The organism is Nonomuraea sp. NPDC000554 (genome assembly GCF_040300065.1).
Lineage (GTDB): Bacteria > Actinomycetota > Actinomycetes > Streptosporangiales > Streptosporangiaceae > Nonomuraea.
This window is the reverse complement of sequence record NZ_JBEPDC010000016.1, coordinates 1-112,115: the sequence shown is the minus strand read 5'-3', so window position 1 is coordinate 112,115 and position 112,115 is coordinate 1. Positions and strand designations below refer to the sequence as shown.

Genomic DNA, 112,115 nt, shown 5'->3' with positions numbered 1-112,115 from the left:
TCGTAGGTCTCGTCGTCGGCGCGCTTGACCAGCGTGTCGGCGACGATCCACCACGTCTCGGCGTCCTCGTCGGTGTCGCGGTGCGCCACGGCGCGGGCCACGAGCCGGTCGACGGGCGTGTGCGTGCCCGCGGCGTCCTCCAGGAGCGTGGCGATGGCCGCGTGGCCGCGCTGCGCCTGGACCTGCTCGCTCTGCGAGCCGTCGGCGGAGCGGGCGGCGACCGTGACCAGCTCGGTGCCGTCCTTGGCGAACTGGCGGCCGACGACGTACTCCCAGTCGTCCTGCGCGATCTGGTCGAGCAGCGCGCTCTCCAGGTGCACGCCGACCCAGTCGTTGGCGATGTCGAGCGGCGTGTCGCCGTCGCCGTCGAACTTCTCGGGGTCGGCCCCGGACCGCAGCAGTTCCTGGACGACGCCGAGGGCGCCGCGCCTGGCCGCGAGCGAGAGCGGCGTGTCGCCGTCGTCGTTGGCGTCGTCGACGGCCGCGCCCGCCCCGATGAGAATCCGGGCCGCGTCGGCGTGGCCGTTGGCCGCGGCCCAGAGCAGGGCGGTCCAGCCGCCGCTCTCCTTGCCGTTGACGTCGGCGCCGGCGGCGAGCAACGCCTCGGCGACCTCGACCCGGTCCCATGCGGCGGCCGCGCAGAGCGCCAGGCCCTCTTCCTCGCCCTCACTGGGACGGTTCGGGTCGGCGCCCGCCGCGAGCAGCTCGGCTGCCTTGTCCAACTCGCCGTTCAACGCCGCCCGGTAGAGCTGTTCCTCATGCATGACACGGACCCTAGCCTGGTCCGGCCCCGTCGCGGACCAGGCTGGGTGGCGCGTCCGGCGCCGGGTGCGCTGTTTGGTGTAGGACTATTCCTCCCAGGGGAGGAGCAGTTACGCCCCCGAACGCGATATGTTGCGACTATGACTGACCCTGGTGAGCTGCGGGCCTCCGACGCAGAGCGCGAAGCCGTCGTCGAGCAACTGCGTGTCGCCTCGGTCGAGGGCAGGCTCACGCTCGCCGAGCTGACCGACCGCACCGAGGCCGCCTATACCGCCACCACCCACGCCGAGCTGGCCCTGCTCACCCAGGACCTGCCGGCGGGCTCGGCCCCCGCCGCCGTCCCCGCCGCGCCGGGCGAGGGCAGGAAGCGGCGCTGGTTCGTCGGCATCATGGGAGACGCCAAGCGGCGCGGCACCTGGCGGATCGACCAGGAGCTCGGCGCGGTCGCCGTGATGGGCGACGTGCTGATCGACCTGCGCGAGGCGGAGGTCCGCACGGACGTGGTCGACATCACGGCCGTCTCGGTGATGGGCGACGTCAAGATCATCGTGCCCGACGGCGTCAACGTGGACCTCGACGGCGTCGCCGTCATGGGCGACAAGCGGGTGGACGTCCTGGAGGCCGCCCCCGGCATGAACGTTCCCGTCATCCGAGTGCGCGCGTACGTCGTGATGGGCGACGTCAAGGTGATCGGCGACTCGCAGGCCCAGCCGCTGCAGCGCGGCTTCGCGGCCTGGCGCGAGCACTGGCGCAGGCTCCACGGCGACGACTGGCGCGAGACGCGCAGACAGCTCCGCGACGGGTGGCGAGAGTCCCGCGACCAGCTCCGCGACGAGCGCCGCCAGCTGAGGCGCGGCTACTGAGAGGTGAGCCCCGCAGACGACAGGGACACCACCCTTTCGGTCATGCACAGTGACGCCCTGTCGCAATGACTCACCACGCGCAGTGGTGAGCAGCTCGCGCTGCTGGCGGATCGAGGCGCATTGCGCGTCCGTGACCGTGAGCCGTCACTACTGGACTGAGCTCACCTGCTCAGACAGGAGCAGGTGGCGGCCCGGCTGGCCGGGTTCTGCACGCTTCCGGAAATCCAGGCGCTGGGCGCGATCGCCTGGCTGCCCGGTACGTCTTCTTCGAGGGCGGATCGGGGCATGCGGGCGCTGACTGGCTGGCGGACCGCGGGCTGCTGCTCCCGGCGGGCGTGCCATCTACCAGAGCCACACGCGCACGGCGCAGCAGTTCGTCATCGTCGGTGAAGCGGCCAAGGCCGTGCGGATCCCGTTCGCGGACGGAGCCGAGGAACTCGGCGACGAGTTCCTCGTCGAGGTCTTCATGGGAGGCGCCGGTCACCGGTACGCGGTCGAAGGCAGGTGGGTGGCGGGCGGCCAGGAACGCCTGTTCCTCCAGCGCCGACAGCTGGAAGTCGCCGTCGTATCCGCGTAGGTAGGCCTTGCCAGACGCGGTGATCCGGCAGGGCTTGGCCGAGGGGTCACATTCGTGCACCTTGGCTACCACGACGGGCGCTCCGTCCACGATGCCGTCAATGATGGTGAGGTGAACGAGCGGCTCTTGACCGCAAGCCCCTGCTTGAGCACCTGAGGATCGAGTAGGGGAATGTAACCGCTCTTCGGTTACATTTCATGGCCGTGATGCCTTGGCGAACCGCGGACGTCCGGGCAGGGGAGAAGATCGTCCCCTGGACGATGCAACGTTCGGGCGGCCCTCGCGCGTAGTGATCGGTGAACACCACCGAACAGTGAGGACCCCCGATGCGGGATCGAGCCGACTTCGAGCGCTACGTCGAGCAACGCTCGTCGCGCCTGCTCAGGACGGCGTACCTGCTCTGCCGCGACTGGGCCACGGCCGAGGACCTGACGCAGACCGCGCTGGCCAGGGCCTGGCTGGCGCGGCGGCGCGTCGGCACCGGCGCGGGCGCTGCGAGGCCGGGCGGGTGCCTCCGGGGCTGCTGACCGGCTGGTCCGGCGCTGTACGCCCGGGGGCGAACGAGGTCAGGGCGGTGGCGATCCCGGCCTCGGCGGCCGGTGATGACGAGCGGGCCGCCGCATGGGCGGACGAGGCGCTGACCTGGAGCAGTCCGTTTCCGGCGGAGTGGACGGTCCAGGTCGCTGCGGGGGCTGGGCGGCGGTGCCGCGGCGGGGTGGTCACCCTGGACCCCGGCTCGGGTCAGGTGGTCCGCTGGGTGTGCCCGGCCAGCGCCTCCATGAGGACCAGTGGGTTGATGTAGTCGCGGTAGTGGACGATCTGCCCGTCCCTGACCCTGATGACCGCGATGACGCGCTGCGTGAACGGCGCGCCGGACGCCACGACCGTGCCGTGCGCGGTGTACTCCATGACGACCACCTCGGGGTCGGCGGTCTCGTGGATCACCACGTCGCGGTGGTCGTGGAAGGTCACGGGCAGTCCGCCGCCCATGAACGCGCGGATCTCCTCGCGGCCGCGCAGCACGTCCGGGACGCCCGGCGGGTGGTAGGGCCACTCCAGCACCACGTCGGGGGCGAGCAGGTCCAGGAATCCGGACGTGTCGCCGCCCTTGCTCACCCGCAGGATCTCCTCGGCCACCTCGCGTGCTCGCATGCGCGCTCCCTTTGTTGAACGTGTGTTTATTGAACGACCGTATAATCAATCGGGGAGTTCGGTCAACATCCGTACAATGAACCGGTGAGTCAGCACCGCACCCGGGCCGAGCAGCGGCGCGACACCGAGGCCCGCATCCTCGCCGCCGCCCGAGAGACCTTCGCCAGGCTCGGCTACGAGCGCACCACGATCCGCGCCGTCGCGGCGTCGGCCGGGGTCAACGCGGGGCTGGTGATGCACTACTACGGCAGCAAGGAAGAGCTGTTCTCGCGGGCCGCCAAACTGCCCGACGACGAGCTGCCCGCGGGGCACCCCGCCGAGGCGCTGCTCAGCACGCTGCGCAGGCGGCTCGACGACGAGCCCGTCGCCTCGCTGGTGGTGCTGCGCTCGATGCTCACGCACGCCGAGGCGTCGAAGGAGTTCCGCGCAGCCGCGTCGGGGTGGCTGGGGCGGATCGGCGACGCCATCCCGGCGCAGGACGCCGACCTGCGGGCGGGGCTGATCAGTGCCATCATCACCGGCGTCGTCATCGACCGCTACCTGCTCAAGCTGAGCTCCCTCGCCGACGCCTCGGCCGACGACATCGTCTCGCTGCTCAGGCCGTGCTTCGAAAGCCTGACCAACGACCCCCCACACTGACCCGCGCAGTGCGGTCGGCGACGCGCCGGGGCAAGCGCGGGTGGGGGATACGTGAGGCGGGCCGTGGCGGCGTCAGGAGGCTGCGGCGTCCGCGGTGGCGCGGGCGGCCGCCGTGTAGCGCTCCAGCAGGACCTGGGCGAGTTCGGGGGCGGGCCCGAGGACGTCGGCGACCACGTCCGCGCCCGCTCGCAGGGTGTTCCGGCGGACCTTGTCGGCGAAGTGGCCGGGGGCCAGCAGGTACGGCGCGACCACCACGCGGGGCGCGCCCGCCTGCCTGAGGAGCGCGACCGCCTCCTCCGGCGTCGGGCCGGCGGCCGAGGCGTACGCCGCGCTCACCGCCCACCAGCGCCGCGCTCCGGTCCCGCGCGCCTCGGCCTGGGCGGCCGTTCCCGGGCCTCTGGCCCACGTCCTGGCCAGGTCCGCGATCACCGCGTTCGCGCGGGCGTCGCTCGAACCGGCCGAGACCAGCACGACCGCCGTGTCCGGGTCGCCGGGTTCGACGCCCGCCTCCGCCAGCCGCCGCTCCAGGGCGGTCAGGAGCAGGGGGTGCGGGCCGAGCGTCGTCCCGTAGTGGACGCGCAGGCGCGGGTCGCGCGCCCTGGCCTCGTTGAGCGCCGCCGGCAGGTCCACCCGGCTGTGGTACGCCTCCGTCAGCAGCAGCGGCAGCACCACCGCCTCCGTGAGCCCGTGCAGCGCCTGAGCCAGCGTGGGCGTGGCGTGGTCGAGGTAGGCGACCCGCACCGGCAGGCCGGGGCGCGCCCGCCGCACCTCGTGCAGCAGTGCCTCCACCGTCGCGGCGGCCCGCGGATCGCGCGACCCGTGCGCCACCGCCACCAGCGGCGTCACGGCCTGAGCCCCCTCGGTCGCGGAGCCCGGGACGCCCGCCTGCGCTCCACCGGCAGGCCCGACGACCGCCAGGCTCCCACCGGCAGGCGCGACGACCGCCAGGCTCCCGTCGACGGGCCGCATGATTGCCTGGCTTCCACCGGCAGGCGGGACGGTCGCGTCCGTCCCGTCTGCCGGCGGGTGGCCTGTCCCGTCTGCCAACGGGACGGACCGGCTGGGGATCACAGGTGAATGCCGCACTCGGTCTTCCCCAGCCCCGCCCAGCGACCGCTCCGCGGGTCCTCGCCCTCGGCGACCTGGCGCGTGCACGGCGCGCAGCCGATCGAGGGGTAGTTGTCGTAGTGCAACGGGTTGATCAGCACCCCGTTGTCGGCCATGTAGTTGTCGACGTCGTCCTGGGTCCAGGAGGCGATCGGGTTGACCTTGACCATCTGCCGCTTGGCGTCCCACTCGACGACCTTGATGCCGGCGCGGGAGGCCGACTCGTCGCGGCGGATGCCCGAGACCCAGGCCAGGTACGGCTCCAGCGCCCGGTTCAGCGGCTCCACCTTGCGCAGGTAGCAGCACAGGTCGGGGTTGCGGCCGAACAGGCGCGGCCCGAGGTCGCGGTCCTGCTCCTCGACCGTCCGCGACGGCTTCACGTCGATCACGTTGACGTCGTACACCTGCCTGACGGCGTCGCGCGTGCCGGTGGTCTCGGCGAAGTGGTAGCCGGTGTCGATGAACAGCACGTCCACGCCGGGCTTGACCCTGCTGACCAGGTCGATGAGCAGCGCGTCGCTCATGGACGAGGTCAGGCAGAGCCGGTCGCCGAAGGTCGCCGCCGCCCACCGGATGATCTCGCGGGCCGGGGCGTCCTCCAGGAAGATCGCGGCGGACTCGACGATGCCCTGGAGATCGAGCGTGCCGCGTTGCTGCCTCAGTCCGACCTCGATGTCCACGAGGCTCATATGTTCACTCCGATTCCGAGAAACTTCAGCTTGAAGGCGCGCGAGCAGGCCCGGCAGAACCAGCCGCCACCCATCGCGGACCCGGCGACGTTCAGCTCGCCCTCGTAGGGCTCGAGGTCCTCGTCGCCGCAGTAGGGGCAGTGGAACGGGACCGCGCGGCTGCTCATGACAGATCCGCGTCGTCGGCGCGCTGCACCCAGTCGGAGAAGGACTCGCCGTCCTTCTTCTGGGCGCTGTAGTTGGTCACGACCCGCTCCACGTAGTCGGGCAGGGCCGCGGCGGTGGTCTTCAGACCGCGCACCTTGCGCCCGAACCCGGCGTTCACCCCGAGCGAGCCGCCCAGGTGGACCTGGAAGCCCTCGACCTGGTCGCCGTTGTCGTCGACGACGAGCTGGCCCTTGAGCCCGATGTCGGCGACCTGGATGCGCGCGCAGGAGTTCGGGCAGCCGTTGACGTTGATGGTGAGCGGCTCGTCGAAGCCGGGCAGCCGCCGCTCCAGCTCGTCGATCAGGTGCGAGGCGGTGGCCTTGGTCTCGACGATGGCCAGCTTGCAGAACTCGATGCCGGTGCAGGCCATGGTCTGCCGGCGGAACGTGGACGGGTTGACCTGAAGGTCGTTGGCCTCCAGCTCGGCCACGAGCGAGTCGACCCGGTCGGGCGCGACGTCCAGGATGACCATCTTCTGCTCGACGGTCGTGCGGACCCTGCCGGAGCCGTGCCGCTCGGCGATGTCGGCGATCAGGTGCAGCTTGTCGCCGTCGAGGCGGCCGACCTTCGGCGCGAAGCCCACGTAGAAGTCGCCGTTCCGCTGCCGGTGGACGCCGACGTGGTCGCGGCGGCTGCCGCGCGGCTGCTCGGGCGCGGGGCCGTCGGGCAGCGGCTCCTTGAGGTACTCCGTCTCCAGCACGTCGCGGAACTTCTCCGCGCCCCAGTCGTTGACGAGGAACTTGATCCGCGCCCGGTGCCGCAGCCGCCGGTACCCGTAGTCACGGAAGATCCCGATCACGCCGCCGTAGACGTCGGCGACCTGCTCGGGACGGACGAACACGCCGATGCGCTTGCCCAGCATCGGGTTGGTGGACAGCCCGCCGCCCACCCACAGGTCGAACCCCTTCTCGCCCTGCTCGTTGACGACGCCGACGAACGCCACGTCGTTGATCTCGTGCACGGTGCAGTGCGCCGGGCAGCCGCTGAGCGCGGACTTGAACTTGCGGGGCAGGTTCGAGTAGGCCGGGTCGCCGATGAACCGCTCGTGGATCTCGCGGATCTGCTCGGACGCGTCCAGCACCTCGTCGGCGTCGATGCCGGCCAGCGGGCAGCCCAGGATCACGCGAGGGGTGTCGCCGCACGCCTCGGTGGTCGACAGGCCCACGGCCTCCAGCCGCTCCCAGATGTCGGGCACGGACTCGATCTCCACCCAGTGGAGCTGCACGTTCTGGCGGTCGGTCAGGTCGGCGGTGCCCCGGCCGTACTCGTTGGCCAGGTCGGCGATCACGCGGAGCTGCCGCAGGTCGAGCTGGCCGCCGTCGATCCTGATGCGGAGCATGAAGTAGCGGTCGTCGAGCTCCTCCGGCTCCAGGATCGCGGTCTTGCCGCCGTCGATGCCGGGCTTGCGCTGCGTGTACAGGCCGTACCAGCGCATCCGTCCGCGCAGGTCGGCCGGGTCGATGGAGTCGAAGCCGTTCTTGGCGTAGATGTCGATGATCCGCTGGCGGACGTTCAGCCCGTCGTCGTTCTTCTTGTTCTCCTCGTTCTTGTTGAGCGGCTCCCGGTAACCGAGAGCCCACTGTCCTTCGCCGCGCGGGCGCTTGTGATGCCGGCTGGCAGGGGTGCTCATTGCGCGTCCTTCGGTTCATGGGCGCGCGCAAGAGTCCTCCCGCCTCATCGTCGAGGGCAGGGGTGCAAGGAGGTGTGCGACGCGCTCAGCTGTGGAAAGCAGACGGAGTTAGCGGGCGTCGCGACAGATGGCACTGCGGACACGCTGAAGGTCGACGTGGCGTCGGCCGACAAGCATGGGGTCCGCTGGCATTCTTCGAAGATACTCTGACCGTCCTGAATGTCCAAGACTGAGTCCAGAGTCTGGACGTTCTCAGCCCTGGCGCAGCCAGTCGACGTCCGGCTCGTGCGGCCGCTCCGGCTCCTGGTGCTGGCAGTCGCACCAGGACCCGCCGCGGCAGTCCGTCGCGAACGGTAGTCCGATGCGCGCGTTACTCGCCGTCCGTCTGTCCGTGCTGACAGACGAGACGACCAGTCCGGAACGCCGGTTCGCCGCGACCACTGGGGAGGCCGAGCGGCGGGATGGTCCATCGTGGGCCATGCCGTGGACCTGGATGTGTCCACGACCAAGACAAGTCCATTCGAGCGCCCGAACCTCGGTGAGCGGCTCAACGAGTTCGACGTCGTGGGTCTGGGCGAAGCAGGACCGAGCCGTCCGCTCCATGGGGGACATGGCAGAGCTGACGAAGTGGGCCAAGCAGAGGCTGGCTTTCGTGGAGGGGCCTGGCGGCGGGCCGGTCACTTTCGATCTCTCCGCCGACATCGTCTCCGAGCTGATCAGCCGAACTACGATCAGTTCGGCCGCCGCCCTGGATGGTTTGCCGGCACACAAGATTATGAGACGAACTACCGGAGTCCCTTCCTGCTCGTCCGGTGTTCCATGAACTCGCCGCTACTGCTGGAAGTCGCCACCACAACTGCTGGAGGAGCGGGGTCGAGTCCGCTGTTGTGTACCTGTTTAAGAACCCAGACAAGATTGGTGAACGGCTCCCCGAGATCCAAACGTCCTGGTACAACGGTCGCGCTGAAGCGGAGAAGGCCCGGAAGGCGTGCGAGAAACTGCGCGAGGCCCGCACCAAGGTGCGCGAGCTGACTCGCTGATCACGCGCTGCCCAGCTGGCTGTATGGGTTCATGCCGGCGACAACGTTGCCTGTCTGCACAGGCATCACCTCCCAGGGCGCCAAGAAGTTGATGGTTTGATCACACGGGTGGGCTCTGGGGGACTACGATCGACCGGACCTTTCGTGTTCAGGAGGTTGAAGTGGCCTCAAGCGAAGAAGCGAACAAGTCGGGCTTAGGGCGAAGACTCCTTGACGGTCTTTCGCTGATAGCCGGGCTGATTGCCGTGTTTCAGTTCGTCGTGTCCGACAACGTCTCATCGCAATGGTTTAAATCCGCAAGGGATTGGCTGGCGAACGCGTTAAATCTGACGGATGAGCTGGAAGCCTTTAGTGGCGCGTGGAACTCCATCGTGAGATGGGTTTTCCCGACCGTCGTCATGTTCGATGAGGCGCCTCTGTGGCGAGTCATTAGCACGGTGGTCGTATGCACCGCCATGACGTTCCTCCTGGGATTGCTCATCCCCGAGATCGTCAGACAGTTCAAGCCCTCTTTTGATGACATTGCCATTATGATCGGTGCACTAGCCCTTTATGGCGGCATTCCCGTGATGTCGTTCTCCATCGGAGGCGCGCCCGGATGGGCGTGGGCCCTGATTGGCGCTTCATTTCTCGTGAGCCTCGTTAAAGGCGTCATCACAGAGATCCATGGGGCGGCGCGTGAACATCGCCGAACTCCTCCGCGACGTAGGTACGAACGAGACGACAATGATGATTTTTGGCACAATGATCCGCCCAGCTCTCTGTAGAGGTCCATGTCGGCGACGTTCTCCGGCAGGCGGTCCGGCTTGCGTGTGTCCTTGCTGGAGTCGTTGAGCTTGCCCATCCGTATATAAAGGGCAAACTTTCCCCGATCCGTTCGGATCACTGGAGTGTGACCTTCGTCATGCTCACGAAAGATCGGCTCTAGCCCTGCCGGAGCCAGCTCGCAGACGGCTCAGGCCTCTCTTGAGCCTCAGCCCTGGCGCAGCCAGTCGACGTCCGGCTCGTGCGGCCGCTCCGGCTCCTGGTGCTGGCAGTCGCACCAGGACCCGCCGCGACAGTCCTCGTGCCGCTTGTCCTTGCAGCTCTCGCAGATCACACTGGTCATTATTTCGCGTTTTGCCGGGAGGCGCCGGGTGGATCTCATGGCCGAGCTGCTCGCCGACCTGCGGGCCGAGACGGCGTCGCTCGACGGGCTGCTGCGGCCGTTGCGGCCCGAGGAGTGGGAGCTCGCCACGCCCGCCGAAGGGTGGGCCGTGCGCGATCAGGTCAGCCATCTCGCCTGGTTCGACGACGCCGCCACCGCCGTGGTGACCCGGCCGGGCGGGCCGCCCGGGATGACCTCCGTGGACGACCTCGTCGCCGAGGCGCGCGGAATGCCGCCGGACGAGCTGTACGCGTGGTTCGGCACGGCCCGCGCCCGCAGCCTGGAGGCGTTCGCCACGTTGGGCGCCCGCGACCGGGTGCCCTGGTACGGCCCCGACATGTCGGGTGCGTCGTTCGTCACCGCCCGCCTGATGGAGACGTGGGCCCACGGTCAGGACGTCGCCGACGGGCTCGGCGTCGTGCGGGAGCCGACCGACCGGCTGCGGCACGTGGCCATGATCGGGTTCCGGGCCATGGGCTACAGCTTCCTCGTGAACGGGCTGCCCGCTCCGGCCGAGCCGGTGCGCGTGGAACTGGTGACGCCCGGCGGCGAGCCCTGGACGGCCGGCCCCGATGACGCCGGAGCCGTGGTGCGCGGGCCGATGCTCGACTTCTGCCTGGTCGTCACCCAGCGCAGGCACCTGGACGACACCGCGCTGGAGAGCGCCGGCGCGACGGCGCGGGCCTGGCTGGCGATCGCGCAGGCCTTCGCCGGGCCGCCGGGCAGTGGGCGGGCCCCCGGGTCAGGGGCTGCGTCAGGGGGAGTTCAGGGGCATGCCGGATGACGCTCAGTCCTCAACGGTGACATGCTGTAAATATGAGGACAATTCTGAACGTCATCTGGCTGGTCTTCGCCGGGATCTGGTTGGCCCTCGGTTACGCGGTGGCGGGTGTCATCTGCTGCATCCTGATCATCACGATTCCGTTCGGCATCGCGTCCTTCAGGATCGCCGCGTACGCGCTGTGGCCGTTCGGCAGGACCGTCGTCCGAGACCCAGACTCCGGGGTGTTCTCGCTGATCGGCAACATCATCTGGTGTGTGGTGGCGGGGATCTGGCTCGCGATCGGGCACGTGCTCACGTCCATCCCGCTGTTCATCTCCATCATCGGCATCCCGATGGGGATCGCGAACCTCAAGCTCGTCCCGGTCTCGCTGCTCCCGCTGGGTGCGCGCATCGTCGACGTCGACTAGGGCAGGGAATGAGGGACGTAAGCTGTCCCGAAGAGTCACTGCGAAAATACCGTTGGGTGCCATGACGTCCACCGATGCGTCCGATCGGCAGAAGCGGCGGCCCGCCGCGAACGCCCGGGCCAGGCTGAACCGGGCGCTCGACACGAAGGCGTGGGAGATCGTCCGGGGCGCCACGAACGCCGGGGTCGACTACCGGGTCACCGGGCTGGCCGGAGAGGCGGCGTTCTTCGCGCTGCTGTCGCTGCCGCCGTTCGTGCTCGGGCTGATCGGCGTGCTCGCCAAGCTCGGCACCTGGCTCGGGCCCAGCGTGGTCGACGAGGTCAAGGCGTGGGTGATCGAGCAGTCGGGGGTCCTGTTCACCCAGGAGGCCGTCAAGAAGGTGGTGAGCCCGCTCATCACCGACGTGCTCAGCGACGACGCGAGCAAGGTCTCCATCATCTCGCTGGGCTTCCTGCTGTCGCTGTGGTCCGGCTCGCGGGCCCTGTACGTCTACGTTGACCTCATCTCCGTGGCCTACGGGCTGGGGGAGAAGCGCGGCATCATCAGGACCAGGCTGATGTCGTTCGGCCTGTACGTGGTGGGCCTGGTGATCGGCATCATCGTGATGCCCGTGCTGGTCATCGGCCCCACCCTGCTCAGGGACGCGCTGCCGGCGCAGTACGGCGTCCTCATCGACGTCCTCTACTGGCCGGTGGTCGTCGTCGGCTCGGTGCTGTTCCTGACCGTGCTGTACCACGTGAGCGTGCCGGTGCGGACGAGGTGGTACCGCGAACTGCCCGGCGCGATCCTGGCGCTGATCCTCTGGATCGCCTGCGCCGCCGTGCTCAGGGCGGTGCTGGCCGCCTGGTTCTCGCCCGTGTCGGTCTACGGCTCGCTGGCCGCGCCCATCGCGCTGCTGCTCTGGCTCTACATCACCGCGCTCGCGGTGCTGATCGGGGCCATTCTGAACGCGGAGGTGGACCGGTTGTGGCCGGGGGCGAGCCGGTTGGAGAACGCGCTGCTCAAGCAGGAGTGAGTCGCCTGACTCATCCGCTATCGTCTAGGTGGTCGCGACTGGCGCATTGGGTGGGATGGACCACCGGGGAGCGGAAGGCGCGAAGGCCGTGCGCCTGGGTCTTCGCAGGACGTCAACGATGACAGGGGAGTCATGAGTTCTCTCGCGAGCGTCGACCCGCAGATCGCCGAGCTCATCAAGGCGGAGGAGCGCCGCCAGGCCGACACCGTCAAGTTGATCGCGTCGGAGAACTACGTGTCGAAGGCCGTGCTCGAGGCCACCGGCACCGTGTTGACCAACAAGTACTCCGAGGGGTACCCCGGCAAGCGGTACTACGAGGGTCAGCAGGTCATCGACCAGATCGAGACCATCGCCAACGAGCGCGCCAAGGCGCTGTTCGGCGTCAACCACGCCAACGTCCAGCCGTACTCCGGCTCGCCGGCCAACCTCGCCATCTACATGGCGTTCCTGCAGCCCGGCGACACCGTGATGGGCATGGGCCTGCCGTTCGGCGGCCACCTCACGCACGGCTGGTCGGTCTCGGCCACCGGCAAGTGGTTCAACCCGGTCCGCTACGGCGTGCGCAAGGACACCGGGCGCATCGACCTCGACGAGGTCCGCGCGGTGGCCCTGGAGCACCGGCCGAAGCTGATCTTCTGCGGCGGCACCGCGATCCCGCGCACGATCGACTTCGAGGGCTTCGCGTCGATCGCCCGCGAGGTCGGCGCCGTGCTGGCCGCCGACATCGCGCACATCGCCGGGCTCGTCGCCGGCGGCGCGCACCCGTCGCCGGTCGGCCACGCCGACGTGATCTCCACGACCACGCACAAGACGCTGCGCGGGCCGCGCGGCGCGATGCTCATGGCCAGCACCGACGAGCACGCCGCCGCGCTGAACAAGGCCGTCTTCCCCGGCCTGCAGGGCGGCCCGCACAACCACACCACCGCGGCCATCGCCGTCGCCCTGCACGAGGCGTCCACCGACGCCTTCAAGGCGTACGCGCACCAGGTGGTCGCCAACGCCAAGGCGCTGGCCGACGAGCTGGCCGGCCGCGGCTTCGACCTGGTGTCGGGCGGCACCGACAACCACCTGATCCTGCTCGACCTCACGCCCAAGGGCATCGGCGGCAAGCCCGCCGCGCAGGCCCTCGACCGGGCGGGCCTGGAGACCAACTACAACACGGTCCCGTTCGACACCCGCAAGCCGTTCGACCCGTCGGGCATCCGCATCGGCACCCCGTCGGTCACCTCCCGGGGCATGGGCGAGGCCGAGATGCGGCAGATCGGCGCCTGGATGGACGAGGTCGTCACCGCCCTGGCCAAGGGCGACGCCGAGGCGGTCATCTCCCGCGTCCACCACGAGGTCAGCGAGCTGACCTCGCAGTTCCCGGCTCCGGGCCTGTCGTAGCACCCGCTGCCGGGCGCAGGCGGCCGTCGCGGACGGTCGCCACCGGCACGACGTGCACGTCCGGGGTGCGCCGCGCCCCGGACGCGTCCGCGTAGGCGCGGCCCGGGGGCGCGGCGGCGGCCAGCCTGAACACCGTGGCGTGCCGGATCGTCCCGTCCTCCTCGCGCCAGGGCGCGGGCATGCGCAGGACGCGGCGCGGCGCGTCGGTCACGGCCGCGATCGCGTCCTCCAGCGGCAGCCCGCACGCCAGCAGCTTGGTGAGCGTGGTGGCCAGGTCGTGCACCGGCCCGGCGATGTTCCTGACGTGGATGTCGGTGCTGATGGAGTGCGGCGGGAACCCGGCCGCCACGGCGCGGGCGGCCACGTCGAAGCTGAAGCTGGCGGCGCCGTGCCCGACGTCCAGCAGCACGCCCCGGTCGAGCGCGCGGGCCAGCGCGGGCGCCGGCCTGCCGTCGGGGAGCCACGGGCGGCCGGCCTTGCCGTGGTAGCAGTGGGTGATCACGTCGCCCTCGTCCAGCAGGTCGAGCACGTCCTCGATGAGCGGCGGCGCCTCGCCGACGTGCACCAGCAGCGGCAGGCCCGCCTCCCTGGCGGCCAGCCTGCCGAGCTGGAGCGGCTGCAACCCCATCGCGCCCACGATCGCGCCGCTGGAGCGGACCTTCACCCCGCACACCAGGCCGCGGTGCCGGTCGATGGCCGCGAGCGTCCTGTCGACGTCGACGAAGCTCGGGTCGGCGGTCTCGCGCAGGTGGACCAGCCCGTGCGAGCCGATGTTGAGCCAGACCCGCACCTCGGTCTCGGCGGCCGGGACGACGTAGCGGGCCAGCCCGTCGACCGTGGCCTCGCCCGCGCTGCCCGCGTCGGCCAGCACGTGCACGCCCTGCTCCAGGCCGACCCGGTCGGCCGGGACGCTGATCTGCGTCATCCCGTCGTACACGTGGGCGTGCAGGTCCACCCAGCCGGGCCCGACGTAGAGGTCTCCCGGCCGCTCGCCGGTCGGCTCCAGGACGGCCCTCCCGTCGCCGAGCACCAGGCGGGCGGGGGAGGAGCCGATCACGTTCAGCGGTTCGTTCACGCCAGGGCCTCCGCGACGGCGACGTTGTGGAAGGTGGTGCGGATCCGGCCGATCGCGGTGGACGCGCGGCTCGGGTGGACCCGGTTGGTCAGCAGCACGGCGAACACATCCAGTTCGGGGTCCACCCAGAGGCTGGTGCCGGTGAACCCGTTGTGCCCGTAGGCGGACGGGCTGAGCAGGTCGCCGCCGCCGCATCCCCGCTGCCAGCCCTGCCAGGCCAGGGCTCTGCCGCCGGTCCTGGTCGCCGTCATCAGGGAGAGCGTCCGCGCGCCGAGGACGCCCGCGCCGCCCCGGCACAGCGCCCTGCCCAGGGTGGTGAGGTCGTCCAGGGTGCCGAACAGCCCGGCGTGCCCGGCGACGCCGCCCAGCACCTCGGCGTTCTCGTCGTGCACGGTGCCCTGGACGATCCGGCCGCGCCACGGGCAGTCCTCGGTGGCCGCCGCGCGCCCCCGGTCACGCTCGGGCAGCAGGAAGCGGGTGTCGTCCATGCCCGCCGGTTCCGTGACGCGCTCGCGGACGAGCCGGTCGAGCGGCACGCCGGCGGCGCTCTCCGCCATCAGGCCGAGGATCATGAAGCCCTGCGAGCTGTACTCGACGCCGGGCTCGGCGCGCAGGGGCAGCCCGACCAGGGCGTCGAGCAGCTCCTGCCGGGTGCGGCAGTGGCGGTAGAGCGGCTGCTGGCCGGGGATGCGCGAGGTGTGGGTCAGCAGTTCGAAGACGGTGATGCCGGCCTTGCCGGTGTCGGCGTACTCGGGCAGGTGCCGGGCGATCGGGTCGTCCAGGGCCAGCTCGCCCGTCTCGACCAGCGCCATCACGGCCAGGCCGACGATCGGTTTGGTGAGCGAGGCCAGGTCCCACAGGGTGCCGGGGCCGACCGGGTCGCCGTCCCACGACAGGGTGCCCAGCGTGCCGTGCGTCACCCGTCCGGTGGACCTGCCGTAGGCCCAGGCCGCGCCGGAGAACTCCCCGGCGGCCCGCGCCCGCGCCAGGACCTCGACGGCGGCCGTCCCGCGCGTCACGCGGTCCTCCCGAGCGCCGCCGAGACGCGGGCGGCGGCGGCCACCACCAGCGGTCCGAGCAGCGGGACGTCGTCGGCGCCGAGGCTGAGCGTGAGGCCGGCCACGCTGACCGCGCCGACCGCGGTCCCGGCCCCGTCCTGGACCACCGCCCCGACGCAGCGCACGTTGGCCTCGTTCTCCTCGTCGTCGATCGCGTAGCCACGCCGGCGCACCGCCTCCAGCTCCGCCATCAGCAGGTTCCGGTCCACGATGGTGTTGGCGGTGTTGCGCATCAGCGGCGAGGTGGCCGCGACCACCGCGCGGACCTCCTCCTCGGGCAGGTGCGCCAGGATCGCCTTGCCGATCGCGGTGCAGTGCAACGCGATCTGCGTGCCGACCCGCGAGGCCATCCGGTACGGCTGCTGCGACTCGATCTTGGCCAGGTAGACGGCCGCCGACCCGCTGCGCACCGCGAAGTGCACGGTGTGCGTGGAGTGCCGTTGCAGGTTCTCCAGGATCGGCCTGACCAGGGCGGTCACGTCCCTGTCCGTGAGCGCGGCCCCGGCCAGCGTGAGCATCGCGGGCCCGGACGCGTACGTGCCGTCGCCGCGGGTGACCGCGTACCCCTGGGCGATGAAGATCTGCAGGATCCGGTGAACGGTCGTCTTGTTGATGCCGGTCCGCTGGGCGATGTCGGCGAGGCTGCGGGGCCGGTCATGCCCCGCCAGCGCCCTGAGGACGACCAGCGTCTTCTCCACTGAGTTCATTGACTCCCGTCCGAAAAGGGTTGACGCGTTCAGCCGAAACGGGCCATATTCAACCACGTGATACGACATTTCACCAGATGAAACGGAGCGGGAATGATGTCCGACCGCGCGTTGATGGACCGTCGCCACCTCCTCAAGATCGGCGGCCTCGCCGCGGCCGGCGCCTCCCTGCCGGGCCTGCTCTCGGCCTGCGCCAGCACCAGCCCCTCCGCGACCCCCGGCGACGCCGCCGCGGGCGCGCTGCGCGTCTCGCTCGCCGCCGACGCGACCACCCTCGACCCGCACAAGCAGGGCGACCTGCCGTCCATGAACGTCCTGATCAACATCTTCGACACGCTCACCGTCAGGGACGTCGACGACAAGCTGGTCGGCGGCCTGGCCGAGCGCTGGGAGTCCAAGGACCCGCGGACCTGGCGCTTCCACCTGCGCAAGGGTGTGACCTTCCACAACGGCGAACCGTGCGACGCCGCCGCCGTGGCGTTCAGCATCCGGCGCCTGATCGACCCCGCGACCCGATCGCCCATCGTCGAGCTGCGCCTGGTCACCGACGCCAAGGTCGTCGACGCGAGCACGGTGGACCTCGTCACCAAGGAGCCCGACCCGATCCTGCCCGCCAAGCTGTCGCTGTTCGGCGGCGTGATCGTGCCGCCGAAGTACCTCAAGGAGAAGGGCGACCAGGCCTTCGCCGAGCACCCGGTCGGCACCGGGCCGTTCACGTTCGAGTCGTGGCAGCGCGACAGCCAGATCACGCTCAAGGCCAACGACGCGTACTGGAACGGCAGGCCGGGCGTGCGGCAGCTCGCGTTCAAGGTCATGCCCGACCCGTCGTCCTCGCTGGCGGCGCTGCAGTCGGGCGAGGTGGACATCGTCACCGGCCTCACCCCCGACGCGGCGCAGCAACTCGGCGACGCCCCCGGCTTCAAGGTCGTCACCTCGCCGGGCGTGCGCACCTACTTCGTCTCCCTGGACACCGAGGAAGGACCGCTGAAGGACAAGCGCGTCCGCCAGGCGCTCAACCACGCGCTGGACGTCCCCGCGCTGATCACGTCGGTGCTCAACGGCGCGGCGGAGCGCACGCCGACGCTGATCCCGCGTCAGGCGTTCGGCTTCGACCCCGCCGTCCAGCCGTTCACCCACGACCTGGCCAAGGCCAAGAGCCTGCTCGCCGAGGCGGGCCGGCAGGCCGGCTTCTCGCTGAAGTTCAGCGCGTCCACTCTGGACAAGGACGTGGCCCAGGCCATCGCCGGACAGCTCGCCCAGATCGGGGTGAAGGCGGAGGTGACGCTGCTCGACCCGGCCACCTTCAAGAGCCGCCTGGTCTCCGACAACCGCAAGGCCCTCGGCGCGATGTACTTCGTCGGCAACTCGGGCTGGACCATGGACGCGTCCAGCAACCTGCAGTCCTTCGTCAGGCACGACAGGCGGCAGAGCCGCTGGAACAGCCCGGAGGCGGACAAGCTCGTCGACAGCGAGGAGCAGTCGGTCGAGCCGGACGTCCGCCAGAAGGCGTTCGCCGAACTGCAGCGGATGCTCGCCGACGAGGCGCCGTTCCTCTACCTGTACCAGGCGAGCGTCCTGTACGCCGTCAGCGACAAGGTGCAGTGGAAGACCAACTCCAACGGCACCCTGGCCATGGCGAGCGCCCGGCTGCAGACCTCGTGAGCGGGCTCTGGACGTTCGTCGGCCGTCGCGTGGGCCACACGGTGCTCGTCCTGTTCTGCGTCGCCACCGTGTCGTTCTTCATCGTCAGGCTGGCCGGCGACCCGGTGCAGCAGATGCTCCCGCCCGAGGCCACCGCCGAGCAGGAGGCCGCCCTGCGCGCCTCCCTCGGCCTCGACCGGCCGCTGCTCGACCAGTACCTGTCCTACCTGGGCGGGCTGCTGCGTCTCGACTTCGGCCAGTCGGTCTTCTTCCACCGGCCCGCGTTCGGCGTGATCATGGAGCGGCTCCCGCTGACCGTCGACCTCGCCGTGGCGGCCATGGCGTTCACGCTGGTGCTCGCCATCCCCGCCGGGATCGTCTCGGCGGTGCGGCGCGGCACCGCGACCGACACCTCGGTCATGGCCTCGGTCCTGGTCGGCCAGTCCACCCCGGCCTTCTGGGTGGGCATCCTGCTGATCCTGGTCTTCGCGGTCAACCTGCGGTGGCTGCCCGCCTCCGGCACCGGCTCGCCCGCGCACCTCGTGCTGCCCGCGATCACGCTCGGCCTCTACTCGGCCGCCATGATCGCGAGGCTGCTGCGGTCGTCCCTGATCGACGTGCTGGGCGAGGACTACATCCGCACGGCCAGGGCCAAGGGCCTGCCGGGCTGGCGCGCGGTCACCTCGCACGGCCTGCGCAACGCGGCGCTGCCCGTCGTCACCGTCGTCGGCCTGGAGGTGGGCAGCCTGCTCGGCGGCGCGATCCTCACCGAGCAGGTGTTCTCCTGGCCGGGCATCGGACGGCTCACCGTCGAGGCGATCACCTACCGCGACTACCCGCTGATGCAGGCCACCGTGCTGTTCCTGGCGGCCGTGTTCGTGCTCGTGAACCTGATCGTCGACCTGTCCTACGCCCTGCTCGACCCCCGCGTGAGGCTTGCCTGATGACGACCGCAGTCCGGCGCGCGCTGCGCCGCAACCACGCCGCCAAGCTCGCCCTCGGCGTCATCGTGCTGGTCGTGGTCGTCGGCCTGTTCGCGCCGCTGATCGCACCGCACGACCCGAACCTGCAGAACCTGAACCTCAAGCTGCGCCCGCCGCTCTGGCTGGACGGCGGCGAGCCCGGCTACCCGCTCGGCACCGACAAGCTCGGCCGCGACGTGCTCAGCCGCATCATGTACGGCACCCGCGTCTCCCTGCTGGTCGGGCTGGCCGCCACGCTCCTGTCGGGCGTCGTCGGCTCGGCCGTCGGCGTGGTCAGCGGCTACTACCGGGGCTGGCGGGAGCAGGTGTTCATGCGCCTGGCCGACGTCCAGCTGGCGTTCCCGTCGATCCTGCTGGCCCTGGCGATCATCGCGGTGCTCGGGCCGAGCCTGCTCTTCCTGATCCTGGTGCTCGGGCTGACCGGCTGGGTGTCGTACGCCCGCGTGATACGCGCCGAGGTGCTGTCGCTGCGGACGAGGGAGTTCGTCACCGCGGCCAGGGCGATCGGCGACACCGGCACCCAGATCATGACCCGGCATCTCGTCCCCAACATCGTGGCGCCGCTCGCCACGATCGGCACCCTCCAGGTGGCGTCCATGATCGTCGCGGAGGCGTCGCTCAGCTACCTCGGCCTCGGGGTCCCGCCCAGCATCCCCACGTGGGGCAGCATGCTCGCCGACGGACAGCTCTACCTGCGCAGCGCCTGGTGGATCGCGGTCTTCAGCGGCGCTGCCATCATGATGACAACACTCGCCATCAACGTCACCGGCGACATGCTCCGCGACGTCGCCGACCCGAAGGCCTACCACCGATGAACCTGGCTACCAGCTACGTGTGCGACGACTGCCACGCCCGCGTGCCGCTCAAGACCCCCGCCCTGCTCTGCGAGGCGTGCGGCGGCCTGCTCGAGATCGACTACGACCTCGGCGCCGCCGACCCCGGCGCGATCGTGGCGCGGGCGGACGCCAACCGCCGGCTCGGCCTGTGGCGCTGGTCCGACCTGCTGCCCCTGCCCGACGGCGCCGAGCCGCTGCACCTCGGCGAGGGCGACACCCCGCTGATGCGCACCAGAAGACTCGGCCGCCACGTGGGCCTGCCCGAGCTGCTGATCAAGAACGACACCCTGATGCCCACCGGCAGCTTCAAGGACCGCGGCTTCTCCGTCGCCGTCGGCTTCGCCCGCGCGCTCGGCGTGAAGCATGCCTTCACCTACAGCTCCGGAAACGCCGGAGCGTCGTTCGCTGCCTACGCCGCCAGGGCCGGCATCGAGGCGACCGTCCTGGTGGAGGACGTGGCCAACGAGTCGAAGATCTCCGCCATCAGCCTCAGCGGCGCCCGCGTGCTCCGGCTCCGTTACCGCTCCAGCCTGGAGATCTTCGCCGGGGTGAGCGCGCTGTCGGAGGCCGGTTTCTACTGCTTCGTCAACTTCATCAACCCGGTCCGTCACGAGGGCATGAAGACCTACGCCTACGAGATCTGTGAGGCGCTCGACTGGCGCGCGCCCGACGTGATGGTGCACCCCGTCGGCACCGGCGGCGGCCTGTACGGCGCGTGGAAGGGCTTCCGCGAGCTGCGCCGTCTCGGTCTGATCGACAAGCTGCCCCGGATGGTGGGCGTGCAGCCCGCCGCGTCCGCCCCGCTCGTGCGCGCCTACGCCGAGGGCAAGACGGTCGCCGGACGGCACGGCGACGCCAACCTGACCGTCGCCCAGAGCATCGCGGGCGACGCCCCCATCCAGGGCGGCTCACGGGTGCTGCGGGCCGTCTACGAGTCGGGCGGGCGGGTGGTCGCGGTCGACGACAGCGACCTGTTCGAGGCGATGCGGCTGCTCGGCGAGGAGGGGGTGTCGGCCGAGCCGTCGGCCGCCGCGTCCACCGCCGCGCTGCTGCGGGCCCGCGCCCAGGGCTGGGTGTCGGAGCGCGACACCGTCGTCAGCGTCGTGACGGGCGGCGCGCTCAAGCAGCCCAGCGCGCTGGTGCAGGCCGCGCCGCCCCCTGAGGGCACCGTCAGGGCCGATCCGGCCGAGCTGCTGCGGATCTTCCGGGGAGGCGCCACGTGAGCGTGCTGGAGATCAACGACCTGCACGTCGAGTTCCGGCTGGAGCAGGGCACCGTCAAACCGGTCAACGGGGTGTCGCTGTCGGTCGAGGCCGGCCAGACGCTCGCGGTCGTCGGCGAATCGGGCAGCGGCAAGACCGCCACCGCCCTGTCCGTCCTGCGGCTGCACCCGTCCCCGCCGTGCGTCTACACCGGCGGGGAGATCCTCGCGGGCGGACGCGACCTGCTGAGGCTGCCGGAGCGGGAGCTGCGCGCGATCCGCGGCAACGAGATCGCCATGGTCTTCCAGGACCCGATGACCAGCCTCAACCCGCTCAAGACCATCGGCGCGCAGATCGCCGAATCCCTCCGCCTGCACCGGGACGTGTCCCGCTCCGAGGCCCGCGCCAAGGCCGTCGAGGCGCTGCGCGAGGTCGGCATCCCCAACCCGGCGCAGCGCGCGGGGGAGTACCCGCACCAGTTCTCCGGCGGGATGCGGCAGCGCGCGATGATCGCGATGGCGCTCGCCTGCCGGCCCAAGGTGCTCATCGCCGACGAGCCGACCACCGCGCTCGACGTGACCGTCCAGGCCCAGATCATGGAGCTGCTCGCCGGGCTGCAGGAGCGGTTCGGCATGGCGATCGTGCTGATCACGCACGACCTCGGCGTGGTCGCCCGCTGCGCCGACAGGGTCCTGGTCATGTACGGCGGCCGCCCGGTCGAGCTGGCCTCCGTCGACGCGCTCTTCGACGACCCCCGGATGCCGTACACGCGGGCGCTGCTGGACTCCATGCCCAGGTCGGACGTGCCCGGCGGGGCGCCGCTCGACCCGATCCCCGGCAGCCCGCCCAACCTGTTCGCGCCGCCGTCCGGCTGCGCCTTCCACCCGCGCTGCTCCCGCGCGCTGCCCGAGTGCGCGCAGCGGGCGCCCGCGCTGGTGGAGAAGGCGCCGGGGCACAGCGCGGCCTGCGTCCTCGAAGGGAGCCTGTGATGGAGGGGCCGCTGCTGTCGCTGCGCGGGGTGCGCAAGGAGTTCGGCTCGAAGGTGCTCGCCGTCGACGACGTGTCGCTGGACGTCCACGCCGGCGAGACGCTCGGGCTCGTCGGCGAGTCCGGCTGCGGCAAGACCACGCTCACCCGGCTGATCCTGCGGCTGACCGAGGCCAGCGCCGGCGAGATCTGGTTCGACGGCCGCGAGCTGCTCGGGATGCGGCAGCGCGAGCTGCTGGCCGTGCGCGAGGACATGCAGGTCGTCCTGCAGGACCCGTACGCGAGCCTGAACCCGCGGATGCGTGTCGGCGAGATCGTCGCCGAGCCGCTGGTCACGCACGGCCGGGTGCCGCGCGGGCGCAGGGGCCGGGCGCCGCTCCGCGACCGGGTCGCCGAACTGCTCGACGCGGTCGGCCTGGAGCCGGGCAGCCAGGACCGCTACCCGCACGAGTTCTCCGGCGGTCAGCGCCAGCGCGTGGGCATCGCCAGGGCGCTCGCCCTGGAGCCGAAACTGGTCATCTGCGACGAGCCGGTCAGCGCGCTGGACGTGTCGATCCAGGCGCAGATCGTCAACCTGATGAAGCGGCTGCAGGCCGAGCGCGGGCTGACATACCTGTTCGTCTCGCACGACCTGTCGATCATGCGGCAGATCGCCACCCGGGTCGCGGTGATGAACCTGGGCCGCGTCGTCGAGCTGGCCGAGACCGAGCGGCTGTTCACCGCGCCGCGCCACCCGTACACGCACAGCCTGCTGTCGGCCGCGCCAGTCGCCGACCCCAGGGTGGAGCGGACACGCAGGCGGATCGTGCTGCGCGGCGACCCGCCCGCACCGTCCGACCCGCCGCCCGGGTGCGGCTTCCACACCCGCTGCCCGGCCGCCCGCGACGAGTGCGCGGCCGTCCGCCCGCCGCTGGCCGAGCAGGACGCGCCGGGGCACACCGCCGCCTGCCTGTTCCCGGTGCGCGACGCGGCCCTGCTCGCGACGTGAGGACGCCCCGCCGTGCCGGGGTGGCACCGCGGGGCGTCCGGTGGCTGTGGTCAGGAGCGGCCGGCGTCAGCCGAGGAACAGGTAGTCGGCCTTGTAGGGCACCTTCGCCTTGGCTCCCGGCTTGCAGGAACCGGCGGGGGCGACGCCGCCGGCCGTGTTGAGCCGCAGGATCTGGGTCGCCCCGGCCAGCAGGCCGCCGCGGGAGCCCGACTGGGTGGCGTCGAGCACCAGCTCGGGGATGTTCCTGTCGCCGTTCGGCGTCTTGGTGACGACCTTGCCGCGGACCGCGCTGCCGTCAGGGGCGATCCACTGCGGCGGGCCCGCGGCCGGGGTCACGAACGAGTGCGCGATGCCGCGCCTGAGCTCGGCCGACACGCCGTACTGGGTGAAGGCGTAGCCGCCGCCGGGCTGCTCGGCGCAGGAGTAGATCTGCTCGCCGCGCAGCACGTCGGCCGTCATCGCGCGGGGGTGGCCGAACGGCTTGCCCGACAGCTGGCCGCGCACCGCGCCGCCGTTGAAGTCCAGGGTGTGCAGGTTGCTGTAGTACCGGCCCGGGTGCGCCGCGATCCGCTTGACGATCGCGGACGCGACCGGTGTGTCGCCCGCCACGCCGGTCAGGTTCGCCGGCAGCCCCTTGGCGTCGGCGAACAGGTCGGCGACCACGTCGCCGTTCCTGCCGCGCGCGCCCTTGTGGATGTGCCCGTTGGTGACCGGGGCGAGCCCCGACCAGAACGCCGTGTAGCCGATCGACGCGCCGTGCGGGCGCAGCCACCAGACGGCCCGCCCGTCGCGGTCGCCGCGCTTCTTGCCGTCGCCGGCCTGCACCTCCTGGCCGCCGTCGGCGCGGGAGGCCAGCGTGGCCTGGTTGCTGCCCTGCAGCACGCCGTTGAGGTCCACCGGACGGTCCAGCCGGTGGAACTGCCCGCGGACCGCGCCCTTGGGGTGCTTGGCGTCGTGCAGGTTGGCGTAGAAGCCCTCGGGGTCGTCGACGAGGGACTTGACCAGCTCGGGGCCGCCCTCGACGGTGCCGGTCACGCCGAGCACCGTCGTGGGCAGCGGCTTGGTGAAGAACTCCAGCTGGACGTCGCCGTTGCTGCCCTTGGCGCCCAGGTGGATGTGGCCGGCGGTGGGCGGGTCGATCTTGTTCCACCGGATGGCGAACGTCACCTGGTCACCGCTGATCTTGATCACCACGGTCGCACGGCCGTCGGCGTCCCCCTTGACGCCGACCTCGTTGGCGCCCCGCAGACCGGCGGCGAGGTACACGTCGTCACCGGAGGCGGCGTGGGCGGTGGTGGGAGCAGTGGTGGCGAGCAGGGCGGAGGCGAGCGCGGCGCCGGAGAGGGCGAGCTTGGGGAGAGACATGGCGGATCCTCGTCAACTGTCGTCCGGTAGGTACGGGAAGCAGTACGGGATCCGTATTCGACGAGGTTCAACCCGCTTGTGAGTAAAAGTACACATTCGGCGGAGGGCCGAGAAAAGCCCTCCCACCACAGGTGAGAGGGCTCGTCTCCGGCCGGATCAGATGTCGACGGTCAGCAGGGTCTTGCCGGTGGAGGTCGTCACCTCGAACTTGTCGATCTGGTCGATCTGCCACGGGCTGCCGCCGTGCATGAACAGCGCCGGCTCGGGCGCCCCCGGCACGCCGTACCCGGACGGCGGCACCGACCAGCCCGTCATGGACTTGCGCTCGCCCGACTTGGAGACCGCGACCAGCTCGCACTCCAGCGGGCCCTTGATGCCGGACAGTTTGAGCGCCGCGTGCGTCCCCCACGCCTTCGACTCCAGCACCAGCCCGCCGGTCACGCCGCCGACCCCGGTGCCGTTGATCGGCGTGCCGTCGGCGTAGAACTGCTCCGCCGGGCCCAGATGGCTCGCGTGCTCCCCCGCGATCACCGCTCCCGGGTCGCCGCTTCCGAGCTGCGTCCCGATCGCGAGACCGCCTGCCACCAGCGTGACCGCCGCCGCCACCCCGATCACGAACGTGCCCCTGCGGGTGCGCCTGTCGGCCGCCCGCTTGCGGCGCAGCAGGTCGATCACCTCGCCCTCCCCCTGATGGGAGGGCGGCGGATCCTCCTCGACCGGCCCCATCCCGGTCAGCGCGATCGCCACCCCGGACAGCTCCGTCAGCTCCTCCCGGCAGGCCGGGCAGAGGGAGAGGTGCTCCTCGAAGGCCAGCCTGTCGTCGTCCTCCAGCAGGCCCAGGGCGTAGGCGCCGACGTCAGTGTGCTCGACCCGCGCGTTCACGCCGTCACCCCTCTCTCCTCCAGCGCGACGCGTAGCGCGCGTACCGCGTAGTAGACCCGGGACTTCACGGTGCCCACGGGAATGCCGAGCGCCTCGGCGGCGTCGTTCACCGACCTGTCGCGCAGGATCGTCTCGTTGAGGATCTCGCGATGGGCCGGGGACAGCGCCTTGAGCGCCTCTGACACGACCACCTGGTGCAGCAGTGCCTCCATCTCGTCGGGCACGGGCACGCTCTCAAGCGGTCCGTCGCCCGATTCCTGGGGACGGGCTTCCCTGCGCCGCCGGTCATCGATCACGATACGACGGGCGACCGTGGCTAGCCAGGGCATGAGGGAGTCCGCTCCCGGATCGAGCTGTTCGGCGCTGCGCCAGGCGCGGATCATGGTCTCCTGGACCACGTCCTCGGCCCACTGACGGTCACCGCCTGTCAGACGCACCACGAAGGCGAGCAGCGGCCGGTGGTACTCCCGGTACAGCGTGGAGACGACCAGCTCGTCGTCTGGCCGTGTGCGCCTGATCCAGTCGCGTAAGCGCGGCTTGCCCATGGGGGCTGCTCCCTCGGCCGAGGGTGGGGGATACGTGCTCAGTCGCATCATTCCCCTTTCTGAGTGCGTCGGCAGGAAGTACGGCCGTGATCCGGTAACGGTTCAATGCGCTGCCCGGAAAGCCGGTTGCGCGGGGCTCCGGAGCTTGCGTAAAGTCACTGCCGCATCCAGAAGGAGACGACGGAGGAGGTGAAGGCAATGCGGATTGTCCTGTTCTGCGTGCCGTTCATCAATCTCCGGGTGCCCGCGTAGTCACCCGGGGTCCTCTTCGACCAAAGGGTGTCACTCCGTTGTCTTTCGATCTTTCGCTGCTCGGCTGGACCACTTCTCGCGCCGCCGAGCTGCCCTCAGGAACCGTCCCCGCGAGGGTGGCCCGCGTCGACCGCGGAGCCGCCGAGGTGATCGCGGCCGACGGCCAGCATCACGTCAGATACGCCGCCCACGTCCGCAGGGCGTCCGCCGGTGACCCGGTGGCGCTGCCGTGCGTCGGCGACTGGGTCGCGCTCAGACAGCTGCCGGAAGGCCGCTACGAGCTGGACGCGGTCCTGCCGCGAAGCACCGCGTTCGTTCGCGGCGGCGTCAGCCGCGACTCCGTCGGCGGGCTGTCCGGCGACGGCCAGGGGCAGGTCCTCGCGGCCAACGTGGACGTCGTCTTCGTGGCCGAGCCGTCCATGCACGCCACCGACTTCGCCGACCTGAACCGCGTCGAGCGGCTGGTCGCGCTCGCCTGGGAGTCGGGCGGCACGCCCGTCGTCCTCATCACCAAGTCCGACCTGTTCGAGCAGGGCCTGGAGGAGCTGCTCGCCGACGTCCACGCCGCCGCGCCCGGCGTGGACGTGCACGCCGTCTCCTCGCTGCACGGCGACGGCGTCGAACTCGTCCGCGGCTACCTGGAGGGCTCGCGCACCGCGGTCGTGCTCGGCCCCTCGGGCGCGGGCAAGTCCACGCTGGTCAACGCGCTCGCCGCGGACGGGGTGATGGAGACCCAGCAGGTGCGCGCCGCCGACGGGCGGGGCCGTCACACCACCGTCCACAGGGAGCTGATCCAGCTGCCCGGCGGCGGGCTGGTCATCGACACGCCGGGCATCCGCAGGATCGGCCTGTACGGCATCAACGAGGGCGTGGACCTGGTCTTCTCCGACATCGAGGGGCTGGCCGCGAGCTGCAGGTTCGACGACTGCGGGCACGACAGCGAGCCCGGCTGCGCCGTCCAGGACGCGCTGGAGAACGGCGAGCTGCCCGAGCGGCGGCTGCACAGCTGGCGCAAGCTCCAGCGGGAGGCCGTGTGGATGGCCTCGCGCACCGACGCGCGGCTCCGCAAGGAGCAGCAGAACAAGTGGAAGATCATTCACAAGGAGATGCGCCGCTCGGGCAGATACCGGCCGTGACCGGGTAGCACTACGGTATGGACCGCCTGTTCGCCGACCGCGCGGAAGCGGGAGAGTTCCTCGCCGAGCGGCTGGGCCACATCCACCGCCCGGTGGTGCTCGCGCTCCCGCGCGGCGGGGTGGCGGTGGCCGTCCCGGTCGCCCGCGCGCTCGAGGGCGAGCTGGACGTGCTCGTCACCCGGAAGATCGGCTATCCGTCGTTTCCCGAGATGGGCGTCGGCGCGATAGCCGAGGGCGGCGAGCCGGTGTTCGACCTGACGCTGCTGCACCGGCTCGGTCTCACGCCCGGGTCGCTGTCGGACGTGGTCGGCAGGGAGCAGCAGGAGCTGGCCCGCCGGGTGCAGGTGTACCGCGGCGATCGGCCGCTGCCCGAGCTGGCGGGGCGGGAGGTGGTCGTGGTCGACGACGGGCTCGCCACCGGGGTCACCGCTAGGGCGGCGCTCAGGGCGGTCGCCGCGGCCGGGCCCGGCCGGGTCACGCTGGCCGTCCCCGTCGGAGCTCCCGACACCGTCCTGGCGATGCGCGACGAGGCGGACGAGGTGATCGTCCTGTCGACCCCGATGGACTTCCGGGCGGTGGGGCAGTGGTACGAGCGCTTCGACCAGCTCTCCGACGCGGACGTCCTCGACCTCCTGGCCGAACGCTAGGCCGCCAGGACGGCCCAGACGAGCTTGCGCGGGCCGACCGGGGCGAGCCAGCCCCAGGCGACCGACAGCGCCTCGACCAGGCGCAGGCCGCGTCCGAACTCGGCGAAGATGTCCGGGACCGTCGCCACCGGCGCGGCCCGGCTGTAGTCGCTGACCACGCAGGCCACCTCGGGCCCGTGCGCCAGTAACCTGAGCTGAGCCGCGCCACCGGCGTGCCGCATCGCGTTGGTCACCAGCTCGGAGACCACCAGCTGGGCGTCGAAGGCCACCCGCTCACCCCCCCACGAGGTGAGCGTCCGGTCGACGAAGTGCCTGGCTGTGGAGACGCACGCCGGCTCGAACATGGCGAACTCGTGAAAAGCGAAGACCGCGTCGCACGGGCTGGTGCGTCCGTCGAGCAGAATGGACGCGAGCCACGCCGGCGGCCCGTCGCCGGTGGTGGCGGCTTGCGGCCGAGCGTCGAAAGTCGTCATCCTGGCCCCCGAAGCCCATAGTGCGGTCTGGTGATCCAAAGCCCATCTTTACGGCGCGGGCTGACCGATGCAAGACTTTTCGTGGTTTACGGATGCAAATCGCATCTGCACGTGCAGATGATCTAGGAGATCGGTGTGAGCGCACAGAGCGCTGAAGGGAGCATCCTCGGCTACTCGCCGGGGAGCCCGACAGTCCTGCGTATCCTGCTGGGCACGCAGCTGCGCAGGCTCCGCGCCGAGCGCGGCATCTCCCGCGAGGACGCCGGCTACGCCATCCGCGCCTCCCACGCCAAGATCAGCAGGCTGGAGCTCGGCCAGGTCAGCTTCAAGCAGCGCGACGTGGCCGACCTGCTCACCCTCTACGGCGTCACCGACCCGGACGAGCGGGCGCCGCTGCTGGAACTGGCCAAGCAGGCCAACGCGCCCGGCTGGTGGCACAAGTACGGCGACCTGCTGCCCAGCTGGTTCGAGGTGTACATCGGCCTGGAGGGGGCCGCCTCGACCATCCGCACGTACGAGAACCAGTTCGTGCCCGGCCTGCTCCAGGCCCCCGGCTACGCCCGGGCCGTGATCAGGCTGGCCCACGACAGCGCGCCCAGCGAGGAGCTCGACCGGCGCGTCGCGCTGCGCACCATCCGTCAGCAGCGGCTGAGCGGCGACAACGCGCTCACCCTCTGGGCGGTCATCGACGAGGCCGTGGTCAGGCGCATGCTCGGCGGCCCCGACGTGATGCGCGCGCAGATCGAGCACCTGCTGGAGATGACCGCGCAGCGCAACGTCACCGTCCAGGTCATGCCGTTCGAGCGGGGCGGGCACGCCGCGGCGGGCGGCCCGTTCAGCATCCTGCGCTTTCCCGAGCGGGACCTTCCCGACGTGGTCTACATGGAGCAGCTCACCAGCGCCCTCTACCTCGACAAGCCCGCGGAGTCGGAGCACTACGTGCAGGTCATGGACCGGTTGAGCGTCCAGGCCGACTCCCCGGCCGACTCCCGGCGCTTCCTGGAACGCCTCATCTCCGTGTGATCCACTCCATACGGGATTTTTCGCCATCGTGTATATGGCGATCAACCTGCTGCCGTATGGTCGGCGCAAGCACGGATGCACGTGCATCCGCAAGCGCGCTAGGAGCGTCCTTCATGCATGAGTTCCGCAACGGAACCCCCGCCGGCCGCCTCTCCGTCGTCTGGCGCAAGAGCAGGCGAAGCAATCCCAACGGCAACTGCGTCGAGGTGGCCGACCTGCCCACGGGGGAGATCGCCATGCGAAATTCGCGCTTCCCCGACGGCCCCGCGCTGGTCTACACGCGGGCCGAGATCACCGCGTTCGTTCTCGGAGCCAAGGACGGGGAGTTCGACGACCTGATCGTCTGACACCGGCCGGATCGCCCGGTGAAACGACGAAGACGCGCCCGCCGTCTGACATCGGCCGGATCGCTCGGTGAAACGACGAAGACGCGCCCGCCGTCCGATGGGACGACGGGCGCGTCTTTCGCGTACTGGGGCTGTGGACCAGGCCTGATCAGGCAGGTGTCCCGACCGGGTTCGCCGGAGCCTGCGCGTGGCGGGCGAGGCTCCAGTTCATCGGGACAACTGTGTGATCACGCGGCGGTCGTGCGCTGCCGGGTGGGCCGTCAGGCGGCGGAGATGCCGGCGCTGGCGGCGCGCCGCATGCGACGACGACGCTCGGAGGCGCGCTCGTCCTCGTTGAGACCGCCCCACGTGCCGTACTTCTCCGGACGGGACAGCGCGTAGTCAAGGCACTCGTTGCGGACGGGGCACTGGGCGCAGATCGCCTTGGCCTTCCGCTCACGTACGTCACGCTCGGGCTGCCGCTCTCCGTCAGGGCCGAAGAAGAGCACGAGGTCCTCACCCCGGCACGCGGCATCATCCTGCCAACCCCAGCTGGGGCGCGGGCGGGCGAGCTGCCGACGTACCTGAGACATGAGAAAACCACCTTCGTGAGAGGTATTTCGGTAATTGGGCCGCATTGGACGCTTTCGGCGTCACTGGTCCAACGCAAAGCAGGGCCGTGATGTTCCCGTGATCAGGTAAGGGCGGGCGTGGCGTACCGCACAGGCGTGAGCCTGTCCAGCGAAACCAGCCGGTAGGTGGTGATCGTCTCGGCGCAAGCCGTACCACACGGCGCCTGGAACGCCGATGGCTCAACCACAACCTGGAACCGGACGTCGCCGCAGCGCACGACTGCTTCGGTGACGTCACCGTCCGACCTGGAGGATTCCACGGCCACCGCGCCGATGGAGCACTCTCCCGTATGGGCTCGGGCGAAGTGCTCGACGGCCTGCAATGGCTCAGGGATACCTGCGCGCCCCCGGTAACGGCCGAGAATGATCTCGCCCAACCGGTACGCGTTAGCCGCTGCGATCGCAGCGGCCTGAGACATGCTGCCGTAGAAAATTCCGTGTGGCAAGCACACGAGGTTGGCGGCGTAGCGATCGCCGCCAACGTGTGATGTTTCCCACACCCTGCCGGGCAGAATATCCGCCAGTTCGCGGGCGAGGGGTAGTCCAATGCGGGCGCAACACGCATTGCGCTTGGCGTGCGTGCAGACCAGAAATACCGGCTCGTCTTCAAGTATGCAGGACTCCGGGACCACTCCGGCCACCAGCGCGTCCAAGTCAAGATCGTCGGGACCTGCGACTACTCCACCGGCCAACCAGGGGTTATCGCCTGCTCCGTAGCCCACTAGCACACGGATCCCCTGGCCCGGCGGGCGGGTTCGCCTTCCGGGGCGGCGGATGAGCTGGGGGCGTACCCCACGTTCGAGCGCCCGCCGGACGAGTTCGGAGATCTTTTCAGGAAGTTCGAAGGATTCCAGATGCGACGGCCAGGGGCCCGCGTACTCGATCAGCAACCAGAGCCGGGCCCCCACGGTGGCGCTGGCCAGCGTGGGCACGCCACCGTGGTGGCTGGCGTCCGGATGTTCACAGATCCTGGGCAACCCGAGCCCCTCCTTCGCAGTGGATTAGGTAAGACTAACCTAACGACCGCGAGACTGGCCCATCGGCGGCGCGTCCTGGACGCCCCAGGGCGGTCAGTGAAGGAGGGCGCGGGCCGTAGGGAGGGCGGCGGCGCGGTCCTCGGGGACGAGGCCGATCCGGGTTCTGCGGTCGAGCAGGTCGCCCTCGTCGAGCGCCCCTTCGTGCCTGACGGACCACAGCAGCTCGCCCTCGGTGACGCCCAGGCCGACCTCCTCGGGATGGGCCTTGACCAGTTCGTGCACGGCCCGCGCCTCGCTGCCGTACCGTTCGGCCAGTCTCGGCGGGACGTCGGCGCGCTGCGGGCCCGCCCCGACGAGCGGGAGCCGGGCGGTGCGGCTCGGCCCGGCCTGGAGGTTCCCGGCTGAGACCGCTTGATCCACCGCGTCCTCCGCCATCCGCCGATATGTCGTGAGCTTGCCGCCCACGACGGTGACGAGCGGGCCGTCGGCGAGCACCGCGTGCCTGCGGGAGAGGTCGGCCGTGCGCGTACCGGTCCCGGGAGAGCCGGCCGCGTCTCCGTCGGCGTCCAGCAACGGCCTGAGGCCCGCGTAGGCGCCCGCGACCGCCTCGCGGGGCAACGGGGTCTCGAGGATCGCGTTCAGGACGTCCAGGAGCGCTGTGACGTCCTCCTCGGGCACTTCGGGAACGTCGGGGACGGGCCCGTCCACGGGCTCGTCGGTCAGGCCGACGTGGACGCGCCCGTCGGCCTGCGGCAGCACGAGCGCGAACCGGTTGGACTCGCCCGGCATGGGCACGTGCAGCCCGGCCAGCAGCCCCGGCAGCGCCCCCGCCCGCAGCACCAGGTGCGTGCCGCGCGAGGGGCGCAGCCGCACCCGGGGGTCCAGCCCGCCCGCCCAGACTCCGGTCGCGTTGATCACGGCTCTGGCTCTGATGGTGAACTCCGCGCCGGTCAGCTCGTCGCGGACCCTGGCGCCGGTGGCCGTCAGCTCCAGGGCGCGGCAGCGGGTCAGGACGCGGGCCCCGTGCGCGGCGGCCGTCCTGGCGACGGCCACCACCAGGCGGGCATCGTCGAGCAGGCGGCCGTCCCAGGACAGCAGCCCGCCGCGCAGGCCGTCCTCGCCGAGGAACGGCGCGAGCGTGCGCGTGCGGGACGCCGTCAGGCGGGTGGGGCCCGGCAGGAGGCGGCGCGGAGTGCGCGCGGCGGCCCGCAGCCCGTCGCCGAGCCGGTAGCCGGTCATCACCAGCGCGGCCTGCGCCCTGGAGACGCCCGAGGTGAGCGGAAGCACGTACGGGTGCGCCCTGACCAGGTGCGGTGCGGTGTGCCTGAGCAGGACGCCGCGCTCGACGGCGCTTTCGTAGGCGACGCCCACCTGCCCCTTGGCGAGGTAGCGGAGGCCGCCATGGATCAGCTTGGAACTCCACCTGGACGTCCCGAAGGCCAGGTCGTGCGCGTCGACGGCGGCCACGGACAGGCCGCGCGAGGCGGCGTCGAGCGCGGCGCCCGCGCCGGTCGCGCCGAGGCCGACGACCAGCACGTCGAGCCGCTCGTCGGCGGTCTGGGCCAGTTCCCTGGCCCTCCTCGCGGCGTTCAGCGAGCTATCCAAGGTAGGCCTCCAGCATGGCCGTCAGTTCGGCGTCGAGGTCGTCGAGGGTCACCGGGCCGAGCATCGTGGGCGCCGACAGCAGGAACGACTGGGCCGCCAGCAGCACCGCCCTGGCCCTGCGGGGGTCGCCGAGCGCGGCCTCGAGCAGGTCCAGGACGGCGTCCTGGCTGGCGCCCCGCCGGTTGAGCAGGTAGGGGAGGAGCAGCTCGGGGTCGGCGTCCACGATCTTGCGCCAGAGCGGGTGCTCCCGCAGTCGCCGCACGCCCTCGACCACCGCGCCGACCGGCTCCGACAGGTCCAGTTCCGCGATCACCCGCATCCATTCGCGGGTCATCAGGTCGGCCACCAGCGTGCGCACGTCGGGCCAGTGGCGGTAGATCGTCATCCGGGAGACGCCCGCCCGGCGCGCCACGTCGGTGAGCGTGGTGCGGCGCACGCCGTAGGCCAGCACGCAGTCGCGCGCCGCGTCCAGCACGGCCTCATTGTGACGATTCGACGTCATGTGTCACAGTGTAGACGTGTCTCCACTACCGATGCACTGGTCAGGCTGGGGCGACCCGGCCAAGGCCCGAGAGCTGCCCGAGCAGGTCCGCACGCTGCTGCGCGACCTGCTCGGCGTCCGCGAGCCCGCCGTCCCCGCCGCCACCATGGAGTCGGTGCGGCTGGCCCCCGTCGCGCTGCCGGAACGGGTCCTCGCGGCGCTCGCCGGGATCGTCGGCGAGGCCCACGTGCGCACCGACCACGAGGCGCGGGTCCGGCACACACGCGGCAAGTCCACCCCCGACCTGCTCCGGATGCGGGCAGGCGACGGCTCGGACGCGCCCGACGCGGTGGTGCTGCCGGGCTCGCACGACGAGGTCGCCGCCCTGCTGCGGGTCTGCGCGGACGAGCGCGTCGCGGTCGTCCCCTTCGGCGGCGGCACCTCCGTGGTCGGCGGGCTCGTGGCCTCCCGCGCAGGACTGGACGGGGTCGTCGCGCTCGACCTCCAGCGCCTGGACCGGCTCGTCTCGCTCGACACCGAGTCGATGACCGCCACGCTCGAGCCCGGACTGCGCGCGCCCGACGCAGAACGGCTGCTCGGCGAGCACGGGCTGACCCTGGGGCACTTCCCGCAGTCCTACGAGTACGCCACGCTGGGCGGTTTCGCCGCCGCCAGGTCCAGCGGTCAGGCGTCGGCCGGGTACGGACGCTTCGACGACCTGGTCGTGGCCCTGACCGTCGCCACCCCCGAGGGCACCCTGGAACTGGGGCGGGCGCCCAGGTCCGGGGCCGGGCCCGACCTGCGCCAGCTCGTCCTCGGCTCCGAGGGCGCGTTCGGGGTCATCACCTCGCTGCGGCTGCGGGTGCGGCGCGCGCCCGCCGAGCGGGTGTACGAGGGGTGGCGGTTCGGGTCGTTCCAGGAGGGTTCGGCCGCGCTGCGGGCGCTCGCCCAGGACGGCCCGCTGCCCACCGTGCTGCGGCTCTCGGACGAGACCGAGACCATGATCGGGCTCGCCAGACCGGACGCCATCGGCGGCGGCGACACCGGCTGCCTGGTGATCGCGGGCCACGAGGGCGCGTCCGTGGCAGGACGGCGTGAGCAGGCGGCGGCCGTGCTGGAGCGGCTCGGCGGAGTCCCGCTCGGCCCTGAGCCGGGCACGGCGTGGGAGCACGGCCGCTTCTCCGCCCCCTACCTGCGCGACTCGCTGCTCGCCGCCGGGGCGACCGTCGAGACGCTGGAGACGGCCGGATTCTGGAGCAACCTGCCCAGGCTGTACGACGCGGTACGGCTCGCCCTGCTCGGGGCACTCGGGTCGCCGCTGGTCATGTGCCATATCTCGCACGTCTACGAGACAGGGGCGTCGCTGTACTTCACCGTGGTGACCGCCCAGGACGGCGACCCCGTCGAGCAGTGGGCGCGCGCCAAGGAGGCGGTGAACGCGGCCATCGTCGAGGCGGGCGGGACCATCTCGCACCACCACGGCGTCGGCCGCGACCACAGGCAGGCGTACGCGGCCGAGGTGGGGCCGCTCGGCGTGGAGATCCTGCGAGCGGTCAAGGCGCGGCTCGACCCGGCGGGCATCCTGAACCCCGGCGTGCTGGTGCCCTGACAGGCCCCGCCCCGCCCCCGCGACGGCGTCCGCGTCCGCTGCCCCCGCGTGGCTGGCCGGGCGGGTCCGTCGCCTTTGCGCCCCCGCGCCCGCCGCGTCGCTAGTCGGGCGGGTCTGCCGCCTTTGCGCCCCCGCGCCCGCCGCGTCGCTAGTCGGGCGGGTCTGCCGCCTTCGCGGCCTCCGTGGCGGCCTCGGCGGCGTCGCCGAACCTCTGCAGCGCCTCGTACACCTCCGCCAGCGTCGACAGGCAGGTGACCAGCGGCGCGCCGCGCGCGGGGCGGGCGAGCGCGACCGCCTCCAGCGCGAGCGGCAGCGCCTCCTCCGCGCGCCTGCGCCTCAGCAGCAGCCTGGCCGTGGTGCGCAGCGACCGGACGAGCAGCTGCGTGTGCTCGGCCGGGTCGCGTGCCGCCAGCTCCCTGCTGAGGGACACCGCCTTCATCGCGTTCCGCACTGCGCCCTGACCCCAGCGCGGCTGGGTCTGGGCGTACGCGAGCAGGCCCTCGACCTGCTCCACCCCCGTGGTGCTCCGCCGGGTCGCGTCATCCGATCCGTTACGGGCCATAGCAGCCCCCTTCGCGGCGACAACCGCTTGCTTGGGGCGTGAGGCTACACCATGGTGAACCTTCTGTGTTCCTAACGGTACGGAGCGTTCATGGTGTGCGCAGTGAAGATCGCGGCCAAGATAGGGACATGGTGGAAGTAACGGCTGAGCGCGGAAAGCAGCTCTCGTCCCGGGTGTCGGAGGAAGGAGCAGGCTGGTCCTGCACGCAGATCGGCACGTTCGCCCAGCTCAGACCCGGCAGGAAGGGCTTCACCTGGTTCAACGCGCGCACGCTCTGGAGATCGCGCAACGAGGTCCTCTCCGGCCTGTTCGGCGACCCGTCCGGGCAGGTGCGCCGGCGGTGGGTGGCCGAGCAGGAGGCGCGCGGCGCCGACCCCGGCTTCCGCATCCGCCCCGAGGTCGGCGACAGCTTCGACTTCCTGCTGCTCGGCGACACGGGCGAGGGCGACGCCTCCCAGTACGCGGTCGTGCCCGGCCTGCTCAAGGTGGGCGAGGGGACGTCGTTCGCGGTCATCGCCAGCGACGTGCTGTACCCGGCGGGCTCGGGCAACGAGTACGGCGACAAGTTCTTCCGCCCCTACCAGGACTACGACGCGCCCATCTACGCGGTCCCCGGCAACCACGACTGGTACGACGGGCTTGGCGGCTTCATGCGCGTCTTCTGCGACGCCCCGCCGCTCAGGCCGAAGCCCGGGCGCGGCTTACGCGGCCTGCTGTGGCGCAAGCCGGAGCCCATCGACGAGCGGCGGCTGGCCGAGGCGCGCAAGCTCAGGAGCCGGCCGTCACAGCAGCCCACGGAGCAGGCCACGCAGCCGGGGCCGTACTGGGTGATCGAGTCGGACAGCCTGCTCGTCGTCGGCGTCGACACCGGCATCAGGGGGACGATCGACCGCCAGCAGGCCGACTGGCTGCGGCGCGTCTCGCGCGACCCGCGCCCGAAGATCCTGGTCACCGGCAAGCCGATCTACACGCGCAACGAGTACAAGCCGTCCCCCCTGGAAGGCGGCGGCACGATCGACGACATCATCCGCGACCCCGCGCACCGCTACGTGGCCGCCATCGGCGGCGACGTGCACAACTACCAGCGCTACCCGGTCAGGGTCGGCGACCGGGTGATCCAGTACATCGTCTCGGGCGGCGGCGGCGCGTTCATGCACGCCACCCACACCATCCAGCGCGTGGACGTGGCGGGCGTGCACGAGGACGACTTCAGGTGCTACCCGCTGCGCGGCGACTCCCTGTCGTTCTACAGCCAGCTCTACGCCAAGCGGCTGCGGATGAAGTGGATCTACCTCACCCCCGGCGAGGCGTCCTGCATCATGTCGCGGCAGATCGGCAACAACCCGGTCCGGCCGCTCGGCCAGGTGAAGATCACTCGCAGGATGCGGTGGGCGGCGCGGCTGCTCGGCTCCTGGCCGATGCCGTTCAGGCTGCCCGTCGCGACGGCCTTCCACCGCTACCTGTCGGAGCTGTCCGACTGGGACACCCCGCCGTTCTTCAAGCAGTTCCTGCACCTGTCGGTCACCCCGCAGACGCTCACGGTGCGCTGCTTCGCCGCCACCGGCTGCCGGAGCCAGGAACTCGACCCTCCGCTGGAGGACGAGGTGACCATCAGTTTGTCGTAGCCGTTTGGCACGCTTGGGGGGTGTACGTAGTGGTGGCGGGCGAGACCCTGCTCGCGGTGGGTGAGTCGGCCAGGCAACCGGAAGACCTGGCACAGGCCGTGCGAGAGCTGGAGGCCGGGCGGCCACGCTGGGTGTGGGCCGACACCCGCGAGGCGTACCCGCCGCTGCTGGCCGCCGGCGTGCGCGTGTCGCGCTGCCACGACCTCGCGCTCACCGAGGGGCTGCTGCTCGCCTGCGAGGGCCGCTTCGGCGAGCCGCGCTCGGCCAGGGCCGCCCACGCCCGCCTGCACGGGCTGCCGGTGCCCGACGAGCAGCCCAGCGTGCCCGGCACGCTGTTCGCGCCCGAACCCCTCGACGCCGAGGCGGTGGCCGAGGTGCTGGCCGACCAGTTGCGGCGCATCGACGCGCTGCCGGAGCCCGGCAGGTTCAGGCTGCTGGTCGCGGCCGAGTCCGCGGGCGCGCTGATCGCGGCGGAGATGGGCCACGACGGCATGCCGTGGCGGCGCGACATCCACGACGAACTGCTGACCGAGCTGCTCGGTCCGCGCCCGGTGCACGGCATGCGGCCCGCCAAGCTCCAGGCGCTGGCCGACGAGGTGTCGGCGGCCTTCGGCCACCCCGTCAACCCCGACTCGGTGCAGCAGCTCGTCAAGGCGTTCAAGACGGCGGGCGTGGCGCTGAAGACCACCCGGTCGTGGGAGCTCAAACAGGTCGACCACCCGGCGGTCGCGCCGCTGCTCGCCTACAAGGAGCTGGCCAGGCTGCACAGCTTCCACGGCTGGGTGTGGGCCGACCAGTGGGTGCGCGACGGGCGCTTCCGTACCGAGTACGTGGTGGGCGGCGTGGTGTCGGGGCGCTGGGCCACCAGCGGCGGCGGCGCGCTGCAGATCGCGAAGTCGATGCGCAGGGCCGTGGTGGCCGACGACGGCTGGGCGCTCGTCGTGGCCGACGCCGCGCAGCTGGAGCCGCGCGTGCTGGCCGCGATGGCCGGCGACGGTGGCCTGGCCAGGGCCGCCGGCGAGATCGACCTGTACTCGGCGCTGGCCAGGTCGTTCGGCGGTGAGCGCGGCAACGCCAAGATCGCGATGCTGTCGGCCATGTACGGCGGCACCAGCGGCGACGCGTCCAAGCTGCTCGCGGTCATGCGCCAGCGCTTCCCGAAGGCCTACCAGTTCGTCGAGGACGCGGCCAAGGCCGGCGAGGACGGCCGGCTCGTCCGGTCCTGGCTGGGGCGCACCAGCCCGCCGCCGTCCCAGCGGTGGAAGGAGCTCGTGTCAGGGCCCGATGGCAGCAGGGCGGCCCGCGACCGGGGCAGGTTCACCCGCAACTTCGTCGTGCAGGCCACCGCCGCCGAGTGGGCGCTGGCGCTGATGGCGGTGCTGCGCGGGCTGCTGCCCGACCCGTCCAGGCTGGTGTTCTTCCAGCACGACGAGGTCATCGTGCACTGCCCGCTCGACCAGGCCGAACAGGTCATCGCCGCGGTGTCGGCGGCCGCGGCGGAGGCGTCCAGGCTGCTGTTCGGGCCGACGCCGGTGCGCTTCCCGATGGAGGCGGTCGCGGTCAGCTGCTACGCCGACGCCAAGTGACCCGGCCCGCCGGACAGCCGCACGCCGGGTGACCCGGCCCGCCGGACGCCAGACAGTCGGCGGTCGGTTCGGCGCCGGGTGATCGGCCGTCAGACGCCGGTCCGGCGCCAGACGAGCAGCAGCCAGACTCCCGCGGCCGTCACCATCACGCCTACCGTCACGCCGAGCACGCCGAACGACAGGCCGCCCACGATCGCGCCCGCGATGATCGTGCCGGTCGCGCCGCACACGTTCATCAGCAGGTCCGACAGGCCCTGAACGGCCGGGCGGCGCTCCAGCGGCACCGACTCCGACACCAGCGCCGAGCCCGCCACCAGGCCGCACGACCAGCCCAGCCCGAGCAGGACCAGGGCCGCCGTCACCTGCCAGACCCGGTGCCCCGCCGTCCCCGCCAGCGCCGCCGCGCTGAGCAGCAGCGCCATGCCGAGCAGCAGCACCGGGATCTTGCCCGCCTTGTCCGCCAGCCACCCCACCACCGGCGACATCAGGTACATCCCGGCGATGTGCAGGCTGATCACCAGGCCGATGACGTCCAGGGTCGAGCCGTCGTGGTGGAGCTTGACCGGGGTCATGGACATCACCGACACCATCGCCGTGTGGCTGACCGCGATCATCACCAGCGCCCTGCGGGCCATCGGGGTGGTGCGCAGCGTCCGCCAGGCGTCCCGCACCGTGCGGGTGCGCCCGCCGGTGTCGTGCTGGGTGCCGTCCAGCTCCCTGGCCAGCTTCAGCGGGTCCGGACGCAACCCCACGATGATGATCACCAGGGACAGGGCGAACGCGAGCGCCGCGAACGCGAACGGGCCGGCCTTCTCCACCAGGCCCGCCCGCATCCCCAGCTGGTCGGCGGGCTCGGCCAGGTTCGGCCCCGCGACGGAGCCGATCGTGGCGGCCCACACGACCAGCGACAGGTGACGGGCCGCGTGCCCCTGCGGTGACAGGTCGGTCGCCGAGTAGCGCGCGGCCAGGTTGCCCGCGCTGCCGCCGCCGACCAGCACCAGCCCGACGAGCAGCAACGGCCAGTTGCCCATGCTGATCGCGGCCACCGAGATCGCGCACCCGACCAGCGCCGCCACGTACGCCAGGGCCAGGCCCGCCCGCCGCCCGCCCCCGCTGGACGCCTTCGCGGTCGGCAGTGCCAGCAGTGCCGCGCCCAGCACGGTCGCGGTGCCGGCGAAGCCGCTGATGACCGTGGACCCCGACAGCTCGTCGACCACCACCGAGCTGAGCGCCAGGCCGACGGCCACCCCCACGCCACCGACGATCTGCGCCGCGGACAGGACGCTGAGGGTCCGGCGCTGGATGCTGCGGATGCGATCTGCAGGGGAGATTGGGGGTTTTGTGGGGGTGCTGGTCACCTGCGAAGTCTCGCATAGTCCCCAAGAGCTGCCCAAACGCGACAGCAAACCCCTCCACCTCCACGAAACAACCCCCAGACCGCCACTCGCCCCGGGGCCGTCTTCGGGTGGTCGCTCACTGCGAGAGCCACCCCAGGCCATCCGCCCCAACTCAACCGCCTCGCGGCCGGCTTGCGGTGGGCGAGGGGGCACGACTCCGAGAGGGCCGACGGTGGTTCCCGCGGAGCGCGGGCGGTGGTTCCAGAGAGGGATGGTGAGTGCGGGGAGGCGGTGGGGGGCGGGGTCAGAGGGTGGTGATCTCGTCGCCGATCGCGATGCGGCTGGGGCCGTCGGGGATGAGGTTGATGCCGAACCAGACCTTGCCGTCCCATCTGCGGTGCCTGGCCAGGGTGCGGAGGGGCTCCTTGCCCCTGGTGTGCGTCACCGGGTCGACCGTGGTCAGGACGCACCGGTCGCAGCGCTTGGTGACCCGGAACTCCGCCTCGCCGATGCGCACGCGCTTCCAGTCGTCCTCCGCGAAGGCGGTCTCGGCGCCGTCCACCACCACGTTCGGCCGGAACCTGCGCATGGGGAGCGGCGCGGGGAGCTCCTCGCCCCGCTCGGCGGCCGTCTCCGCGATCCAGTCGTTGAGCTGGGCCAGCGACGCCGTGGACGTCAGCAGCAACGGGTAGGAGTCGGCCAGGCTGACCCGGTCGTCCGGCAGGCCGTACTCCGGGTTGACCGGACGGCTCGTCGGGTCGTCCAGCCAGGCGAGCCTCGCGGGACGTCCGAGCAGCGCGCCCAGCCACTCGGCCGCGTCGTCGCCGCAGTCGGCCAGATCCACCGGGGTGCTCCAGATGGCGACCGTCCTGCGTTCGGCGGTGGGCACGACGCGCAGGGGCGCGGCGTGCGGGCCGGTGAGCGTCAGGGTGTCGCCGTCGAGGTGTGGCAGGCAGGCCAGCATCCTGGGCACCTTGCGCGCCGTGAGCATCTCGCCGTGCTCGTCGGTGACGACGTACCGGCGGTCGCCGGCCAGCCCCCATGGCTGCACCTCGGCCTCGTCGACATCATGACCGCTGGTGGACTTCACCGGGTAGAAATGGATGCTCGCCAGCTTCATGCCGCCGAACGTACCGCACGGTCACCCCGGCGAATCGGGCGCGTTCGCAGGACGGTCAGCCGGGCCGGTGGAAGGTGTCGAAGAAGACTCTGCGAGTCTGCGCCTGGTCGTCCCACTTGAGTTCCGGCATGTCAAAAGTGATCTTGAAGGCGGTGCTGTCGTCGATCGTGACATGCCTGGTCAAAGCGTGCATCGGGACGCCGTTGGCGAGCGTGTAGGTGTACTCCCAGTCGGCGGCCTTCCAGGTGCGGTAGTGGGCCGGCTGGAGCTGCACCTGGATGTAGCCGTCCACGCGGCCGGCCGCCTCCTCACGGCCCAGCTCCGACAGGCCGCCGTCCGGCTGCGGGGGCGCCTGCTCGACCGTGATCTTCATGCCGGAGTCCTTGGGGCCGGTGAAGGTGGTCCTGCCGCCCGAGGTCGCCGCCTTCCAGTTCGCCGGGACGGCCACCGACAGCCCGGCGGGCGTGTGCTCCTTGTAGCCCTGCGGCGGGGGCGACGCCTCCGGTTGCGCGGCCGCGGCGGCCGTGGGGGAGGTGGACGCGCCCGGCTTCGGCGCGTGGGAGCCGCCGGAGGTGGCGAACAGGACCACCGCCGTCACCGCACCGGCCGCCGCGATCCCGGTGACGACCAGGCGGACCGTCGGCCGGCCGTCGCGCAGCCAGCCGCCCGTGTCCGGGCTGCGCCTGCCCTTGGTGACGCGCCCTGCCTGGCCGGACCTGCCGGAGGCGCGCCGGTGGTCGAGGTCGCGTGACAGCTCGCGCGAGTGGTCACGCAGGTCGTCCGGGGACGCCAACGGCCACGGGGTGGCTCGGCTGTCACCGCCCAGCGGCAGGATCGGCTTCGGCTCGGGCGGCGCGGTGTCCGCGGGATGCGGGACGGACAGCGCGTCCAGCACGGGACGCGGCGCCGACGGGCTGCCGAACGGCGAGCTCTCCGGATGCGGGGAGGTGCCGAAGGAGGCGGTCTGCGGTCCCGTGGGGGCGCCGAAGGGGGGTTGCTGGGGCCCGGAGCCGCTGCCGAAGGCGTCGAACCCGGCCGCCCGGGGCGACTGGCCGCCGCCGGTCCCGTCCTGGACGCTGTCGTACGCCGCATAGCCGGCCATCGGGTCGTACGGCACCCGCACCGGCCCAGAAGGCGTCTCCACGATCCGTGACGGCATCGGCCCCGACGGCTGGTCGAGCGGCGGCAGCAGGGTGGCCGGTGTCGAATCGGTCCGCGTCGGGAGCGACGACGGCGTCTCCGTCCCGCGCGGCCGTACCGAGCCGTGTGCGAGCAGCACCCGCTCCAGCAGCTCCGCGGCCTGCTCCGAGGTCAGCCGCTCGACGGGGTCCTTGCGCAGCAGCCCCTCGATCACCGGCAGGAGCGCGCCCGCCCGCTGCGGCGTGATCGGCTCCTGTGTCAGCACCGCGCCGAGGACGGCGATCGCGTCGGGCCCCTCGTAGGGCGGACGTCCCTCCACCGCCGCGTACAGCGTGGCCCCGAACGACCACAGGTCCGCCGCCTGCGTGATCGACTGGCCCGACAGCCGCTCCGGCGGGACGTACGCCGGCGACCCCATGAGCAGCCCGGTCTGCGTGATCGTCACGTCGCCCTCGATGGCGGCGATGCCGAAGTCGGTGAGCACCACCCGGTCGGCCGTGAGCAGCACGTTGCCCGGTTTGACGTCACGATGCAGGATGCCGGCCGCGTGCGCGTGCTTCAGCGCCTCCAGCACCCTGATGCCGATCTCCGCCGCCTGGACCACCGGCAGCGGCCCGCTCTGCCGCACCGCCTGCTCCAGCGACCAGGCCTGGACCAGTTCCATGACGATCCACGGCCGGCCGTCCTCCTCGACGACGTCGTGGACGGTCACGATGCCCGGGTGCGTCAGCCGCGCGGCCGACCTGGCCTCCCGCAGCATCCGCCGGTAGGCGACCTGCTTGCCCGCGTGGTCCAGCCCGAAGGGCAGGATCAGCTCCTTGACCGCGACGTCACGGGCGAGCAGCACGTCGTGGGCGTGCCACACCATCCCCATGCCGCCCCTGCCGACCGGCGACATCAGCCGATAGCGCCTGCCGATCAGTCTCCCCTGGCTCTGCGGAGCGCCGCCCTCGGCGCCTGGGCCGTGGAGCAAGCGGTCGGCCATGTCCCGTCCCCATCCTCAGCCTCGCCGGTCACACGCGCCGCCGCGCGATCCATCCAGATTATGAGGTTCGACACGATATGGCAGGTCATTCAGGAAGGGAAGCTGACCATACCTTGACAATCATCTTGACCTGCTGAAACGCGCATATTCAAAGGTTCTGCGCGGCCGAATCGGCGAGCGCGAGCAAGGCGCTCGTGAACGCCTCGGCGGGCGGGTTCACCAGGCCCGCGCCCACCTGCCCGGTCCCCGCGACCCGCCCGGCGATTCCGGTGTTGACCACGGGCAGCAACCCCGTCCTGGCCACCAGCGTGACGTCGATCCCGACCGGCGTGCCGCGGAAGCCGAGCCCGGGAATCTGATAGGCGGGATGCTCGGCCAGCGTGATCTCGTACATCGACCGCGTCGCCGCCACCGCGTCGGACACCTCCCCGCCCACGAACCGGACGATGGCCGGAGCCGCCGCCATCGCGAACCCGCCCAGCCCGGACGTCTCGGTGATCGTCGAGTCGCCGATGTCCGGATTCGCGTCCTCTGGCCCGTACGCGCCCAGGTAGAGCCCGTCGGGGACGCCCGCAGGGCCGGTGAACCACCGCCCGCCCAGCCCCGACACCTGAACGCCGAAGTCCGTGCCGTTGCGGGCCATGGCCACGACCAGCGACGAGCCGGGCACGTCCCTGGCGGCGTCGGTGCTGACCTTGCCCGCGGCCATCCCGGCGTTGAGGAAGAAGTGGTCGTTGCCGTTGACGAAGCGCAGCACCTCCGAGGCGCTGCCCGGCGCGGCGTCGACCACCGCGGGGGCCAGCTCGCGCAGCAGCAGCGAGGTAGCCGCCCGGTTGCGGTTGTGCAGCTCGTCGCCCATCTGCAGGGCCTGCGCGATCAGCGCGCGCAGGTCGATCGGCCCGGTCAGCGCGAGCGCCGCCGACAACGCCGGGCCGAGCACCCGGTCCATCCACCGCAGCCGGTCGATCACCTCCGGGCCGTAGGCGCCGTAGCGCAGCACCTTGCCCAGGCCCTCGTTGAGCGAGCAGTACGCGGTGCCACCGTGTTCGGCGTCGCGCACCTCGAACATCCACATCGACGGGCTCACCACGCCCGCCATCGGGCCGACGGTCGCGTGGTGGTGACACGGCTCCAGGCGCACCCGTCCGGAGGCGAGGCGTGCCTCGGCGTCCTGCTCGTCGTCCGCGTAGCCCTCCAGCAGCATCGCGCCGACGAGCGCGCCGCGCAGCGGGCCCGACGCGCGCTCCCAAGCGATGGGCGGGCCCGCGTGCAGGAACGTCCGCTCGGGCAGGTCCAGGACGTCCGACGCGCGCCGCACCCCCACCAGCTGCGGCAGCGCGGACGTGAGCCTGCTGACGGCCATCGCGTTCGCCTGCTCCCGCCGCGGGTCGGCGAGCACCGCCGCCAGCGCCTCACCCGTGCCGGGCAGTGGCGGCCTCCAGGCCACCGGAACGGTCTCCACGGCCTGCGCCTCGAGCGCCTCCTGGAGCAGCCCCGCACCGACCGTGACCACGCGGGGTGCGGACGCGAGCAGCCGTCGCGGCGCTGTCATAGCAGACTCCTCGCGTGGCGGGCCGCTTCGGCGTTGGACGTGAAGACCGTCGCGCCCGCCTCGCGGAACGCGGCGGCCTGCCGGTGCAGGTCCTGGGGGTCGCCCTCGGTGCCGATCAGCGCGACGACCACCGTGGCGGGGGCGCGGCTGATCGCGTGGGCCAGCGACGCCGCCGGATCGGGATCGGCGCCGTGGCCGAGCACGACGTCCATGAGCACCACGTCGCCGGGCTCCGTGGCGGCGAGAGCTTCGAGCCGCAGCGTCGGGTCGATCATCGGATGCGCCCGGCCCCTGGTGTAGGCGTCGTCGCCGTAGTCGACGAACTCGCCGCGTCCGGCGATCAGCGCCGCCTCCGAGCACAGCGTCCCGCCCGAGTAGACGCCCCTCAGCCGGCCCCCCGCCTTCTTGCCCGACCAGCCCGGCCACGCCGGCCACGCCGGGACCGACCTGCCGAGCGTCCGCAACGCCTCCTCCGCCGCCTCCGTCAGGTCCTTCTCGCCGACGAACGCGGACACGACCGGCGTGCGCAGCGTCTCCACCACCTCCCGGACGTGCCGCGCCACCTCGGGCGCGGGCGGCTTGGAGACGAGCACGATCAGCGCGGTCGCCGGGTCGTCGTCCAGCATCCGCAGGGCGCGGACCGTGGACCGGCCGCCGACCTCGGCCGACAGGTCCCTGCCGCCGACGCCGAGCACGTGACTGACCCCGGTCCCCGCGAGGTCCAGCAGGGACGTCACCTGCTGCGCGCCCGTCCCGGAAGCCGCCACCACGCCCACCGGCCCCGGACGCAGCACGTTCGCGAAGCCCAGCCCGGCGCCCGCGATCATCGCGGTGCCGCAGTCGGGGCCCATGACCAGCACGTCCCGCTCGTCGGCCAGCGTCTTGAGCAGCACCTCCTGGGCCACGGGGACACCGTCGCTGAAGATCATCACGGGCAGACCGGCCTGGATGGCGTCCATCGCCTCGCAGAAGGCGTGCTCGCCGGGGACCGACACCAGCACCAGGTCCGCCGGACGCCTGGCGGCCGAGCGGGTGGTGAGCGGCGGCTGGTCGGCCGCCTCGCCGGTGGACCTCGACAGCCGCGTCAGGTGGTCGTCGAGCTCGGCCATCGCCGTCCCGGCGTCGTGGCCGCGCAGGGCCACGAGAAGGTCGCCCGGCTCGGCCTCGGGAAGGGCGAAGCCGAGGTCGCGGGCGAGGGCGAGGTTGAGCTCCGTGGCCATGGCGACGATCGCCACGTCCACGCCGGGCAGGCCGGAAAGCTGCCTGCTGACGCGCATCAGCGTGACCGAGTCGTGGTAGACGCCCCGCCTGAGCGACACGACGTCGGACGGAACGCCACCAGGCCCGCTCACCACGACCTCCGTGCAGGCCGCTCGGCCTGCGTCGTCCTGACCTGTCGTGCGCGGCGCCCGGCCCGGCTCATCGGGGCCCGCCGAGGGCGAGGACCGCTGACAGGCCGATCGCGATGCCCTGGGCCAGGTCCGCGCCCGAGGTGTGGCCCAGACGGTGCAGGCGGCGCAGCGCCGGTTCCAGCGTCTGGCTGCCGATGAGCCCGCGCAGCACGGCGATCACCTCCGGGCTGGCCTCGCCCCGGGCGGCGCAGTGCAGGAGCGTCGCCGAGATCGCGGTGGTGCGGGCGCGGGCGTCGTAGGTGACGGCGGCCGCCAGCCAGTCGGCCAGCCAGACCGCCCGGCCCGCGCCTGCCGCCGTCCCGAGCTGCCGCAACGTCACCAGCAGCCCGGCGAGGACGTCGTCGCCGCTCGGCGTCAGCCCGGGCCCCAGCCCGACAAGCTGCTCCGCCGCGCTCACCGCCCCCAGCAACCACCCCTTCGCGCAGCTCTCCGCCAGCGCCTCGACCACGCTGTTGCCCGCCAACCCGGGAGCCCGCCAGGCGGCCCCGTCCCGCTGGCAGCCGCTCTCGGGAGGCCTCTCCAGCTGGTCGAGGGACGCCGCCAGCCGCGTGGGGGCGGCCTCGCCCAACGGCGGCGCGGGGTCCCACCAGCGTCGGGCGCGCAGGCTCAGGGGCCCCAGCTCGACCGTCCCGTCGCCCACCGAGGCGTCGTCACCCACCGTGACCCGCGGAAGGCCGGTCGACAGCAGGACCGAGTTCGGCAGGCGCGTCGCCTCACCGGTGATGACCGCGAGCACTGACGGTTCGAGATCCGTCCTGACCTCGAGATACACCCCCGCCGGGAAGGTGGCGAGCACCCTGGCGGGACGGCGCGGCGACTCCAGGACGGGCCGCGTCGCGGCGCTGGCCGCACCCGTGACATGCGTGCGCGCCCGCCTCACGTGAGTACCGACGGTCACGGAACCTCCCTACCGACCCTGGACCTGACCGTAGAACGGCCCCGCAACCCTCCGTACGGAGAAATTTGCCAACAGTCAGCGGGAAGGTTGGCTCTTCCTGACAGACCGTTTCTGGGGTCACAATCACCCCATGGAGCCCCCCGTCCGACTCGCCAGCACCGGCACGATCATTCACGGCGTATCCGTCGGCGAGGTGCTCGGCGTCTCGACCCTGGCGGACGCCCGGCTGATCGCGGGGGAGAGGGGGCTCGGCCGCATCGTGCAGCGCCTCAACGTGATGGAGGTGCCGGACATCCTGCCCTGGGTGAAGCCGCACGAACTGCTGCTCACCACCGGCTACCCGCTGCGGAACACGCCGCAGTCGCTCGGCCGCCTGGTCGCCGACCTGGACGAGCGCGGCCTGGCCGCCCTGGGGATCAAACTCGGCCGCTACGTGGACGAGCTGCCGCCCGAGATGGTCGAACAGGCCGACAGGCTCGGCTTCCCGCTGATCCTGCTGCCGAACGACGTCGGCTTCGACGACATCCTCAACCAGGTGCTCACCGACATCCTCAACCGGCAGGCCGCCGCGCTGGCCCGCGCGGAGGAGGCGCACCGGGCGCTGGTGCAGGTCGTGCTGGCGGGCGGCGGGCTGAACGAGGTGACGGCCGAGGTGGCGGGCCTGCTCGACGTGGCGGTGGCCGCGGTCGACGGCGGCGGACGGGTGCTCGCCGCGGCCGGGCCGCCCGACCACGTGGCCGCCCTGCGTGAGTCGGTCGCCCTCGCGGGCCCGCCGATCACACCGGCCCGCCCGCTCACCCAGCCGCCCGCCACCAGGTCCACCCCCACCTCGGCGGGCCACGAGCCCGCCTCCTCAGTGGGGGGCCGCGAGGCCGTCTCCGGTGCGGCGGGTCGCGGGCGCGAGTTCGTCTCGGTGCCCGTCGTCGCGCAGGGCCACCACCACGGCCGCATCGTCGCCTACAGCCCGGCCGGCGCCATCCGCGACAGCGACGTCGGCATCCTCGAACGTGCCGCCACGGTCGCCGCCCTCGTCGTCACCACGCAGGAGGCGGTCAACGCGGTCGAGAGCAAGTACCGCGCCGACTTCCTGCGTGACGTCCTCACCGGCAGGGCGGGCACCGCCGAGCGGGTCACCGCACGGGCCAGGGCGTTCGGCTGGGACCTGCAACGGCCGGTCACCGTCCTGGTCGCCGAGCTGGACCCCGACGGCGACGAGCGCAGCGCCCAGGACCGGCTGGTGTCGTGCTGGACCGCCGCGATGCGCCGCCACGACCCGCGCGGCGCGGTGGCGGGGTTCTCCCACGAGGTGGTGGCCGTGCTCGACGCCACCGTGGACGCCGCCCGAGTCGCCAAGGACGCCGCCTCCGCCTTCGCCGACATCCCGCCGGCCACGTTCTCTACCGGGACGTCCCGCCCGTCGCCCGGCGCCGACACGCTGCCGGAGGCGTACTCGCAGGCGCTGAAGGCGGCCAGGGTCGGACGCCAGCTCCACGGCCCCGGCGCGGTCGCCCACTTCGACCAGCTCGGCGTCTACCGGCTGCTGTCGCTGGTGAACGACACCGACGAGCTGCACGCCTTCGTCAGGGAGACGCTCGGACCGCTGGCCTCCGACGACGACGCCGAGAACGCCGACCTGCGCCGCACCCTGCAGGTGCTCCTGGAGACCAACCTGAACGTGGCGGAGACGGCCAGGCGACTGCACTTCCACTACAACACCCTCCGCTACCGCATCGGGAAGCTGGAACGGCTGCTCGGCAGCTTCACCGAAGACCCGCACCTGCGGCTCAACCTCACCCTGGCCCTGCACGTGCTGCGGATGCGCGGCATCTAGGGCGCCGGTTCGGATCCGCTGAACCAGATCGGCGCACCTGCCGCTGATGCGCGGCATCTAGGCTTGGGAGCCGTGGACCTGGACTTCGAACTGCGCTCCGACTACATCCCGCTGTGTGACCTGCTGAAGTACTGCGGCGTCACGGAGACGGGCGGCATGGCCAAGCACCTGATCGCCGAGGGGCTGGTGTCGGTGGACGGCGAGGTGGAACTACGCAAAACCGCCAAGATCCGCGCCGGTCAGGTGGTCACGGGCGAAGGGTTCTCGATCCACGTGGCGTAACGAGCCTTACGAAATCTCCTGCGGGCCGGCCAGGTCCTGGAGGCCGTTCGCTACTTCACCGCCCCCATCCGGGGGTTGGCGTCTGAGGTGGTGGGGCTTGTTCTGTTACGGCACGCATGGGCCGGCCGCCACCCGCCGTCCGTGGTCGGGGGCCTCCAGGAAGACGGCCGCTGACCGGCACGTGGCCGGCCGCCGTGACGGCGCTCCAATCCCAGCTCCGCACTCGAACGGCCACCCGATCGTCCCGCCGATTCGGGTAACCGTGTGCGCTGACGGGGGCAATCAGGCGACGTTACGGTCTCTGCCCGTGCGGCCGAATGGCGTTGAACCGAAGGGCGGAAGTGACGTCGGCGGGAAGTGTCCTCCCCCGCCAGCCGTACAAGCCCCTGGAAGACCGCAACCCGTGCCGGTCGGCACGCGTTGACACGGGCCCGCGTTGGTGTCGCGCTCTTCTCAAGGGACGGCACTCCACGCCGGTCGTGGTGCGGGGTGGGGAGATCATTGGGGGATATGGGAAATGTGCGAGAGGGGAGGTCTGGTCAGGGAGGGAGATTTGGCAGATCATGCCGGTGTAGTGGCACGCCGACCGACCTGATGTGCCCGCAACGACCCGGACCGACACTCTGACGAACACCAAGCCCGACGACACCAGCCCGACGACGAAGCGCAAACGACGACGAAGCTCGAACGACAGCACCGTGCAAGGGGCGCCTGCGGGGCGGTGCTCGAACCGGTGGCCCGGAAAGAGGGGCTTTCATGGTTTTGGGGTGGACCAAACACGGCGACGGCAAGCACCTGGCCCCCGGAGAGGTCGTCAGGCCGGACGAGCGGCTGACGTGGCCGCGCATGGTGGGCTTCGGCGCCCAGCACGTGGTGGCGATGTTCGGCGCGACCTTCGTCTTCCCGCTGGTGATGGGGCTCGACCCGAACGTCGCGATCATGATGTCGGGTGTCGCGACGATCCTGTTCCTGCTGATCGTCCGCGGCAAGGTGCCGAGCTACCTGGGCACCAGCGCGTCGTTCGTGGGCGGCGTGCTCGCGATCAGGGCGGTGTTCGGCGGCGACACCGCCGGCGCGGACGCCATCGTCACCGGCGCGATCCTGGTCGCCGGGTTCGTGCTGTTCCTGGCGGGGCTGGCCGTGCACGTCCTGGGCGTCCAGATCATCCACCGGATCTTCCCGCCCGTGGTCACCGGCGCGGTGGTCATGCTGATCGGGTTCGGGCTCGCGTACGTGGTGGCCGACGTCTACTGGCCGCAGGACCAGTGGATGGCGCTGGTCACGATGCTGGTGACGTTCGTGCTCGTGGTGGCGTTCAAGGGGTTCGTCGGGCGCATCGGCATCCTGATCGGGCTGGTCGCGGGGTTCGCGCTGTCGTGGCTGGCCGACCGCGTCTTCGGGCCGGTCCCGGCCTATTCGGACGGGACGCTCAAGCTCCCGGCGCATCCGCGCGTGGACCTGTCCAAGGTCGGCGACGCCCCCTGGGTCGGGCTGCCCGACTTCCACCTGCCGGACTTCAGGATGTCGGCGGCGCTGCTCGTCCTGCCCGCCGTGATCGCGCTGATCGCGGAGAACATCGGCCACGTCAAGGCCGTCGGCGAGATGACCGGCACGGACGTCGACCCGTACGTCGGGCGCGCGATCGCCGCCGACGGCGTCGGCACCGTGGTCGCCAGCGCGGTCGGCGGCTCGCCCACCACCACCTACGCCGAGAACATCGGCGTCATGGCCGCCACCAAGGTGTACTCGACCGCCGCGTACTACATCGCGGGCGTGATCGCGATCCTGTTCGGGCTCTGCCCGAAGTTCGGGGCGCTGGTGTCCGCCACGCCGTCCGGCGTGCTGGGCGGCGTCACCGTCATCCTGTACGGCATGATCGGTCTTCTCGGCGCGAAGATCTGGATCGAGAACCGGGTGGACTTCACCGACCCGGTGAACATGGTTCCGATCGGCGCGGGCATCATCCTGGCGATCGGACCGGTGAAGCTCTTGATCAGCGGCGACTTCAGGCTCGAGGGGATCGCGCTCGGCACCATCGTGGTGGTGGGCGGCTACCACCTGCTGCGCGCCATCGCGGGGCCGGCCCCCGCGGCGGCGGCGCCTCCGCCCGCCGGAACCGGGGGCGACGCCGGGTGAAGCCGCCGCCGTTCGAGCACCACGCCCCTCGCGAGCTGGGCGAGGCCCTGGACGTCCTGGCCAGGGTGGGGGCGCGCGGCAAGGTGCTCGCGGGCGGGCAGAGCCTGATCCCCATGCTGAACATGCGGCTGGCCGCGCCGGAGCACCTGGTCGACATCAACCGTGTCGCGTCGCTGGCCACGGTGGAGGCCGGCCCGCTCGGCGTCACGGTGGGCGCGCTGGCCAGGGACACGCAGGTCGAGCGCGCCCGCGCGCATCCGCTGCTCACCCGGGCGCTCCGGCTGGTCGCCCATCCGGTGATCCGCAACCGCGGCACGGTGGTCGGCAGCCTGGCCCACGCCGACCCGGCAGCCGAGCTTCCCGCCGTGCTGGCCGTGCTGGGCGGTTCCGTACGGCTGGCCCGCGCGGACCGCGCGACGCCGACCGCGGGCGGCGGCGAGGTCCCGAACGCGGCCGCAGGTGAGGGCGGGGTCGCCGTCCGGGACGTGGGCGCGGCCGAGTTCTTCGTCGGCCCGATGGAGTCGGCCGTCCAGCCCGGCGAGCTGGCCGTGTCGGCGTTCTTCCCGGCGCTGCCCGAGCGGTCGGGGACCGCGTTCTGCGAGGTGGCCAGGCGGCACGGCGACTACGCGCTGGCCGGGGTGTGCGCGGTGGTCACCCTGGACGAGGACTTCCACCTCGCGGAGGCCCGCGTCGCCTGCATCGGTGTGGGCCCGGTGCCGCTCGTCGTGGACGTGAGGGAGCTGTGCGGCAACAGGCCGTCCTCGGGCGTCGCCTGGGCGGAGGTGGCGCGGGCCGTCCAGGACCGGACGGAGCCGGAAGGCGACATTCACGCGAGCGCCGCGTACCGCCTGCACCTGGTCGGCGTGCTCGCCGAGCGGGCGCTGAAAGAGGCGGTGGCCGACGCCATGACCGGACGGTGAGAGGGAGCGGGCGGTGGAGCGCGAGATCACGCTGGTGGTGAACGGCACGGCGCGGCGGGTGCGGGTGCCCGGGCGGCGGCTGCTGTCCGACTGCCTCCGCCAGGACCTCGGCCTGACCGGCACCCACGTCGGGTGCGAGCACGGCGTATGCGGGTGCTGCACGGTGCTGCTGGACGGCGAGCCGGTGCGGTCCTGCCTGACGTTCGCCGTCAGCGTGGACGGGTGCGAGATCACCACCGTCGAGGGCCTGGCCCGCGAGGGAGCGCCGTCGCCTGGACTGAGGAGCGCAGGGAGCGCAGCGACCGGAGCGACGAGGGAAGGCGACGGATCTCAGCGACCGAGCCGCCTCCACGGAGTGGAGGCCATGAGCGCAGTGCAGCGCGCCTTCGCCGAGTGCCACGGCCTGCAGTGCGGCTTCTGCACCCCCGGCTTCCTGTGCACGGTGACGGCCCTGCTCAGGCAGAACCCCGCGCCGACCGACGAGGACGTCCTGGAGGGCATCTCGGGCAACCTGTGCCGGTGCACCGGCTACCAGAACATCGTCAAGGCGGTGCACCGGGCGGCCGAGCTCCTCGCGGAGGAGGCCTCGGCAGGGCAGGGTGAGCGGCGATGACGACCAGGTTGTTCGGCGAACCCGTCCAGCGCAAGGAGGACCCCAGGCTGCTCACCGGGCGGGGCCGCTACGTCGACGACCTGGGCCGCGACGCGCTGGTGGCGGCGTTCGTCCGGTCGCCGCACGCGCACGCCCGCATCCGCGACATCGACGTGTCGGCCGCGCTCGACGTCGAGGGGCTGGTCGCCATCTACACCTGGGAGGACCTGCCCGAGCGGGTGGGCCGCCCGCTGCCGTTGCTGATCCCGCACCCCGCGCTCACCCACGGCCGCACCGCCCACCCCCTGGCGAAGGACGTGGTCAGGCACGTCGGCGAGCCCGTCGTCATGGTCGTCGCCGGCGACAGATACCTGGCCGAGGACGCCTGCGCGCTGATCGAGGTCGACTACGAGCCGCTCAAGCCGGTCGTCGGCCTGGAGGAGGCGGCGCACGGCGCCACCCTCGTCCACGAGGACGTGCCGGGCAACGTGGGCGCGCACCTGGTGCAGGAGGTGCCGTCGGCCGCCGGGCTGGGCGCGCGCGAGGCGATCGAGGCCGCGCCGCACACGCTGGCGTTCCGGCTCGACATCGAGCGCAGCGCCAGCATGCCCCTCGAAGGACGCGGCGTGCACGCCCGCTGGGACGGCACCGACCTGCGCGTCCACTCCAGCACCCAGACCTCCACCAGCGTCAGGATGGCCGTCGCGGCGGCGCTCGACCTGCCGCTGCCGCACGTCGAGGTGATCGCGCCGGACGTCGGCGGCGGGTTCGGCGTGAAGATCGTGCACCCGTGGCCGGAGGAGGTGCTGGTGCCGTGGGCGGCGATGGTGCTCGGCCGCGAGGTCAAGTGGACCGAGGACCGGCGCGAGCACTTCATCTCGTCGGCGCACGAGCGGGGGCAGGTGCAGCACGTCCGGGTCGGGTTCGACGACGACGGACGGGTCCTCGGGCTGGACGTGACGATCCTGCACGACCACGGCGCCTACACGCCCTACGGGATCATCGTCCCGATCGTCACCTCCACCCAGCTGCTGGGCCCGTACAAGATCGGGGCCTACCGGGTCGAGTTCACCGCCGTCTACACCAACACCGTGCAGGTCACGCCGTATCGCGGGGCCGGGAGGCCGCAGGGCGTGTTCTGCATGGAGCGGACCATGGACAAGATCGCCCAGTACCTGGGCAAGGACCGGGCCGACGTCCGCGAGACCAACTTCATCAGGCCGGACGAGTTCCCCTACGACCAGGGGATGATCTTCCAGGACGGACGTCCGCTCATCTACGACAGCGGCGATTATCCGCGGATGCTCCGCCTGCTGAAGGACCTCATCGGCTGGGACGACTTCCAGCCGGGCGCGAACCGGGGCATCGGCCTCGGCTGCTACGTCGAGGGCACCGGCGTCGGCCCGTACGAGGGCGGGCACGTGCAGATCACCTCCGACGGCCGGGTGCACGTCTCGACCGGGCTGACCTCGCAGGGTCAGGGGCACGAGACCGTGTTCGCCCAGATCGCCGCCACCGAGCTGGGCGTGCCCATCGAGCGGGTGTCGGTGGTCACCGGCGACACCCGCAGGTTCGGGTACGCGGTGGGGACGTTCGCGTCCAGGGCGGCCGTGGTCAGCGGCAACGCGATCGCGCTGGCGTGCAGGAAGGTCCGGGAGAAGGCGCTGCGCATCGCCGCCGACGCGCTCGAGGCCGACCCGTCCGACCTGGACATCGCCGACGGGCTGGTGCACGTGGTCGGCGCGCCCACCGCGTCGATCCCGCTGTCCACGGTCGCGGTGCTGGCCAACCCGCTGCGTTACGCGTTCGACGAGGAGACGGCCAGGGCCACCCAGTTCGCCGCGCCCGCCGCGCCCGACAGGCCGCCCGTCGCCGAAGGCGAGGAGCCCGGCCTGGAGGGGCGCGACTACTACTCGCCGATCAGGTCCACGTTCGCGGCGGGCATGCACGCGGCGATCGTGGAGACCGACCCGCTGACCGCCGAGATCAGGGTGGTGCGGTACGCGGTCGTGCACGACTGCGGCAGGCTGATCAACCCGATGATCGTCGAGGGGCAGATCCACGGCGGGGTCGCCCAGGGCATCGGCGGCGCGCTCTACGAGCGGATGGTGTACGACGAGCACGGCCAGCTGGTCAACGCGTCGTTCATGGACTTCCTGATGCCGTACGCCACCGAGATCCCGAAGATCGAGACGGCCCACCTGGAGACGCCGTCGCCGCTGAACCCGCTCGGCGTCAAGGGGGCGGGCGAGGCGGGGGTCATCCCGGTCTCGGCGGTGATCGCCGCCGCCATCGAGGACGCCGAGGGCATCGAGATCAACCGGATGCCGATCTCACCGTCCGAGCTGTGGGAGCTCAGAGGCTGACCAGAGCCGCGCGACGGACATGCCCCGGGAAGGTCCTGGAAACGTGGTCACGAATCGGGTGGAAAGCGCTGACGTGGCATGATCTCTGCCATGGTGAACCGCTTTCTCCGCGATGGCGAGCTGCGCGCCCCCGGTGCGGGGCTGGCCGAGCTGCCCGGCTCGCCCGCCGAGCTCGACGGCGTCCGGCTGATCGACCTCGCCTGGAACCGGCTCGCCGAGCTGCCCGCCTGGCTGGGCGGCCTGACGTCCCTCGCCGAACTGCGGCTCGACGGCAACCGGCTGGAGTCCGTGCCCAGCCTCGCCGGGCTCACCTCGCTGCGCGCCCTGCACCTGGACGGCAACCGCCTCACGGCCTTCCCCGGCTGCCCGCCGTCGGTGGAGGTGCTCTTCCTGTACGGCAACGCCCTGGAAGCCCTCCCCGACGGGCTCGGCGGGAACCTGCGCCACCTGGCCGCCGGCGGCAACCGGCTGAGCGAGGTGCCCGGCTCGCTGTGGAAGCTGGACCGGCTGGAATCGCTCAACCTCGCCGAGAACGAGCTGACCGAGGTGCCTGCCGCCATCGGCGGGCTGACCCGGCTGCGCATGCTCGACCTCGGGCACAACGCGCTCACCGCGATCCCGCCGGAGCTGGGCGACCTGGACCTGACCGACTACCTGTACCTGAGCGACAACCGTTTCACCGAGGTGCCCGCCGCGCTCGGACGGCTGGACCGGCTCGCCTATCTCAACCTCACCGACAACCGCCTCACCCGGCTGCCGGAGTCGATCGGCGGCCTGGCGTCGCTGGTGGAGCTGCGGCTGTACGGCAACCGGCTGGAAGCCCTGCCCGGCTCGATCGGGCGGCTGGGCCGGCTCCGGGAGCTGCACCTGCGCGGCAACAGGCTGACCGCGCTGCCGCCGTCCGTCGCGGACCTGGGCGAGCTGGGGCAGCTCGACGTCCGCGACAACCATCTCGCCGCGCTGCCCGATCTTCGCGGCCTGGCCCGGCTCACCCACCTCGACCTGCGCAACAACCGCCTCAGGACGCTGCCGGAGAGCCTCGCCGACCTGCCCGCCCTGGAGAAGCTCGACCTGCGCTGGAACAAGCTCGACGGCGACCCCCGCGTCCTGCGCGTCCTGCGCGAGCGGGGCTGCGTCGTGCTGCGCTGACACCTTCCCGACGCGAGTCCCCGACGCGAGGTCCGCCGAGAGTTTCCCGCCGGCTGAACCGGAGGCGGCGGGGCTGCGTATCTCGGCACATGACGACATTTCCACGCCTGATCGGCTCTGTGGTGGTGCTCGGCCTGGCCGTGGCCTGCTCACCCGGCACCGCCAGCGGCGGGAACACCGGCGGCACCAGCGGCGGGAAGGTCGCCGACGCCGCCCAGCAGGCGGCGCCGCTCTCCGTCGAGCAGCTCTCCGCGAAGGTGGGCTGCAAACCACGCATGCAGGTCAACGCCGCCGACATCCGTACGGGCTACTGCAGGACCGCGGACGGGGAGTTCTTCGTCACCACGTTCAAGACCCAGGCGGGCAAGGACGCGTGGATGGACATCGCGCCCGAGTACAACCCCCACCTGGTCGGCAACCTCTGGACCGTCCTGTCCAGCCGGAAGGTGCTGGAGCTGCTGAAGGAGCGCCTGGGCGGCGACCTGCATCTGAAGGACCACCGGACCAACAAGATGCAGACGGTCCGCTGACAGGCGGGCTGGGACGGTCAGGGGTGTCCCAGCCACACCCGCGCCGGCGGCTAGCGTCTGGTCGTCAGCTCGTACTGCGCGTGGACCTCCGCCGGCGACACCACCCTGTCCAGGAACATCAGGCCGTCCATCCGGCAGTTGCAGGGATTGTTCTCCCTGGTGTTCTGCGGATAGCTCCCACCGATCTTGATGCCCCTGGGGTCTGACGGCGAGGTGACGTCCGGTTCCGGCGGGCCCTCGACGCCCCACGGGTCGCCCGCGAGCGTGTAGAAGCCGTCGAGCGGACGTCCGTTCCTGTACAGCCGCATCGTGGCGTTGTCGAAGTCGAACGAGGCGGCGAGGAACACCCACCGGTCCTGCGGCAGCACGGTCTGCCACGGGTCGCGGGCGGCGAACGTCTGGGAGCTGGAACCGTCCACGCGCCTGCCGAGCGCGACCACGCGCAGCTCGCCGTTCACCGTGATCAGTTCGAGCAGCGCCCGGACGTCGTGCCCCTGCGAGGTGCCGGTGAGCACCCCGGCCAGCCCGATCGCGCCGTAGAAGTCGCTCGGGTCGGCCGAGTTGGAGTTGGGACTGGGGTTCTGGCCGGTCATCTTGAACCAGCCCATGACGGTGGCGCCTCTGACGCCGTTGAAGGCGTGCAGAGTGGGCACGCCCGTCTCCGAGTACACCCCCGCCTTCCAGTCGTCGTTGCCCGCCACGGTCGGGTTGACCTGCTGGAGCTGGATCGAGTGGGTGCTGCCCCGGTAGGCGCCGTCCTGGACGCGCATGTCCGCGCCGCCGTTGATGAGCGTGATGTCCGTGCCCGAGCGTCCCTGGTCCCGCTCCCGCGCGGCGTCGTCGGCGGCGGGGTGCTCGAAGTCGTAGTACGCGACCAGGTTGCGCTGGAGCGTGGGCAGGACCTCGGGCCGCGACCTGGCCTGTGCCGGGCTGGACGCCAGGACCAGGACGGCCACCAGGACGGGCGAGAGGTACCGGAGCCTCATCGCGGACCCATCCGGGCGTCGGTGATCTTCCAGATCTTGCCGTTGGCCTTCGACAGCAGGTACAGCTCGCCCGCGCCGTCCCGGCTGAAGCGCAGGTCCACCCGGGTGTCTCCGGCGAGGTCCCGCATGGTCACCTGCTTGCCGGTGCTGTCGAACAGCTTCGGCTCGTAGATCGTGGCCCGCTGCGGCAGCCGCTCCTGCCTCATCTGGGCGGCCAGGGTGAAGAAGACGCGGCCGTCCACGATGTCACCGAAGACGTACTTGCCGAACAGCAGCGGCAGGCGCAGCCCGCGATAGACGAACCCGCCGGCGATCGCGTGACCGCTGTCGGCCGTGCAGCTGTGGCCGGGAGGCGGGTCGTGGTCGTAGGCGGCCACCGGGTAGGTGTAGCCGAACTGGGCGTCGTCCGCGGGCAGCGTGTACAGGTGGCAGCGGTCGTCCTTCCTGAACTCGAAGGCGCCCTCGCGCTCGCTCCACCCGAGGTTGTCGCCGGACCGCACCTCGTAGACGGCCTCGATGGCGTGCTCGCCGATGTGGCCGAGGTACAGCTCCCTGGTCATCGGGTCCCAGCTGAAGCGGTGCGGGTCGCGCATGCCGTACGCGTAGATCTCGCCGATCGCGCCCGGCTTGCCGACGAACGGGTTGCCGGACGGGACGCCGTACCTGCCGTTGGCGCTGTTCGTGCCCGCCGGGTCGATGCGCAGCAGCTTGCCCTGCGGGGTGGCGAGGTTCTGCGGTTCGGAGGTCGACGAGCCGCGCCCGCCGTCACCCGAGGCGACGTAGAGCAGGCCGTAGTCGGGGTCGCCCGGGTGGGCGGTCGGGTTGAAGTCGATCTGCTGGACGCCGTGGACCTGGCCGTTGAAGCCGAGCCTCAGCACCTCCCGGTGCGTGCCGCTGAAGGTGTCGGCCTTGGGGTTCGCGGCCGTCCACTCCGTGATCACGCCGTGGAACCTGGTGTCGGTCTGCGGGGTCAGGTCGGGCGTCTTCGAGGTGAGCGCCGCCCCCCACTCGGTGTGGACGGTGTAGAACTTGCCGTTCTTGGCGAACTGCGGATGGAAGGCGACATAGCCGAACCCGGCGCCGAGGCCCCTGCCGGAGACGAAGTCGGGCGCGAACGTCGCGGCGACGTCCAGGTACGTCTCCGGCTGGCCGTTCTTGAGCAGGTAGAGCTTGCCGTTGAGGTCGTTGACGAACTGGCGGCGGGTGCCGTCGGGGATCTCGCCGATGTTGTTGATCCGGGCCCAGCGCATCAGCCGCTGGTCCGTGGGCGCCGGGATCGGCTCGCTCTTGGGGAAGGCGGCGATCTCGCGGAGGGTCAGCGAGAGCCCGGACGCCGTGGGCCTCTCGGGGATCGGGTCGTCGAGCGCGGTGCCTGGCGGGACGTCCGCCAGCGCGGTCGCCTGGGGCACGGACAGTGCGGCGACCATGAGCGCGGAGATGAGAAGACGTAAACGCTTCGACATCCTGTTCACCACCGGGGGGTTGAGCGGAAAGCGCTTACCGGCGACGGTAGGAGCAGTCCTCGCGATCGTCAAGTAACAAAAGTGACGCTTGACGACGGGACTGACAGCCTGTGCCGGGCGGCGCGGGGTCAGGGTTGCTCGGTCAGTTTGGTGTCGTCGCCGGGGCCGCCGGTCAGGACGTCCCGGGGGGAGTCGCGGTAGAGGCGGTCGTCGCCGTGGCCGCCTTTGAGCACGTCCGCGTCCGCGCCGCCGTACAGGGTGTCGTCGCCGTCGCCGCCGAGGATGACGTCCCTGCCGTCGCCTCCGCAGAGCACGTCGTCGCCGCCGAGACCGCGGATCACGTCGTCACCGCCCAGGCCCGCGATGACGTCCGGGCTGGGCGTGCCCGTCAGCAGGTCGCGTCCGGGCGTGCCGGTGATCGTAGTGGGCAGGCCGCCGCAGATCGGGGTGCCGGTGACCTTCATGTCGCGCATCCGGCCGATGTTGTCGAAGGAGCCGAATCCGACCCGGCCCGAGGTGAACGTCCGGTCCGTGGCGGTGATGAGCGGGGTGGGGGAGTCGTTGACGAACACGGAGATCCGGCCGGTTCCGGTGCAGTGCCGGACGCGCACCTTGTGCCACTCCATGTCCGTCACGGCGGGCGGCGCGCCGACGTGGCCGTTCCACTGGTCGTCGATCCGGAGCCGGTCGGCGTTGTTCACCACGAAGATGCCGTTGTGCGGGTAGATGGTGTTGTCCTGAGAAAGGTGGACGTAGTAGAACTCCGTGTCCGACCGGTAGCCGAACACGATGATCACGTCCCGGTTGCTGATGCTCGTCGGCGTGTCCAGACGCACCTCGGCGTCGATCTGCACCGAGCCGAACGCCGGGCCGCTCTTCAGCACCGCGTACTCGAACGGACGTCGCGGCCCCGGCCGCGACACCCCGGCCTCGGCCAGGATCACCTGGTCGCCCGGGAACTGCCACTTCGACGGCGTCACCGGCGCCCAGTCGCCGCCGGCGTTGACGCCGTCCACCACCCCCCGGCCCACGTCGCAGTCGGCCTGCGCGGGCGGGTCGGCCTGCGCCCGCGCGGCCGGGACGGACGCGGTCAGGGCCAGGACCAGGGTCAGGGTGGTCAACGTGAGGGTGGAGGAGGTCAGACGGCGTAACGCGTGCATCGGGATCCTCTCTGCGGGGCGTCAGTCCCTGTGCGTAGCGGCTCCTAGCAGGTCACGGATGTGGCCGGTCGCGGACGAGAACGCGGGCTGCGACATCGTCGCCGCGTAGTCGCGCGAGGCGGGCAGCTCCACCTCGATCACCTCGGCGATCGTCCCCGGCCGCGGGGTCATGACGACGACCTGGTTGCCCAGGTAGACCGCCTCGGCGATGGAGTGCGTGACCAGCAGCACCGTGGTGCCCGTCTCGCGCCAGATGCGGTGCAGCTCGACGTTCATCTGCTCCCTGGTCAGCGCGTCGAGCGCGCCGAACGGCTCGTCCATCAGCAGGACGGGCGGGCGGTGCAGCAGCGCGCGGCAGAGCGCCACCCGCTGCTGCATCCCGCCCGACAGCTCGTACGGCATCGCGTCCTCGAACCCGGACAGCCCGGTCATCTCGATCAGCTCGGCCGCCCGCGCCGCGGCCTCCCGCTGCGGCATGCCGCGCATCTCCGCCTGGAGCAGGATGTTCCTGCGCGCCGTCCGCCACTCCAGCAGGGCGGCGCGCTGGAAGACGTAGCCGATGTCGGGCCGCGGCCCGCCGACCGCCTCGCCGAGCAGCCGCACCGCGCCCGTGGACGGCCTGATCAGCCCCGACACCAGCTTGAGCAGCGTGGACTTGCCGCACCCCGACGGGCCCACGATCGAGATGAACTCGCCGGGCCGGACGTCGATCGACACGTTCTCCAGCGCGAGCACGTCGCGCTTCTTGCTCCGGAACCGCACCGCCACCTTGTCGATCTCGACGGCCGGCTTCTGCTGGGTCATGGTCATTCCTTCGGCGCCACGCTGGAGTCCCAGTAGGCGTTCGGCGCCTGCGGGTTGGAGACCAGGCCGGCCTGGGCGAAGGTGTCGATCGTCTTCTGCCAGTCGGCCTCGGCGTTCACCCCCGGGGGCCGGCCCTGGGTGGCGTCCGTGTGCAGCAGCGTGGTGGTCGTCTTGAACTGGTCGGCCAGCACCTGCGCGGGCGGTAGCTGCTCCGAGGCGCCCGCCATGGCGTCCACCGCGGCCTGCTGCGCCTTCTCCGCCGCCGCCCACGCCTCGCTGGTGGCCGCGACCATCCGCTTGGCCAGGTCGGCCTTGCTCTGCAGGAAGCTCGTCGAGGTGAGCAGGCCGTTGCTGTAGTAGTTCAGGCCGAACTGCGAGAACCGCAGGTACGACACCGGCTTGCCGGCCTTGTTCTGCATGGTCGGCCCCTGGTCGGAGGCGTAGCCGAGCAGCGCGTCCGTCTGGCCGGACATCACCGCCGCGATCTTGCCCGCCGGGTCGGTGTTCTGCATCTTGACGTCCGTCTCGGACATGCCGTTCGCCTTGAGGAAGACCGGGAACGTCTTGGTCAGCGCGTCACCGGCGGTGGAGGCGATCGTCTTGCCCTTGAGGTCGGCGGGCTTGGTGATGTTCTTCTCCTGGAAGAACTGCACCGAGGCCGGGGTCGTCTGCAGGAAGACGCCCAGGCTCTTCACCGGCACGCCCTGGCTCACGCCGCCGAGCAGCGCGGGCGTGTCGGCCCAGCCGAAGTCGGTCTGCCCGGCGCCGGTCGCCTGGACCGTCTTCTGCGAGCCCTGCCCGGCCTGGATGGTCAGGTCGATGCCGTGCTTCTCGAAGATGCCCTGCTTCTTGCCGTAGTAGAACGGCGCGTGCTCGCCGTACGGGTACCAGTTGAGCGTGAGGGTGACCTTGTCGAGCTGCTTGCCCGACGAGCTGGTGGTCTTCTCCCCGTCGCCGGAGCCGCACGCGGTGGCGAGCAGGAGGAGGGGAACCACGCCGGCGATCAGCATGCGAGTCTTCATGGGGTCCTCAGAACGTGACGGTGACGGCGTCGCCGCGGCGGCTGGCGTGCCAGGGGAGCAGCAGCCGCTCGGCGATCTCGACGGCGACGAAGAGCACGACGCCCAGGAGGGACATGACGAGCAGTCCCGCGAAGAGCATCGGCGTGTCGATGTTCCCGTTGGCCTGCAGGATGACGGAGCCGAGTCCCTCGTTGCCGCCGACGAACTCGCCGACCACGGCCCCGGTGACGGCGAGCGTCACGGCCACCTTCAGTCCGGAGAACAGGAACGGCAGCGACGCGGGGAACCGGATCTTGGCGAACGTCTTGGCCGGGCCGGCGCCCATGGTCGAGGCGAGCTGGAGCATCTCGGGGTCCACCGACTTCAGGCCGGTGACCATGGAGATGACCACGGGGAAGAACGCGATCAGCACCGCGACCACGATCCTGGGGGTCAGTCCGAACCCGAGCCACACCACGAACAGCGGCGCGATCGCGATCTTGGGGATGACCTGCGCGAACAGCAGGAGCGGGTAGAGGGTCTTCTCCACCTCCGCCGAGGCGACCATCAGCACGGCCGCCGCGACGCCGACGACGACGGCGATCGCGAAGCCGAGCACCGTCTCGTAGGCCGTCACCAGCGTGTGATGCCCGAGGTAGCCGGACTTCTCGGCGATCACCTGAAGTGTCGCTCCAGGCGACGGGACGAGATACCGCGGCACGATCCCGAACTCGGTGATCGCCCACCAGACGGCGTAACAGGCGGCGAGTAAGGCGAACGGCCGCCAGGAGCGTTCGAGTAGTTCCACCGTGCGGTCGCGCGAGCCTGGACGCTCGCGCCGCACGATTCCGTCAACGGTCTGTACCACGATCGAAGGTCTCCCCCCATCGCGTGCCATCAGGCCAGATGCGAGAAAGCGCTATCTGAAAGCGCTTTCCTGTGGTACGGTAGCCCCGCTCGGACAAGCGGTCAATGGTCGTTAACTTCCTGTTACAGGAGGCCGGGTGACCGAACGCACTCACGTGACTCTCCAGGACGTCGCCACGGCCGCCGGGGTCTCCCTCGCCACCGCGTCACGCGTCCTGAACGGCACGGCCCGAGTGCGCGAGGACCTGCGCGGCCGGGTCGAGGCCGCCGCCTCGCGGCTCGCCTACACGCCCAACGCGCACGCCCAGGCGCTGGCCAGGGCGTCCAACGAGACGGTCGGCGTGATCTGCCACGACGTCAGCGACCCGTACTTCTCCGGCATCGCCAGGGGCGTCATGCGCGCCGCCGCCGACCGCGACCTGCTGGTCATGCTGGCCAGCACCTTCCGCGACAGCGCGCGCGAGATCGCCTACGTCTCCATGCTCCGCGCGCAGCGGGCCCGCGCCATCCTCCTCATCGGCTCCGGCTTCGAGGACCGGCGCTGGGAACGCGCCATGGACGTCGAACTGCGTCCCTACCTGAACGCCGGCGGCCGGGTCGCCGTGGTCAGCAGGCACCGCAGCCTCCGCGTCGACACCGTCCTGCCGGAGAACCGCGAGGGCGCCGCCGCCCTGGCCGGCGCCCTCCTGGCGCTCGGGCACCGGCGCTTCGCGATCCTCTCCGGCCCGGCCCGGCTCAGCACCGTCGTGGACCGGGTGGGCGGCTTCCGCGACGCCCTGACCGCCGCGGGGCTGGAAGCGGCCGAGGTGGTCGAGGGGGCGTTCACCCGGGAGGGCGGCTACGAGGCGGCCCGCACCCTCCTGGCGCGCGGCCTGACGGCCACCTGCCTGTTCGCCACCACCGACGTCATGGCCGTCGGCGCCCTGGCGGCCCTCCGCGAGCACGGCCTGTCGGTTCCGGGGGACGTCTCGCTGGCGGGCTTCGACGACATCCCCGTGGTGCGCGACCTCACCCCGCCGCTCACCACGGTCGCCCTGCCGCTGGAGCAGATGGGCGAGCGCGTCATCGCCCTCGCCCTCCGCGACGGCCCCCGCTCCCGCCGCCGCATCGAACGCGTGGCGGGCACGGTGATCCTCCGCCAGAGCACCGCCTGAGGGGCGTCAGAACTCGAAGCAGCGGGCGAAGGAGGCGAACAACGCCATCGCCGCGACGAGGAAGGAGATCGCCGCGACAGCGATCCCGAGGAGGATCGACATCGCCACGCCGGGCTTGAAACCGAGGATGAGAGCCGCCCCGATGAGCGCCGAGCCGAGGGCGTGCCCGGCCACCAGCAGCGGGAAGATCCCGTAGCTGTCGCACCGGCCGAGGAAGAGCCCCACCGCGAGCGCGACCAGGGCCAGGCCGGCCAGCCCGAGCAGCTTCGGCGTCCATCGCCTCATCGGTCGCTCACCTCCCTCTCGACGTCCGTCTCAGACGGTTCGACGCAGGGGAGGAGCGGGAGGTTCGGCCGCGTCAGCGTTGTCCGGCGCCGTCGCCGGCCACGCCCGGCTCGGTGAGACGCTCCGGATCGACGACCCTCTCATAGAGGGCCCGGCTGACACCGGACTTGAGCGCCGCGTCCTTGAGCGTGAGGTTCTCGTCGAGCGCGCGATGCGCGATGCGCGCGGCCCGGTCGTAGCCGATGACCGGGCTGAGCGCCGTCACCATCATGATCGACCTGTCGACGTTCTCCTCCAGCCTCGCCGCGTCGAGCCGCGCGCCTTCGACGAGGTAGGTGCGGAAGTGGTCCATCATGTCCGCCAGGATCCGCGCCGAGTGCAGGACGTTGCTGATGATGACCGGACGGAAGGCGTTCAGCTCGAAGTTGCCCTCCGCACCCGCCATCGAGACCGCGCTGTCGTTGCCGATCACCTGGATGGCGACCATCAGCATCGCCTCCGCCTGAGTCGGGTTGACCTTGCCCGGCATGATCGAGGAACCCGGCTCGTTGGACGGCAGGATCAGCTCGTGCAGCCCCGTGCGGGGGCCCGAGCCGAGCCAGCGCATGTCGTTGGCGAACTTGAACAGCGACACCGCCAGGGCGCGCAGCGCCGTGGAGACGCGGACGAGAGCGTCGCACGAGGCCTGGGCGGCGAACTTGTTGGGCGCGCTGACGAACGGCTGCCCTGTCAGGTCGGCGAGCTGCGCGGCGACCTCGTCGCCGAACGCGGGCGGCGCGTTCAGCCCGGTGCCGACCGCCGTGCCGCCGATGGCCAGCCGGTACAGCCCGGCGAGGGTCTGTTTCAGGTGGTCGGCGGCGTCGTCGAGCTGGGCGACGTAGCCGGACCACTCCTGGCCGACCGTCAGCGGGGTGGCGTCCTCCAGGTGGGTACGGCCGATCTTGACCGTGTGCTCCCACGCGCTGCTCTTCTCGGCGGCGGCGTCGCGCAGCCGGCCCACCGCCGGCAGCACCTGGCCGTCGATCGCCTGCACGGCGGCGATGTGCATGGCGGTGACGAACGTGTCGTTGGACGACTGCCCCATGTTCACGTGATCGTTCGGGTGCACGGGGTCCTTGCTGCCGAGCCGTCCGCCGAGCAGCTGGATCGCCCGGTTGGAGATCACCTCGTTGACGTTCATGTTCGACTGCGTGCCCGAGCCGGTCTGCCAGACGTACAGCGGGAACTCGCTGTCGAGCTCGCCCCGGATGACCTCGTCGGCGACCCGGACGATCACGTCGGACTGCCACCGGGGCAGGCGGCCCGCGCGGCGGTTGACGATCGCCGCGGCCTTCTTGATGGAGCCGTAGGCGTGGTACACGGCCTTGGGCATCCGGTCGTCGCCGATGTCGAAATGGATCAGCGACCGCTGGGTCTGCGCGCCCCAGTAGTGGTCGGCGGGCACCTGGATCTCGCCGATGGAGTCGCTCTCGGTACGGGTGCCGGTGGCGTCCAGGCCGATGGGGACGTCGTGGATCCGGGGCGCCGCCCGGTGCCGGGTGGTCATCGTCACTCCCCCCGGACCGGCCGGTACTCCGGCTGCCACATCGCGTCCTGGACCTGCTGGACGGGGTCGTGCAGGTCGACGCGGGCCAGGTTCTCCTTCGCCGCCTGCTTCGCGACCGCGACGGCGACCGTGGCCGAGACCTCCCTGAGGTTCTCCACCTGCGGGAGCAGCGACGCGCCGGGAGACGAGACGTCCACCAGCCCGCTGACCGCCTCGGCGGCGGCCCGCAGCATGCCGTCGCTGACCCTGCGCGCTCGCGACACGATCGTGCCCAGCCCCAGCCCCGGGTACAGCAGGGCGTTGTTGGCCTGGGCGATGGCGTGGGTGACGCCGTGGTAGGTGATCGGGTTGATCGGGATGCCGGTGGCGATCAGGGCCCGTCCGTCGGTCCAGTGGATGAGGTCGTCGGGCATGGCCTCGATCCGGTCGGTCGGGTTGGAGATCGGGAAGATGATCGGCCTGTCGACGCCCGCCGCCATGGCCCGGACGATCTGCTCGGTGAACGCGCCGTGCGCCGTGGAGGTGCCGAGCAGCATGGTCGGCTTGACGCGGTCGACGACCTCGGCGAGGCGGATGCCGCCGCCGTCCCTGCTCCAGCCGGCCACCTCGGAGGCCGGGCGGGCGTACGGAACCTGGAAGTCGCGCAGGTCGGACAGGTCATCGGTGAGCAGGCCCTGCTTGTCGACCGCCCAGATCCGGCGGGTGGCCGCCTCGCGGTCGAGGCCGTCGCGCGTCATCGCGTCGCGCAGCTGGTCGGCGATGCCGATGCCGGCCGTGCCCGCGCCGAAGACGACGATGCGCTGCTCGCGCATGGGGGTCGCGCAGGCGCGGGTGGCGCCCAGCATCGCCGCCAGCACGATGGCGCCGGTGCCCTGCATGTCGTCGTTGAAGGTGGGGATCCGGCCGGTGTACCGCTCCAGGATGCGCCGTCCGTTGGACGGGCCGAAGTCCTCCCAGTGCAGCATCGCCTGCGGGAACAGGCGGGTGGACACCGAGACGTAGGCGTCGATGAAGTCGTCGTAGCGCTTCCCCCGCACCCGCGCGTGCCGCTCGCCGACGTACAGGGGGTCGTTGAGCAGCGCCTCGTTGTCGGTGCCGACGTCCAGCGCGACGGGGATGACCCGGGCCGGGTCGATGCCGGCGGCGGCGGTGTAGACGACCAGCTTCCCGGTGGCGATGCCGGCGCCGCCGCCCACCCCCCAGTCGCCGATGCCCAGGATCTCCTCGGCGTCGGAGGCGACGATGAGGTCCACCTCGTCGGAGTCGAGGCCGTAGTTGCGCAGGTCCTGCTCGATGCCGTCGACGTGGTCGATGGACAGGTAGACGCCCCGGGGCCGGCGGTACTCGTGGCTGTAGCTCTTGATCGCCTGGGCGACCGTGGGGTCGTACACGATGGGGAGCATCTCCCGCAGGTGATCGGCCAGCAGCCGGTAGAACAGCACCTCGTTGCGGTCCTGGAGCGCCGTCAGGAAGACGTTCTTCTGCAGGTCGGTCGGTTGCGCCAGGTACTGGACGTACGCGCGGCCCGCCTGCTCGTCGAGCGTCTCGATCACCGGCGGGATCAGCCCGTTCAGCCCCAGGTTCTCCCGCTCCTCGTGGCTGAACGCGGTGTCCTTGTTCAGCAGCGGATTGTCCAGGACGGCCAGGCCGCCTTCGGAGGTGACGTAACCCCCCTGGTCCTCCGCGTATCCGCGGTGCCTTCCGTTCGCGTGCCTGTGGTGGCTCATCGACATCGCTATCTCCTGGTGGAACGGGTTTCCGGGATGAGGAGGGCGAGGCGGTCTCTCTGTCAGGCTCTCCCCGGCCGCGACGCGTGGGCAACCAAGTGGCTATAAAGACCCTTTTTGCTGGTCGTGTCGGGCGGTCTGGGTGTACATCTAGGCGCGGGCCAGTGCCACGCGCTTGCGGAACACCCAGTACGTCCAGCCCTGGTACACCAGGACGAAGGGAAGGGCGATCAGGCCGATCCAGCTCAGCATCGTCAGCGTGTACGGGCCCGAGGCGGCCTCGGCGAGGGTCAGGCCGGGCAGGGGCGCCCCGCGCAGCTCGGCGAAGACGGCGACCGAGGTCAGGACGATGGCCGCCGCCGTGGCGGTGAACGCCCAGCCCTCGCGACGGCGCCAGATGAGCGCCGCTCCGGCGGCCAGGGCGGCCACCGCGGCCAGCGCCGGGACGGAGCCGAGCCGGGAGAGCGCCACCACGGCCAGCGGGACCACGGCGACGGTCGTGGCCAGGGCCGCCGTGCGGGCGCGCCGGCGTACCGGGCCGTCGGTGCGCAGCGCCAGGAAGACGGCGCCGTGCAGCAGGCACACCGCCAGCGAGAACGCGCCGCCCACCAGGGATGCGAGGACGCCGTCGTACAGCAGGTCGGCGAAGACCGCGCCCCAGAGGAACGCCGGGAGCGCGCTGCCGATCACGATGCCCAGGTCGCACCAGAACGGGTTGTCGACCTTGCCGCGCCACTCCAGGCCGACGCCGCGGACGATCAGGCCCACCAGGATGAGCACGATCGGCAGGTAGAACGCGCTGAACAGGCCGGAGTACCAGACCGGGAAGGCGGCGAACATGGCGCCCACCGCGGTGATGAGCCACACCTCGTTGCCGTCCCAGACGGGGCCGATGGTCTGCAGGCTCTGGCGGTGCTCCGCGCCGTTCCTGCCCACGAACGGGGCGAGCAGGCCGACGCCGAAGTCGAAGCCTTCCAGCACGAAGTAGCCGGTCCAGAGGAAGGCGATGATGACGAACCACAGGTTGATCATGGTCTGCACCTCAGTACATCAGGGACGGCTCGAGCTTCTCGGCCGCGGGGACGGGCTCGACTTCCTCGGGGCCCTTGCGGACGTGCTTGGTCAGCAGCACGCCCTCGGCCACCGCGAGGCCGCCGTACAGCAACGTGAAGACAGTCAGCGAGATGGCGACCTCGGCCAGGCTCACGCCGGGCGACACGCTGGCGGCGGTGAGCAGCTCGCCCGCGACGGTCCACGGCTGGCGGCCCACCTCGCTCAGCAGCCAGCCCGCGGTCACGGCGAGCAGCGGCAGGGGCAGGGCCAGCAGGAGGATCCTGGCGAACCAGTCAGGAACCGCCCGCCTGCGCCGGGTCAGCCAGAGCCCGAGCACCGACAGCGCGACGGTGGCCATCCCGAAGACGATCATCAGGCGGAAGGACCAGAACACCACGGTCTGGTCGGGACGGTAGTCGCCGGGGCCGAACTGCCGCTCGAACGTGCGCTGCAGGTCTTCCATGCCCGGGACGGTGGCGTTGAAGTCGTTGGTCGACAGGAAGCTCAGCACGTTCGGGATCTCGATGCCGGGGACGATCGAGAACGGCGCGCCCGCGGTGTCGTGCTTCAGGCCCTCGGCGGCGGCGAGCTTCATCGGCTGCTGCTCGTAGGTGAGCTTGGCCGAGGTGTCGCCGCTGACCGCCACGACGGCCCCCGCGATCGCCGTCATGACCAGCGCCGCCTTGGCGGCGCCGCGCCACATGTCCTGCCTGGTCTTCAGCAGCCAGTAGCCGCTCACCGCCAGCACGAACCCGCCCGCCACGATGAAGGCCGAGGCGATCACGTGCGGCACCTGGGCGAGCGCCGTCGAGTTGGTCAGCACCGCCCACAGGTCGGTCATCCTGGCCTTGCCGTCGACGACCTCGTAGCCGACCGGGTGCTTCATCCAGGCGTTCGCGGCCAGGATGAAGTACGCCGACAGGTTGGACCCGATCGCGGCGGCCCAGATGCAGGCGAGGTGCACCTTCTTCGGCAACCGGTCCCAGCCGAAGATCCACAGGCCGAGGAACGTGGACTCCATGAAGAAGGCGAGCAGCGCCTCCAGGGCCAGCGGCGCGCCGAACACGTCGCCGACGAAGGTGGAGTACTCGCTCCAGTTCATCCCGAACTGGAACTCCTGGACGATGCCCGTGACCACGCCCATGCCGAAGTTGATCAGGAACAGCTTGCCGAAGAACTTCGTCAGGCGGAGGTAGTGCTCCTTGCCGGTCCGGTGCCACGCGGTCTGCAGCCCTGCCACGAAGATGCCCAGGCCGATCGTCAGTGGCACGAACAGGAAGTGGTAGACGGTGGTCACCCCGAACTGCCACCGCGCAAGATCAAGTGCGTCCATATCCCCAACCCCGGTTGTTAGCTCTACAGGCTGTAGTTCATCTACTAGAAGTAGTACTACAGCTCGTAGAGCAACGCGATGCGATCTTTGTCACACCCGCGTGCGCCTGATTTCGGTGGTCCCACGATGGCCCAGGTGAACGGGCTGCTGCGTCAGCCCGCGGGTTGATTCCCCCGTACCTCCCGCGGCGGACTCACCCCAACCCCGCCTACCACCGATCGGCCGCGCCCGCCCGGATCCGTCTGCCGCCGGTTGGCCGCGTCTTCGCTCGGATCCGGGCCGCTTGCTGGGAGAACCCGGGGTGCGCCGGCGCGCCCTGTCTTGGGCGCCCGGTGTCGTGTGGGGCCGGTGTCAGCGTGCGGTGGCGGCGTCCAGGTACGCCTGGAGGTTGCCCAGCTCGAAGCCCCGCCGCTTGATCTTGTTGACCAGGATGCGGAAGTCCCTCGACAGGTTGGGCCGGAAGTGGAGCAGCAGGATGTCTCCTGGGCGCAGCTTCTTGTCGGGCACCTGGTAGGCGATCTTGCCGCCGGGCTGCACCGTGGCCGTCCAGAGCAGGACGGACGTCAGCCCGCAGCTCTTCGCCGCCCTCAGCGTGTCGGTGTTGTAGTTGCCGAACGGCGGCCTGAACAGGGTCGGCCTGACGCCCAGCTCCTTCTTGATCACCTGTGAGGATCCGCAGATCTCCCGCCGCTGCGCGTCGTAGCCGAGGAGGCGCAGGTTCGGGTGGGTGAGCGTGTGGTTCTCGACGGGAACCCCGGCGTCCTTGAGCGACCGGAAATATCCCCACTTCCCGGCTCCGACGTACCGACCGGGCCCGCCTGCCGGGTCGGGCGTCCCCTTCGCCTCGACCGCGTCGCGCATCGCGAACGCCGTGATCGGGATCCGTCCGTCGCGCACCTGCTTGACGAACCCCGGGTCCTGCTCCCAGCCGTCGTCGATGGTCAGGAAGACGACCTTGCGCTTGGTCGGTATCGAGCTGATCACCGGGGGCAGTGGACCGGGCTGCGCGATCCGGCCCACCTCTCCCTCGCGCGGCAGCGTGCCCGGCGGTCCCTTCGGCCTGCGTGCGGGGGCCGTCGCGCTGGGGGACGCGGCCGCGTCCCGGCCGGTCTCTCCCTTCGGCGGTTCGCTCGCACACCCCGCCACCAGCCCCGCGGCCATCGCCACAACCGCAACTCCGGCGGCCGCCCGCACCACACCGGCCGCGTTCGCCGCGCCGGGGCCGCTTCCGTCCGCCGTGGCGGACGTACCGGGAGCTCCCGGTGGGGCGCTTCCGGACGCCCTGGGTGGTCCGGGCATGGCTTCGTCGCACGTCCCGGACCTGTCGGTTAAGGCGGCGTTGCACGTCCCGCTGGACGCGTGTGCGGCCTCGTGTGTCGCTTCCGTCGCACCGTGGTCTCTCGTTCGCCCCCTGAACATCTGCCACATTTTGCCAGCTTCGATCACCGCGGCGGCTGCCTGATGATTGATCGCCCCTCTGGCAGGTGTTGCCCTTAGTGACGGCGGTGGCGCTGCTTAGAGTGGCGGTGTGAAGGTTGCAGGCAGTGCCGTGATCGGCGTCGAGAGAGATCGCGTGTGGGCGGCGCTCCAGGATCCAGGGGTGCTGGTGCACACCATCCCGGGGTGCGAGCGCCTGGAGGAGACGGGGCCGGACACGTACCGGATGACGGTCAACGCCGGGGTGGCCTCGCTCAAGGGCGTCTACCAGGGGGAGGTCGTGCTGGCCGATCCGCTCGCGCCGGAGAGCTTCGTGCTGCGGGCGCGCGGGCAGGGCGCCCCCGGCACGGTGGACGCCACCGTGCAGGTGCGGCTGAGTGAGGTCGAGGGCGGGACGCGCGTCGACTACGACGCGGACGCGGTGGTCGGCGGCATGATCGGCGGAGTGGGCCAGCGCATGCTCGGCTCCGTCGCCCGCAGGACGGCGGGCGAGTTCTTCGCCGCCGTGGAACACCACCTCCAGGCCCCGTCCATCGTCGGAGCCCTGGAGCATGCCGGCTCCGCCAACGGCGTCCTCCCGTCCGGGGAAGCGGTGCCCGAGACGGTGGGTGCGGTGGCGCCAGGAGCCGGTGGCCGGCTCTCCGCGCCGCTGGGGCCCGTGTACGAGCGTCACGCCAAGCGTCACACCGAGACACGGCCCTGGGTGATGTTCGCCTCGTTCGGCATGGGCGCGGGCGTCGCGCTCACCGGCGTTGCAGTGGGCTGGCTGCTCGGACGCGCCAACCGCCCCCGAACCCGCTGACCCCGCCACCGCAGGCCCGGCCACCGCAGGCTCGGTCGCCGCAGGCCCGGCCACCGCAGGCTCGGTCGCCGCGGGCCCGGTCGCCGCAGGCTCGGCCGCCAGAGGCCCCGAGCCGGAACGCCGCTGAAGTGCCTGCGGCGGGCCTTGCTGCCGTAGGGTCTCCGGCGGCGAGAGCCGAGGCGGTGTGGGGCCGTCCCGTGGGCTCACCCGCCCGGCTGAACCGCCGTCCCGTGGGCTCGCTGCTCTCCTCCCCGCATGCTTGGCGGTCGTGAGCGCTCGGCAGGGCGGGCGGGGGTTGGCCGCCCGTGAAGGCCGCGTCCCTAATGAGACGATTTCGCGACTCTCGCGGAAAAGGATCTCCCGGCGTAGCGTGGCACATATGCGGCAGGCACATGCTGAAGACGCGCGGACCGAGGCCAGGCGAATCGTCCGTAACCTGCTGGGGGAGGAGCGCCCCACCGCCGACACCTTGATCGCCGCGACGCGTCCCGTCCTGGGTGACGACCGGACGGAGCGCTGTCTCGGCCTGGCCCTCGGCGCCTCGCTCACCAGGCGTTCCAGCGAACTGGCCGCGGTCGCCGCGCTGCTGGTCGGCACGCGGGAGCTGGGCGCGTCCTGGTGGGGACGTCCAAGGGGCGGCAAGCTGCCCGCGCCCGACGAGGCGCTGGGCTCGGCCGTCGCGATCGAGCCGTGGACCGACCTGACCGCGCTGGAGATGCTGGCCGCCTGGATCGCCGACGACGCCGCCGACGAGCTCTGGGGCCGGCCGGTGGCCGAGGTGGACCTGAACTCGTGGCAGGCCGAGGACCGCTTCGTCCTGCCGACTGGGGTGAAGCCGGGGCAGCGGCTGGTCGTCCACTTCGACGCGGGCGGACGGCTCGACGCGGTGGTGACCCGCCGCCAGGACGACGAGCTCGGCTCCAACCTGGACTTCCACTCGTTGCGTTACTCCCGTCCGGCCGAGGCCCAGTGGAGCTGGGGCGTCGCCGCGGGGCTCGGCCCGCACCGGCTGCCGGGCGAGGACCCCGACCCGTACGCCCGCGAGGTCGCCTCGGCGGCGGTCGGCGTCCTGCGCGCCTGGGCGATCCGGCACGGCGCCACCCACGAGCAGCTCGGCGAGCGGTGGCAGACGGCCGGTGACGTGGTGGCCGCGATCGAGCGGGTCGACTGGATGTGGCGCAGCGGCGAGTGGTTCGGCTGGTGGCGCGGCGCCTCGGCACTCGTGGACGACTCCGCGTACCTCCCGTACCGGCTGGAGGAACTGGCCGCCGGGTAGCGACAAGGGCGCGGACGGCCGCCAGCGCCGACCAGCTCGCGCACCCGGCACCGCTCCGTGGCCTCGGGCCGGTCGGTCGGCTGTCGAACGGGGACGCGGTCGTCCGGAATGGGAGTGAAGGCCCGATGGTTGCCATCGATCGTGAAAGTCGAAATATTTTCCGACGTCGCCTGCCCCTGGTGCTACATCGGCCACGTCCGCTTCGGCCGCGCGGCTGAGCGGTTCCGCGCCAAGGGAGGCACGCTCGACGTGACCATGCGTCCGTTCCAGCTCAACCCGGACGCCTCTCCCGAGGGGGAGCCGCTTGTCTCCGCCCTGGAGCGCAAGTTCGGCGCGAACGTCGAGCAGATGAGCGTCCGGGTCACCGCGGCGGCCTCGGCGGAAGGGCTGGACGTCCGCTTCGACCGCGCCATCAGCGCCCCGACGTTCGAGGCGCACCGGTTGATCGAGGTCGCCGGCCGTCAGGGCCTCGGTGAGGAGATGGCCGATCGGTTGTTCCGCGCGTACTTCGCCGAGGGGGTGAACGTCGCCGACCCGGCCGCGCTGGCCGGACTGGCCGCCGAGGCGGGCGTGGACGACACGGGTGAGGGCGCGGCCGAGGTCCGCGAGCAGCTCGGACGTGCCAGGCGGCTCGGCATATCAGGGGTGCCGTTGTTCCTGTTCGAGGAGCAGTTCGCGGTCTCGGGGGCGCAGCCGGAGGAAACGTTCGCCGCCGCCATCGATGAGGTGGCCGCGCGCACGGGGCAGACGCCGATTGTCCAGCTCGCCGATCAGGGGGATGGCTGCGACGACGGCTACTGTGCGGTCTGAGCGATGATTTCCTCGGCCACCCAGGCGGCCGCGCCTGGCGGTCACGGGCGCGGCAGGCTGAGCGCGAAGTGCGTCAGCCCGGCCGCGGTGAGGTCGCGGGTGGCCCCGGGGTGGTCGTGGTACGGAATCGGTGGCAGCACTTGGCTCCGCCGCCCGTTCGACGGCCCGTCCGTTTCGAGCGGGCCGACATCACAGCTCAGGCGGCGGGAGCCCGGGGCGTGAGGCGGACCTCGAAATCCGCGTCCAGGGCGCGAGCCAGACGCTCCAGAACGGGCAAGGTGGGGATGGTTCCGCCCATGCCATTGCCGACTGCGTCATGCCGGCCTTGGCCGCCCCGTACGTGACCCCGACGGGGGCGGTCTCGATCATGGAGCAGCTCACTGATTGTCAGTAAGGCTGACGATTGCCGTAGTGCGAGAATCGTCCTGTGTCGAGACGTCGTCTTGGTTACCTGCTGAAGCACGCCCAGCTGCGCCTGGCCGAGCTGACCGGTCCCGCGCTGGCGCCGTACGGCATCGACGGCCGCGAGCTGGCCGTGCTCAGCGTCCTCGAAACCGAGCCCGAAACCGGGCCCCGAACCGAGCCTGAAACCGGGCCCCGAACCGGGCCCGGCACCGGCGAGCCGCTGTCGCAGCAGGAGGCCGCCCAGCGGCTGCGCATCGACAGGACCACCATGGTCGCCATGATCGACGCGCTCGAGGCCAAGGGGCTGGTGGCACGCAGGCCGCACCCCGGCGACCGGCGCAAGAACGCCGTCGAGCTGACCCCGCGCGGGCGCGACACGCTGCGTGACGGCGGCGTGGCTGTCGACGGCGCAGAACGCGCGTTCCTGTCCGGTCTGACGGACGACGACGCGTCCCTGCTCAGAGATGTCCTGAGCAGGCTCGTCTAGGTGCCCTCGCCGAGCAGGCCCGCGCGGTGGTGGCGGCGGCAGAGCACCTGGTAGCGGACGGGAGAGGCGTCGGTGTCGCCGATCATCACCTGCTCGCCGGTGCGGACCAGCTCGCCGCCGACGATCCTGGCGTTGAGCAGGCCCGGACGCCCGCACCAGCACAGCACCTCGACCTGCAGCCGGCACACCTCGTCCGCCAGTTCGAACAGCCGCTGCGCCGCCGGGAACATCACCGACCTGAAGTCCGAGGCCAGCCCGAACGCGTAGACGTCGATCCCGTGCTCGTCGACCAGGTCGGCGAGCTGCTCGATCTGCCGCACCGTGTAGAAGCACGCCTCGTCGCAGATCAGGTAGTCGATCCGGTGCCGCGTGGTGACGAGTTCCACGAGGTCGAGCGTGTCGTGGACCTCGATGGCCTCCAGCCCGAGCCCTATCCTGCTGGTGAGCCTCGGCTCGCCCGACCGGTCGTGCTTGGTGAGCACCAGCCCGCGCCTGCCCTGGCGGCCGTGGTTGTAGTTCATCTGCAACGCGAGCGTGGACTTTCCGCAGTCCATGGGGCCGAAGTAGAACTTCAGCACGGCGTCGCGGGCGCCGGAAGGCGCGGTAGAGAGGGCAGACAGTTCGGTCACGGGGTGCCACCTTAGCGGTTTGGCTTGTTCCATGACCTCGTGGGAGATTTCTCTCCTTGAGTCTCAGGAGGAACGGTGGTCACAGAGAAGCCCCCCGCGCTCGACGTCCTGATGAAGCCCGACGATCTCACGGCGGCCCAGGCCGACGCCGCGAGATGGCGGTACGGCTTCTTCGTCGTCGTGACCGGGATCGTCGCGATTCTCGTCGCGTTCGCCGCCGCCGTCTTCGCCACCAGGGAGTTCGCGCCGATGTTCGCGGGCGTCGCCGGAGTGGTCGGCACCATCATCGGTGCCTACTTCGGCGTGCAGGCGGGCCAGTCGGGTAAGGCCAGAGTTGAGGCCGAGCTGTCGAAGGCCCAGGAACTGGTGGTCCGGCTCGCGGCGTATGTCGGTACTGAGAACGCGCCCCGCGTCATCGACGAAGTCCTCGGCCGTCGCAGGAGCTGAGGAGCCATGAGCAGCGTCCGTATCGGAGTCGACACCGGGGGCACGTTCACCGACGTGGTGGCCGTGAACGAGGAGACCGGTGAGATCGTCACCACCAAGACACCCTCGACGCCCGCGAACCCGGCCGACGGATTCCTGACGGGCATCGGCAGGCTGGGCCCGCTCGACGTCGGCTCCGTCGTGCACGGCACCACCGTGGCCACCAACCAGCTCCTCGAAGACCGCATCGCGAACCTCGGCTTCATCACCACCGAGGGGTTCGAGTTCATCCTGGAGATCGCCAGGCAGAGCGTCCCTGACGGCTACGGCAACTCCTACTTCTGGGTGAAACCGCCCAGGATCGTGCCGGTCCACCTGGTCCGGACCGTCGGAGGGCGGCTCGACCACCTGGGCGCGGAGGTGCGCCCGTTCTCCGAGGAGCAGGCCGTGGAGACGGCCCGCTGGTTCCGGGCCAAGGGGATCACCGCGATCGGCGTCTGCTTCCTGCACGCGTACGCCAACCCGGAGCACGAGCGGCGGATGCGCGACGTGCTGGCGCGCGAGCACCCGGAGGCGGTCGTCTCGCTCTCCAGCGACGTGCTGCGCGAGTACCGCGAGTACGAGCGGTCGGTCACCACGCTGGTCGACGCGGCGGTCAAGCCCGCCATGCGCGGCTACATCGCGAACCTGTCGAGCCGACTGGGCATGCCGTTCTCGGTGATGAAGTCCAACGGCGGCGTGCTGTCGGCCCCCGAGGTGGTGAACCAGCCGATCACCACCGTGCTGTCGGGTCCCGCCGCGGGCGCGCTGGGGGCCGCGCTGATCGCCTCCACGGCCGGGCACCCGTCCGTGATCACCCTGGACGGCGGGGGCACCTCCACCGACGTGGCCGTGGTGATCGACGGGGAGCCGTCCGTCACCACCGAGGGGTCCGTCGGCCGCTACCCGTGCAAGATCCCGATGATCGACATCGTCACGGTGGGCGCGGGCGGCGGCTCGATCGCCTGGATCTCGCCCGAGGGCACGCTCAAGGTCGGCCCCAGGTCGGCGGGCGCCGACCCGGGCCCGCTCTGCTACGGCCGGGGCGGCACCGAGGTGACGGTCACCGACGCGCACGTCTTCCTCGGCCGCATCCCGCCGCACCTGCTGGGCGGCGAGATCCCGCTCGACGCCGACGCCGCCCGCGCCGGCATCCAGGCCCTGGCCGGCAAGCTCGGCCTCACCCCCGAACGCACCGCGACGGGCATCCTGGAGATCAGCGCGTTCAACCAGAGCAACGCGATCCGCCAGCTCACCGTCAAGCGTGGCCTGGACGTTCGGGACTTCCCGCTGGTCACCTTCGGCGGCTCGGGTCCGCTGCTGGCCTGCCGGCTGATCGACATCCTCGGCCTGCCCGCCGTCGTCATCCCGCCCGACCCGGGCAACGTGTCGGCCTTCGGCCTGCTCACCGTGGACGTCAAGAACGACTACGTGCGCACCCACGTCACCCGCGACCTGCGGCCCGACACCGCCGCCGAGATCCTCGGCGAGCTGGAGGGCGAGGCGGCGGAGGCGCTCGACCGCGAGGGCTTCGCCGACCCGGTCTACGCGCGCAGCGCCGACCTGCGGTACTACGGCCAGGCGTACGAGGTGCGCGTTCCCGCGCCCGCCGGAGCCGTGGACGAGGCCTGGCGGGAGGAGGTGGTCTCCCGCTTCCACGACGCGCACGAGAAGCTGTACGGCTACGCCTACCGTGACGACCCGCGGCATGCCGTCGAGTGGGTCAACCTGCGCGTCTCGGGCATCGGGCCGATCAGCCGCCCGGCGATCAGGCGGCCGGCCCCCCGGGAGGGCGAGCCGGTCACGACGTCCAGGACGGTGCACTTCGACGAGCCGCACGACACCACGGTCGTCCAGCGGGTGTCGCTCGGCCCCGGCGCGGTCGTCGAGGGCCCCGCGGTGATCGAGGAGTACGGCTCGACGATCCCCATCCACCCAGGTTTCACCGCGAAGGTGGACGAGTACGGCAACGTGGAGGTGCGACATGGCTGACCCGATCCTCGTCGAGATCGTCGAAGGCACGCTCGCCTCCGTCGAGAGGGAGGTCGAGACCGCGATCGCGCGCACGGCCCGGTCCCCGATGATCCGTGACGCGCACGACTTCCGGGCCGGGATCCACGACGCGGGCCTGCGCAAGCTCACCGGACGCTCCTACAGCGCGCTCGTCCAGCCGGTGGTCCGCGACTTCCCGATCGACACCATGAAGCCCGGCGACGTCTACTTCCACAACGACGTCTACCTGTCGGAGGGCGGCATCGGCCACCTGCCCGACCTGTGCGTCACGGTCCCGGTCTTCCACGAGGGCGAGGTGGTGGCGTTCGTCCAGGCGTTCGGCCACCACGACGACATCGGCGGCTCCGTCCCCGGGTCGATGCCGTCGCACGCCAGGTCGGTCTTCGAGGAGGGGCTGATGGTCCCGCCGATCAGGCTGTGGGAGGAGGGCGTGCCCAACGAGGCCGCGCTGCGCATCATGACCCGCAACTCGCGCATGCCCGACTCGCTGGCCGGCGACCTGGACGCCGAGTGCTCCGCCTGCCTCATGGGCGCCCGCCGCCTGTCCGAGCTGTTCGACCGGTACGGCAGGCAGGCCGTCCAGGAGTGCTTCGACGCGATCATCGACAAGACCACGGAGACGTTCCGCAGGGAGCTGCTCTCCAAGATCCCCGAGGGCACGTACGTCTGGGAGGACTACGCCGAGCACGACGGCGTCGACGCGCCGCGCCTGCACACCCAGCGCATCACGCTCACCGTGGACCACGCCGCGGACTCGCCGCTGACGATCGACTTCACCGGCACGTCGCCGCAGGCCAAGGGGCCGATCAACCACGCGGGCGACTACGCCGACGGCGTCTTCCTGAAGAAGTGGCTGGCGCCCGTCCTGCGCAACCTCGCCGACACGCCCGAGCGGATGGCCGAGCTGGACGTCAACGAGGGCGTCGTCCCCCTCATCAAGATGATCTTCCCGGAGAAGGGCACCCTGCTCACCCCGGTCTTCCCAGCGCCCACGAACGCCCGCACGTTCGTCATCCTGCGCCTGCTCGGCGTGCTGGCGGGCGTCCTGTCCAAGGCGACGGGCGGCCGCATGCCCGCCGACCAGGAGACGATCCGCTACACCGGCGTCTACGGCGACGGCGGCGACGGTCTGCCGTATCTCATGCGCGAGGTGCTGGGCGGCGGCTCGGGCGGCAGGTGGTACGCCGACGGCGAGGACACCATCCACGTGGTGCCCGACTCGCGCAACATCCCGGTGGAGTTCGCCGAGGCTCGCTGGCCGTTCCGGGTCGAGCGCCTGGCCCTGGCCTGCGACTCGGGCGGCCCCGGCATGTTCAGGGGCGGGCTCGGCTACGACAAGCACATCAGGATGCTGCGCGACGCGTCCTACATGTCCATCGCCGACCGTTCCATCCTGTCGTGCTGGGGCGTGAACGGCGGCCTGGCGGGCCGCCCGTTCCGGGTGGAGATCGCGGGCAAGGAGATGGACGGCCTGGTGGACGACCACCCGGTCCAGGCGGGAGAGCTCATCCGCATCCGCACCACGGGAGGCGGCGGCTGGGGCTCCCCCTACGACCGCGACCCGCGCGCGGTGGCGGCGGACGTCCGCGACGGCAAGGTCTCCATCGCGGGCGCGCTGGGCGACTACGGCGTGGTCCTCGACGGCGACCGCATCGACGAGGCGGGCACCGCCGAACTCCGGGCCCGCCTGCGCACCACCACCGGCCGGTTCTTCGACCGCGGCCCCGGCTACTCCCGGCTCTCCGGCGGCAGGACCCACGCGGAGGTCGACGAGCTGTAAGGAGGGCCGGCTTTCGCCGAGAATGGTCTCCATTTCCCTACGGAATGGAGCAATCGCGTGCGTATCGCCCTCGCCGGTCTCGCGACCAGCCATCCTTTCACCGACGCCAGAACCCTCGCCCGGCACGCCGAGCTGGTCGTGTGGGAGCCCGACCCGGAGCGGTTGCGGCGCTTCACCGAGGAGCAGCCTGCCGCCACGGTGAAGGGCAGCCTGGACGAGCTCCTGGCCGCCGACCCCGACGGGGTGGTGCTGACCGTGCCCAACCCGCGGGTGCCGCGGGCGCTGGAGGCGGTGCTGGAGACCGGGGTGGCGTGCTTCGTGAACAAGCCCGCCGCCGCCACCCGGGCCCAGCTCGACGCGCTCGACCGGCTGGACGTCCACGACAGGGTGCTGAGCAGCTCGGTGCTCAGGTTCGCCCCCGCGTTCGCCGCCGTCGAGCCCGTCGAGCCCGCCGAGGTGCTGGCCGTGCGGGCGACCGTCCGGCACGACGTGGGCCTCTGGGCCACCGGCTACAACCCGTGGCAGGACACCCCGGACGAGGGCGGCGGGACGATGGTCACGATGGGCATCCACGGCGTGGAACTGCTCGTCGCGCTCCTCGGCCCCGACGTGCGGCTGGCGGGCGCCGCCGGAGCCGTCCGCCACTACACCGGCCTGCGCTCGGAGGACACCGGCGTCATGGCTTTGCGCTGGGAGAGCGGCATCACCGGAACGGTGGAGATCCTCGGCGTCTCCGACGGCGAGTCCTACACCGTCACCCTGCACAGGCGCGACGGCGCCGAGTCGATCGTGATCGAGAGCGGCGAGGACCCGGTCAAGGGCCTCGGCTACGAGGGGACCATCGAGGCGTTCCTGGCGATGGTGGCCGGCGCGCCGAGCCCGGTGCCGTGGAAGGAGACGCGGGCCGTCCTGGACGTCCTGGTCTCCGCCCGGGAGGCCGCCCGTTGACATCCGAACTCCCTCCCGGTTACGGTCTGGACCGTAAATAACGGGAAGGGAGTCCGCGTGCGGACCACAGCGGAACTCGAAGAGCGCCTGGCGCGTCCCAGCGCCGGGCTCGTCGACGATCTGGCCGAACTCGACGGCGACATCATGATCCTGGGCGCGGGCGGCAAACTGGGCCCCAGCCTGGTGCGGCTGGCGCTCAACGCCACCGGGCGCGACAGGCGCGTCATCGCCGTGTCCCGCTTCTCCGAGCCCGGCCTGGCCCAGGCGCTCCAGGAGGACGGCGCCACCGTCATCCCGGCCGACGTGGCCGACGAGCGGCAGCTCCGCGACCTTCCCGACGTCCCGAACGTCGTCTTCCTGGTCGGGGCCAAGTTCGGCACCCAGGGCCGCGAGCACGCCACCTGGTTCACCAACGCCTACCTGCCCGGACGGGTCGCCGACCGCTTCCGCGACAGCCGGATCGCGGCCCTGTCGACCGGCAACGTCTACCCGCTCGTGCCCGTCACCAGCGGCGGCTGCACCGAGAGCACGCCCGTGGGCCCCGTCGGCGAGTACGCGATGAGCTGCCTCGGCAGGGAGCGGGTGCTGTCGCACTTCTCCGAGACGTACGGCGCCCGCCTGTCGCTGATCCGCCTCAACTACGCGGTCGAGCTGCGGTACGGCGTGCTCGTGGACCTCGCCCAGAAGGTCCTGGCGGGCGAGCCCATCGACCTTGCCACGGGCCAGGTCAACGTGGTCTGGCAGGGGTACGCCAACGAGGTCGTCCTCAGGTCGCTGCGGCTCGCCGGCACGCCCCCGTACGTCCTCAACCTCACCGGCCCCGAGCTGGTCTCCGTGCGCCAGGCCGCGCAGGACCTCGGCGCGGCCCTCGGCAAGGAGCCGGTGTTCACCGGCGAGGAGGCGCCCACCGCGCTGCTGTCGAACGCCGGCCTCTGCCACCGGCTGTTCGGCTACCCCGAGATCACGCCGGCCGAGCTGATCGAGCACACCGCGCGCTGGGTCGCCGGCGGCGGGCCGCTGCTCGGCAAGCCCACCAAGTTCGAACGCCGCGATGGCCGTTTCTGACTTCCCAGCCACCGACCAAGGGGGACCTCACGTGCTCAGCACGGCTCAGCAGGCGCACACGTCCGTACGCGACCTGTTCAGGCGCGGGCTGGTGATTCCGGCGCACCCGCTGGCGCTGACCGAGGACAGGAAGCTCGACGAGCGCCGCCAGCGAGCCCTCACCCGCTACTACCTGGAGGCCGGCGCGGGCGGGCTGGCGGTGGGCGTCCACACCACCCAGTTCGCCATCCACGGCACGGACCTCCTGCCGCCCGTCCTGGAACTGGCCGCCCGCACGGCCGGCGCGTACGAGCGCGAGGTGGTGCTGGTCGCGGGCGCCACCGGGCCCACCCGCCAGGCCGTGGCCGAGGCCGAGCTGGCCAGGTCGCTCGGCTACCACATGGTGCTGCTCAGCCCCTACCGCGAGCTGGACGAGGACGCGCTCGTCGAGCGGGCCCGCGCCGTGGGGGAGGTGCTGCCGGTCATCGGCTTCTACCTGCAGCCCGCCGTCGGCGGCCGGCCGCTGTCACGGGAGTTCTGGACGCGCCTGGCCGCGATCGACTCGGTGGCCGGCATCAAGGTCGCCCCCTTCGACCGCTACCGGACCCTCGACGTCCTGCACGGCGTCGTCCGCGCGGGACGTGCCGGTGACGTCGCCCTCTACACCGGCAACGACGACCACATCCTGGCGGACCTCATCACCCCGCACCGCGTCGTCGTCGACGGACGCGAGGTCCAGGTCGAGTTCGTCGGCGGGCTGCTCGGGCAGTGGGCCGTGTGGGTCGGGCGGGCGGTGGAGCTCCTGGAGCAGGCCAAGCTGGCCCGCGCGGGCGGCGACGACGCGTCGATCAGGCGCCTGCTCACCCTCGACGGCCACCTGACGGACGCCAACGCCGCCATCTTCGACTCGGCCAACGCCTTCCACGGCTGCATCCCCGGCATCCACGAGGTGCTCCGCCGCCAGGGGCTCCTGGCGGGACGCTGGTGCCTGGACCCCGCCGAGGACCTCTCGCCGGGGCAGCTCGCCGAGATCGACCGCGTCTGGGCGGCCTACCCGTGGCTCCGCGACGACGACTTCGTCACCGCCGGTCTCGACCGTTGGCTCTCCTGACCCCTCGCGGCGCTTCCGGGCCCGCCCCCGACTCGTGCGGGGCGGCGCCCGGAGGGAGGCGCGGGGTGTCAGAGGGTGAGGCGGTAGAGGGTCAGCGGCCGGCCGCTGGAGCCGCTGGTGAGGTTGCCCGTGCGCTCGGCGAGACCGGCCAGCTCCAGGCGGTGCAGCATGCGGCGGGCCGTGCGCTGCTGGACCGCCAGGCGGTCGGCGATCTCGCGGGTCGTGAGCGGTTCGCCGCCGGCCGCCGCCCGAGCCTCCATGAGCTTCTCCAGCGTGAGCACCGAGAGCCCGACGCGCCGGGCGATCACCGCGAGGTTCTGCTCGCCCGCGGGCGTCGCGGTCACCGACTCCAGGACGATGTCCGTGTCGGCCCGGAGCGACAGCACCGCGGCGACGTCCCCGATGCGGCGGGCTCGGGCGAGCGCGCGGCGGGCCAGGCTCTCCGCCTCCGCCGCGCTGCGGCCCAGCCCGAAGCCGACCCGCACGACCTGGTTCTGCGCCGCCAGCCGCGCCAGCATGGGCAGCCCGGTGAAGCCGCCCGTGGCGTCGTGCAGCGGGCCGCGGGTGGTGACCAGCAGGTGGGTGCCGCCGCGGAAGGCCGCCAGCGTGCCGCCGAGCGCGGTGGCCTCGCGCAGCAGCCCTTCCTCGTTCTCCACCTCGACCAGGCCGAGCGCGATCTGCGCGTCCTCCTGGGCCTGCCCCTCGGTCGTCAGCAGGAGCTGCCGCAGCGCCACCCGGATCGAGTGGACCGACGGGGCGAGCCGCAGCACCTGCATCTCGTCGCGCAGGGCCTCGTGCACCGAGCTCAGGCAGGTGATCACGGCGTGCGAGCCGCGCCGGTGGAAGGCGACGGCCTTCTTGGACGTCATCTCCGGGCGGTAGGGGAGCGTCCGCAGCTCCTCCGTCGGCAGCCCGGCCTCGGTGAACGTGGCGTGCACGTCGGCGGCCGAGAGCGTGTCGATCGACAGGCGGGTCACGTCGCGGCCCTCGTGCTGGAGGCGTACCAGGGCGCTGAGCAGCGTCGCGCCCGAGTAGTCGACGAACGCGGCCGGCCGCGACAGCACGTCGGCGTCGCGCGACAGCATGTACGGCACGATGCCGGTGAACAGCCACCCCTCGACGGCGGAGGCGTGCGCGTCGACGATCGCGGGGGCCTGCGACTCGTGGTCGTAGTCGAGGCGGAGCGCGCTGACGCCCGGCTGCTCCTCGCACGTGGCCGCGACGTCGTCGACCAGGTCATGCGGGCCGACGACCCCGATGACGATTCCCACCGCGCCTCCCTCTCGCTCATTACGGTCAAGACCGCAATTATAACCTGTGAGGTGTCCAGTGAAGTTCCCGTTGATGGCGGAAGCCGACGGCCGTACCCTCGGCGACGAGGAGGTGGCCGCCGCCGAGCGGGTGATCCGCTCGGGCATGCTCAACTCCGTCTGGGGGACGGAGGTGCGGGCGCTCGAACGCGAGACGGCCGCCCTGTACGGCCTGCGTCACGCGATCGCCTGCAGCTCGGGCACCGCGGCCCTCCATCTGTCGGTGGTGGCGGCCGCGCCGGACCCCGGGGACGAGATCATCACGACGCCGATCACGGACTTCGGCACCGTGGCCCCCATCTTGGCGCAGAACGCCGTCCCTGTCTTCGCCGACGTGGACCCGTCCGACGGCAATCTCGACCCGGACGCCGTCGCCGGCCTCATCGGGCCGCGTACCAGGGCCATCATGGCGGTCCACCTGTTCGGGGCGCCGGCCCGCGTGGACGAGTTGCGCGCCCTGGCCGACGCCCACGGCCTGGTGCTGATCGAGGACTGCGCCCAGGCCTGGCTCACCGAGCTCCCCCCTGCGGGACGGCCGGCGGGGACCGTCGGGCACGTGGGATGCCTCAGCCTGCAGCAGTGGAAGCACATCACCTGCGGCGACGGCGGGATCGTGGTCACCGACGACGAGGAGGCGGCCCGCAGGATGCGGCTGTTCTCCGACAAGGGGTGGGACCGGGCCGCCGGGCGCTCGCACGGCAGCTTCGGCCTCAACTACCGGATGACGGAGCTGCAGGGCGCCGTCGCGCGGGCGCAGCTGGCCAAGCTGCCCGCCGTGGTCGCGGCTCGCCGCCGCACCGCGGAGCGGCTGCTCGACGCCCTGGAAGGCGTCCCGGGCCTGCGCCTGCCCCGCCGGGAGGGGCACGCCTGGTGGCTGTTCCCCGTCGTCCTCCCGGACGGCGGCGCGCCGGAGCTGGCCGCCCGTCTGGTCGAGTCGGGGATTCCGGCGCGGGCCGGATATCTGAACGAGCCGTTGAACCGCGCCCCCGTCTGGGACGCCCCCATCTACGGGACGTCCCGCTACCCCCTGGACGGCTACCGTCCCAACCCCTGCCCGGAGGCGGAACGCCTGGTCACGGAGGCGCTCCTGGTCATCGACTGGAACGAGAACTACACGGACCACCATGTCGCCCACATAGCCCAAGAGATCACGAAATTTCGGGACCTGTCGTAGTCACGGTTCGGAGTCGGGGATTGACCCGGCGAGAAGCTGTCACTAGGTTTCGGTCAGGACCGGTATTAGTCGAAAGGATGCCGCCGATGAGAAAGTACGCGGCAGTCGGCGTGGCCGTCGCCCTGAGCATCGCAGCCGCCGGGTGCGGATCCAGCGGCTCGGACAAGGCCGTCGTCACCCTCTGGATGTACCCCGTCATCGGGGACCAGACGAAGAGCCTGGCGTTCTGGGGGAAGGTCGAGAAGGACTTCGAGGCCAAGAATCCCACGATCGACCTCAAGATCGACCAGCAGCCCTGGGAGGGCCGTCAGGAGAAGGTGACGACCGCGCTGGTCTCGAAGAAGGGGTTCGACGTCGTCGTCCTCGGCCCCGACCAGATCCCCCAGTACGCCCAGCAGGGCACGATCGAGCCGGTGGACGACGTGGTCGCCCCGGCCAAGGCCGCCTACCTGCCGAACTCGCTGGCCGCGCTGACCGTCGGCGGCAAGGTCTACGGAGTCCCGATCTACCAGACGATCACCGCCCCCATCTACAACAAGAAGCTGTTCGCCGAGGCGGGCGTCACCAAGGTGCCCGAGACCCTGGCCGAGCTGAAGGAGGCGGCGCCCAAGCTGGCCGCCAAGAAGGTCGCCGTCCTCGACTACCCGGGCAATCCCGAGATCAGCCTCAACCAGAGCTTCTACCCGATCCTGTGGGCCAACGGCGGCAGCGTCTTCGCCCCCGACGGCAAGAGCGTCGCCTTCAACGGCCCAGAAGGCGTCGAGAGCCTGCAGTTCCTGCTCGACCTCAAGGCGCTGGGCGGCCTGCCCGCCAACGTCGCCAGCAAGGGCAACGACATCGAGGGCGGCGCGCTCGCCTCCGGCAAGACCGCGATGTACCACGCCGCCACCGCCCTCCAGGTCACCCAGCTCGGCACCGCGATCGGCGCCGAGAACGTCGGCGTCGGCCTGCCGCTGGAAGGCAGGAAGCGGGTCGCGTTCGGCATCCCGGGCGCACTCGTGCTCGCCAGGCACGCCGAGAACAAGGACGCGGCCAAGAAGGTCGCCACCTTCCTCGCCTCTCCCGAGGTCACCGCGCAGCTGGCGAAGGAGTCGGGCTTCTACCCCGCGCGCACCGACGTGACCGTCCCCGACCAGTCGGAGGCGGCCAAGGAGTTCGCCAAGTCCCTCCAGTACGCCTTCCCCGGCGACGCCCACCCCAAGGCCCGGCAGATCATGAGCGTCATCGGCCCGCACGTCCAGGCCGCCCTGCTCGGCAAGGAGGACGCGAAGACGGCGCTCGACGCGGCGGCCAAGGAGGCCGACACCCTGCTGTCCAGCGGCGGCTGAGCGAGGAAAGGATCGCTGGTGCGTCAACGCTTGCGGGACCCGGTCACCGGCCTGCTGTTCGTGCTGCCCGTGCTCGTCCTGTTCCTGGTCTTCCGGATCTTCCCCTCGCTCGGCGCGGCGGGCATGAGCCTGACGAACTGGAACATCGGCGGCGACTGGGACTTCGTCGGCGCGGACAACTACGCCAGACTGCTGGACGACGTCAACTTCTGGATCAGCCTGCGCGTCACGCTCGTCTACGTGGCGATCTACGTGCCGCTCACCGTGCTGGTCGCGCTCGGGACGGCGCTGCTGCTCAACAAGGTCGTCTTCCTGCGCGGCCTGTTCCGGGGCATGCTGTTCCTCCCGTACGTCACGAGCTTCGTGCTCGCCGGCATCATCTGGCGGTGGATCTACGACTTCGACGGCCTGATCAACGGCCTGCTGGCCAAGGCGGACCTCGGGCCGGTGGCCTTCCTGGAACAGGCGTCGCTGGCGCTGCCCGCCATCGCGGTGGTGTCGGTGTGGAAGGGGTTCGGCTACTCGATGCTGATCCTGCTGGCCGGGCTGAAGTCGATCCCGTCCTCGTACCTGGAAGCCGCCCGTGTCGACGGCGCGTCCGCCTGGCAGCGGTTCCGGCGGATCACGCTGCCGCTGCTCAGGCCGACGCTCTTCTTCGTCCTGGTGATCGAGACGATCAGCGCGTTCCAGACCTTCGACACCGTCTACGTGATGACGGGCGGCGGCCCGGCCCGGGGCACCTACCTGCTCATCTACGGCATCTACCACAACGGCTTCAGGTCCTTCGACTTCGGCTACGCCGCCACCTGGGGCATGGTCCTGTTCGCCATCGTGCTGGTCATCTCGCTGATCCAGCGCCGCTTCCTGGACCGGGGGAACACATGACCATGACGCGAGCCGGAAACGTCCGGGCGGGAACGGCCGCGGCGACGGCGGTCCGCCCTCGGGCGCGCACTCGCCGGCCGTGGCGCCGGTGGCCGCTCGTGGCGCTGCTCGCCGTGCTGTCGGTGCTCACGGTCAGCCCCTTCGCGGCCATGGTGGTGGTGGCGCTCACCCCGGCGGGCAAGCCCACGGTGCCGGCCCAGTGGCCGGAGTCGCTCACCCTGGACAACCTCGTCCAGGTGCTGTCGGCCTCCGGCTTCGTGGGGTGGACGATCAACTCGCTGGTGTACGCGCTGGTCTCGGTGGTGATCATCCTGATCACCTCGTCGATGGCCGGTTACGCCTTCGCCAAGAAGCGCTTCCCCGGACGCGACGCGATGTTCTGGACGTTCCTCGCCACCATGATGGTGCCGTTCCAGGCGACGCTCATCCCGACGTTCGTGCTGGTCAACAGCCTCGACGGGGTCGACACGTTCTGGGGGCTGATCGTGCCGACGCTGGCCAACTCGCAGGCGGTCTTCCTGATGCGGCAGTTCATCCTGGGCCTGCCGGACGAGCTGTTCGACGCGGCGAAGGTCGACGGCGCGTCCGAGCTGCGCGTCTACTGGACGATCGTGATGCCGCTGACCAAGCCCATCCTGGCCACGCTCGGCGTGTTCGTGTTCCTGTGGCACTGGAACGACTTCCTGTGGCCGCTGGTCGTCGGGCAGAGCGACGCGACCCGCACCCTGACGGTCGGGCTGACCACGCTGCGGACCGAGGAGACGCAGCTCGCCGTCCTGATGAGCTCGGCGGCGGTCTCGGTCGTCCCGTGCCTGCTGGTGTTCTTCCTGTTGCAGCGCTACCTGGTCAACAGCATCGCGATGACCGGCCTCAAATAGGCTGCCGCGTGTGGACATCTCGGCACAGACCCTGCGTGACCGGCTGAGCGGCGCCCTCATCGCCGCCGCGGCCACCCCCATGACGGAATCGGGCGAGGTGGACGCGGACGTCGTCGCCCGCTACTTCGCGAGCCTGGTCGCCGACGGCGCCGACGCCCTGGCCGTCCTCGCCCACACCGGCCGCGGCCCCTTCCTGTCGCCCGGCACCCGGGCCATGGTGGTGGAACGCGCGGTGGCTCTCGGCGTCCCCGTGATCGTGGGTGTCGCCGGCGGCGCGGGCGAGGCCGGGCGGCAGGCGCGGGTGGCCGCCGAGCTGGGTGCGCACGGGGTGCTGGTGTTCCCGCCCGCGGGTGACGGCGAGGACGGCGGCAGGGTGGCCGTGCACGAGGAGGTGTGGCAGGCGGCCCGCCTGCCCATGATCGCCTTCGACCTCTACACGCGCCCCTGCCCGCCGGACGTGATGCGGGAGGTCCTCCGCCACCCCGGCGTGGCGGCACTCAAGACGGCCCTCCTGTCGGACGCGATGGGCTGCCAGCGGGCGATCGCCCTCACCAGGGAGGCGGGCAGGCTGGCCATCACCGGCGAGGACCGCATGTTCGGCCCCTCCCTGCTGTGGGGCGCGCAGGCGGCGCTCGTGGGCATCGCGGCGGCGACGGTCGAGGCGACCGCGGCGGTCATGACCGCCTACCGGGGCGCGGACCTGCGCGCGTTCGAGGACGCGTCCGCCCGCCTCGACAGGCTCGCCCAGGCCACGTTCACCGCTCCCATGGAGGGCTACGTCCAGCGGATGCTGTGGCTGGCGGCGGCGGAGGGCCGGATCCCGGAGACGCACGCGCACGACCCCTACGGCCCCGCCCTGCCCGCCGGCGAGCGGGAGGGAGTGGTCGAACACCGCGGGCACCGGTCGCCGGCAGGCGCGCGGCGCGACGACCGGCACCCACCGGCGTAGCAGGGCGTCAGGAGGCGCGCGGCGCGAGCTGTGGCAGGGCGGCGGCGTCAGTCGACGCTAGCGAAGGTCGAAGCTGGCGAAGTAGGTGGCGGACATGTCCTCGTCGCCGTGCCCCTGGGCCTCCGCGCGGCGCAGGCGCTCGCCTGCGGCGGCCACCACGTCGAGCCTGACCCCGGCCGACTCGCCCGCCGCCGTGATCAGCCGGGTGTCCTTCTCGGCGTTGCGCACCGTGAAGCTCGGCTCGAAGTCCCCCTCCAGGATCGCCCGCGCCTTGAGCTGGAAGTAGGCGCTGTCCATCGGCCCGCCCGTGACGACCTGGCGGACCAGGTCGGGGTCGAGGCCGAGCCCCTTGGCGAGCGCCAGGGACTCGGCCACCACGGCGGTCAGCGAGATGCCGTAGCTCACCGTCGCCATCTTCAGCCGCGTCCCCGCCGCGCCGGCTCCGTCCTCGTCCAGCCAGAGGGTGCGCTGCCCGAGGGCGGAGAAGAGCGGGTCGAGCGCCTCGCGGGCGGCGGGCGGGCCGGCCGCCAGGATGATCAGCGTGCCCTGCTCGGCGGGCTGCCTGGTGCCCTGGACGGGCGCGTCGACGTAGGTCAGCCCGTGCTCGGCGGCCAGCTGGGCCAGCCGCTTCGTCCCGGCGATCCCGGCCGTGCTCATCTGCGCCCAGATCTGCCCCTCCCGCAGGCCCGCCGCGGCCGAGGTCATCGCCTCGTGGACCGCGTCGGCGTCGCGCAGCATCGTGATGACCACGTCGGCGCCCGCCACGGCCTCGGCGGGCGAGCCGGCCACCACCGCCCCGTCGGCCTCCAGCGGCAGCGCCTTGTCGATCGTGCGGTTCCAGACCCGGACCTGCGCGCCCTGCTTGAGCAGGTTGCGGGCCATGGGCGCGCCCATCAGCCCCGTGCCGAGCAGTGCCACGGTAGGCATGTGTCCTCCAGGACGTGAAGCGCCGGCCTATGGTGCACCGGCTGTCGTACCCGGAGGCGGGGGACGCATTCAGCGGTGGCCGCTGATCGCGATGCGCACCAGGTTGCGCCCGCGCACCCCGTACAGGGCCCTGCCGGACGGGTCCAGCGCGAGCTTCGGCTCGCCGCCGAACCACTGCCCCGCCAGGCCCTCGACGATCGTCTTCGCGGTGAAGGCGGCGAGGTCCAGCTTGTAGACCCGGTCGCCGTCGCCGCAGTAGGCGACGCGGCCGGTCACGAACAGGTCGCCGCCCTTCGCGCCGACCTTGAGCGTTCTGGTGACCTTCCTGGTGCGCGGGTCGAACTCGAAGACGTCACCTGTGCTCGCCATCCCGTACACGAAGTCGGGACCCAGCGCCAGGCTGGTGATCGAGCGCGCGCCGGGGACGGGCTCGACCTGCCAGAGCAGCTTCCTGCCGACCAGGTCGAACGCCGCCAGGCGGGCGGTCGTGGTGACCGGCGGCAGGCCGAGCCCCTCCTGGATGAGCGTGCCGAGGTAGGCGGTGCCGTGCCGGGCCACCACCGAGTAGACCGTCTGCCGCTCGACGACCGGCCGGTGGGTCGCGTACGTTCCGGTTCGCGGGGAGTAGAGCGACAGCGCGCCGTTCATGTGGCCGGGTTCCGGCTGGGTCGGCATCACGACCAGGCCGGTCCTGGCGTCGTAGGCGAGGTCGCGGGGGCGGTCCTGCTGGTTCCCCGTGCGGGCGAGCAGCCGCGCCTCGGCGTCGCCGGCGTGGTGCGCGTACAGGGCCGCCTGCGTGTAGACGCCGAGGTAGGTGGTGTCGCCTACGGTGAGCAGGGTCTTCGGCTCGCCCGCGATGCCGAGCCTGGTGACCTTGCCGGTGGCCAGGTCGTGTACGTCGGCGCCGCCCTTGCCGCCGACGTACACGCGCCGCCCGTCGCTGTGGACCGACATCGGTTCCTCCGGCGCGGCCTTGAACCCGCGCTGGACGAGATTGCGGTACTCCAGCCCTCCGGTCGCCGGGTCGTAGACGAAGACGGCGCTGTCCTGGATGCCGTAGACGCGCCCCTCGTGCGCCAGCAGGCGGTGGGTCGCGGCCTCGAAGTACGGGACGCCGAGCACCTCGAGCTTCCCGGTGGCGAGTTCGCAGCGGTAGAAGGTGCCCGAGGGGCGTCCGGCGAAGTAGACGTACCCGTCGTGGATGAGCACCGCGACGACGTACTTCTCGCCCGGGGCGCTCGCCTTGACGACCCGGTGGCCCGACGGGTCGGCCTTGTCCAGGATGACCAGTTCGGCCAGGGAGTTCATGCCTCCGGCGAGATGGGTGTCGGACATCGCCATGCTCGACACCCAGTCGCGGTCCGCCAGCTCGGCGGGCAGCAGGTCACGCTTCTCGCCGGTGGCCCTGTCGATCGCGATGAGGTGGGCGTGGGAGCCGATGCCCGCGTAGACGTACCTGTCGTCGGCCTGGATGCTGCGGACGTACGCCTCGCCGGGCGCGGGCTGGCCCAGGTCCCGGCTCTGGCCGGTGGCCGGGTCGTACTCCCACACCCGCCCGGGTTCTGAGGTCCCCATGTAGACCTTGCCGTCGGGGGAGGAGGCCATCGTCCAGATGTAGTGGTCGGGGTACTCGGCGACCTTCGTGACCGTGCCCGCGACGGTGTCGAGCCTGTACAGGTCGGACCTGGCGTGGGTGCCCACGTAGACGTCGGTGCCGACCTTGCACATGGCCCAGACGCCGACGCCGGTGGGGATGTCGACGTGGGCGGTGACCGCGTCCTTGGCGAGGTCGTACGCGCCGACGACGTTCGGTGACAGACCGCGCGACCCCGCGTACAGGACGCCGCCGACGAACTCGCCGTTGCCGAGCGGGCTGGCGACGCTCGCGGGCCCCAGGTCCGTGAGGTCGCCCTCGCGCGGCCCCGTCGCGGCTCGCGCCGGCAGGGCGTCGAGGGCGGGGAGAGAGGCGGCGGCCGCCACCTGGAGGAAACGTCGGCGGGGGATCATCGGCAACTCCGGGGTGAGGTTCGCCGCACGCTATAACGGACCGGGCCGTAATGTCTAGATCTGGAACAGCTCCGCGGCGTTCCGCCAGGCGACCCGCTCGGCGGCCTCCCCGGTGAGCCCCGCCGCCGCGACCGCGCCGAAGGCCGACGACGGGTCGATCAGCGTGGCGTCGGTGCCGAACAGCAGCCGCCGCCCGTCCACGGCCGCCACCACCTCGGCGATGCGCCCGGCGGGCGCGTGGGACCAGCACGGCTCGAGGTAGAGGCGGTCGCAGGCGTTCGCCGCCTCGATCGCGTGCCGGAACCCGTCGGCGCCCATGTGCCCGGCGATCACCCTCAGGCCGGGGGTGTCCAGGCACAGCCGGGCCAGGTCGAGGACCGAGGTCCCCCAGGTGTGCACCAGCGCGGGAAGGCCCCTCGAGGCGACGAGGGCCAGGGCGTCGCGCGTCTGCGGCGAGGTGACCGGCGAGGCCGTGTAGTCCGTGTGGATCTTGACGCCGACGAAACGGCCCGTGGGGAGCAGTTCGTCCAGGTCCCTGGCGGCCTGGTCCAGCCTGCGCGGGTTGACCGTGACGTAGCCGAGCAGCCGGTCCTGGCCGTCGAGCCGTTCGGCGAGGGCGCGGTTGCCCGCCCCCGCGTCGTAGATGACGGCCTCGGTGGCCGAGACGATGGCCCGGTCGATGCCGTAGCGGTCCATGGTGGCGAGGTTGGCCTCGGCGACGTCCATGGTGAAGAACCACGGGCCCCAGTGGGCGTGCACGTCGATGATCATGACAGGAGCCTCCTGGCGTTGCCGCCGGCCACCGCCGCCACCTCGTCGGCCTTCAGGCCGCTGGTGGCGAGCCGCAGCAGGGGGACGAGCGGTTCGCAGTGCGGGGCGCGCGAGCCGTAGAGCAGGCGGCCCGCGCCGATCTCGGCGGCGGCGGTCTCCAGCGCGTCGGGGGAGTTGAGCAGACGGGTCGAGGTGTGGAAGCCCGGCTCGTCGGCGGCAGCCACGAGGAAGTCGCCCAGGTGGTAGAAGTGCGTGTCGAGGAAGACGACCGTGGCCTCCAGCCCGGCGAGCGGCTGCCAGAACCTGCGGACGTCCCCGCCGGTGAGGATCGTCAGGCCGTGCTGCGCGGCCCGGCGGGCGACGTGCCTGACCGAGGGGAATCCGGCCTCGACGCCCTGCTCGTCCGGGAAGAGCCTGATCGCTCTGACGCCCGACGCCGCGAGCCGCTCGACCTCGCGCGCCGCCCCGAGGGCGTCCCGCAGGTCCACGGCCCCGACGGGGACGAACGGCGACGCGCCGCCGGACGCCAGGGCGAGGGTCTCGTCGTTGCCCGAGCGGGTGTCGAAGAGGGCCGCGCGCAGGCTGGCCACCGCGCCCGCCCGGATGCGGTGCGCCGCCAGCGTGCCGAGAACCGCGTCGGGGGTGCCGGGCGGGCCGTCGCGGTCGGGGTAGGCGCCGACCAGGACGTCGACGTCCAGCGCCACCTCCAGCTCGCCGATCAGGTTCCACGCGTCGAAGGGGGTAGCGGCCCCATCCCTAATCGCCATGCGGGACATCATGCCACTGATGACCGGCCTTGAGAGAGTTACGGTCTAGCCCTAAATCGAGCACGCCGCTCTTGACCCGAACCCCCGAGCCGACATAAATTTCGGCCTGTGCCGAAACTTGTCATCGACGCCCACCGGCTGGTCGGCCCGGTGCCGTTCGACGACCTGCCGGAGGACCCGCGACCCGAGATGGCCCGCCTGGGCATCGACCAGGCCTGCGTCACCCACACGCTGAGCCTCCACTCCGCCCCGGCGGCGGGCAACCGGGCCCTGCTGGAACGGGACGACCCCCGGCTGGTCCCGGTGCCCGTCGTGGTGCCGGGAGTGCCGGGGACGTCCGAGCCGTCGGAGCCGGCCGAGGTGCTCGGGTGGGGCGTGCGCATGGTGCGGCTCTGCCCGGAACGCCACCGGTTCGACCTGACCGGCCCCGTCGCGCTGCGCTGGCTGTCGGAGCTCGGCCTGCCGATCGCCGTCGACCTGGACGAGACCTCGCCCGCCCAGCTCCGCGCCCTCGCCGACCGGCTCCCCGGCCAGCGCGTCCTGCTGCTCAACCCGGGCTACCGCAGGCTGCGCGAGCTGGCCGAGCTGCTGTCGGAAGTTCCGGACGTCTGGGTGGAGATCGGCACCGTGAACACCCAGCGCGGCGTCGAGTGGCTGGCCGAGCGGTTCGGCGCCGGGCGGCTGGTGTTCGGCACCGGCGCCCCCGTCATGGACGACTGCGGTCCGCGTTTCCTGCTCGACCACCTCGACCTCGCGCCGGACGAGGTCGACCTGATCGCCTCGGGGTCCCTGGGGAGGCTGTGGTGACCGTCCTCGACGCGCACGGCCACGTCGGCCCGTGGCCCGACTTCCTCATCCCGGACTCCACCCCGGAAGGGCTGCTGGCCACCATGGACGCGCTCGGCGTGACCGCGATGGGCATCAGCCACCTGCTCGCCGTCGGCCCCGACGCGGTCAGGGGCAACGAGCTGGCCATGGACGTCGCCCGCCGCTTCCCCGGCAGGTTCGGCGTCTGGCAGGTCTACAACCCGCACCACCGCACCCCGCTCGTCCAGGACGGCGTGTGGGGCGTCAAGCTGCACCCGGACGTCCACCAGTGCCCCCTGGACGACCCCCTGTACGAGCCCGTCTGGCGGCTCGGCCTGCCCGTCCTCGTCCACGGGCAGACCGGCTCGCCGTGGAGCGACCCTGAGCGGTTCGCCGCCGTCGCCGCCCGCCACCCGGACGTCCCGCTGCTGATGGGGCACACCGGCCTGTGGCAGCACGGCTTCGCCCGCGCCGCCCGCCTGGTCGCCGGCCACCCGAACGTGTTCCTGGAGGTGTGCGGCTCGAAGATGACGGGCCGCTGGATAGCCCGGCTCGCCGCGCTGGCCGGCGCCGAGCGCGTCGTGTTCGGCTCGGACGCCTGCTTCCTCGATCTGCGGACCGGCCTCGGCCGCGTCGCGCTCGCCCCGCTCGGCCCAGCGGAGCGCGCCGCCGTCCTGGGCGGAAACCTGGCCCGCATCCTGAAGGGACCCGTTCCGTGACGCTCGCCCTCCACGGCGGCACCCCGGTCCGCGCCGCCCCCTGGCCGTCCTGGCCGCCGCCGCTCGACCCCAGGCAGCGCAAGCTGGTCACCGAGGTGCTGGAGAGCGGGCTGTGGGGCGCCACTCAGGGCGGCGCGGTGGTCGCGGAGCTGGTGGCGGAGTTCGCCCGCAGGGCCGGGGTCCCGCACGGGGTGGCGGTCGGGAACGCGACGCTGGGGCTGTTCGCGGCGCTGCGCGGGCTGGGCGTGGGGGAGGGCGACGAGGTGATCGTCCCGGCCTACACGTTCGTCGCCTCCGCCACCGCCGTCCTGCTCACCGGCGCCACCCCCGTCATCGTGGACGTGGACCCCGCCGACCTGCACCTGTCGCCGGAGGCGGTCTCCGCCGCGCTGACCGGCAGGACCGCCGCCGTCATGCCCGTCCACCTCGCGGGCAGCCCGGCCGACATGGACCCGCTCGCCGCGCTCGCCGCCCGCCACGGCCTGCTCGTGGTGGAGGACGCCGCGCAGGCGCACGGCGCCGCCTACCGCGGCCGTCCGGTGGGCGGCCTGGGCGACGCGGGGGTGTTCAGCTTCCAGGCGAGCAAGGCGATGACGGCGGGGGAGGGCGGCCTGATCGTCTGCCGGGACGAGACGGCGCACGCGGAGATCTGGTCGGTGTGCAACGTCGGGCGCAGGCCGGGCGGCGAGTGGTACGGCCACCCGTCCGTCGGCTGGAACCTGCGGCTCACCGAGCTCCAGGCAGCGCTCGTGCTGCCCTGGCTGGACCGGCTCGACGACGAGATCGACCGCAGGAACGCCTTCTGCGCCGCGGTGGAACGCGAGCTGTCGGGGCTGCCGGTGAGCGTGGTGCCACGCCCGCCCGGCACCACCCGCGACTCGCGGCACCTGCTCATGCTGCGCGTCGAGGCCGCCGTGGACCGGGAGTTCCTGCTGGCCGCCATGGAGGCGGAAGGAGTCCCGCTCGACGCCGGGTACCCGCCGCTCGGCACGCTGGCCGCCCTGACGGGGGAGGGCGCCAGGGCCGAGCCGTGCCCGGCGGCGGAGGAGGCGTCCAGGACGGTGGTCTGGGTGCGCCAGCCGATGCTCATGGCCGAGCCTGCCGCGGCCGCGCACGTCGCCGAGGCCCTCGCCAAGGTGCTGTCTTGATCTACTTTGTAAAGGCGTCTGCTCGGGAGGCCCGCCGGATCGACCCGCAACCACGTGACGCCGCCATGGCAGGATGGTGGGCCATGGGCCCTTTGCGGATCACGGCGGTGCGGCACGGTGAGAGCGAGGCGAACGTCGCCTACCGGCAGGCGGGCACCGAGCCGTTGGTCTACGAGCGCGGCGACCACGAGGTGACGCTGACCGACCTCGGCAGGCGGCAGGCCGCCGCCCTGGGCCGCCGGCTGGCCACGTTACCCGCCGAGGAGGCGCCCGAGCTGGTGTGGTGCTCGCCGTACCTGCGCGCGCTCGACACCTGGGAGACCGCCCTCGGCGCGTGGGGGATCGAGCCGCTCCCCGTGACGGTCGACGAGCGGCTGAGGGACCGCGAGTGGGGCGCGTTCGGCCCCTACAACGAGGCGGCGATCGCGCAGCGCCATCCGGAGGAGCTGGCGCGGTTGCGGGCCGAGGGCGAGTACGGCTACCGGCCGCCGGGTGGCGAGTCGTTCGGCGACGTGGCCGGCCGCCTGCGCGCCTTCCTGGAGGCGCTGCGCGGGCAGTCGGACGGCCGCCGCGTCCTGATCGTCGCGCACGACGCGGTGGTGCTGATCCTCCGGCACGTCATCGCGGAGACTCCCGACGCGGACCTGCCGGCGATCGACGCGTACGCCCCCATCGGCAACGCCTCCGTCTCCACCTGGCACGCCGTCGACGGCCGCCTGGAACTGCTGTCCTTCAACGACACCACGCACCTGCGCTGACCCCGGCGCCCCCGCCTTCAGCCGCGCGGTGTCAGCAGCCGAGCTCGCGGACGTCGGCGCGGGCGCGGGTGCCGTCCTCGGCGAACCAGGCCTTCTCCGCCTCCATCCAGACCCGCCACTGGGGTTCGAGCTCGGGGCCGTCGCGGTCGAGCACCCGTCGCAGGCGCTCCTCCTCGGGCGCCTCCAGCCAGATCGTGAAGGCCAGCAGGTGGGCGATGGACCTGCGGGCCGTGCCGACGCCCTCGATGATCAGGACGGGAGCGGGCGGGACGGTGACCAGTTCGGCGTACTCGGCGCGGTGCCAGTCGTAGCGGCGGAACGCGCCGGGCCTGCCCTGCTGGAGGGGGCGGAGCACCTGCTCGTCGAGGGCGTGGAACCAGGCGTCGGGGCCGCCGTCCCAGGGGATGGGGAAGTCGTCGCTGTGGATCACCTGGCAGCCCAGCTCGGCCGCCAGCTTGGTGGCCAGCGTGGTCTTGCCGGACCCGGCGGGGCCGTCGACGGCGACCAGCCGCACGGGGCCGCACGACGGTGGGAGAGCCCGGATGCGGCGGACAGGCGATTGCACGCACCCCAGGGTAGGTGACGGGGGCAGGGAGGCTGAGAGAATGTTCTTTCGCCTCGAACGCAAGCTGGAGGTTGATCTTGCTCGGACCCCTCGGCGACGTCGTCGTGCTCGACCTGTCCCGGGCCCTGGCGGGCCCGCACGCCGCGCAGATGCTCGGCGACCTGGGCGCACGTGTGATCAAAGTGGAGCATCCGGACGGTGGTGACGAGTCTCGCGGCTGGGGGCCGCCCTTCGTCGGTCCCGAACACGATATTTCCACCTATTTCCTGGCGGCCAACCGGAACAAGCAGTCCATCGCCGTCGATCTCAAGTCAGCCGAGGGCAAGCGGCTCATCGAGCGCCTGGTACGGCAGAGCGACGTGCTCGTCGAGAACTTCCGCACCGGCGTGCTCGACAGGCTCGGCTTCTCCGTCGAGCGTCTGCACGAGCTGAACCCACGCCTGGTCGTCCTGTCGATCACCGGGTTCGGCCACGACGGGCCCGAGGGCGGGCGTCCCGGCTACGACCAGATCGCCCAGGGCGAGGCGGGCCTGATGTCGCTGACCGGCCCGTCCCGCGACGAGCCGTATCGCGTCGGAGCCTCGATCGCCGACCTGCTCGCGGGCATCCACGGCGCGTACGGGGTGGTCTCGGCGCTGTACGAGCGCGAGCGCACCGGCAAGGGGCGCGTGGTGCGCACGTCGCTGCTCGCGGCCGTCACGGGCGTGCACTCCTACCACGGCACCGCCTGGACCGTCGGCGGCCAGGTGCCGGGCGCCAACGGCAACCACCACATCTCGATCGCCCCCTACGGGGCGTTCCACTGCGCCGACGGGATGGTACAGATCGCCGTCGCGAACGAGGGGCAGTGGAAGAAGGTGGCAGCTCTGCTGGACATTGACCCTGATGTGGCGAAATATGCCACCAACAGGGAGAGGTTCGCACACCGGGATGAGCTGATCGCCGACATGGAGAAGGCCCTGGCCGCTCACGACCGCGCCCACTGGCTGGCCCGGCTGGGCGAGGCGGGGGTCCCGGCGGGGGCGATCCGCTCGATCGACGAGGTCTACTCCTGGGAGCAGACCCGCTCGCAGGGCCTGGTGGTCGAGGTCGACCATCCGGTGCTCGGCCGCATCGAGCTGCCCGGCCCGCCGCTGCGCTTCGACGGGCTGGAACAGGGGGAGCACACACCGCCCCCCGCGCTCGGCCAGGACGGTGACACGGTGCTGGCCTGGCTCGAAGAGCGGGAGCGATGATCGAGATTTGGTGGCACCGGTCGGCGCGCTCGTGCGTCAACATTGCATCGTTGGTTGACACTAGGGAGCCATGGTGAGCCGTCCGGACGCGCGCACACTGATCGAAACGGTCCTCGACAGGGGGTCGTGGAAGTCGTGGGACGCGCCGCCCGCCGATCCGGCCGAGCCGGGTTCCCCCTACGCCGACGAACTGGCCGCGGCCCGGGTGAAGTCGGGTTACGACGAGTCGGTGATCACGGGCGAGGGCACGCTCGACGGGCGCAGGGTCGCGATCGTGGCCTGCGAGTTCTCGTTCATGGCCGGGTCCATCGGGGTGGCGGCGGCTGAGCGGTTCGTGGCGGCGGCCGAGCGGGCCACCCGCGAGGGGCTGCCGCTGCTGGCCGCGCCCGCCTCCGGAGGCACCCGGATGCAGGAGGGCGCGCTGGCGTTCGTCCAGATGGTGAAGATCACCGCGGCGGTGCAGGCGCACCGCGCGGCGGGCCTGCCGTACGTGGTCTACCTGCGGCACCCGACGACGGGCGGGGTGTTCGCGTCGTGGGGGTCGCTCGGCCACGTCACGGCGGTCGAGCCGGGCGCGCTCGTCGGCTTTCTCGGGCCGAGGGTGTTCGAGTCGCTGCACGGCTACCCGTTTCCCGAGGGCGTGCAGGTGGCGGAGAACCTGTTCCAGCACGGGCTGGTCGACGCGGTGGTGTCGGCCGACGACGCCCGGCAGATCGCAATCAGGGCCCTCGCCGTGCTCTGCGCCGACACCTCGAGCCTCACCGCCGGGGCGGCGCCCGAGGAGGACCTGCGGCCCGTCGAGGCGTGGGAGGCCATCACCCGCTCCCGCCGCGACGACCGGCCGGGCGTCCGCACCCTGCTCAAGCTGGCCGCCGCCGACGTGACCCCGCTCAACGGCAGCGGCGAGGGCGAGAACGAGCCCGGCCTGCTGCTCGCGCTGGCCAGGTTCGGCGCCGCCCCGGCCGTCGTGCTCGGCCAGGACCGGCGCAGGCAGCGGTCCAGCTCGCCGCTGGGCCCCGACGGGCTGCGCGTGGCCAGGCGCGGCATGCGGCTGGCCGCCGAGCTGGGGCTGCCGCTGGTCACCGTGATCGACACCGCGGGCGCCGACCTGTCGAAGGCGGCCGAGGAGGGCGGCCTGGCCGCCGAGATCGCCCGCTGCCTGGCCGAGCTGGTCGTGCTCGACGCGCCGACGGTCTGCCTGCTGCTCGGCGAGGGGGCGGGCGGCGCGGCCCTGGCCCTGCTGCCCGCCGACCGGGTGCTGTGCGCGCAGCACGCCTGGCTGTCGCCGCTCCCGCCGGAAGGGGCCTCGGCCATCCTGTACCGCAGCGTGGACTTCGCGCCCGAGATCGCCCAGGCGCAGCGCATCCGCGCCACCGACCTGCGCCGCGACGGCATCGTCGACCGGGTCATCCCGGAGCGGCCCGACGCCGCATACGAGCCGGAGGCGTTCTGCGAGCGGGTGGGGCGGGCGCTGGAGTACGAGATCGCCGGGCTCCTGTCGGAGAACCCGGCGACCCGCCTCGAGGCCCGTCTGGCCCGCTACCGAAGGCTGGGCACCTAGGAGTCGACTACGGGACGGGAATCCGCTCCACCCTGATCGAGAAGACCTCCTCGCGCGGCACCACGACCTCGTAGGCGCCGTGGTCGACCAGCCAGTAGCCGAGCGCCTCGGCCTTCATCCCGCTGTGGCCGGTGTAGGCGATGTGCAGGCCGTCCTCGTCCTCGTCCAGGACGACGCACGGCTCCCCGCCGAACGCGGCCACGGTGCGGACCAGCACCAGCCATTCCACCTCGGCGCGGGCGACCACGCGCCGCCAGTAGCCGGACGCGGGCTGGAACCCGTCGAGTTCCTCCTCGCTGAACAGCACCACCTGGTCGCCGTCGGGGCCGAGCGCGGCGGGCAGGGTGTGGTCGCCGTAACGGGCCACGAAGCCGGAGGCCACCGGCGTGATCTCGTCGTTCATCAGGCGGGCCGCCAGGTGAGGCCGTCGTAGTGGGCGAACGGCCGCTCTCGCTCGTCGGTGACGTGCACGATCTCGGCGCCCGCCGGGATCGGCATCGGCGGGGTGTGGAACTGCGGCACGACGTGTTCGCGCGAGGTGGTGAAGCCGTTGCCGGCGAACGGCGGCACGTCGCCCCAGTCACCGCCCATGTGCGGCCCGTACGGCACGGCGTAGGTGTCGATGTCGCGGGCGTACCATCGCATGACGTACAGCTCGGGCACCTCCGCGAACAGCTCGGAGCCGTCGAACGACAGGTCGAGGCCGAGGTAGAGCTGCCTGGGCGTGGTCAGCCGCGCGCAGTCCTGGACACGGTAGACGTAGCCGGAGATCACGTTGCGTTTGCCCGACAGGTACGGCACGAGCAGACGCGGCGGGACCACCTTCTGCATTTGCGTTCTGCTCACTGTTCCACTTTACGATCGCTTGACCCCGAGCACCCGGTGTTCCAGGCATGGCAGGCTCGCCCGCGCGGCGGCGGTCGCCTCCTGGTCCACCTCCACCACCTGGACTCCCGGCGAGGTGCCGAGGTCGGCGCGGACCACTCCCAGCGGGTCGACCAGCATGCTGCGGCCGACGCCGAACCCGTCGGTGGACTCGGCCGGGTTGGGCGCCTGGCCGACGGCGGCGGTCCACACGGTGTTCTCCAGCGCCCTCGCCCGTACCAGGGTGATCCAGTGGTCCTCCTTGAGCGGCCCGGAGGCCCAGGCGGCGATGACGGCGAACAGGTCCGCGCCCTGGTCGACCAGCGCCCTGGCCAGTTCGGGGAAGCGGACGTCGTAGCAGGTGACCAGGCCGACCCTGAGCCCGGCCAGATCCACGACCACGGGTTCGGAGCCGGGCGCGACCAGCTCCGACTCCTTGGCGCCGAACGAGTCGAACAGGTGGATCTTCCGGTAGGCGGCTTTGACCGCGCCGGTCGCGTCGAGAGCGACGGCGGTGTTGTGGACGCGGTTCCCGCCCGGCTCGAAGACCCCGGCGATCACGGCGGTGCCGTGGCGGCGGGCAGCCTCGGCCAGCCCGGTGACGAACGGGCCGTCGAGCGGCTCGGCCAGTTCGGTGATGTTCCTGCCGTAGCGGGTCAGCGTGGCCTCGGGGAAGATCGCCAGGTCGGCGTCCTCCGCCCTGGCGAGCGCTTCGCGGGCCCTCTTGAGGTTGGCCGTGGGGTCAGGTGACACCGGGATCTGGCAGAGGGCGATTCTGGTCACGGCCCGACTCTAACCGGTTCGGCACCGGTCGAAACCAGGTCAGGCGCCGCCATATCCATTCGAGTGGACCGTACCGGTATCTCGCCAGCCACCATCTGCTGAAGAGGATCTGCGCGGCGACGGTGGCCGTCGCCACGACGACGACGGACCAGCGGGTGGGGTCGCTCTTCAGCCACGGGGTGGTCAGGAAGATGATCAGGGTGCCGGAGACGTAGTTGGTGAGCGCCATCCGTCCGAGCGGTTCGAGCAGCGCCGACAGCCAGGGGCGCAGCACCAGCAGCAGGCCGGTGGCGTAGGCGGCGGCCCCGGCCAGCGCGGCGACGCCGTAGACCTGCCAGTCGCCGGTGGCGGCGTGGGCGGCGGTCAGCAGGGCGGAGGCGAGCGCGCTCACCGCGAACACCGGCAGCAGCAGCCATCGGGGCGGGCGCAGCTCCATCAGCGCCATGCCGACCAGGAACAGCCCCGGGATCAGGAGCGGACCGCCGCCGACGAGCACCGCCCAGCCGACGACGGTCAGGCCGAGCAGCAGCACCGGCATCCCGCCGGCCAGGAACGAGACGGGCAGCAGCACGGCCGTGCCGTAGAAGGCGTAGTCGGTGAGCACCTCGCCCCCGTAGAACGTGTGCTGGATCAGCCCGAAGCAGAACAGCCAGGCGAGCCGCCCGAGCAGCACCCAGCGGCCGGCCCGGCGCCAGAAGAGCACGAAGCTGATGCCGAACAGCACCGAGAAGATCGGGAAGAAGCGGCCCTGGAAGAGGGCGTCGATCACCCAGTCGACGCCGGTGGCCGGCTGGTGCGGGAGGTGCTGCCAGGTGTTGACCACCATGATGCCGCCCACCGCGAAACCGCGGAGGGCGTCGAGCTCGCGCATGCGTGTCACAGGAACCAGGCGAACCACCATACGAGGAATCCGGCGGCGACGACGGCTGCCACGCACTGCGGCCAGCGACGTCGGAGCGCGAGCGCGGCCAGCGTCAGCGCGGCCGACCCGGCGGCCACCCACGTGTACGCAGCCACCAGGGCGGGCACGCCGACGCCCAGCGCGGTCTCGTTCTGGGCGGCCAGGCTGTAGACCGACTGGCCGACCAGGCCGCTGAACGCCGTCCCGGCCAGCCCGGCGAACGCCGTGACGGCCCTGCCCCGGAGTGCGCCCGCGACCAGCTGCACCAGCGAGACCAGGGCGAACAGCGCGAACGGCGCCGCCAGCCAGGGGGAGAGCGAGATCTGGTACGGGGCGCCGGTGATGTGCAGGTCGGCGGGTTCCAGCCGGGGGTGGACGGTGGCCTTGTCAGGCGCGCAGTCGGCGACGGGACGGGCCGCGTCGGAGTTGGAGGCGTCGGAGTGGGTGGGACTGGAGTGGGTGGGGGCGGCGACGAAGGCGGCGATGTGCCGGCGTCCGCACGCGTTGGCGAGGAACACCGCGTGTCCCGTTCCGGCGAACTCGACGAAGCGGGCGTTGGACAGCGCCTCGGCCGCGGGTTTGCTGGTCCTGGCCGGGGTCGTGGGGTCGAACTGGCCGCCGACGACGAGGACCGGCGCCTGAGTGGTGGCGTTGCCGGCCGCGGATGTGGGGAGCTTCCAGGCGTCACACACCGCTTTATCGGTTTGGACGGTGAAAAGTCGGGACTTGGTGGTGAAGGTGTTGAACGGGACCTCGTCCTGGCACTGCACCGCCTCGTACAGGCCGAACTCGTGCGAGGCCAGCCCGTCGCCCACCGCGTCGGCCAGCGGGCGCAGCACCTCGTCGCGCCCGCTCGCCAGCGCGCCGACCAGCGGCGGCGCGACCGCGATCACGTCCGCCCCGTGCAGGGCCTCCGCCATGATCGTCGCCACGTCGTCGCCGGTCAGCCGCGCGGTGAACGCCGAGCCGAGCAGCGGATCCCTGGTCGGGACGTGAGCCGGGGACGCGTTCAGCCTGGCGACCGCCGCGTCGAAGCGGTCCTTCAGCCCGAGGCTCGCCAGGGTGTCGCCCAGGTTGCGCTCGGCGTCGTCGTACCAGTTCACGCTCTCCGGCAGGAACGAGTCGAGCACCACCGAGCGCACCGCGCCGGGGTCGGACGCGGCCACGTCCAGCATGACCCGCGTCGAGTAGCTGACGCCGAACAGGTTCCAGGACGGGTAGCCGAGCGCCTGGCGCAGCGCGACGACGTCCGCGGCGATCTCCCTGGTGGTGTAGCCGCGCAGGTCCACGCCCTGCAGTTCGAGCCGGCGGCGGCACTCCCCGGCGGCCGCGGCGGTGCCGTCGCCGGAGCCGCGTAACCGGTCCAGCATCGCCTCGGCCAGTTCGGGGCAGCCCAGCCTGGGCTTGGAGTACCTGCTGCCGCGCTGCTCGACCGCCACCACGTCGCGGTCGGGGAACATCTGGCTGAGGAACGTCGTCAGCTGGATCGACGACGAGGCGGGGCCGCCGCTCATGTAGACGATCGGGTCGGGTTTGCGATCCTTGGCGGTGGAGACGTGGACGGCGTAGCCGACCCGGATCTTCCTGTCGGGCGAGTCTCTGCGCTCGGGCGCCACCAGGAAGCCGCACGTGGTGTTGTCCGGCATGGCGACCGGGCAAGGCTGTTTCTCGACGTCGCCTGGGGCCGTGGGGGGAGTGACGCTCAGCGCGAGGGCTAGCAGAACCCGAGAGATCACAAGGACGAGACTAGTGTGGGTGCGTGACCGAACCACTAGTTTCTCGGATGCGCGCTTTCGGCACGACGATTTTCGCGGAGATGAGCGCGCTCGCCGTGCAGACCGGGGCGATCAACCTCGGGCAGGGCTTCCCCGACACCGACGGGCCCGCCGCGATGCTCGACCGCGCCGTGCAGGCGATCACGTCCGGGGCCAACCAGTACCCGCCGGGCCCCGGCCTGCTGGAGCTGCGGCAGGCGGTCGCCGAGCACCGGTCCGCGCACTACGGGCTCGACTACGAGGCGAACGGCGAGGTGCTGGTCACGGTCGGCGCGACCGAGGCGATCGCGGCCGCCGTGCTGGCGCTGTGCGAGCCGGGTGACGAGGTGATCGCCTTCGAGCCGTACTACGACTCGTACGCCGCCTCCATCGCGCTGGCCCAGGCGCGGCTGGTGGCGGTGACGATGCGGCCCGTCGAGGGCCGGTTCACCTTCGACCCCGACGAGTTGCGCGCCGCCGTCACCCCCCGTACGCGGGCGATCCTGGTCAACTCCCCGCACAACCCCACCGGCACCGTCTTCACCCGCGACGAGCTGGCCGTCATCGCCGCGCTCTGCCAGGAGTACGGGCTCACCGCGATCACCGACGAGGTGTACGAGCACCTGACGTTCGACGGCGTCGAGCACGTCCCGCTGGCCACGCTGCCCGGCATGCGCGAGCGCACCGTGATGATCTCCTCGGCGGGCAAGACGTTCTCCGTCACCGGCTGGAAGACCGGCTGGGTGTGCGCGCCCGCGCCGCTGGTGACCGCGGTGCAGACGGTCAAGCAGTTCCTCACCTTCACCGCCAGTGCCCCCTGGCAGCTCGCGGTCGCGTACGGCCTGCGCCACGAGCTCGACTGGGTCTCCGCGCTGCGCGCCGGGCTGCAGGACAAGCGCGACCGGCTGATGGAGGGCCTGGTCGCGGCCGGGTTCGAGGTGTTCGGGCCCGCCGGCACGTACTTCGTCCAGACCGACATCCGCCCGCTCGGTTTCACCGACGGGCTCGAGCTCACCCGCCGGCTGCCGGAGCTGGCGGGCGTGGTGGCCATTCCGACGCAGGTCTTCTACGACCACCCCGAGCGTGGCAGCCACTTCGTCCGGTTCGCGTTCTGCAAGAAGGACGAGGTCATCGATGAGGCGGTGACCAGGCTCAAGCGCCTCTCGTCGGGCTGACCGAGAGGCCGTTGAAGATGACGGTCAGCGTCCTGGTGCGCAGGTCGTCGTCCCAGTTGTTGTGCTGCGCGGCCAGGCAGGCCGCGCTGAGCAGGGCGATCAGCTCCGTCATGCCCACGTCCGGGCGAACCGCTTCGGCCTGCTGGGCGCGGACCAGCAGGGTCTCGATCGCGCCCTTGAGGTCCGGCATGCCCGCCTTGGCGTCGATGCCGGCGCTGGCCAGGGCGTCGACGAAGACCTTCTTGGCGGTCGCGTCGACCACGATCCTGTCGAAGAACTCGAACAGCGCCTCGCCCGGGTCGGGCGCGGTCGCCAGTTGCTCGGCGCGTTCGGCCAGCCGCAGCACGCGGTCGATCACGATCGCCTGGTAGAGGGCCTCCTTGGTGGGGAACTGGCGGTAGATCGTCCCGACGCCGACCCCGGCCAGCTCCGCGATGGCGCGCATGGACGCCGACAGGCCGTCGCGGGCCAGCACCACCTCGGCCGCCTCCAGCACCCGGGCGCGGTTGCGCTGCGCGTCTGCGCGCATGCGGCTCCCTCCACGTTGACAAGCGGAACGGATGTTCCGTATGTTCCAACCGGAACACCCATTCCGATACTAGGGGTCTTTCGTGGACTACGTGACCATGGGCAATTCCGGGCTGCGCGTCTCCAGAGCCTGCCTGGGCACCTTGAACTTCGGCACCCGCGCCGGCCTGGCCGCCAGCGACGAGACCGAGGCCGGACGGATCATCGACACCTTCCTCGACGCCGGCGGCACCTTCGTCGACACGGCCGACCTCTATCACGGCGGCGAGACCGAGGAGATCGTCGGCAGGGCGCTGCGCGGCAGGCGCGAGGCGGTCGTGCTGGCCACCAAGGGGGCCATGCCGGTGGGCTCCGAGGGGCGCGGCCTGTCGCGCCGCCACCTGACCAGGGCGCTGGAGGCCAGCCTGCGCCGCCTCGGCACCGACTACATCGACCTGTACCAGTGCCACCAGTGGGACCCCGGCACGCCGATCGAGGAGACGATGGCCACACTCGACGGCTTCGTCCGCGCGGGCAAGGTCCGCTACCTCGGCTGCTCCAACTTCAGCGCGACGCAGATCGTCGAGTCGCAGTGGGCGGCGGCCCGCGTCGGCGGCACCCCGTTCGTCAGCCTCCAGCCGCAGTACTCGCTGCTCGTGCGGGTGATCGAGGAGGAGATCCTGCCCGCCTGCGAGCGGCACGGGCTCGGCACGGTCGTGTACGGCACGCTCGGCGGCGGCGTCCTTTCCGGCCGCTACCGTCGCGACGCCGCCCCCGACCCCGACAGCAGGATGGGCAGGCTCATGTCGCTGCCCATGCCGGGCGGACGCAGGTGGGCGGAGTCGCTGCTCACCGAGCGGAACCTGGACATCGCCGACCAGGTGGCCGAGGTGGCCGCCCAGGTGGGCGCCTCGCCCGCCGAGGTGGCGCTGTCGTGGGTGTCGGGACGCCCCGGCGTCACCTCGGTGCTCGTCGGCCCGCGCTCGGTGGACCAGCTGCGCGCCAACCTGGCGGCCTTCGACCTCGCCCTCCCCGAGGAGGCGACCTCCCGCCTGGAGGAAATCTCCCGCCCCGCCCTGGGGCCCAGGGATGGAAGTTTCTTCCACCTCACTCCGACACGGTCCGTCGCGGTGCGTGGCTGACTCTAAACTATGTGTGACCGTAGGTCGGTGCCGAACTCTGCCGGGAGGCGTTGCCCGTGACGATTCGCCTGAGCGCGGAGCTGATGGAGGGCGTCCGTGAGCGCGCCGAGATCGAGGGGCGCAGCATGCAGGAGATCGTGCTGACCGCCGTCGACGAGTACCTCGCCCGGCACGGCCTCCGGTGAGCCCGCCGCCGTGCCTCCCGCGGTCAGGACACGACCCTGACCGGCAGCCTGCGCCGGCGTACCGCGCTCCTGATCGCCTTGGCGAGTTGCGCGTACTCCGGCGCGCGGGCCGAGGAGGCGCGGTAGGCCAGGCCGATCGTGCGCCCCGGCGCCGGGGAGGCGAAGCGCCGCAGCGTCAGCCGGGCGCGCTTGCCCGTCTCCACGGGCACCGCCGACTCCGGCACCAGCGTCACCCCGAGGCCGCCCGCGACGAGTTGCACCAGCGTCGGCAGGCTGGTCGCGTACGTGGCGGCGGTGGCGCGGGCGCCCACCTCGCGGCACACGTCGATGGCCTGCTCGCGCAGGCAGTGGCCCTGGTTGAGCAGCACGATGTCGAGGCCCCTGAGCGCGCCGCGGCCGATCGGGGCGTCATCGCCCGCCAGCGGGTGGTCGTGGGGGAGGGCCAGCAGGAAGTCCTCGTCGTACAGCGGCTCCTCGACCAGCCCGGACGTGCCCGTGGGCAGCGCGAGCAGCACCATGTCGAGCCGTCCCTCGCGCACCTCCTCCAGGATCAGGTCGGTCTTCGCCTCGTGCACGGTCAGCTTGAGGTGCGGGAAGCGGCGGGCGAACATCGGCAGGAGCGCGGGCAGCACGTACGGCGCGACGGTCGGGATCACGCCGAGATGGGCCGGGCCGTTGAACGGGTCGCGGTTCTGCGCCACCTCGCCCATCAGGGCCTCCACCGCCGCGAGCACCCGCCCGGCGTGCTCGGCGACTCGCTCGCCCGCCGGGGTGAGCAGCACCTTGCGGGTGGTCCGCTCCAGCAGCTGGCTGTCGAGAAGCTCCTCCAGCGCCGCGATGTTCCCCGACAGGGTGGGCTGGCTCATCCGGAGCGCGGTGGCCGCCTCCCTGAAATGGAGGTGCTCCGCCACGGCCAGGAAGGAGCGCAGCTGAGCCAGCGTGGGCATCGGCTCACTGATAGGGATCACCTCTCAGATTAGTGCGACTGCTCGATTTCTCGAATCAATGCTACGTGCGAAAGGCTTAGGCCCTCGACCAACCATGAAGGAGAATCCACTTGCTCACCGTCGGTGACCACTTCCCCGAGTACGAACTGACCGCCTGCGTCGACCTCGACCCCGAGAAGGCGTTCGCGGAGATCAACCACAAGACCTACGAGGGCAAGTGGCGCGTGGTGTTCTTCTGGCCGAAGGACTTCACGTTCGTCTGCCCGACCGAGATCGCCGAGTTCGGCCGTCTCAACGGAGAGTTCGCCGACCGCGACGCCCAGGTGCTCGGCGTCTCCGTCGACTCCGAGTTCGTCCACCACGCGTGGCGCAAGAACCACGACGACCTGCGTGACCTGCCGTTCCCGATGCTGAGCGACATCAAGCGCGAGCTGTCGGAGGCGTGCGGCGTGCTCGGCAAGGACGGCGTCGCCCAGCGCGCCACCTTCATCGTGGACCAGAACAACGAGATCCAGTTCACCATGGTCACCGCCGGTTCCGTCGGCCGCAACGTCAAGGAGGTCCTGCGGGTCCTCGACGCCCTGCAGTCCGACGAGCTGTGCCCGTGCAACTGGAACAAGGGCGAGTCGACCCTCGACGCGCAGAAGCTGCTGGCCCAGTGAGCATCGGCAACCTCAAGGACGCGCTGCCCGGCTACGCCAAGGACACCCGCCTCAACCTCGGTTCCGTCACGACCACCTCGTCGCTGACCGACCAGCAGTTGTGGGGTGCGCTGCTGGCGTGCGCGCTGACCACCAGGTCGGCGCGGGTCATCGCGGAGATCTCCGAGGACGCCACCGCGAACCTGTCGGCCGAGGCGTTCACCGCCGCCAAGGCGGCCGCCTCGATCATGGCGATGAACAACGTCTACTACCGGGCGACGCACCTCATCGGCGACGACGCCTACGCGACGCTCCCGGCCAAGCTCAGGATGACCGTCATCGGCAACCCGGGCGTCGACAAGACGGACTTCGAGCTGTGGTGCCTGGCGGTCTCCGCGATCAACGGCTGCGGGCGTTGCCTGGAGTCGCACGAGCAGGTCCTGCGTGGCGCGGGCCTGTCGCGCGAGCAGATCCAGGAGGCGCTGCGGGTGGCCGCGGTGGTCAACGCCACCGCCGCGACCCTCGAGGCCGAGGCCGCCCTGGTCGCGGTCTGACCTCCCACCGGAGGCGGGCGCCCCACGCCCGCCTCCAACCGTCGGACGCCACCTGCGTCCGCGCATCTGACCGGCGGGTGTGACCCTGCGTCCGCCTCCAACCCGCGGCGGGGGGCGTTCCTCGCGGGTCAGCCGTGTGCGTTCTCGTCGCTCGGCGCGTCCAGCGGGGTGAGGGTGGCCGCCGCGGCGTCGTAGTCCAGGCCGGTCGCCTGGAGCAGGTCCACGACGATCGAGCGGAGCTGCGCGGTGATCACGTGGGCGGAGAACCCCAGCCGTTCGGGCCGCTCCCTCGCGGCCACGGCCAGCAGCGCCTGACGGGCCAGCGCGGGCTCCCGTCCCGCCGCGAGTTCGAGCTGGAGCAGCAGCGCCGCCTCCGACACCTCGCGCAGCGCCTCTGCCAGCGAGGTCGGCGGCGGGTTCGCCTCGCCCAGCGCCGCCAGCGTGCGGCGGCTCAGCACCCGAGCGTTGCGCAACGCCAGGTCCACGGGCACCGCAGCCGTCTCGTACCTGGCGAGCCTGGTCCGCCGGTGCCAGTGCAGCGGCGAGATCATGATGATCTCCTTGCTGGTCTCCAGCGCCCGCTCGAACTCCTCAACGGCCCCCTGCGTGCTGCGCGCCTCCTCCAACGCTTCGGCGGCCACCTCGACGTCGCGCCTCTCGATCGCGTCCGCCGCCTGTTCCAGCACGGTGGACAGCGCGTCGAGGACGCCCGAGAGGTGCTTGGCCGCGATGGAGAGCGGGCTGGCGGGCAGCAGCGCGACCGCGGCGATGCCGATGACGCCGCCGGTGAGCGCGTCCGCCATCCGGTCCAGGCCGCCGCCGCCGCTGGCCGGGACGAGCGCCGCGACCAGCACGGCCGACGAGCCCGCCTGCGCCACGAAGAGCGCGCCGCTGTCGAGCAGCACCGCGGTGGCCATCGCCAGCGCGACCACCAGCGCGATCTGCCAGGCCCCCGACCCGATCCAGGAGACGAGCAGGTCGCCCACGCCGACCCCCAAGCTGACGCCCACCACCAGCTCGGCCGCCCTGCGCAGGCGTTGCCCGAGGCCCACTCCGACGCAGATCAGCACGGCTATCGGGGCGAAGAAGGGGCTGGCGTGGCCGAGCAGCTGGATCGCGACGGTCCAGGCCAGGGCCGCGCCGACCGCGCACTGTGCGATGGACGGCGCCACGAGCCCGAACGTGCCCAGCCGTTCCCGTACATGATCGCTGAGCTTCGTTCGCACCCCTCTACCCTGGCGGATCTTTGTGACATTAGGGTCACATTGCCCGGATTTGGCACGCTGATAGGACCGCGGGCCGGTCGGTGCGGCGCGCTTCCGTCCGCGCGGCGCGCCCGGATCGAACCGCGGCGCCGCGTCCCGCCGAGCCCGGATCGAACCGCGGCGCCGCGTCCCGCCGAGCCCGGATCGAACCGCGGCGCCGCGTC

General features: G+C 71.7%; 110 protein-coding genes and 1 riboswitch (1 of these 111 running past the window's edge). Of the genes, 57 read left to right on the top strand and 53 right to left on the bottom strand.

Annotation, left to right across the window (positions count from 1 at the left end; all coding sequences use genetic code 11):
• On the bottom strand, positions 1–764 hold the 5' portion of the coding sequence (locus ABT294_RS28420) for an ankyrin repeat domain-containing protein (RefSeq protein WP_350809340.1). The gene continues 574 nt to the left of window position 1, outside the view; only the first 764 of its 1,338 coding nucleotides appear in the window; it begins with the start codon at positions 762–764; the stop codon falls past the left edge of the window.
• 138 nt (positions 765–902) lie between these two features.
• On the opposite strand from ABT294_RS28420, the gene ABT294_RS28415 reads away from it, so the two are divergent.
• The 3 genes from ABT294_RS28415 to ABT294_RS28405 all read left to right on the top strand — a co-directional run bounded on the left by ABT294_RS28415 (position 903) and on the right by ABT294_RS28405 (position 2,729).
• Positions 903–1,625 (top strand): DUF1707 SHOCT-like domain-containing protein, encoded by a 723-nt coding sequence (locus tag ABT294_RS28415; protein WP_350809339.1) that lies wholly within the window; start codon positions 903–905, stop codon positions 1,623–1,625.
• A gap of 403 nt (positions 1,626–2,028) precedes the next feature.
• Positions 2,029–2,202 (top strand): hypothetical protein, encoded by a 174-nt coding sequence (locus ABT294_RS28410; RefSeq protein WP_350809338.1) that lies wholly within the window; start codon positions 2,029–2,031, stop codon positions 2,200–2,202.
• Between the two features lie 326 nt (positions 2,203–2,528).
• Entirely contained in the window at positions 2,529–2,729 is a 201-nt protein-coding gene (locus tag ABT294_RS28405) for a sigma factor (RefSeq protein ID WP_350809337.1), read from the top strand.
• A gap of 214 nt (positions 2,730–2,943) precedes the next feature.
• Here the strand turns inward: ABT294_RS28405 and ABT294_RS28400 are convergent, their stop codons facing one another.
• Positions 2,944–3,354, bottom strand: coding sequence for a nuclear transport factor 2 family protein (locus ABT294_RS28400; protein WP_350809336.1), 411 nt, complete (start codon positions 3,352–3,354; stop codon positions 2,944–2,946).
• An 84-nt stretch (positions 3,355–3,438) separates the two neighbouring features.
• Here ABT294_RS28400 and ABT294_RS28395 point away from each other — a divergent pair, with 84 nt between their 5' ends.
• On the top strand, positions 3,439–3,993 hold the full coding sequence (locus ABT294_RS28395; RefSeq protein WP_350809335.1) for a TetR/AcrR family transcriptional regulator: 555 nt from the start codon (positions 3,439–3,441) through the stop codon (positions 3,991–3,993).
• Positions 3,994–4,065: 72 nt separating this feature from the next.
• On the opposite strand, the gene ABT294_RS28390 is transcribed toward ABT294_RS28395, so the two are convergent.
• The 5 genes from ABT294_RS28390 to ABT294_RS28370 all read right to left on the bottom strand — a co-directional run bounded on the left by ABT294_RS28390 (position 4,066) and on the right by ABT294_RS28370 (position 7,818).
• Positions 4,066–4,962 carry a sirohydrochlorin chelatase gene (locus ABT294_RS28390; protein ID WP_350809334.1) on the bottom strand — a complete coding sequence of 299 codons (897 nt, stop codon included), beginning with the start codon at positions 4,960–4,962 and terminating at the stop codon, positions 4,066–4,068.
• Positions 4,963–5,060: 98 nt separating this feature from the next.
• Entirely contained in the window at positions 5,061–5,789 is a 729-nt protein-coding gene (locus tag ABT294_RS28385; protein WP_350809333.1) for a phosphoadenylyl-sulfate reductase, read from the bottom strand.
• The gene (locus ABT294_RS28380) at positions 5,786–5,956 is read right to left on the bottom strand and encodes an Insertion element protein (protein ID WP_350809332.1); all 171 of its coding nucleotides are present in this window, start codon (positions 5,954–5,956) and stop codon (positions 5,786–5,788) included. The genes ABT294_RS28385 and ABT294_RS28380 overlap by 4 nt, the downstream gene beginning before the upstream one ends.
• A complete protein-coding gene (locus ABT294_RS28375; RefSeq protein ID WP_350809331.1) occupies positions 5,953–7,626 on the bottom strand; it encodes a nitrite/sulfite reductase in 1,674 nt (557 codons plus the stop codon). The genes ABT294_RS28380 and ABT294_RS28375 overlap by 4 nt, the downstream gene beginning before the upstream one ends.
• 108 nt (positions 7,627–7,734) lie before the next feature.
• A complete protein-coding gene (locus tag ABT294_RS28370; protein WP_350809452.1) occupies positions 7,735–7,818 on the bottom strand; it encodes a putative leader peptide in 84 nt (27 codons plus the stop codon).
• A 1,009-nt stretch (positions 7,819–8,827) separates the two neighbouring features.
• Between ABT294_RS28370 and ABT294_RS28365 the strand changes: the two genes are divergently transcribed.
• Positions 8,828–9,433, top strand: a complete 606-nt coding sequence (locus tag ABT294_RS28365) for a hypothetical protein (RefSeq protein ID WP_350809330.1) — start codon at positions 8,828–8,830, stop codon at positions 9,431–9,433.
• 206 nt (positions 9,434–9,639) lie between these two features.
• Here the strand turns inward: ABT294_RS28365 and ABT294_RS28360 are convergent, their stop codons facing one another.
• On the bottom strand, positions 9,640–9,765 hold the full coding sequence (locus tag ABT294_RS28360) for a hypothetical protein (RefSeq protein ID WP_350809329.1): 126 nt from the start codon (positions 9,763–9,765) through the stop codon (positions 9,640–9,642).
• 46 nt (positions 9,766–9,811) lie between these two features.
• On the opposite strand from ABT294_RS28360, the gene ABT294_RS28355 reads away from it, so the two are divergent.
• The 4 genes from ABT294_RS28355 (at position 9,812) to glyA (ending at position 13,405) form a co-directional block, all read left to right on the top strand.
• A complete protein-coding gene (locus tag ABT294_RS28355) occupies positions 9,812–10,597 on the top strand; it encodes a TIGR03084 family metal-binding protein (RefSeq protein WP_350809451.1) in 786 nt (261 codons plus the stop codon).
• 32 nt (positions 10,598–10,629) lie between these two features.
• Entirely contained in the window at positions 10,630–11,004 is a 375-nt protein-coding gene (locus ABT294_RS28350; RefSeq protein WP_350809328.1) for a YccF domain-containing protein, read from the top strand.
• A gap of 61 nt (positions 11,005–11,065) precedes the next feature.
• A complete protein-coding gene (locus ABT294_RS28345; RefSeq protein WP_350809327.1) occupies positions 11,066–12,019 on the top strand; it encodes a YihY/virulence factor BrkB family protein in 954 nt (317 codons plus the stop codon).
• 24 nt (positions 12,020–12,043) lie between these two features.
• Positions 12,044–12,126, top strand: a riboswitch (ZMP/ZTP riboswitch).
• Between the two features lie 25 nt (positions 12,127–12,151).
• Complete coding sequence (gene glyA, locus ABT294_RS28340; RefSeq protein ID WP_350809326.1) at positions 12,152–13,405, top strand: serine hydroxymethyltransferase; 1,254 nt, start codon at positions 12,152–12,154, stop codon at positions 13,403–13,405.
• Here the strand turns inward: glyA and ABT294_RS28335 are convergent.
• Genes ABT294_RS28335 through ABT294_RS28325 form a run of 3 tightly spaced genes read right to left on the bottom strand, consistent with a single transcriptional unit; the run spans position 13,362 to position 16,245 of the window.
• The gene (locus tag ABT294_RS28335; RefSeq protein ID WP_350809325.1) at positions 13,362–14,480 is read right to left on the bottom strand and encodes an amidohydrolase/deacetylase family metallohydrolase; all 1,119 of its coding nucleotides are present in this window, start codon (positions 14,478–14,480) and stop codon (positions 13,362–13,364) included. The two genes, glyA and ABT294_RS28335, sit on opposite strands and share 44 nt — an antisense overlap.
• Entirely contained in the window at positions 14,477–15,499 is a 1,023-nt protein-coding gene (locus tag ABT294_RS28330; RefSeq protein ID WP_350809324.1) for a serine hydrolase domain-containing protein, read from the bottom strand. The genes ABT294_RS28335 and ABT294_RS28330 overlap by 4 nt, the downstream gene beginning before the upstream one ends.
• Positions 15,496–16,245: an IclR family transcriptional regulator gene (locus ABT294_RS28325; RefSeq protein WP_350809323.1), complete on the bottom strand. Its 750-nt coding sequence runs from the start codon at positions 16,243–16,245 to the stop codon at positions 15,496–15,498. The genes ABT294_RS28330 and ABT294_RS28325 overlap by 4 nt, the downstream gene beginning before the upstream one ends.
• Positions 16,246–16,338: 93 nt before the next feature.
• Between ABT294_RS28325 and ABT294_RS28320 the strand changes: the two genes are divergently transcribed.
• The 6 genes from ABT294_RS28320 to ABT294_RS28295 are packed head-to-tail and all read left to right on the top strand — an operon-like array spanning position 16,339 to position 22,882.
• On the top strand, positions 16,339–17,907 hold the full coding sequence (locus ABT294_RS28320; RefSeq protein WP_350809322.1) for an ABC transporter substrate-binding protein: 1,569 nt from the start codon (positions 16,339–16,341) through the stop codon (positions 17,905–17,907).
• Entirely contained in the window at positions 17,904–18,830 is a 927-nt protein-coding gene (locus ABT294_RS28315) for an ABC transporter permease (protein ID WP_350809321.1), read from the top strand. The genes ABT294_RS28320 and ABT294_RS28315 overlap by 4 nt, the downstream gene beginning before the upstream one ends.
• On the top strand, positions 18,830–19,684 hold the full coding sequence (locus ABT294_RS28310) for an ABC transporter permease (RefSeq protein ID WP_350809320.1): 855 nt from the start codon (positions 18,830–18,832) through the stop codon (positions 19,682–19,684). The genes ABT294_RS28315 and ABT294_RS28310 overlap by 1 nt, the downstream gene beginning before the upstream one ends.
• Positions 19,681–20,928, top strand: a complete 1,248-nt coding sequence (locus ABT294_RS28305; protein WP_350809319.1) for a threonine synthase — start codon at positions 19,681–19,683, stop codon at positions 20,926–20,928. The genes ABT294_RS28310 and ABT294_RS28305 overlap by 4 nt, the downstream gene beginning before the upstream one ends.
• Positions 20,925–21,896, top strand: a complete 972-nt coding sequence (locus ABT294_RS28300) for an ABC transporter ATP-binding protein (RefSeq protein WP_350809318.1) — start codon at positions 20,925–20,927, stop codon at positions 21,894–21,896. The genes ABT294_RS28305 and ABT294_RS28300 overlap by 4 nt, the downstream gene beginning before the upstream one ends.
• Complete coding sequence (locus ABT294_RS28295; RefSeq protein WP_350809317.1) at positions 21,896–22,882, top strand: ABC transporter ATP-binding protein; 987 nt, start codon at positions 21,896–21,898, stop codon at positions 22,880–22,882. Before ABT294_RS28300 ends, ABT294_RS28295 begins: the two co-directional genes overlap by 1 nt.
• Before the next feature lie 66 nt (positions 22,883–22,948).
• Here the strand turns inward: ABT294_RS28295 and ABT294_RS28290 are convergent, their stop codons facing one another.
• The 3 genes from ABT294_RS28290 to ABT294_RS28280 form a co-directional block, all read right to left on the bottom strand.
• Positions 22,949–24,247, bottom strand: a complete 1,299-nt coding sequence (locus tag ABT294_RS28290) for a CHRD domain-containing protein (protein ID WP_350809316.1) — start codon at positions 24,245–24,247, stop codon at positions 22,949–22,951.
• Positions 24,248–24,403: 156 nt separating this feature from the next.
• Positions 24,404–25,129 (bottom strand): anti-sigma factor family protein, encoded by a 726-nt coding sequence (locus tag ABT294_RS28285; RefSeq protein ID WP_350809315.1) that lies wholly within the window; start codon positions 25,127–25,129, stop codon positions 24,404–24,406.
• Positions 25,126–25,674, bottom strand: coding sequence for a sigma-70 family RNA polymerase sigma factor (locus ABT294_RS28280; protein WP_350809314.1), 549 nt, complete (start codon positions 25,672–25,674; stop codon positions 25,126–25,128). Before ABT294_RS28280 ends, ABT294_RS28285 begins: the two co-directional genes overlap by 4 nt.
• A 290-nt stretch (positions 25,675–25,964) precedes the next feature.
• Between ABT294_RS28280 and rsgA the strand changes: the two genes are divergently transcribed.
• Positions 25,965–27,062, top strand: a complete 1,098-nt coding sequence (gene rsgA, locus ABT294_RS28275; RefSeq protein WP_350809313.1) for a ribosome small subunit-dependent GTPase A — start codon at positions 25,965–25,967, stop codon at positions 27,060–27,062.
• 17 nt (positions 27,063–27,079) lie between these two features.
• The gene (locus tag ABT294_RS28270) at positions 27,080–27,709 is read left to right on the top strand and encodes a phosphoribosyltransferase (RefSeq protein ID WP_350809312.1); all 630 of its coding nucleotides are present in this window, start codon (positions 27,080–27,082) and stop codon (positions 27,707–27,709) included.
• Here ABT294_RS28270 and ABT294_RS28265 read toward each other — a convergent pair.
• Positions 27,706–28,182, bottom strand: coding sequence for an ATP-binding protein (locus tag ABT294_RS28265; protein WP_350809311.1), 477 nt, complete (start codon positions 28,180–28,182; stop codon positions 27,706–27,708). The genes ABT294_RS28270 and ABT294_RS28265 overlap by 4 nt on opposite strands.
• A 135-nt stretch (positions 28,183–28,317) precedes the next feature.
• On the opposite strand from ABT294_RS28265, the gene ABT294_RS28260 reads away from it, so the two are divergent.
• A complete protein-coding gene (locus ABT294_RS28260) occupies positions 28,318–29,205 on the top strand; it encodes a Sco1979 family transcriptional regulator (protein ID WP_350809310.1) in 888 nt (295 codons plus the stop codon).
• A gap of 113 nt (positions 29,206–29,318) precedes the next feature.
• A complete protein-coding gene (locus ABT294_RS28255; RefSeq protein WP_350809309.1) occupies positions 29,319–29,552 on the top strand; it encodes a DUF397 domain-containing protein in 234 nt (77 codons plus the stop codon).
• Positions 29,553–29,812: 260 nt separating this feature from the next.
• Here the strand turns inward: ABT294_RS28255 and ABT294_RS28250 are convergent, their stop codons facing one another.
• The 4 genes from ABT294_RS28250 to ABT294_RS28235 all read right to left on the bottom strand — a co-directional run bounded on the left by ABT294_RS28250 (position 29,813) and on the right by ABT294_RS28235 (position 33,247).
• On the bottom strand, positions 29,813–30,124 hold the full coding sequence (locus ABT294_RS28250; RefSeq protein WP_080036407.1) for a WhiB family transcriptional regulator: 312 nt from the start codon (positions 30,122–30,124) through the stop codon (positions 29,813–29,815).
• A 101-nt stretch (positions 30,125–30,225) separates the two neighbouring features.
• Complete coding sequence (locus ABT294_RS28245) at positions 30,226–31,095, bottom strand: sucrase ferredoxin (RefSeq protein WP_350809308.1); 870 nt, start codon at positions 31,093–31,095, stop codon at positions 30,226–30,228.
• Positions 31,096–31,233: 138 nt separating this feature from the next.
• Positions 31,234–32,745, bottom strand: a complete 1,512-nt coding sequence (locus tag ABT294_RS28240; RefSeq protein WP_350809307.1) for a glycerol-3-phosphate dehydrogenase/oxidase — start codon at positions 32,743–32,745, stop codon at positions 31,234–31,236.
• Positions 32,738–33,247, bottom strand: coding sequence for a TetR/AcrR family transcriptional regulator (locus tag ABT294_RS28235; RefSeq protein WP_350809306.1), 510 nt, complete (start codon positions 33,245–33,247; stop codon positions 32,738–32,740). Before ABT294_RS28235 ends, ABT294_RS28240 begins: the two co-directional genes overlap by 8 nt.
• A gap of 31 nt (positions 33,248–33,278) precedes the next feature.
• Here ABT294_RS28235 and ABT294_RS28230 point away from each other — a divergent pair, with 31 nt between their 5' ends.
• Positions 33,279–34,835 carry an FAD-binding oxidoreductase gene (locus tag ABT294_RS28230; RefSeq protein ID WP_350809450.1) on the top strand — a complete coding sequence of 519 codons (1,557 nt, stop codon included), beginning with the start codon at positions 33,279–33,281 and terminating at the stop codon, positions 34,833–34,835.
• A gap of 148 nt (positions 34,836–34,983) precedes the next feature.
• On the opposite strand, the gene ABT294_RS28225 is transcribed toward ABT294_RS28230, so the two are convergent.
• Entirely contained in the window at positions 34,984–35,397 is a 414-nt protein-coding gene (locus ABT294_RS28225) for a hypothetical protein (protein ID WP_350809305.1), read from the bottom strand.
• Between the two features lie 128 nt (positions 35,398–35,525).
• Here ABT294_RS28225 and ABT294_RS28220 point away from each other — a divergent pair, with 128 nt between their 5' ends.
• Together ABT294_RS28220 and ABT294_RS28215 are read left to right on the top strand one after the other, a co-directional pair.
• Positions 35,526–37,022, top strand: coding sequence for a metallophosphoesterase family protein (locus ABT294_RS28220; RefSeq protein ID WP_350809304.1), 1,497 nt, complete (start codon positions 35,526–35,528; stop codon positions 37,020–37,022).
• Positions 37,023–37,042: 20 nt separating this feature from the next.
• Positions 37,043–38,608, top strand: a complete 1,566-nt coding sequence (locus ABT294_RS28215; protein ID WP_502912144.1) for a bifunctional 3'-5' exonuclease/DNA polymerase — start codon at positions 37,043–37,045, stop codon at positions 38,606–38,608.
• Between the two features lie 89 nt (positions 38,609–38,697).
• Here ABT294_RS28215 and ABT294_RS28210 read toward each other — a convergent pair whose 3' ends face one another.
• The 6 genes from ABT294_RS28210 to ABT294_RS28185 all read right to left on the bottom strand — a co-directional run bounded on the left by ABT294_RS28210 (position 38,698) and on the right by ABT294_RS28185 (position 47,052).
• A complete protein-coding gene (locus ABT294_RS28210; RefSeq protein WP_350809303.1) occupies positions 38,698–39,966 on the bottom strand; it encodes an MFS transporter in 1,269 nt (422 codons plus the stop codon).
• Positions 39,967–40,249: 283 nt separating this feature from the next.
• The gene (locus tag ABT294_RS28205) at positions 40,250–41,065 is read right to left on the bottom strand and encodes an MOSC domain-containing protein (protein ID WP_350809302.1); all 816 of its coding nucleotides are present in this window, start codon (positions 41,063–41,065) and stop codon (positions 40,250–40,252) included.
• Positions 41,066–41,120: 55 nt separating this feature from the next.
• Positions 41,121–43,190 carry a serine/threonine protein kinase gene (locus ABT294_RS28200; protein ID WP_350809301.1) on the bottom strand — a complete coding sequence of 690 codons (2,070 nt, stop codon included), beginning with the start codon at positions 43,188–43,190 and terminating at the stop codon, positions 41,121–41,123.
• A 148-nt stretch (positions 43,191–43,338) separates the two neighbouring features.
• Positions 43,339–44,742: a YlbE family protein gene (locus tag ABT294_RS28195; RefSeq protein WP_350809300.1), complete on the bottom strand. Its 1,404-nt coding sequence runs from the start codon at positions 44,740–44,742 to the stop codon at positions 43,339–43,341.
• Positions 44,739–46,094, bottom strand: a complete 1,356-nt coding sequence (locus ABT294_RS28190) for an AllF/FdrA family protein (RefSeq protein ID WP_350809299.1) — start codon at positions 46,092–46,094, stop codon at positions 44,739–44,741. The genes ABT294_RS28195 and ABT294_RS28190 overlap by 4 nt, the downstream gene beginning before the upstream one ends.
• A gap of 67 nt (positions 46,095–46,161) precedes the next feature.
• Positions 46,162–47,052 (bottom strand): oxamate carbamoyltransferase subunit AllH family protein, encoded by an 891-nt coding sequence (locus ABT294_RS28185; RefSeq protein ID WP_350809298.1) that lies wholly within the window; start codon positions 47,050–47,052, stop codon positions 46,162–46,164.
• A gap of 130 nt (positions 47,053–47,182) precedes the next feature.
• Between ABT294_RS28185 and ABT294_RS28180 the strand changes: the two genes are divergently transcribed.
• The 8 genes from ABT294_RS28180 (at position 47,183) to ABT294_RS28145 (ending at position 56,858) form a co-directional block, all read left to right on the top strand.
• Entirely contained in the window at positions 47,183–48,883 is a 1,701-nt protein-coding gene (locus ABT294_RS28180; protein WP_350809297.1) for a PucR family transcriptional regulator, read from the top strand.
• A gap of 72 nt (positions 48,884–48,955) precedes the next feature.
• Complete coding sequence (locus ABT294_RS28175) at positions 48,956–49,165, top strand: RNA-binding S4 domain-containing protein (RefSeq protein ID WP_350809296.1); 210 nt, start codon at positions 48,956–48,958, stop codon at positions 49,163–49,165.
• Between the two features lie 756 nt (positions 49,166–49,921).
• Positions 49,922–51,301 carry a uracil-xanthine permease family protein gene (locus ABT294_RS28170; RefSeq protein ID WP_350809295.1) on the top strand — a complete coding sequence of 460 codons (1,380 nt, stop codon included), beginning with the start codon at positions 49,922–49,924 and terminating at the stop codon, positions 51,299–51,301.
• Positions 51,298–52,221, top strand: coding sequence for an FAD binding domain-containing protein (locus tag ABT294_RS28165; protein ID WP_350809294.1), 924 nt, complete (start codon positions 51,298–51,300; stop codon positions 52,219–52,221). Before ABT294_RS28170 ends, ABT294_RS28165 begins: the two co-directional genes overlap by 4 nt.
• 13 nt (positions 52,222–52,234) lie before the next feature.
• Entirely contained in the window at positions 52,235–52,834 is a 600-nt protein-coding gene (locus ABT294_RS28160; RefSeq protein ID WP_350809293.1) for a (2Fe-2S)-binding protein, read from the top strand.
• Positions 52,831–55,179, top strand: a complete 2,349-nt coding sequence (cutA, locus tag ABT294_RS28155) for an aerobic carbon-monoxide dehydrogenase large subunit (protein WP_350809292.1) — start codon at positions 52,831–52,833, stop codon at positions 55,177–55,179. The genes ABT294_RS28160 and cutA overlap by 4 nt, the downstream gene beginning before the upstream one ends.
• A 90-nt stretch (positions 55,180–55,269) precedes the next feature.
• A complete protein-coding gene (locus tag ABT294_RS28150; RefSeq protein ID WP_350809291.1) occupies positions 55,270–56,328 on the top strand; it encodes a leucine-rich repeat domain-containing protein in 1,059 nt (352 codons plus the stop codon).
• Positions 56,329–56,417: 89 nt separating this feature from the next.
• Positions 56,418–56,858, top strand: a complete 441-nt coding sequence (locus ABT294_RS28145) for a hypothetical protein (protein ID WP_350809290.1) — start codon at positions 56,418–56,420, stop codon at positions 56,856–56,858.
• 50 nt (positions 56,859–56,908) lie between these two features.
• Here the strand turns inward: ABT294_RS28145 and ABT294_RS28140 are convergent, their stop codons facing one another.
• The 6 genes from ABT294_RS28140 to ABT294_RS28115 form a co-directional block, all read right to left on the bottom strand.
• Entirely contained in the window at positions 56,909–57,844 is a 936-nt protein-coding gene (locus ABT294_RS28140; protein ID WP_350809289.1) for a LamG-like jellyroll fold domain-containing protein, read from the bottom strand.
• On the bottom strand, positions 57,841–59,307 hold the full coding sequence (locus ABT294_RS28135) for a PQQ-dependent sugar dehydrogenase (protein ID WP_350809288.1): 1,467 nt from the start codon (positions 59,305–59,307) through the stop codon (positions 57,841–57,843). Before ABT294_RS28135 ends, ABT294_RS28140 begins: the two co-directional genes overlap by 4 nt.
• 128 nt (positions 59,308–59,435) lie before the next feature.
• Entirely contained in the window at positions 59,436–60,467 is a 1,032-nt protein-coding gene (locus tag ABT294_RS28130; RefSeq protein WP_350809287.1) for a calcium-binding protein, read from the bottom strand.
• Positions 60,468–60,488: 21 nt separating this feature from the next.
• Positions 60,489–61,271: an ABC transporter ATP-binding protein gene (locus ABT294_RS28125; RefSeq protein WP_350809286.1), complete on the bottom strand. Its 783-nt coding sequence runs from the start codon at positions 61,269–61,271 to the stop codon at positions 60,489–60,491.
• 2 nt (positions 61,272–61,273) lie between these two features.
• The gene (locus tag ABT294_RS28120; RefSeq protein ID WP_350809285.1) at positions 61,274–62,293 is read right to left on the bottom strand and encodes an ABC transporter substrate-binding protein; all 1,020 of its coding nucleotides are present in this window, start codon (positions 62,291–62,293) and stop codon (positions 61,274–61,276) included.
• A 7-nt stretch (positions 62,294–62,300) separates the two neighbouring features.
• The gene (locus ABT294_RS28115; protein ID WP_350809284.1) at positions 62,301–63,140 is read right to left on the bottom strand and encodes an ABC transporter permease; all 840 of its coding nucleotides are present in this window, start codon (positions 63,138–63,140) and stop codon (positions 62,301–62,303) included.
• A 136-nt stretch (positions 63,141–63,276) separates the two neighbouring features.
• On the opposite strand from ABT294_RS28115, the gene ABT294_RS28110 reads away from it, so the two are divergent.
• The gene (locus tag ABT294_RS28110; protein ID WP_350809283.1) at positions 63,277–64,293 is read left to right on the top strand and encodes a LacI family DNA-binding transcriptional regulator; all 1,017 of its coding nucleotides are present in this window, start codon (positions 63,277–63,279) and stop codon (positions 64,291–64,293) included.
• A gap of 6 nt (positions 64,294–64,299) precedes the next feature.
• Here the strand turns inward: ABT294_RS28110 and ABT294_RS28105 are convergent, their stop codons facing one another.
• The 6 genes from ABT294_RS28105 to ABT294_RS28080 form a co-directional block, all read right to left on the bottom strand.
• On the bottom strand, positions 64,300–64,578 hold the full coding sequence (locus ABT294_RS28105) for a hypothetical protein (protein ID WP_350809282.1): 279 nt from the start codon (positions 64,576–64,578) through the stop codon (positions 64,300–64,302).
• Positions 64,579–64,651: 73 nt separating this feature from the next.
• Positions 64,652–66,124, bottom strand: coding sequence for a class II fumarate hydratase (gene fumC / locus ABT294_RS28100; RefSeq protein WP_350809281.1), 1,473 nt, complete (start codon positions 66,122–66,124; stop codon positions 64,652–64,654).
• A 2-nt stretch (positions 66,125–66,126) separates the two neighbouring features.
• The gene (locus ABT294_RS28095; RefSeq protein WP_350809280.1) at positions 66,127–67,857 is read right to left on the bottom strand and encodes an NAD-dependent malic enzyme; all 1,731 of its coding nucleotides are present in this window, start codon (positions 67,855–67,857) and stop codon (positions 66,127–66,129) included.
• A 144-nt stretch (positions 67,858–68,001) separates the two neighbouring features.
• Positions 68,002–68,883 (bottom strand): cytochrome d ubiquinol oxidase subunit II, encoded by an 882-nt coding sequence (gene cydB, locus ABT294_RS28090; RefSeq protein ID WP_350809279.1) that lies wholly within the window; start codon positions 68,881–68,883, stop codon positions 68,002–68,004.
• A gap of 10 nt (positions 68,884–68,893) precedes the next feature.
• A complete protein-coding gene (locus ABT294_RS28085) occupies positions 68,894–70,237 on the bottom strand; it encodes a cytochrome ubiquinol oxidase subunit I (protein WP_350809278.1) in 1,344 nt (447 codons plus the stop codon).
• 351 nt (positions 70,238–70,588) lie between these two features.
• Positions 70,589–71,536, bottom strand: a complete 948-nt coding sequence (locus tag ABT294_RS28080; RefSeq protein WP_350809277.1) for a polysaccharide deacetylase family protein — start codon at positions 71,534–71,536, stop codon at positions 70,589–70,591.
• Between the two features lie 229 nt (positions 71,537–71,765).
• Between ABT294_RS28080 and ABT294_RS28075 the strand changes: the two genes are divergently transcribed.
• From ABT294_RS28075 to ABT294_RS28060, 4 genes are all read left to right on the top strand, one after another.
• Positions 71,766–72,476, top strand: a complete 711-nt coding sequence (locus ABT294_RS28075) for an SRPBCC family protein (RefSeq protein ID WP_350809276.1) — start codon at positions 71,766–71,768, stop codon at positions 72,474–72,476.
• Between the two features lie 379 nt (positions 72,477–72,855).
• Positions 72,856–73,752 (top strand): hypothetical protein, encoded by an 897-nt coding sequence (locus ABT294_RS28070; protein WP_350809275.1) that lies wholly within the window; start codon positions 72,856–72,858, stop codon positions 73,750–73,752.
• 141 nt (positions 73,753–73,893) lie between these two features.
• On the top strand, positions 73,894–74,562 hold the full coding sequence (locus tag ABT294_RS28065; RefSeq protein WP_350809274.1) for a DsbA family oxidoreductase: 669 nt from the start codon (positions 73,894–73,896) through the stop codon (positions 74,560–74,562).
• A 427-nt stretch (positions 74,563–74,989) separates the two neighbouring features.
• A complete protein-coding gene (locus ABT294_RS28060; RefSeq protein ID WP_350809273.1) occupies positions 74,990–75,454 on the top strand; it encodes a MarR family winged helix-turn-helix transcriptional regulator in 465 nt (154 codons plus the stop codon).
• On the opposite strand, the gene ABT294_RS28055 is transcribed toward ABT294_RS28060, so the two are convergent.
• Positions 75,451–76,083 carry a thymidine kinase gene (locus ABT294_RS28055; protein WP_350809272.1) on the bottom strand — a complete coding sequence of 211 codons (633 nt, stop codon included), beginning with the start codon at positions 76,081–76,083 and terminating at the stop codon, positions 75,451–75,453. The two genes, ABT294_RS28060 and ABT294_RS28055, sit on opposite strands and share 4 nt — an antisense overlap.
• Before the next feature lie 75 nt (positions 76,084–76,158).
• Here ABT294_RS28055 and ABT294_RS28050 point away from each other — a divergent pair, with 75 nt between their 5' ends.
• Genes ABT294_RS28050 through ABT294_RS28025 form a run of 6 tightly spaced genes read left to right on the top strand, consistent with a single transcriptional unit; the run spans position 76,159 to position 83,444 of the window.
• Entirely contained in the window at positions 76,159–76,530 is a 372-nt protein-coding gene (locus tag ABT294_RS28050; RefSeq protein WP_350809271.1) for a hypothetical protein, read from the top strand.
• 6 nt (positions 76,531–76,536) lie between these two features.
• Complete coding sequence (locus ABT294_RS28045; RefSeq protein WP_350809270.1) at positions 76,537–78,540, top strand: hydantoinase/oxoprolinase family protein; 2,004 nt, start codon at positions 76,537–76,539, stop codon at positions 78,538–78,540.
• Positions 78,533–80,341 carry a hydantoinase B/oxoprolinase family protein gene (locus ABT294_RS28040; RefSeq protein ID WP_350809269.1) on the top strand — a complete coding sequence of 603 codons (1,809 nt, stop codon included), beginning with the start codon at positions 78,533–78,535 and terminating at the stop codon, positions 80,339–80,341. The genes ABT294_RS28045 and ABT294_RS28040 overlap by 8 nt, the downstream gene beginning before the upstream one ends.
• A gap of 57 nt (positions 80,342–80,398) precedes the next feature.
• Entirely contained in the window at positions 80,399–81,289 is an 891-nt protein-coding gene (locus ABT294_RS28035; protein ID WP_350809268.1) for a Gfo/Idh/MocA family protein, read from the top strand.
• A 57-nt stretch (positions 81,290–81,346) separates the two neighbouring features.
• Positions 81,347–82,354, top strand: coding sequence for an NAD-dependent epimerase/dehydratase family protein (locus tag ABT294_RS28030; protein WP_350809267.1), 1,008 nt, complete (start codon positions 81,347–81,349; stop codon positions 82,352–82,354).
• A gap of 31 nt (positions 82,355–82,385) precedes the next feature.
• Entirely contained in the window at positions 82,386–83,444 is a 1,059-nt protein-coding gene (locus ABT294_RS28025; protein ID WP_350809266.1) for a dihydrodipicolinate synthase family protein, read from the top strand.
• A gap of 68 nt (positions 83,445–83,512) precedes the next feature.
• On the opposite strand, the gene ABT294_RS28020 is transcribed toward ABT294_RS28025, so the two are convergent.
• Entirely contained in the window at positions 83,513–84,715 is a 1,203-nt protein-coding gene (locus tag ABT294_RS28020) for a hypothetical protein (RefSeq protein WP_350809265.1), read from the bottom strand.
• A 58-nt stretch (positions 84,716–84,773) separates the two neighbouring features.
• Here ABT294_RS28020 and ABT294_RS28015 point away from each other — a divergent pair, with 58 nt between their 5' ends.
• From ABT294_RS28015 to ABT294_RS27995, 5 genes are all read left to right on the top strand, one after another.
• The gene (locus ABT294_RS28015; RefSeq protein ID WP_350809264.1) at positions 84,774–85,928 is read left to right on the top strand and encodes a DegT/DnrJ/EryC1/StrS family aminotransferase; all 1,155 of its coding nucleotides are present in this window, start codon (positions 84,774–84,776) and stop codon (positions 85,926–85,928) included.
• 86 nt (positions 85,929–86,014) lie between these two features.
• Positions 86,015–87,256 (top strand): ABC transporter substrate-binding protein, encoded by a 1,242-nt coding sequence (locus ABT294_RS28010; protein ID WP_350809263.1) that lies wholly within the window; start codon positions 86,015–86,017, stop codon positions 87,254–87,256.
• Positions 87,257–87,274: 18 nt separating this feature from the next.
• Positions 87,275–88,141 (top strand): carbohydrate ABC transporter permease, encoded by an 867-nt coding sequence (locus ABT294_RS28005; protein ID WP_350809262.1) that lies wholly within the window; start codon positions 87,275–87,277, stop codon positions 88,139–88,141.
• Entirely contained in the window at positions 88,138–89,019 is an 882-nt protein-coding gene (locus ABT294_RS28000; protein WP_350809261.1) for a carbohydrate ABC transporter permease, read from the top strand. Before ABT294_RS28005 ends, ABT294_RS28000 begins: the two co-directional genes overlap by 4 nt.
• A gap of 10 nt (positions 89,020–89,029) precedes the next feature.
• Entirely contained in the window at positions 89,030–89,968 is a 939-nt protein-coding gene (locus ABT294_RS27995; protein ID WP_350809260.1) for a dihydrodipicolinate synthase family protein, read from the top strand.
• A 57-nt stretch (positions 89,969–90,025) separates the two neighbouring features.
• Here ABT294_RS27995 and ABT294_RS27990 read toward each other — a convergent pair whose 3' ends face one another.
• From ABT294_RS27990 to ABT294_RS27975, 4 genes are all read right to left on the bottom strand, one after another.
• Positions 90,026–90,895 carry an NAD(P)-dependent oxidoreductase gene (locus tag ABT294_RS27990; protein ID WP_350809259.1) on the bottom strand — a complete coding sequence of 290 codons (870 nt, stop codon included), beginning with the start codon at positions 90,893–90,895 and terminating at the stop codon, positions 90,026–90,028.
• A 69-nt stretch (positions 90,896–90,964) separates the two neighbouring features.
• Complete coding sequence (locus ABT294_RS27985) at positions 90,965–92,902, bottom strand: hypothetical protein (RefSeq protein ID WP_350809258.1); 1,938 nt, start codon at positions 92,900–92,902, stop codon at positions 90,965–90,967.
• 54 nt (positions 92,903–92,956) lie between these two features.
• A complete protein-coding gene (locus ABT294_RS27980; protein ID WP_350809257.1) occupies positions 92,957–93,673 on the bottom strand; it encodes an amidohydrolase family protein in 717 nt (238 codons plus the stop codon).
• On the bottom strand, positions 93,670–94,440 hold the full coding sequence (locus tag ABT294_RS27975; protein WP_350809256.1) for an amidohydrolase family protein: 771 nt from the start codon (positions 94,438–94,440) through the stop codon (positions 93,670–93,672). Before ABT294_RS27975 ends, ABT294_RS27980 begins: the two co-directional genes overlap by 4 nt.
• 108 nt (positions 94,441–94,548) lie before the next feature.
• Here ABT294_RS27975 and ABT294_RS27970 point away from each other — a divergent pair, with 108 nt between their 5' ends.
• Genes ABT294_RS27970 through ABT294_RS27955 form a run of 4 tightly spaced genes read left to right on the top strand, consistent with a single transcriptional unit; the run spans position 94,549 to position 97,872 of the window.
• Positions 94,549–95,247, top strand: coding sequence for an amidohydrolase family protein (locus tag ABT294_RS27970; protein ID WP_350809255.1), 699 nt, complete (start codon positions 94,549–94,551; stop codon positions 95,245–95,247).
• Positions 95,244–95,966 carry an amidohydrolase family protein gene (locus ABT294_RS27965; RefSeq protein WP_350809254.1) on the top strand — a complete coding sequence of 241 codons (723 nt, stop codon included), beginning with the start codon at positions 95,244–95,246 and terminating at the stop codon, positions 95,964–95,966. Before ABT294_RS27970 ends, ABT294_RS27965 begins: the two co-directional genes overlap by 4 nt.
• Positions 95,963–97,114 carry a DegT/DnrJ/EryC1/StrS family aminotransferase gene (locus ABT294_RS27960; protein ID WP_350809253.1) on the top strand — a complete coding sequence of 384 codons (1,152 nt, stop codon included), beginning with the start codon at positions 95,963–95,965 and terminating at the stop codon, positions 97,112–97,114. The genes ABT294_RS27965 and ABT294_RS27960 overlap by 4 nt, the downstream gene beginning before the upstream one ends.
• Positions 97,111–97,872 carry a histidine phosphatase family protein gene (locus ABT294_RS27955; protein ID WP_350809252.1) on the top strand — a complete coding sequence of 254 codons (762 nt, stop codon included), beginning with the start codon at positions 97,111–97,113 and terminating at the stop codon, positions 97,870–97,872. Before ABT294_RS27960 ends, ABT294_RS27955 begins: the two co-directional genes overlap by 4 nt.
• 31 nt (positions 97,873–97,903) lie before the next feature.
• Here the strand turns inward: ABT294_RS27955 and ABT294_RS27950 are convergent, their stop codons facing one another.
• Positions 97,904–98,437 (bottom strand): uridine kinase family protein, encoded by a 534-nt coding sequence (locus ABT294_RS27950; protein ID WP_350809251.1) that lies wholly within the window; start codon positions 98,435–98,437, stop codon positions 97,904–97,906.
• A gap of 77 nt (positions 98,438–98,514) precedes the next feature.
• Between ABT294_RS27950 and ABT294_RS27945 the strand changes: the two genes are divergently transcribed.
• Together ABT294_RS27945 and ABT294_RS27940 are read left to right on the top strand one after the other, a co-directional pair.
• Positions 98,515–99,672 (top strand): CaiB/BaiF CoA transferase family protein, encoded by a 1,158-nt coding sequence (locus ABT294_RS27945; protein WP_350809250.1) that lies wholly within the window; start codon positions 98,515–98,517, stop codon positions 99,670–99,672.
• 70 nt (positions 99,673–99,742) lie between these two features.
• Positions 99,743–101,233, top strand: a complete 1,491-nt coding sequence (locus tag ABT294_RS27940) for a carboxyl transferase domain-containing protein (RefSeq protein ID WP_350809249.1) — start codon at positions 99,743–99,745, stop codon at positions 101,231–101,233.
• Positions 101,234–101,240: 7 nt separating this feature from the next.
• Here the strand turns inward: ABT294_RS27940 and ABT294_RS27935 are convergent, their stop codons facing one another.
• Genes ABT294_RS27935 through ABT294_RS27915 form a run of 5 tightly spaced genes read right to left on the bottom strand, consistent with a single transcriptional unit; the run spans position 101,241 to position 105,517 of the window.
• On the bottom strand, positions 101,241–101,636 hold the full coding sequence (locus ABT294_RS27935) for a UCP033725 family protein (RefSeq protein ID WP_350809248.1): 396 nt from the start codon (positions 101,634–101,636) through the stop codon (positions 101,241–101,243).
• A complete protein-coding gene (locus ABT294_RS27930; protein WP_350809247.1) occupies positions 101,636–102,079 on the bottom strand; it encodes a hypothetical protein in 444 nt (147 codons plus the stop codon). The genes ABT294_RS27935 and ABT294_RS27930 overlap by 1 nt, the downstream gene beginning before the upstream one ends.
• 9 nt (positions 102,080–102,088) lie before the next feature.
• Positions 102,089–102,880, bottom strand: coding sequence for a carbon-nitrogen hydrolase family protein (locus tag ABT294_RS27925; protein ID WP_350809246.1), 792 nt, complete (start codon positions 102,878–102,880; stop codon positions 102,089–102,091).
• A complete protein-coding gene (locus ABT294_RS27920) occupies positions 102,840–103,751 on the bottom strand; it encodes a DUF418 domain-containing protein (RefSeq protein WP_350809245.1) in 912 nt (303 codons plus the stop codon). Before ABT294_RS27920 ends, ABT294_RS27925 begins: the two co-directional genes overlap by 41 nt.
• 5 nt (positions 103,752–103,756) lie before the next feature.
• A complete protein-coding gene (locus ABT294_RS27915) occupies positions 103,757–105,517 on the bottom strand; it encodes an alpha/beta fold hydrolase (RefSeq protein ID WP_350809244.1) in 1,761 nt (586 codons plus the stop codon).
• A gap of 23 nt (positions 105,518–105,540) precedes the next feature.
• Here ABT294_RS27915 and ABT294_RS27910 point away from each other — a divergent pair, with 23 nt between their 5' ends.
• A complete protein-coding gene (locus ABT294_RS27910) occupies positions 105,541–106,710 on the top strand; it encodes a pyridoxal phosphate-dependent aminotransferase (protein WP_350809243.1) in 1,170 nt (389 codons plus the stop codon).
• Here the strand turns inward: ABT294_RS27910 and ABT294_RS27905 are convergent.
• Positions 106,688–107,239 carry a TetR/AcrR family transcriptional regulator gene (locus tag ABT294_RS27905; RefSeq protein ID WP_350809242.1) on the bottom strand — a complete coding sequence of 184 codons (552 nt, stop codon included), beginning with the start codon at positions 107,237–107,239 and terminating at the stop codon, positions 106,688–106,690. The genes ABT294_RS27910 and ABT294_RS27905 overlap by 23 nt on opposite strands.
• Positions 107,240–107,321: 82 nt before the next feature.
• Here ABT294_RS27905 and ABT294_RS27900 point away from each other — a divergent pair, with 82 nt between their 5' ends.
• Entirely contained in the window at positions 107,322–108,359 is a 1,038-nt protein-coding gene (locus ABT294_RS27900) for an aldo/keto reductase (protein WP_350809241.1), read from the top strand.
• Between the two features lie 56 nt (positions 108,360–108,415).
• Positions 108,416–108,544, top strand: a complete 129-nt coding sequence (locus ABT294_RS27895) for a ribbon-helix-helix protein, CopG family (protein WP_350809240.1) — start codon at positions 108,416–108,418, stop codon at positions 108,542–108,544.
• Between the two features lie 23 nt (positions 108,545–108,567).
• Here ABT294_RS27895 and ABT294_RS27890 read toward each other — a convergent pair whose 3' ends face one another.
• Positions 108,568–109,491: a LysR substrate-binding domain-containing protein gene (locus ABT294_RS27890; protein ID WP_350809239.1), complete on the bottom strand. Its 924-nt coding sequence runs from the start codon at positions 109,489–109,491 to the stop codon at positions 108,568–108,570.
• 110 nt (positions 109,492–109,601) lie between these two features.
• Here ABT294_RS27890 and ABT294_RS27885 point away from each other — a divergent pair, with 110 nt between their 5' ends.
• Positions 109,602–110,153 carry a peroxiredoxin gene (locus ABT294_RS27885; protein ID WP_350809238.1) on the top strand — a complete coding sequence of 184 codons (552 nt, stop codon included), beginning with the start codon at positions 109,602–109,604 and terminating at the stop codon, positions 110,151–110,153.
• On the top strand, positions 110,150–110,686 hold the full coding sequence (gene ahpD / locus ABT294_RS27880; protein WP_350809237.1) for an alkylhydroperoxidase, AhpD family: 537 nt from the start codon (positions 110,150–110,152) through the stop codon (positions 110,684–110,686). The genes ABT294_RS27885 and ahpD overlap by 4 nt, the downstream gene beginning before the upstream one ends.
• 128 nt (positions 110,687–110,814) lie before the next feature.
• Here the strand turns inward: ahpD and ABT294_RS27875 are convergent, their stop codons facing one another.
• On the bottom strand, positions 110,815–111,912 hold the full coding sequence (locus ABT294_RS27875; RefSeq protein WP_350809236.1) for an FUSC family protein: 1,098 nt from the start codon (positions 111,910–111,912) through the stop codon (positions 110,815–110,817).
• Between the last annotated feature and the right edge of the window lie 203 nt (positions 111,913–112,115).

Coding starts and splice junctions, on each gene's coding strand:
- ABT294_RS28400 (WP_350809336.1), bottom strand. CDS start 3,354: ATGCGAGCACGCGAGGTGGCCGAGGAGATCCTGCGGGTGAGCAAGGGC.
- ABT294_RS28255 (WP_350809309.1), top strand. CDS start 29,319: ATGCATGAGTTCCGCAACGGAACCCCCGCCGGCCGCCTCTCCGTCGTC.
- ABT294_RS28390 (WP_350809334.1), bottom strand. CDS start 4,962: ATGCGGCCCGTCGACGGGAGCCTGGCGGTCGTCGCGCCTGCCGGTGGG.
- ABT294_RS28235 (WP_350809306.1), bottom strand. CDS start 33,247: ATGACGTCGAATCGTCACAATGAGGCCGTGCTGGACGCGGCGCGCGAC.
- ABT294_RS27905 (WP_350809242.1), bottom strand. CDS start 107,239: ATGCGCGCAGACGCGCAGCGCAACCGCGCCCGGGTGCTGGAGGCGGCC.
- ABT294_RS28070 (WP_350809275.1), top strand. CDS start 72,856: ATGCGGCAGGCACATGCTGAAGACGCGCGGACCGAGGCCAGGCGAATC.
- ABT294_RS28355 (WP_350809451.1), top strand. CDS start 9,812: ATGGCCGAGCTGCTCGCCGACCTGCGGGCCGAGACGGCGTCGCTCGAC.
- ABT294_RS28040 (WP_350809269.1), top strand. CDS start 78,533: ATGGCTGACCCGATCCTCGTCGAGATCGTCGAAGGCACGCTCGCCTCC.
- ABT294_RS28415 (WP_350809339.1), top strand. CDS start 903: ATGACTGACCCTGGTGAGCTGCGGGCCTCCGACGCAGAGCGCGAAGCC.
- ABT294_RS28120 (WP_350809285.1), bottom strand. CDS start 62,293: ATGAAGACTCGCATGCTGATCGCCGGCGTGGTTCCCCTCCTCCTGCTC.
- ABT294_RS28200 (WP_350809301.1), bottom strand. CDS start 43,190: ATGGCCGACCGCTTGCTCCACGGCCCAGGCGCCGAGGGCGGCGCTCCG.
- ABT294_RS27990 (WP_350809259.1), bottom strand. CDS start 90,895: ATGCCTACCGTGGCACTGCTCGGCACGGGGCTGATGGGCGCGCCCATG.
- ABT294_RS28180 (WP_350809297.1), top strand. CDS start 47,183: ATGGAGCCCCCCGTCCGACTCGCCAGCACCGGCACGATCATTCACGGC.
- ABT294_RS28205 (WP_350809302.1), bottom strand. CDS start 41,065: ATGAAGCTGGCGAGCATCCATTTCTACCCGGTGAAGTCCACCAGCGGT.
- ABT294_RS28375 (WP_350809331.1), bottom strand. CDS start 7,626: ATGAGCACCCCTGCCAGCCGGCATCACAAGCGCCCGCGCGGCGAAGGA.
- ABT294_RS28405 (WP_350809337.1), top strand. CDS start 2,529: ATGCGGGATCGAGCCGACTTCGAGCGCTACGTCGAGCAACGCTCGTCG.
- ABT294_RS28135 (WP_350809288.1), bottom strand. CDS start 59,307: ATGTCGAAGCGTTTACGTCTTCTCATCTCCGCGCTCATGGTCGCCGCA.
- ABT294_RS28140 (WP_350809289.1), bottom strand. CDS start 57,844: ATGAGGCTCCGGTACCTCTCGCCCGTCCTGGTGGCCGTCCTGGTCCTG.
- ABT294_RS28145 (WP_350809290.1), top strand. CDS start 56,418: ATGACGACATTTCCACGCCTGATCGGCTCTGTGGTGGTGCTCGGCCTG.
- glyA (WP_350809326.1), top strand. CDS start 12,152: ATGAGTTCTCTCGCGAGCGTCGACCCGCAGATCGCCGAGCTCATCAAG.
- ABT294_RS28350 (WP_350809328.1), top strand. CDS start 10,630: ATGAGGACAATTCTGAACGTCATCTGGCTGGTCTTCGCCGGGATCTGG.
- cydB (WP_350809279.1), bottom strand. CDS start 68,883: ATGATCAACCTGTGGTTCGTCATCATCGCCTTCCTCTGGACCGGCTAC.
- ABT294_RS27890 (WP_350809239.1), bottom strand. CDS start 109,491: ATGCCCACGCTGGCTCAGCTGCGCTCCTTCCTGGCCGTGGCGGAGCAC.
- ABT294_RS28170 (WP_350809295.1), top strand. CDS start 49,922: ATGGTTTTGGGGTGGACCAAACACGGCGACGGCAAGCACCTGGCCCCC.
- ABT294_RS28080 (WP_350809277.1), bottom strand. CDS start 71,536: ATGCCCGGACCACCCAGGGCGTCCGGAAGCGCCCCACCGGGAGCTCCC.
- ABT294_RS28295 (WP_350809317.1), top strand. CDS start 21,896: ATGGAGGGGCCGCTGCTGTCGCTGCGCGGGGTGCGCAAGGAGTTCGGC.
- ABT294_RS28310 (WP_350809320.1), top strand. CDS start 18,830: ATGACGACCGCAGTCCGGCGCGCGCTGCGCCGCAACCACGCCGCCAAG.
- fumC (WP_350809281.1), bottom strand. CDS start 66,124: ATGACCACCCGGCACCGGGCGGCGCCCCGGATCCACGACGTCCCCATC.
- ABT294_RS28045 (WP_350809270.1), top strand. CDS start 76,537: ATGAGCAGCGTCCGTATCGGAGTCGACACCGGGGGCACGTTCACCGAC.
- ABT294_RS28225 (WP_350809305.1), bottom strand. CDS start 35,397: ATGGCCCGTAACGGATCGGATGACGCGACCCGGCGGAGCACCACGGGG.
- ABT294_RS28105 (WP_350809282.1), bottom strand. CDS start 64,578: ATGAGGCGATGGACGCCGAAGCTGCTCGGGCTGGCCGGCCTGGCCCTG.
- ABT294_RS27935 (WP_350809248.1), bottom strand. CDS start 101,636: ATGAACGACGAGATCACGCCGGTGGCCTCCGGCTTCGTGGCCCGTTAC.
- ABT294_RS28125 (WP_350809286.1), bottom strand. CDS start 61,271: ATGACCCAGCAGAAGCCGGCCGTCGAGATCGACAAGGTGGCGGTGCGG.
- ABT294_RS28385 (WP_350809333.1), bottom strand. CDS start 5,789: ATGAGCCTCGTGGACATCGAGGTCGGACTGAGGCAGCAACGCGGCACG.
- ABT294_RS28325 (WP_350809323.1), bottom strand. CDS start 16,245: ATGAACTCAGTGGAGAAGACGCTGGTCGTCCTCAGGGCGCTGGCGGGG.
- ABT294_RS28195 (WP_350809300.1), bottom strand. CDS start 44,742: ATGACAGCGCCGCGACGGCTGCTCGCGTCCGCACCCCGCGTGGTCACG.
- ABT294_RS28085 (WP_350809278.1), bottom strand. CDS start 70,237: ATGGACGCACTTGATCTTGCGCGGTGGCAGTTCGGGGTGACCACCGTC.
- ABT294_RS28265 (WP_350809311.1), bottom strand. CDS start 28,182: ATGACGACTTTCGACGCTCGGCCGCAAGCCGCCACCACCGGCGACGGG.
- ABT294_RS27985 (WP_350809258.1), bottom strand. CDS start 92,902: ATGATCCCCCGCCGACGTTTCCTCCAGGTGGCGGCCGCCGCCTCTCTC.
- ABT294_RS28000 (WP_350809261.1), top strand. CDS start 88,138: ATGACCATGACGCGAGCCGGAAACGTCCGGGCGGGAACGGCCGCGGCG.
- ABT294_RS27975 (WP_350809256.1), bottom strand. CDS start 94,440: ATGGCGATTAGGGATGGGGCCGCTACCCCCTTCGACGCGTGGAACCTG.
- ABT294_RS28290 (WP_350809316.1), bottom strand. CDS start 24,247: ATGTCTCTCCCCAAGCTCGCCCTCTCCGGCGCCGCGCTCGCCTCCGCC.
- ABT294_RS28320 (WP_350809322.1), top strand. CDS start 16,339: ATGATGTCCGACCGCGCGTTGATGGACCGTCGCCACCTCCTCAAGATC.
- ABT294_RS28230 (WP_350809450.1), top strand. CDS start 33,279: ATGCACTGGTCAGGCTGGGGCGACCCGGCCAAGGCCCGAGAGCTGCCC.
- ABT294_RS28370 (WP_350809452.1), bottom strand. CDS start 7,818: ATGCCAGCGGACCCCATGCTTGTCGGCCGACGCCACGTCGACCTTCAG.
- ABT294_RS28280 (WP_350809314.1), bottom strand. CDS start 25,674: ATGGGCAAGCCGCGCTTACGCGACTGGATCAGGCGCACACGGCCAGAC.
- ABT294_RS28010 (WP_350809263.1), top strand. CDS start 86,015: ATGAGAAAGTACGCGGCAGTCGGCGTGGCCGTCGCCCTGAGCATCGCA.
- ABT294_RS28095 (WP_350809280.1), bottom strand. CDS start 67,857: ATGTCGATGAGCCACCACAGGCACGCGAACGGAAGGCACCGCGGATAC.
- ABT294_RS28150 (WP_350809291.1), top strand. CDS start 55,270: ATGGTGAACCGCTTTCTCCGCGATGGCGAGCTGCGCGCCCCCGGTGCG.
- ABT294_RS27980 (WP_350809257.1), bottom strand. CDS start 93,673: ATGATCATCGACGTGCACGCCCACTGGGGCCCGTGGTTCTTCACCATG.
- cutA (WP_350809292.1), top strand. CDS start 52,831: ATGACGACCAGGTTGTTCGGCGAACCCGTCCAGCGCAAGGAGGACCCC.
- ABT294_RS28130 (WP_350809287.1), bottom strand. CDS start 60,467: ATGCACGCGTTACGCCGTCTGACCTCCTCCACCCTCACGTTGACCACC.
- ABT294_RS28305 (WP_350809319.1), top strand. CDS start 19,681: ATGAACCTGGCTACCAGCTACGTGTGCGACGACTGCCACGCCCGCGTG.
- ABT294_RS27920 (WP_350809245.1), bottom strand. CDS start 103,751: ATGCGCGAGCTCGACGCCCTCCGCGGTTTCGCGGTGGGCGGCATCATG.
- ABT294_RS28250 (WP_080036407.1), bottom strand. CDS start 30,124: ATGTCTCAGGTACGTCGGCAGCTCGCCCGCCCGCGCCCCAGCTGGGGT.
- ABT294_RS28345 (WP_350809327.1), top strand. CDS start 11,066: ATGACGTCCACCGATGCGTCCGATCGGCAGAAGCGGCGGCCCGCCGCG.
- ABT294_RS27940 (WP_350809249.1), top strand. CDS start 99,743: ATGGTGAGCCGTCCGGACGCGCGCACACTGATCGAAACGGTCCTCGAC.
- ABT294_RS28220 (WP_350809304.1), top strand. CDS start 35,526: ATGGTGGAAGTAACGGCTGAGCGCGGAAAGCAGCTCTCGTCCCGGGTG.
- ABT294_RS28270 (WP_350809312.1), top strand. CDS start 27,080: ATGGACCGCCTGTTCGCCGACCGCGCGGAAGCGGGAGAGTTCCTCGCC.
- ABT294_RS28380 (WP_350809332.1), bottom strand. CDS start 5,956: ATGAGCAGCCGCGCGGTCCCGTTCCACTGCCCCTACTGCGGCGACGAG.